Annotated in this window: 93 protein-coding genes; 30 read left to right on the plus strand and 63 right to left on the minus strand. The window is 63.6% G+C overall.

Annotation, left to right across the window (positions count from 1 at the left end):
* Nucleotides 1-2,874: 2,874 nt before the first annotated feature.
* The gene (locus CIT26_RS13685; protein WP_095493084.1) at nt 2,875-4,803 is read right to left on the minus strand and encodes an autotransporter assembly complex protein TamA; all 1,929 of its coding nucleotides are present in this window, start codon (nt 4,801-4,803) and stop codon (nt 2,875-2,877) included.
* Between the two features lie 278 nt (nt 4,804-5,081).
* Here CIT26_RS13685 and CIT26_RS13690 point away from each other — a divergent pair, with 278 nt between their 5' ends.
* The 6 genes from CIT26_RS13690 (at nt 5,082) to CIT26_RS13715 (ending at nt 17,195) form a co-directional block, all read left to right on the plus strand.
* On the plus strand, nt 5,082-10,562 hold the full coding sequence (locus CIT26_RS13690; protein WP_095493085.1) for an alpha-2-macroglobulin family protein: 5,481 nt from the start codon (nt 5,082-5,084) through the stop codon (nt 10,560-10,562).
* Nucleotides 10,563-10,856: 294 nt separating this feature from the next.
* Nucleotides 10,857-12,947: a penicillin-binding protein 1C gene (gene pbpC / locus CIT26_RS13695; protein ID WP_095493086.1), complete on the plus strand. Its 2,091-nt coding sequence runs from the start codon at nt 10,857-10,859 to the stop codon at nt 12,945-12,947.
* Nucleotides 12,948-13,350: 403 nt separating this feature from the next.
* Nucleotides 13,351-14,379, plus strand: a complete 1,029-nt coding sequence (locus CIT26_RS13700; RefSeq protein ID WP_095493087.1) for a sulfate ABC transporter substrate-binding protein — start codon at nt 13,351-13,353, stop codon at nt 14,377-14,379.
* Between the two features lie 31 nt (nt 14,380-14,410).
* A complete protein-coding gene (cysT, locus tag CIT26_RS13705; RefSeq protein WP_095493088.1) occupies nt 14,411-15,262 on the plus strand; it encodes a sulfate ABC transporter permease subunit CysT in 852 nt (283 codons plus the stop codon).
* Complete coding sequence (gene cysW / locus CIT26_RS13710) at nt 15,255-16,139, plus strand: sulfate ABC transporter permease subunit CysW (RefSeq protein ID WP_095493089.1); 885 nt, start codon at nt 15,255-15,257, stop codon at nt 16,137-16,139. Before cysT ends, cysW begins: the two co-directional genes overlap by 8 nt.
* A gap of 15 nt (nt 16,140-16,154) precedes the next feature.
* On the plus strand, nt 16,155-17,195 hold the full coding sequence (locus CIT26_RS13715; RefSeq protein WP_095493090.1) for a sulfate/molybdate ABC transporter ATP-binding protein: 1,041 nt from the start codon (nt 16,155-16,157) through the stop codon (nt 17,193-17,195).
* 69 nt (nt 17,196-17,264) lie between these two features.
* On the opposite strand, the gene CIT26_RS13720 is transcribed toward CIT26_RS13715, so the two are convergent.
* Both CIT26_RS13720 and CIT26_RS13725 read right to left on the minus strand, forming a co-directional pair.
* Entirely contained in the window at nt 17,265-17,741 is a 477-nt protein-coding gene (locus CIT26_RS13720) for a GNAT family N-acetyltransferase (protein WP_095493091.1), read from the minus strand.
* On the minus strand, nt 17,741-18,022 hold the full coding sequence (locus CIT26_RS13725; RefSeq protein ID WP_095493092.1) for a type II toxin-antitoxin system TacA family antitoxin: 282 nt from the start codon (nt 18,020-18,022) through the stop codon (nt 17,741-17,743). The genes CIT26_RS13720 and CIT26_RS13725 overlap by 1 nt, the downstream gene beginning before the upstream one ends.
* A 272-nt stretch (nt 18,023-18,294) precedes the next feature.
* On the opposite strand from CIT26_RS13725, the gene CIT26_RS13730 reads away from it, so the two are divergent.
* Nucleotides 18,295-19,281, plus strand: coding sequence for a sulfate ABC transporter substrate-binding protein (locus CIT26_RS13730; protein WP_095493161.1), 987 nt, complete (start codon nt 18,295-18,297; stop codon nt 19,279-19,281).
* A gap of 229 nt (nt 19,282-19,510) precedes the next feature.
* Nucleotides 19,511-19,960, plus strand: a complete 450-nt coding sequence (locus CIT26_RS13735) for an RrF2 family transcriptional regulator (RefSeq protein ID WP_095493093.1) — start codon at nt 19,511-19,513, stop codon at nt 19,958-19,960.
* 38 nt (nt 19,961-19,998) lie between these two features.
* Here CIT26_RS13735 and CIT26_RS13740 read toward each other — a convergent pair whose 3' ends face one another.
* From CIT26_RS13740 to CIT26_RS13785, 10 genes are all read right to left on the minus strand, one after another.
* On the minus strand, nt 19,999-20,526 hold the full coding sequence (locus CIT26_RS13740; RefSeq protein ID WP_095493094.1) for a gluconokinase: 528 nt from the start codon (nt 20,524-20,526) through the stop codon (nt 19,999-20,001).
* Nucleotides 20,527-20,555: 29 nt separating this feature from the next.
* Nucleotides 20,556-21,542 (minus strand): ABC transporter permease, encoded by a 987-nt coding sequence (locus CIT26_RS13745; protein WP_095493095.1) that lies wholly within the window; start codon nt 21,540-21,542, stop codon nt 20,556-20,558.
* On the minus strand, nt 21,539-22,519 hold the full coding sequence (locus tag CIT26_RS13750) for an ABC transporter permease (RefSeq protein ID WP_095493096.1): 981 nt from the start codon (nt 22,517-22,519) through the stop codon (nt 21,539-21,541). The genes CIT26_RS13745 and CIT26_RS13750 overlap by 4 nt, the downstream gene beginning before the upstream one ends.
* A complete protein-coding gene (locus tag CIT26_RS13755) occupies nt 22,516-24,063 on the minus strand; it encodes a sugar ABC transporter ATP-binding protein (protein WP_095493097.1) in 1,548 nt (515 codons plus the stop codon). Before CIT26_RS13755 ends, CIT26_RS13750 begins: the two co-directional genes overlap by 4 nt.
* Nucleotides 24,064-24,134: 71 nt before the next feature.
* A complete protein-coding gene (locus CIT26_RS13760) occupies nt 24,135-25,259 on the minus strand; it encodes a sugar ABC transporter substrate-binding protein (protein ID WP_095493098.1) in 1,125 nt (374 codons plus the stop codon).
* Between the two features lie 299 nt (nt 25,260-25,558).
* Entirely contained in the window at nt 25,559-26,587 is a 1,029-nt protein-coding gene (gntR, locus tag CIT26_RS13765; RefSeq protein ID WP_095493099.1) for an HTH-type transcriptional regulator GntR, read from the minus strand.
* A gap of 226 nt (nt 26,588-26,813) precedes the next feature.
* Nucleotides 26,814-27,035 carry a hypothetical protein gene (locus tag CIT26_RS13770; protein WP_095493162.1) on the minus strand — a complete coding sequence of 74 codons (222 nt, stop codon included), beginning with the start codon at nt 27,033-27,035 and terminating at the stop codon, nt 26,814-26,816.
* 123 nt (nt 27,036-27,158) lie between these two features.
* Nucleotides 27,159-27,569: an SRPBCC family protein gene (locus CIT26_RS13775; RefSeq protein WP_095493100.1), complete on the minus strand. Its 411-nt coding sequence runs from the start codon at nt 27,567-27,569 to the stop codon at nt 27,159-27,161.
* A complete protein-coding gene (locus CIT26_RS13780; RefSeq protein ID WP_095493101.1) occupies nt 27,569-27,889 on the minus strand; it encodes an ArsR/SmtB family transcription factor in 321 nt (106 codons plus the stop codon). The genes CIT26_RS13775 and CIT26_RS13780 overlap by 1 nt, the downstream gene beginning before the upstream one ends.
* Before the next feature lie 152 nt (nt 27,890-28,041).
* Complete coding sequence (locus tag CIT26_RS13785) at nt 28,042-29,214, minus strand: MFS transporter (protein WP_095493163.1); 1,173 nt, start codon at nt 29,212-29,214, stop codon at nt 28,042-28,044.
* Nucleotides 29,215-29,448: 234 nt separating this feature from the next.
* On the opposite strand from CIT26_RS13785, the gene CIT26_RS13790 reads away from it, so the two are divergent.
* Nucleotides 29,449-29,736 carry a DUF3175 domain-containing protein gene (locus tag CIT26_RS13790; protein ID WP_095493102.1) on the plus strand — a complete coding sequence of 96 codons (288 nt, stop codon included), beginning with the start codon at nt 29,449-29,451 and terminating at the stop codon, nt 29,734-29,736.
* Between the two features lie 9 nt (nt 29,737-29,745).
* Here CIT26_RS13790 and CIT26_RS13795 read toward each other — a convergent pair whose 3' ends face one another.
* Nucleotides 29,746-30,522, minus strand: coding sequence for a FadR/GntR family transcriptional regulator (locus tag CIT26_RS13795; RefSeq protein ID WP_095493103.1), 777 nt, complete (start codon nt 30,520-30,522; stop codon nt 29,746-29,748).
* Nucleotides 30,523-30,624: 102 nt separating this feature from the next.
* Complete coding sequence (locus CIT26_RS13800; RefSeq protein ID WP_095493104.1) at nt 30,625-31,521, minus strand: NAD-dependent epimerase/dehydratase family protein; 897 nt, start codon at nt 31,519-31,521, stop codon at nt 30,625-30,627.
* 154 nt (nt 31,522-31,675) lie between these two features.
* Between CIT26_RS13800 and CIT26_RS13805 the strand changes: the two genes are divergently transcribed.
* Nucleotides 31,676-32,608, plus strand: a complete 933-nt coding sequence (locus CIT26_RS13805) for an NAD(P)-dependent oxidoreductase (protein ID WP_095493164.1) — start codon at nt 31,676-31,678, stop codon at nt 32,606-32,608.
* A gap of 357 nt (nt 32,609-32,965) precedes the next feature.
* Here CIT26_RS13805 and CIT26_RS13810 read toward each other — a convergent pair whose 3' ends face one another.
* The 6 genes from CIT26_RS13810 to CIT26_RS13835 all read right to left on the minus strand — a co-directional run bounded on the left by CIT26_RS13810 (nt 32,966) and on the right by CIT26_RS13835 (nt 40,253).
* Entirely contained in the window at nt 32,966-35,434 is a 2,469-nt protein-coding gene (locus CIT26_RS13810; protein ID WP_095493165.1) for an adenylate/guanylate cyclase domain-containing protein, read from the minus strand.
* 72 nt (nt 35,435-35,506) lie between these two features.
* On the minus strand, nt 35,507-36,604 hold the full coding sequence (locus CIT26_RS13815; RefSeq protein ID WP_095493105.1) for a branched-chain amino acid ABC transporter substrate-binding protein: 1,098 nt from the start codon (nt 36,602-36,604) through the stop codon (nt 35,507-35,509).
* Between the two features lie 17 nt (nt 36,605-36,621).
* Nucleotides 36,622-36,792, minus strand: a complete 171-nt coding sequence (locus CIT26_RS36580; RefSeq protein ID WP_167391398.1) for a hypothetical protein — start codon at nt 36,790-36,792, stop codon at nt 36,622-36,624.
* A gap of 72 nt (nt 36,793-36,864) precedes the next feature.
* Nucleotides 36,865-37,962: a branched-chain amino acid ABC transporter substrate-binding protein gene (locus CIT26_RS13825; RefSeq protein ID WP_095493107.1), complete on the minus strand. Its 1,098-nt coding sequence runs from the start codon at nt 37,960-37,962 to the stop codon at nt 36,865-36,867.
* A 368-nt stretch (nt 37,963-38,330) separates the two neighbouring features.
* Nucleotides 38,331-39,128 carry a FadR/GntR family transcriptional regulator gene (locus CIT26_RS13830; protein ID WP_167391399.1) on the minus strand — a complete coding sequence of 266 codons (798 nt, stop codon included), beginning with the start codon at nt 39,126-39,128 and terminating at the stop codon, nt 38,331-38,333.
* Nucleotides 39,129-39,263: 135 nt separating this feature from the next.
* Complete coding sequence (locus CIT26_RS13835) at nt 39,264-40,253, minus strand: sugar-binding protein (RefSeq protein ID WP_095493108.1); 990 nt, start codon at nt 40,251-40,253, stop codon at nt 39,264-39,266.
* Between the two features lie 426 nt (nt 40,254-40,679).
* Here CIT26_RS13835 and CIT26_RS13840 point away from each other — a divergent pair, with 426 nt between their 5' ends.
* The 11 genes from CIT26_RS13840 to CIT26_RS13890 all read left to right on the plus strand — a co-directional run bounded on the left by CIT26_RS13840 (nt 40,680) and on the right by CIT26_RS13890 (nt 50,690).
* The gene (locus CIT26_RS13840; RefSeq protein ID WP_095493109.1) at nt 40,680-41,420 is read left to right on the plus strand and encodes an ATP-binding cassette domain-containing protein; all 741 of its coding nucleotides are present in this window, start codon (nt 40,680-40,682) and stop codon (nt 41,418-41,420) included.
* Between the two features lie 40 nt (nt 41,421-41,460).
* Nucleotides 41,461-42,459, plus strand: a complete 999-nt coding sequence (locus CIT26_RS13845) for an ABC transporter permease (protein WP_095493110.1) — start codon at nt 41,461-41,463, stop codon at nt 42,457-42,459.
* 168 nt (nt 42,460-42,627) lie between these two features.
* Nucleotides 42,628-43,452: an AraC family transcriptional regulator gene (locus CIT26_RS13850; RefSeq protein ID WP_095493111.1), complete on the plus strand. Its 825-nt coding sequence runs from the start codon at nt 42,628-42,630 to the stop codon at nt 43,450-43,452.
* A gap of 136 nt (nt 43,453-43,588) precedes the next feature.
* A complete protein-coding gene (locus tag CIT26_RS13855) occupies nt 43,589-44,032 on the plus strand; it encodes an SRPBCC family protein (protein WP_095493112.1) in 444 nt (147 codons plus the stop codon).
* Nucleotides 44,033-44,063: 31 nt separating this feature from the next.
* Entirely contained in the window at nt 44,064-44,858 is a 795-nt protein-coding gene (locus tag CIT26_RS13860; RefSeq protein WP_095493113.1) for an FAD binding domain-containing protein, read from the plus strand.
* Between the two features lie 49 nt (nt 44,859-44,907).
* Nucleotides 44,908-45,390 carry a (2Fe-2S)-binding protein gene (locus CIT26_RS13865; protein WP_095493114.1) on the plus strand — a complete coding sequence of 161 codons (483 nt, stop codon included), beginning with the start codon at nt 44,908-44,910 and terminating at the stop codon, nt 45,388-45,390.
* 12 nt (nt 45,391-45,402) lie between these two features.
* On the plus strand, nt 45,403-46,770 hold the full coding sequence (locus CIT26_RS38285; RefSeq protein WP_095493115.1) for a xanthine dehydrogenase family protein molybdopterin-binding subunit: 1,368 nt from the start codon (nt 45,403-45,405) through the stop codon (nt 46,768-46,770).
* Between the two features lies 1 nt (nt 46,771).
* Nucleotides 46,772-47,782 carry a xanthine dehydrogenase family protein molybdopterin-binding subunit gene (locus CIT26_RS38290; RefSeq protein ID WP_095493116.1) on the plus strand — a complete coding sequence of 337 codons (1,011 nt, stop codon included), beginning with the start codon at nt 46,772-46,774 and terminating at the stop codon, nt 47,780-47,782.
* Nucleotides 47,783-47,791: 9 nt separating this feature from the next.
* Nucleotides 47,792-48,673 (plus strand): AAA family ATPase, encoded by an 882-nt coding sequence (locus CIT26_RS13880; protein WP_095493167.1) that lies wholly within the window; start codon nt 47,792-47,794, stop codon nt 48,671-48,673.
* A gap of 53 nt (nt 48,674-48,726) precedes the next feature.
* Nucleotides 48,727-49,803 carry a VWA domain-containing protein gene (locus CIT26_RS13885; protein WP_206072763.1) on the plus strand — a complete coding sequence of 359 codons (1,077 nt, stop codon included), beginning with the start codon at nt 48,727-48,729 and terminating at the stop codon, nt 49,801-49,803.
* Nucleotides 49,803-50,690, plus strand: coding sequence for an amidohydrolase family protein (locus CIT26_RS13890; RefSeq protein ID WP_167391402.1), 888 nt, complete (start codon nt 49,803-49,805; stop codon nt 50,688-50,690). The genes CIT26_RS13885 and CIT26_RS13890 overlap by 1 nt, the downstream gene beginning before the upstream one ends.
* A gap of 243 nt (nt 50,691-50,933) precedes the next feature.
* On the opposite strand, the gene CIT26_RS13895 is transcribed toward CIT26_RS13890, so the two are convergent.
* Complete coding sequence (locus CIT26_RS13895; RefSeq protein WP_095493119.1) at nt 50,934-52,376, minus strand: DHA2 family efflux MFS transporter permease subunit; 1,443 nt, start codon at nt 52,374-52,376, stop codon at nt 50,934-50,936.
* A 242-nt stretch (nt 52,377-52,618) separates the two neighbouring features.
* Between CIT26_RS13895 and CIT26_RS13900 the strand changes: the two genes are divergently transcribed.
* Both CIT26_RS13900 and CIT26_RS13905 read left to right on the plus strand, forming a co-directional pair.
* A complete protein-coding gene (locus CIT26_RS13900; protein ID WP_095493168.1) occupies nt 52,619-53,620 on the plus strand; it encodes an ornithine cyclodeaminase family protein in 1,002 nt (333 codons plus the stop codon).
* The gene (locus tag CIT26_RS13905) at nt 53,617-55,098 is read left to right on the plus strand and encodes an HAL/PAL/TAL family ammonia-lyase (protein WP_095493120.1); all 1,482 of its coding nucleotides are present in this window, start codon (nt 53,617-53,619) and stop codon (nt 55,096-55,098) included. The genes CIT26_RS13900 and CIT26_RS13905 overlap by 4 nt, the downstream gene beginning before the upstream one ends.
* Nucleotides 55,099-55,187: 89 nt before the next feature.
* On the opposite strand, the gene purU is transcribed toward CIT26_RS13905, so the two are convergent.
* The 15 genes from purU to CIT26_RS13980 all read right to left on the minus strand — a co-directional run bounded on the left by purU (nt 55,188) and on the right by CIT26_RS13980 (nt 70,354).
* The gene (gene purU / locus CIT26_RS13910) at nt 55,188-56,069 is read right to left on the minus strand and encodes a formyltetrahydrofolate deformylase (RefSeq protein WP_095493121.1); all 882 of its coding nucleotides are present in this window, start codon (nt 56,067-56,069) and stop codon (nt 55,188-55,190) included.
* Entirely contained in the window at nt 56,066-56,866 is an 801-nt protein-coding gene (locus tag CIT26_RS13915; RefSeq protein WP_095493122.1) for a 3-methyl-2-oxobutanoate hydroxymethyltransferase, read from the minus strand. Before CIT26_RS13915 ends, purU begins: the two co-directional genes overlap by 4 nt.
* A gap of 117 nt (nt 56,867-56,983) precedes the next feature.
* Nucleotides 56,984-57,295, minus strand: coding sequence for a MocE family 2Fe-2S type ferredoxin (locus tag CIT26_RS13920; RefSeq protein WP_095493123.1), 312 nt, complete (start codon nt 57,293-57,295; stop codon nt 56,984-56,986).
* A 52-nt stretch (nt 57,296-57,347) separates the two neighbouring features.
* Nucleotides 57,348-58,436, minus strand: coding sequence for a fatty acid desaturase family protein (locus tag CIT26_RS13925; RefSeq protein ID WP_095493124.1), 1,089 nt, complete (start codon nt 58,434-58,436; stop codon nt 57,348-57,350).
* A 91-nt stretch (nt 58,437-58,527) separates the two neighbouring features.
* Nucleotides 58,528-59,709 carry an aldose 1-epimerase family protein gene (locus tag CIT26_RS13930; protein WP_095493125.1) on the minus strand — a complete coding sequence of 394 codons (1,182 nt, stop codon included), beginning with the start codon at nt 59,707-59,709 and terminating at the stop codon, nt 58,528-58,530.
* A gap of 16 nt (nt 59,710-59,725) precedes the next feature.
* A complete protein-coding gene (locus CIT26_RS13935; protein WP_167391404.1) occupies nt 59,726-60,508 on the minus strand; it encodes an ATP-binding cassette domain-containing protein in 783 nt (260 codons plus the stop codon).
* Nucleotides 60,505-61,524 (minus strand): ABC transporter permease, encoded by a 1,020-nt coding sequence (locus CIT26_RS13940; RefSeq protein ID WP_095493127.1) that lies wholly within the window; start codon nt 61,522-61,524, stop codon nt 60,505-60,507. The genes CIT26_RS13935 and CIT26_RS13940 overlap by 4 nt, the downstream gene beginning before the upstream one ends.
* A 46-nt stretch (nt 61,525-61,570) precedes the next feature.
* Nucleotides 61,571-62,506, minus strand: coding sequence for a sugar ABC transporter substrate-binding protein (locus CIT26_RS13945; protein WP_095493128.1), 936 nt, complete (start codon nt 62,504-62,506; stop codon nt 61,571-61,573).
* A 66-nt stretch (nt 62,507-62,572) separates the two neighbouring features.
* Entirely contained in the window at nt 62,573-63,487 is a 915-nt protein-coding gene (locus CIT26_RS13950) for a sugar phosphate isomerase/epimerase family protein (protein ID WP_095493129.1), read from the minus strand.
* Nucleotides 63,488-63,513: 26 nt separating this feature from the next.
* Complete coding sequence (locus CIT26_RS13955; RefSeq protein ID WP_245319411.1) at nt 63,514-64,626, minus strand: Gfo/Idh/MocA family protein; 1,113 nt, start codon at nt 64,624-64,626, stop codon at nt 63,514-63,516.
* Between the two features lie 35 nt (nt 64,627-64,661).
* Entirely contained in the window at nt 64,662-65,753 is a 1,092-nt protein-coding gene (locus CIT26_RS13960) for an ABC transporter ATP-binding protein (RefSeq protein WP_095493130.1), read from the minus strand.
* A 4-nt stretch (nt 65,754-65,757) separates the two neighbouring features.
* Nucleotides 65,758-66,849: an ABC transporter ATP-binding protein gene (locus tag CIT26_RS13965; RefSeq protein WP_095493131.1), complete on the minus strand. Its 1,092-nt coding sequence runs from the start codon at nt 66,847-66,849 to the stop codon at nt 65,758-65,760.
* Entirely contained in the window at nt 66,846-67,805 is a 960-nt protein-coding gene (locus tag CIT26_RS13970; protein ID WP_095493132.1) for a carbohydrate ABC transporter permease, read from the minus strand. The genes CIT26_RS13965 and CIT26_RS13970 overlap by 4 nt, the downstream gene beginning before the upstream one ends.
* Nucleotides 67,802-68,662: a carbohydrate ABC transporter permease gene (locus CIT26_RS13975; protein ID WP_095493133.1), complete on the minus strand. Its 861-nt coding sequence runs from the start codon at nt 68,660-68,662 to the stop codon at nt 67,802-67,804. Before CIT26_RS13975 ends, CIT26_RS13970 begins: the two co-directional genes overlap by 4 nt.
* Nucleotides 68,663-68,740: 78 nt before the next feature.
* Nucleotides 68,741-70,354: an extracellular solute-binding protein gene (locus tag CIT26_RS13980; RefSeq protein WP_095493134.1), complete on the minus strand. Its 1,614-nt coding sequence runs from the start codon at nt 70,352-70,354 to the stop codon at nt 68,741-68,743.
* A gap of 362 nt (nt 70,355-70,716) precedes the next feature.
* Here CIT26_RS13980 and CIT26_RS13985 point away from each other — a divergent pair, with 362 nt between their 5' ends.
* Together CIT26_RS13985 and CIT26_RS13990 are read left to right on the plus strand one after the other, a co-directional pair.
* Complete coding sequence (locus tag CIT26_RS13985; RefSeq protein WP_095493135.1) at nt 70,717-71,748, plus strand: LacI family DNA-binding transcriptional regulator; 1,032 nt, start codon at nt 70,717-70,719, stop codon at nt 71,746-71,748.
* A 133-nt stretch (nt 71,749-71,881) separates the two neighbouring features.
* A complete protein-coding gene (locus CIT26_RS13990; protein WP_245319412.1) occupies nt 71,882-72,037 on the plus strand; it encodes an SIP domain-containing protein in 156 nt (51 codons plus the stop codon).
* Here CIT26_RS13990 and CIT26_RS13995 read toward each other — a convergent pair.
* From CIT26_RS13995 to CIT26_RS14035, 9 genes are all read right to left on the minus strand, one after another.
* On the minus strand, nt 72,034-72,474 hold the full coding sequence (locus tag CIT26_RS13995; protein ID WP_095493136.1) for an aconitase X swivel domain-containing protein: 441 nt from the start codon (nt 72,472-72,474) through the stop codon (nt 72,034-72,036). The genes CIT26_RS13990 and CIT26_RS13995 overlap by 4 nt on opposite strands.
* A complete protein-coding gene (locus CIT26_RS14000) occupies nt 72,471-73,718 on the minus strand; it encodes an aconitase X (protein WP_095493137.1) in 1,248 nt (415 codons plus the stop codon). Before CIT26_RS14000 ends, CIT26_RS13995 begins: the two co-directional genes overlap by 4 nt.
* Before the next feature lie 77 nt (nt 73,719-73,795).
* Nucleotides 73,796-74,860, minus strand: a complete 1,065-nt coding sequence (locus tag CIT26_RS14005) for an ABC transporter ATP-binding protein (protein ID WP_095493138.1) — start codon at nt 74,858-74,860, stop codon at nt 73,796-73,798.
* Nucleotides 74,860-75,648 carry an ABC transporter permease gene (locus tag CIT26_RS14010; RefSeq protein ID WP_095493139.1) on the minus strand — a complete coding sequence of 263 codons (789 nt, stop codon included), beginning with the start codon at nt 75,646-75,648 and terminating at the stop codon, nt 74,860-74,862. The genes CIT26_RS14005 and CIT26_RS14010 overlap by 1 nt, the downstream gene beginning before the upstream one ends.
* Nucleotides 75,648-76,517 carry an ABC transporter permease gene (locus CIT26_RS14015; RefSeq protein WP_095493140.1) on the minus strand — a complete coding sequence of 290 codons (870 nt, stop codon included), beginning with the start codon at nt 76,515-76,517 and terminating at the stop codon, nt 75,648-75,650. Before CIT26_RS14015 ends, CIT26_RS14010 begins: the two co-directional genes overlap by 1 nt.
* Before the next feature lie 41 nt (nt 76,518-76,558).
* Nucleotides 76,559-77,620: an ABC transporter substrate-binding protein gene (locus tag CIT26_RS14020; protein ID WP_095493141.1), complete on the minus strand. Its 1,062-nt coding sequence runs from the start codon at nt 77,618-77,620 to the stop codon at nt 76,559-76,561.
* 55 nt (nt 77,621-77,675) lie between these two features.
* Nucleotides 77,676-78,644 (minus strand): PfkB family carbohydrate kinase, encoded by a 969-nt coding sequence (locus CIT26_RS14025; RefSeq protein WP_095493142.1) that lies wholly within the window; start codon nt 78,642-78,644, stop codon nt 77,676-77,678.
* Entirely contained in the window at nt 78,641-79,690 is a 1,050-nt protein-coding gene (locus CIT26_RS14030; protein WP_245319415.1) for an ADP-ribosylglycohydrolase family protein, read from the minus strand. Before CIT26_RS14030 ends, CIT26_RS14025 begins: the two co-directional genes overlap by 4 nt.
* 2 nt (nt 79,691-79,692) lie before the next feature.
* Nucleotides 79,693-80,418 (minus strand): GntR family transcriptional regulator, encoded by a 726-nt coding sequence (locus CIT26_RS14035; RefSeq protein WP_095493143.1) that lies wholly within the window; start codon nt 80,416-80,418, stop codon nt 79,693-79,695.
* Nucleotides 80,419-80,663: 245 nt separating this feature from the next.
* Between CIT26_RS14035 and CIT26_RS14040 the strand changes: the two genes are divergently transcribed.
* The gene (locus CIT26_RS14040; protein WP_342587016.1) at nt 80,664-80,987 is read left to right on the plus strand and encodes a hypothetical protein; all 324 of its coding nucleotides are present in this window, start codon (nt 80,664-80,666) and stop codon (nt 80,985-80,987) included.
* Between the two features lie 67 nt (nt 80,988-81,054).
* Here the strand turns inward: CIT26_RS14040 and CIT26_RS14045 are convergent, their stop codons facing one another.
* The 10 genes from CIT26_RS14045 to CIT26_RS14095 form a co-directional block, all read right to left on the minus strand.
* Nucleotides 81,055-81,306: a DUF2934 domain-containing protein gene (locus tag CIT26_RS14045; protein WP_095493172.1), complete on the minus strand. Its 252-nt coding sequence runs from the start codon at nt 81,304-81,306 to the stop codon at nt 81,055-81,057.
* 104 nt (nt 81,307-81,410) lie between these two features.
* The gene (locus CIT26_RS14050; RefSeq protein ID WP_095493144.1) at nt 81,411-81,611 is read right to left on the minus strand and encodes a hypothetical protein; all 201 of its coding nucleotides are present in this window, start codon (nt 81,609-81,611) and stop codon (nt 81,411-81,413) included.
* Nucleotides 81,612-81,710: 99 nt separating this feature from the next.
* Nucleotides 81,711-82,016, minus strand: a complete 306-nt coding sequence (locus CIT26_RS14055; protein WP_095493145.1) for a DUF1236 domain-containing protein — start codon at nt 82,014-82,016, stop codon at nt 81,711-81,713.
* A 359-nt stretch (nt 82,017-82,375) separates the two neighbouring features.
* Complete coding sequence (locus CIT26_RS14060; RefSeq protein WP_095493146.1) at nt 82,376-82,696, minus strand: hypothetical protein; 321 nt, start codon at nt 82,694-82,696, stop codon at nt 82,376-82,378.
* 1,086 nt (nt 82,697-83,782) lie between these two features.
* On the minus strand, nt 83,783-84,076 hold the full coding sequence (locus tag CIT26_RS14070; protein ID WP_095493148.1) for a hypothetical protein: 294 nt from the start codon (nt 84,074-84,076) through the stop codon (nt 83,783-83,785).
* Between the two features lie 114 nt (nt 84,077-84,190).
* Nucleotides 84,191-84,532 carry a hypothetical protein gene (locus tag CIT26_RS14075; RefSeq protein WP_165848535.1) on the minus strand — a complete coding sequence of 114 codons (342 nt, stop codon included), beginning with the start codon at nt 84,530-84,532 and terminating at the stop codon, nt 84,191-84,193.
* Entirely contained in the window at nt 84,511-84,723 is a 213-nt protein-coding gene (locus CIT26_RS14080) for a hypothetical protein (protein WP_095493150.1), read from the minus strand. Before CIT26_RS14080 ends, CIT26_RS14075 begins: the two co-directional genes overlap by 22 nt.
* Entirely contained in the window at nt 84,708-84,974 is a 267-nt protein-coding gene (locus CIT26_RS14085) for a hypothetical protein (protein ID WP_095493151.1), read from the minus strand. The genes CIT26_RS14080 and CIT26_RS14085 overlap by 16 nt, the downstream gene beginning before the upstream one ends.
* 1 nt (nt 84,975) lies before the next feature.
* A complete protein-coding gene (locus CIT26_RS14090; protein WP_095493152.1) occupies nt 84,976-85,194 on the minus strand; it encodes a hypothetical protein in 219 nt (72 codons plus the stop codon).
* Complete coding sequence (locus CIT26_RS14095) at nt 85,191-86,000, minus strand: N-acetylmuramidase family protein (RefSeq protein WP_095493153.1); 810 nt, start codon at nt 85,998-86,000, stop codon at nt 85,191-85,193. Before CIT26_RS14095 ends, CIT26_RS14090 begins: the two co-directional genes overlap by 4 nt.
* 85 nt (nt 86,001-86,085) lie before the next feature.
* On the opposite strand from CIT26_RS14095, the gene CIT26_RS14100 reads away from it, so the two are divergent.
* From CIT26_RS14100 to CIT26_RS14120, 4 genes are all read left to right on the plus strand, one after another.
* A complete protein-coding gene (locus CIT26_RS14100) occupies nt 86,086-86,265 on the plus strand; it encodes a hypothetical protein (RefSeq protein ID WP_029351723.1) in 180 nt (59 codons plus the stop codon).
* A 418-nt stretch (nt 86,266-86,683) separates the two neighbouring features.
* Complete coding sequence (locus CIT26_RS14105; protein WP_095493173.1) at nt 86,684-86,884, plus strand: hypothetical protein; 201 nt, start codon at nt 86,684-86,686, stop codon at nt 86,882-86,884.
* Nucleotides 86,885-87,027: 143 nt separating this feature from the next.
* A complete protein-coding gene (locus CIT26_RS36585; protein WP_167391400.1) occupies nt 87,028-87,198 on the plus strand; it encodes a hypothetical protein in 171 nt (56 codons plus the stop codon).
* A gap of 501 nt (nt 87,199-87,699) precedes the next feature.
* A complete protein-coding gene (locus CIT26_RS14120) occupies nt 87,700-88,248 on the plus strand; it encodes an acyltransferase (protein WP_095493156.1) in 549 nt (182 codons plus the stop codon).
* On the opposite strand, the gene CIT26_RS14125 is transcribed toward CIT26_RS14120, so the two are convergent.
* The 7 genes from CIT26_RS14125 to CIT26_RS14150 all read right to left on the minus strand — a co-directional run bounded on the left by CIT26_RS14125 (nt 88,241) and on the right by CIT26_RS14150 (nt 95,092).
* A complete protein-coding gene (locus CIT26_RS14125; protein ID WP_095493157.1) occupies nt 88,241-88,954 on the minus strand; it encodes a class I SAM-dependent methyltransferase in 714 nt (237 codons plus the stop codon). The genes CIT26_RS14120 and CIT26_RS14125 overlap by 8 nt on opposite strands.
* Nucleotides 88,955-89,026: 72 nt before the next feature.
* A complete protein-coding gene (locus CIT26_RS38295; protein WP_280951113.1) occupies nt 89,027-89,149 on the minus strand; it encodes a hypothetical protein in 123 nt (40 codons plus the stop codon).
* A gap of 63 nt (nt 89,150-89,212) precedes the next feature.
* Nucleotides 89,213-92,395: an SGNH/GDSL hydrolase family protein gene (locus CIT26_RS14130; protein ID WP_095493158.1), complete on the minus strand. Its 3,183-nt coding sequence runs from the start codon at nt 92,393-92,395 to the stop codon at nt 89,213-89,215.
* A gap of 169 nt (nt 92,396-92,564) precedes the next feature.
* On the minus strand, nt 92,565-92,942 hold the full coding sequence (locus CIT26_RS14135; RefSeq protein ID WP_245319417.1) for a VanZ family protein: 378 nt from the start codon (nt 92,940-92,942) through the stop codon (nt 92,565-92,567).
* A gap of 328 nt (nt 92,943-93,270) precedes the next feature.
* On the minus strand, nt 93,271-94,152 hold the full coding sequence (locus CIT26_RS14140) for a hypothetical protein (protein WP_206072762.1): 882 nt from the start codon (nt 94,150-94,152) through the stop codon (nt 93,271-93,273).
* Nucleotides 94,152-94,643, minus strand: a complete 492-nt coding sequence (locus CIT26_RS14145) for a hypothetical protein (protein WP_095493159.1) — start codon at nt 94,641-94,643, stop codon at nt 94,152-94,154. The genes CIT26_RS14140 and CIT26_RS14145 overlap by 1 nt, the downstream gene beginning before the upstream one ends.
* Before the next feature lie 2 nt (nt 94,644-94,645).
* Nucleotides 94,646-95,092 (minus strand): hypothetical protein, encoded by a 447-nt coding sequence (locus tag CIT26_RS14150; RefSeq protein WP_095493160.1) that lies wholly within the window; start codon nt 95,090-95,092, stop codon nt 94,646-94,648.
* Nucleotides 95,093-95,361: the final 269 nt, after the last annotated feature.

A 95,361-nucleotide genomic window follows, 5' to 3' on the forward strand; every position in this document is an offset into this window, starting at 1 on the left:
TTTTGTCACCGGCAAGCGTCGCGTGGTCGATGGCGACGCCGCCGGCGGAGGAGAAGCTGCCTGCCGCATCGAGGTTGAGCGGGCCGAGCCCCGCCTGGCGGGTCTGGCTGGTCTCGGCGCCGCTGAGCTGCGCCTCGAAACGAATGTCGGGGGCTGCCGACGGTCCCGTCACTTGCGCTGTTCCGCCGAGCGTGCCCGCGGCGTCGAGGCCGGGGGAAAAATCATTGGCAAGGGCGGCCGGCAGTGCGGAAAACTCTGCCGCGAGGTCGAGTGTCTGGCCGGCGGTGCCGGACACGGTCACCGATCCGCCGCCGACATCGAGCAGCAGCTTTTCGATGCTGGCCGTGCCATTGGCGATGCTCAGGGTCGACGGCTGCGCGACCGCCGCCTTGATGCCGCGAATGGTCGCTTCGCCCGAGGCGATCTCGACGCTTGTCGTGCCGTCCGCGATCTTCACCCTGCCTTNGCTTGTCGTGCCGTCCGCGATCTTCACCCTGCCTTCGGCCGTGGCCGGAATGCCGGCGACGGTGGCGCCGCCGGAAAAGCCTGTCCAGTCGCCGTCACGCTTCAAATCGACACCGATGCCGCTGATCACGGTGGCCCCCGAAGTGACCGTTTCAGCCTTGATCGTGCCGGAGATCGCCGGTGCCTTGAGATAGTTGGCAACCAGCGCCTTGACGGCGATGGTCTTTGCCGCCAGATCGCCGCGCGAAATAGACCCGCTCGTCAGATCGATCGCGACCGTCGGCGCGCCACCATCACTCGAGAGGCGGATGCTGCCCTGCACGTCGCCCGTCGCCGCCTGCCCGGCAAGCGCCGCCAGCGGGCCGATGTCAAGCGCTTCGAGTGCCAGCGTGCCAAGCGGCAGCAGGCTGTCTTCGAGAGCGAGATCACCCGAGACCTTGTTGTCGGCCAGCGACAAGCTAAGCCCGCTGAGGGAACGCTTTCCGTCACGCGTGATCAACGATGCCCTGAGATCGAGCGGCTGATCATCGACGGACCCGGTCAGTGAGACATCGGCAGCGGGATTGGCGATGTCGGCCTTGCCCGTCGCAGCCAGCTTGATCGTCTTGACCGTACGGCCCGACGCCGTCAGGCTGTCGCTGTCGGCCGAGACCGAGAAATCCGGCGCCGTGCGCGCGCCGCTCGCCGTCAGCGCGAAATCGACGGCCCCGCCGACCGGTACGCCAACCATCGGCGACAGCACCGAAACGTCGCCGAGCGTACCCTTGATGTCGGCCTGGATATCGGTGCCCGTCGCGCTGGCGGTGCCGCTGGCGCTGAGCGAGCCTGAAGTGAGTTGCAGCGCATTGGCGGCAAAGGAACCTTGCGGGTCACGGGTCGCGGTCGCCGAGAATGTCACGCGCTTGCCGAGAACCGGGCGGATCTGCGGCGGCAGCGCAGTCGAGACGGCATCGGCATTCATCTTGAGCGTCATCGCCAAATCGGCCAGCGTCACCCTGGACGTCACCGAGGCATTGAGCGCATCGCTGCGCAGCGTGCCTTGATCGACGACGATCTCGTCCTTGCTGACCGAGCCGGCGAGGTCCGCGGTCACCCTGCCGGTCACCAGCGGCGCCAGCGTCGCCACGTCGGTGTTCAGGCCGCCGGCTATAAGCTTGATGGTGACCGGTCCGCTGCGGTCCTGGATATCGAAGCCGTCGGAATGGATTTCAGCCGACAGATCGTCCACCCGCGTGCCGCCCGCCACCACCGAGACCAGCGACGCGCCGATGTCGACTATCGGCGCCTTGCCGCCGCCGAACGCGCGGGCCGTGGCGCCGGTGATCGCGACGGTCACCGGCTGCGCCGCGGTGCCGAGGCTCAGCACGATCGGTGGGCCCTTGGCGGCGAGCTCCACCGAAAGGTCGCTGGCGCCATTGGGGTCGATGATGCCGGCGGCCGTGCCATGCACGGCATCGCTGTCGATGCTGGCGCGCTCGACCTCGACGCCGCCGGTCACGATCGCGGTTCCGGCGAGGTCGAAGCTGGTCTTGCCGGCAAATAAGGACTTCAGATTGTCGGGCATGAAGCGCTGGAAGTCGCCGTCGCCCTTGGCCTCGACATAGTTGCCCTTATCGGTGAACTGATGGCGGCCGGTGAGCTGGGTGACGATCTGGCCGTCGACGACGAAGGTACCGATGCCGTTCCAGTTGGCGACCGGTCCAGTGCCGGTGACGACGATGTTGACCGGCGGCGCATCCGGCAAATTGAGCAGATTGGCGATGATGCCGCCGGCCGGCTCCGATGCCTTCAGATCGAGGTCGAGCTTGTTGTCGGCGGGCGCGAAATGGATGTTGGCGTCGACCTTGCCTTGCTTGCCGTCGTGGCGGGTGATGTTGAGGCTGGTTTCGAGCGCCAACGGCGCCGCATCGGCCTTGAACGCCCCCTTGGCCGCGAGCTCTGCGATACCGCTGCCGGCCAGCGCCTGCCCGACCGCGATTTCCGGCAGGTCGATCTGCTTGATGTCGAGCGACACCGGCAGGGTGGTTGCGCCACCTTGGCTCGGCTGGGTGCCGGCCACCGGCAGCCGCGCCAGCTCGATGCGATCGGCGGCGATGCGGCCGGCGCTGAAGTTTTTCGACAAAAGCGCTAGCGGCGACCAGTCGACGGCCACCTTGCGCGCCACCAGCCAGGCGCCCTGGCGATCCTCCAGCACCACATGATCGACAGTCAGCGCACCGGACCAGATGCCGTCGATGCCGCTGACTGTGACCTTCCGGTCATCGGTCGACGCCATGGTCGAGATGATGCCGGCGAGATTGTCGCGGCCGCGCTCGGTCTTGGTCAGCACGACGAGCGCACCGACCACCGCCGCCACCACGATGAGCAGCGTGAAAAGGACAATGCGGAGGATGCGCTTGACCATTGTCATCAGAACGCCTGCCCGATGCCGGCATAGATGCCGAAATGCGGGTCATCGGGACCCCGGTTGAGCGGCACCGCCGCATCGATGCGCAGCGGTCCGAACGGTGTAATATAGCGCAGGCCGACGCCGGCGCCGACCTGAATGTCGGAAAAATCCGGGAACTGCTTGGTCGAGACCGTGCCGGCATCGACGAACGGCACGACGCCGATCGTGTCGGTGATGGCGATGCGCATCTCGACCGAGGTCTCGAAGAAGGACAGCCCGCCGATCGGCTCTCCGTCGGCGTCCTTCGGACCGATGCCCTGATAGGCATAACCGCGCACCGAGCCGCCGCCGCCGGAATAGAAGCGCCGGTCGGCCGGAACATCCTGAAGGCCGGCACCGATGATCGAGCCGATGGCGACGCGTTCGGCCAAGACGAACTTCGAGGCCGCATCGAGCGACTGATATGCCGATCCTTCCCCTCTCAGCTTGACGAAGGCCGCGCCGTTCAAAATGTCGTAGCTCGGCTCGGCATAGGCCAGCGCCCTGAATCCGGTCGTCGGGTTCAGCCGGCTGTCGCGATTGTCGAAGACATATCGCAGCGGAACGCTGGCGATCAGATAGGTGTGCTTGCCGAAAGAGTCGGTGATCTTCGAATAGTCGAGCGCGACTTCCGCGGAAACCGTCTGCTGCCTGTCGAGTTCATAAGACAGGCCGGTGTTGCCCTTGACCGAGAAATGGTCGTAGGCGTCGGGATGCTCTAATACGGTGTTGACGCCGGCGAAGAATTTCGACGCCGGCCCGACGACGCCCGGCTTTTCGAACATGATGCCGGCATTGTAGTTAAGCTCGGTCAGCTCATTGCTGCCGATACCGCTGATTGCGCCCTCGATGCGCAGCTTTTCGGCACGGCCGAACAGGTTGCGGTGGCCCCAATAGCCTTCGAGGCCGAGCCCCTCGGTGTTGGAGAAGGTGCCGCCAAGGCCGAAATAGCGCGGCTTGCGCTCGCTCACTTCGACGCCGATCGGGATGTTGCCGTGGGCGTCGAGACCGTCGGCCTCCTTCAGCGTCACGCTGTTGAAGACTTCCAGCCCGAGCAGACGGTCGCGCGCTTCGTCGATCTCTTCAGGCGAATATTGGCGGCCGCGCTTCAGGCCGGTCATATATTCGGTGAAATCGCGGTCGACCTTTTCGGTGCCCTCGACCGTGGTGTCGCCGTAGCCGGCAACCGGCCCGGCCGCCACGGTCAGCGTTACGTCGAGCGTCGAGGTGGCGTGGTCGGCGACGATCTCGCGCTCCGTCACCTTGGCCAGCGGCCTGCCTTCCTCTTTGAGCGCCCGCACGATCGACGCCTCGGCCTTGAGCACGGCACCGGAACCGGCATCGCCGCCGGCGATCAGGCCGAAATCGGCGCCCGCCAGCCCCGCCGCATCGCCCTCCAGCCTGATGTCGCCAAGCGTGAATTTCGGCCCGGTCGCAATGTTGATCACCACCGGGATCGGCTGCGGACCCGAAAATTCGGCGTCGGGCGGCAAATCGTCGAGCGGCTTGCCTTCGATGGTGATGGTGACGACGCCCTCGTAGCGGGCGTCCGCGTAAAGTGCGGCGACAAGCTGGTCGCGGTCGCCACGCGCCTTGGCCAGCAGGCCGAGCGAACCAGAGACTGGACGTTCTTCGTCGTCCTTCAGCGCCGAGGCGTTTTCGAGCTTCTCGGCGAGGTCCTCGTCGGCGTCGGGGGCCTCGATGGTCACCGCATAGCGCAGCGGATCGACGATGTCGGCGTCTTCATCCTCTGACGATCCCCACAGCTTGATGCCGAAGATCTCGAAAGCGGCCGCATTTCCGCTCGCGGCAACCGATGCAGTCGAGCACAGCAAGGCGAAAAGCAGGGCGTGCGAAAGCACACGCCGTGGCGCGGTTCCTCCCGACATCTGCCTTTCATACGCCGACATTACAACTCTACACTAGCTGCCAAAGCTAAAATTGGAATGAAGTTCTGAATTGCTCGTAAAGGAGCCACAATCCAATTGTCTGAAATGGACAGGGCTTGGAATTCACACCTTCTGCGTCGCCGCAAGAATGCGTGATCCCTGTCCTATGGAGGTACTACCGGTCATCGGCCGGAAAGGAAACCGTTGGCAGGCGGAACCTGCCGCGTCCTCGTGTTGACAAGGCTGACTGAAGCTTGAACATGTCCGGACGTAACGTAAAGCAGTGTCTGGAGGGGTTTATGGCAATGCGCGCGGCTCGTGGTCTGTCGATTCTTTTCCTTCTCTTTTTCACCTGGAGCGGTGTCGCGCAAGCGGCCGAAGCGCGCCGGGTGGTGACGTCAGACAATTCCGATTATTTCGGCTTCGATCTCAGATCCGACCAGAATGTCAGCCTCGACCAGTGCAAGGCGACATGTCTCGGCGATCCCGCCTGCCGCGCCTTTACCTATAACCCCAAGGCCAAATGGTGTTTTCTCAAATCCGACTATAACACGCTGAAACCGTTCAAGGGCGCTGTCGCCGGCAAGGTCATCAATGTCGAAGGCGACCCCGATATCGGCGCGCCGCCGGAGCTCGCCTTCTTCCCCGCCTGGATGACCGACCAGGCCCAGCAATACCGCAACAGGCTCACCGGCCCGGCCTACACCAAGCCAACCGAAGGGCTGACGGCGCTGAGGGAGGCGGCCGAACAGGCGTCGCTGACCGGCGACCACCGCACGGCCATGCAGAGATACGAGGCTTTGGTTTCGGTATTGCCCGACGACGGCCAGCTCTGGTTCGAACTGGCGCAGGAAACACTCGCCGTGCAGCCGAGCGCCAACAGCGCGGAGGCATCGACCCTGCCGGCAAACGCCACCTCCGCCGGTTTCAACGCCTACAAATTGCTGCGCACCACCAAAACGCGCGCCGACGTGCTGGCGCTGCTTGGCGCCGCGCTTGATCGACGCGACCTCTCCCGCCCCGCCCTGCAGGCTTACGAAGCGAGCCTCGCGCTGGTCAATTCTCCGGCGGTCAAGGCCGACTATGAAGATTTGAAAGCCCGCAAGGGCTTCCGCGTCGTCGATCACACGGTCGAGGCCGACACCAGCGCGCCGCGCATCTGTGCGCAGTTTTCCGAGGACCTGGTCAAGACCGGTGTCGACTACTCGCAATTCGTCACCGTCGACAACGCCGCCCCCAAGGGCGTCGAGGCCAAGGACAAGCAGATCTGCGTCGAGGGGCTCGTGCACGGCCAGCATTACGACGTGACCTTCCGTCCCGGCCTGCCGGCCGCCATCGGCGAGGTGATCACCACCCCCGTGGTGCTGTCGATCTACGTGCAGGACCGCGCCCCGTCCGCCCGTTTCACCGGCGACAGCTTCGTGCTGCCTGCCGGCGCGCGCCGCGGCATTCCGGTCGTCACCGTCAACATGAGCGCCGCCGAAATGAAGCTCTACCGCATCGGCGACCGCTCGCTGACCCAGCTTCTGTCCGGCTACCAATTCCTGCGCCAGCTTGACGGCTACGACATCTCCAACATTTCCGATCAGATGGGCGAGCCGGTGTGGCAGGGCCGGCTCGGCATCGCCAACGACCTGAACAAGGAAGTCACCACCTCCTTCCCGGTCGACGAAGCGCTGCCGCAGCGCAAGCCCGGCGTCTATGTGCTGACCGCGCAGCCGGTCGATGAGAATGACAACGACTATGATTCGCGCGCCACACAATGGTTCGTCGTCTCCGATATCGGCCTGTCGACCTATACCGGGCAGGATGGGCTGAACGTCTTTGCCCGTTCGCTCGGAACCGCCAAGCCGATATCAGGTGCTGAACTGACGCTGCTGGCCAGGAACAATGAAATCCTTGGCACCGCAACCACGGACGCGGAAGGCCGCGCCGTCTTCAACCCTGGACTGACGCGCGGCGACGGCGGCATGGTCCCAGCCGTGCTGACAGCCAAGCAGGGTGACAGCGACTTCGTCTTCCTCGACATGGGCCGCGCCGGCTTCGATCTTTCCGATCGTGGCGTCACCGGGCGTCCGGCGCCGGGCGCGCTCGACGTCTATGCCTGGACCGAACGCGGCATCTACCGCGCCGGCGAGGACGTCCATGTCGCAGCACTTGCCCGCGATGGCGCCGCCAAGGCGGTCGAGAACCTGCCGCTGACCTTCATATTCACCCGTCCCGACGGCGTCGAGAACCGCCGCATCGTCAGCGATGGCGTGTCGGCTGGCGGCCATGCCGTCGACCTGCCGCTCGAACCCAACGCCATGCGCGGCACCTGGACGGTAGCGATCCACACCGACCCGAAGCAGGCGGCGGTCGCCAGCCAGATGTTCCTGGTCGAGGATTTCGTGCCGGATCGCATCGAGTTCGACCTGTCCTCCGACAAGCAGGAGATCGCGCAGGGCGAAACTGCCAACGTCACCGTCGACGGCCGCTTCCTTTATGGCGCGCCAGCCGCGGGGCTGGCGCTCGAAGGCGAACTGACGCTGTCGACCATCCGCGACTGGGACCGCTTCAAGGGCTATTCCTTCGGCCTCGCCGACGAGCAGTCAGCGGAACCGTCAGTCACGCCGTTCACCGGCCTGCCGGTGGTCGGTGAGGACGGCAAGGCGACCTTCCCGGTTTCCGTCGACCAGTTGCCCTCGACCACCAAGCTGGTCGATGCGAAGGTTACGGTCAGGATGCGCGAGACCGGCGGCCGCGCCGTCGAGCGCTCGCTCAACATCGGCATCCGGCCGCAGGGCCACATGATCGGCATCCGCCCCGATTTTGACGGCGACGAGGTGCCGCAAGGCGGCACGGCGAAGTTCGGCGTGATTGCCGTTGACCCCGACGGCAAGCGCGAGGCGCTGCAGGGCGCGCAATGGTCGCTGGTCAAGGTTGAACGCAATTACCAATGGTACCGCTCCAACAATTCCTGGAACTATGAGCCGGTCACCTTCACCAAGTCGGTGGCCAACGGCCAAGTCGACCTGACCGCCGACGGCGAGGCCACTGTGTCGCTGCCGGTCGACTGGGGCCGCTATCGGCTTGAGATCGAGACCTCGGACCCGGAAGGCCCGGCGACCAGCTACGAATTCGACGCCGGCTGGTATGTCAGCTCCACCACCACCGAAACGCCTGATGGCCTCGAGATCGCCCTCGACAAGGACAACTACGCCGCGGGCGAAGTGGCCAAGCTCAAAGTGTCGCCGCATTTTGCCGGCGAGCTGCTCGTCACTATCGGCGCCGACAAGCTCTTGAAGACCGTCACCGCCAGCGTGCCGGCCGGCGGCAGCACCATCGACATCCCGATCGGCGACGACTGGGGCGCCGGCGCTTATGTCACGGCAACGCTGTTCAGGCCGGGCGATGCGCAGGAAACGCGCATGCCGGCGCGCGCCATCGGCGTCAAATGGCTGAAGGTCGATCCGGGCTCCAAGAAGCTCGCCGTCACCTTGACGCCGCCGGACAAGACCATGCCGCGCCAGCAGCTGTCGATCCCGGTCTCGGTGGCCGGCGTGCAGCCGGGCGCCAACGCCTATGTCATGGTCGCGGCCGTCGACGTCGGCATCCTCAACCTGACCAATTACAAGATGCCGGATCCGGAAACCTGGTTCTTCGGGCAGCGCATGCTCGGCCTTGAAGTACGCGACCTCTACGGCCGTCTGATCGACGGCTCGCTGGGCACGTCAGGCAAGCTGCGCACCGGCGGCGACGGCGCCAACATACAATCGCAAGGCAGCCCGCCGACCGAAAAGCTGGTCGCCTTCTTCTCCGGTCCGGTCCAACTCGACGCCGACGGCAAGGCGCGGATCGACTTCGACATCCCGCAGTTCAACGGCACCGTGCGCGTCATGGCCGTCGCCTGGACCAAAGACGGGGTCGGCCATGCCCAGTCCGACGTGATCGTGCGCGATCCGGTGGTGATCACCGCCGGCTTGCCGCGCTTCCTGGCGCCCGACGATTCGGCCGTCATGCGGCTCGATGTCACCGACGCCGACGGTCCGGAGGGCGACTATGCACTGTCGATAAACACCACCGGCAATCTTTCGACCGGCAGTGCCACCCTGCCCGAAAAGCTGACGCTCGCCAAGGGCAAGCGGCAGACGCTGACCGTGCCGCTGATCGCCGAGACGCCGGGCAACGCCTCGATCACCATCAAACTCGCCCATGTCGACGGCACCGCTGTCGAGCAGACGCTCTATGTTCCGGTGCGGCCGGCGCAATTGCCGGTGACCACCCGCATGGTGGTCGACCTCAAGGGCAACGGCGGGTCGCTGCGCGTCGACAAGGAGCTGCTGGCGGCAAGCCTGCTCGACGGCGCTTCGGTCAGCGTCGGCGTTTCGCAGGCCGCGGCCTTCGACGTGCCGTCGCTCCTGATGACGCTCGACCGCTACCCCTATGGCTGCGCCGAGCAGACCACCAGCCGCGCCATGCCGCTTCTCTATGTCAACGAGATGGCGTCGGGCGTCGGCATGGCCAGCGACGCCGACCTGCACGGCCGCATCCAGGACGCCATCTACAAGGTGCTGAGCTACCAGGCCTCGGCCGGCAGCTTCGGCCTGTGGGGCCCGGGCTCCGGCGACCTGTGGCTCGACGCCTATGTCACCGATTTCCTGACCCGGACGCGCGAGCAGAAATACGACGTGCCGGCCCTGGCGATGAACCAGGCGCTGAGCAATCTGCAAAACGCGATCGGCTACGACCAGGACGTCAAGGATCGCGGCAGCGAGATCGCCTATGCGCTCTATGTGCTGGCCCGCAACAAGAAGGCCTCGATCGGCGATCTGCGCTACTATGCCGACACCCAGATCGAAGCCTTTACCAGCCCGATGGCTGTCGCCCAATTGGCGGCGGGCCTAGCGCTCTATGGCGATACGCAGCGCTCGGAAGCCACCTTCCAGGCCGCCCTGCAACTGGCCAGTTCAAGCTCGGCATACGACGACTACAGGTCCGATTATGGCTCGCCGCTGCGTGACGGCGCGGCGATGCTGGCGCTTGCCGCCGAATCGAAGCCGGTGCCGACGATCGTGCCGGCGCTGATCAAGCTGGTGACGCAGGAACGCGCCGCCGTCAGATGGACCAGCACGCAGGACGAGTCCTGGATGCTGCTCGCGGCCCGCGCACTGAAGGCCGGCAACGATTCGATCGCGCTGACTATCAATGGCGCGCCGCATGCCGGCGCCTATTCGGACCAGATCGCCGGCAGCGACATTGCCGACAGCCCGCTGACCGTCGCCAACACCGGCAGCAACCCGCTGCAGGCGGTCGTCACCACGGTGGCCTCGCCGATCCAGCCTCTGCCGGCCAGCGGCAACGGCTTCACCATCGGCCGCACCTACTACAAGCTCGACGGCACCGAAGCCAATGTCACGGAGGCGACCCAGAACGAACGTTATGTTGTCGTGCTCAAGGTCTACGAGCAGAACAAATGGCCGTCGCGGCTGGTGATCACCGATCTGCTGCCGGCCGGATTCGAAATCGACAATCCGGGCCTGGTTTCCAGCGCCCAGTTGTCGAACTTCTCCTGGCTGGCCCAGACCGACGCCGCCCATCTCGAATTCCGCGACGACCGTTTCGTCGCGGCTTTCAATCCGAACGATGGCGAAGGCGACCGCAACATCACGCTCGCCTATGTCGTGCGTGCGGTGACGCCGGGCACCTATGCCCACCCGGCGGCAACCGTCGAGGACATGTACCGGCCGCAATATTCGGCTCGCACCGCGACCGGCATGATGGAGGTCAAGGCGCCCTAAGGCGCCGACGGTGGCGAACAGGAACATGGCGATGGCACCTTCGCAAAGGATTTTGCCGATCTTCAGCGATGCAGAAAGGGAGCCGAGGTCGCGGCCGGCTCTCCCTTCTCCCCTTGTGGGAGAAGGTGGCCTCGCCCACGGGTCTTGCCTCCGGCAAGCCCGAGGACAGCGAGGTCGGATGAGGGGTGTTCCAGCTTGGCACCAATAGCGCTCTGGCCAGCACCCCTCAACCGTCTTGGCGCTGCGCGCCAATCCACCTTCTCCCACAAGGGGAGAAGGAAGAAGGGCGGCGCCATGCTTTCCAGAAAATTCCTGCGCCGGGCAGCCGTCACAGGTGCCTCCCTCGCCGGCCTTGCGGCAATCGCCGCCGCCACCCTCTGGCAGCTCGACCGCGCCTTTCCGCCGCCGCTGCCGGTCGCGCTAACGGTATCGACCGAAGTGCAGGACCGCGACGGCCAGCTGTTGCGGGCCTTCGCCACCCCGGACGGCTATTGGCGGCTCGCCACCCGCCTCGACCAGGTCGACAGACAGTTTGTCGACATGCTGGTCACTTACGAGGACAAGCGTTTCTGGAACCATGACGGCGTCGACGTGCTGGCGCTGGCCCGCGCCGCCGGCCAGTTCGCGACCAATGGCCGTATCGTCTCCGGCGGCTCGACGCTGTCGATGCAGCTCGCCCGGCTGACCGAGCCGCGCGACAGCCGCAGCCTCGGCTCGAAGGTCAAGCAGCTGCTTCGCGCCCTACAGATCGAGCGGCGGCTCACCAAGCGCGAGATCCTCGAACGCTATTTGACGCTGGCCCCCTATGGCGGCAATCTCGAAGGTGTGCGCGCCGCCTCGCTGGCCTATTTCGGCAAGGAGCCGAAGCGGCTGACCGTCTCGGAGGCGGCCCTGCTCGTCGCGCTGCCGCAACTGCCGGAAAAGCGCCGGCCCGACCGCAATCTCGCAATCGCTCACGCCGCCCGCGACCGGGTGCTGACGCGCATGGTCTCATCAGGCCTGCTTAGTGAACGCGAGGCCGCACGTGCCGCGCTCGACGACGTTTCCGCCATCCGCCGCACGCTGCCGGCGCTCGCTGCCCATGCCGCTTATGCGGTGCTGCCCAAGGCCGTCCCCGGCCAGTCGTTGCAACTGACGATCCGCAAAAGCGTCCAGGAAGGGCTGGAGCGGGTGGCCAGGGATGCTGCCGCCAGGCTCGGCCCCCGCCTGTCGGTCGCCATGGTGCTGGCCGACGCCCGCACCGGCGACATCCTTGGCGAGGTCGGCTCCGCCAATTTCTTCGACGCCAGCCGCTCCGGCTGGATCGACATGACCAGGATCGTCCGCTCGCCCGGTTCGACATTGAAACCGTTCATCTACGGGCTCGCCTTCGAGCAGGGACTGATCGCGCAGGAAACGCTGATCGACGACAGTCCGACGGATTTTTCCGGCTACCGGCCGAAGAATTTTGACATGGGTTACCAGGGCGACGTCAGCATCCGGCAGGCGCTGCAACTGTCTCTCAACGTGCCGGCGATCAGTGTGCTCGACGCGGTCGGGCCGGCGCGGCTGCTCGCGCGCTTCCGGCAGGCCGGCGTCACGCCGATCCTGCCCGTCAACAAGGCGCCGGGTCTCGCCATCGGCCTTGGTGGCGTCGGCGTGACGCTGCGCGACCTCGTCCAGCTCTATGCCGGGCTTGCCAATGGCGGCAAGGCACACACGCTGCATGACGGCACCGAGCCGGCGAATGCCAAACGCTCCACCGCTACCATCCTCGACGATCAGGCGAACTGGCAGATCACCGACATATTGTCGGGCGTCAAGCCGCCCGAGGGGGCCGCCAAGCGTGGTATCGCCTACAAGACCGGCACATCCTACGGCTACCGCGATGCCTGGTCGGTCGGTTTCGACGGGCGTTACGTGCTGGGCGTCTGGGTCGGCCGTCCAGATGCCGGCGCGGTGCCCGGCCTGTCCGGCTATGTCTCGGCCGCACCGATCCTGTTCGAGGGCTTTGTCCGCTCCGGCCTGGCTGCCGTGCCGCTGCCAAGCCAGCCGGCCGGCGTCGTCAGACCCAGGCGCGACGATCTGCCGGTGACATTGGCGCGCTTCGGCTCTGGCGCCGACGGGTTGGTCCAGGCAACGCCGACCGAGTCCGCGCCGACGATCATCTTTCCGCCCGACGGCGCCCGCGTCGATCTCGGCACCACCGCCGCCGACGCCACGCCGCTGGTGTTGAAGCTGCAAGGCGGCCGCGCGCCGTTCCGCTGGCTGGCCAACGGCAAGCCACTGGTCGGCATCGACCGGCGGCGCACCGCGACCTGGCAGCCGGACGGCGCCGGCTATTCGACCCTGACCGTGATCGACGCGGTCGGGCGCGCAGCCAGCGTGAAAGTGTTCGTTGAATAGAACGCGCCAAAGGGGATAGCAGGATATTCACCCCATGCCTGTTCCGAGGCACCCCCTCTGGCCTGCCGGCCAGAGGGGGGTGTGCCGAAGCGCGTCTTCCGCAAGGTCGCCATCGTCCTGCCAATTATGCGCGCGGGCCATTTCCAAAGCAGCGCTTCAATTTTCTCGTCGCCGCCGACTGAACACACGCTCGCACCACATTCAGCCATTGCCGAGGCGCGACCGGTCTCTAGATAGGTCGCTTCATGAGCCCGGATTCCGCACGGCAGCGTTGCGAGGAAAGAATTTCCTCATGAGGCCAAAGGTCGGCGAAAAATTGCTTCACAAGGCCAAAAAAAGCAACATTGATTGCATCTAATTTCTACCAATTCAGTAGATTGAGGTGATCTCAACGGAGGCGGAAATGACCAATCCTCATTTCAGGAAACTGCTCGGCGCACTGGTTGCCACATCTGTCCAGTTCGGCACGCTCGGTTTCGCGTTTGCCGATACCACCATCCTCAACGTGTCCTATGACCCGACGCGTGAGCTGTACAAGCAATTCGACGAGGCCTTCGCCGCCCACTGGCAGGCCGAGACCGGCGAGACTGTAACCGTCCAGCAGTCGCATGGCGGGTCGGGCGCGCAGGCCCGCGCCGTGATCGACGGCCTCGACGCCGACGTGGTGACGCTGGCGCTCGAAGGCGACATCAACGCCATCGTCGAGAAATCGAAGAAGATCAATCCCGACTGGCGGACCAAGTTCGAGAACAATTCGGCGCCCTACACGTCGACCATCATCTTCCTCGTCCGCAAGGGCAACCCGAAAGGCATCCAGGACTGGGGCGATCTGGTCAAGGACGACGTCCAGGTGATCACGCCGAACCCCAAGACCTCGGGCGGCGCACGCTGGAACTATCTCGCCGCCTGGGCCTATGCCAACGCCAAGGATGGCGGTGACGAGGCCAAGACCAAGGAATTCGTCGGCAATCTGTACTCTCATGTTCCGGTGCTCGACACCGGCGCGCGCGGCGCGACCGTGACCTTCGCGCAAAAGGGGCTGGGCGACGTGCTGCTGGCCTGGGAAAACGAGGCTTATCTGGCGCTCGACGAATTCGGCGCCGACAATTTCGATATCGTCTACCCGCCGACCTCGATCCTGGCGGAGCCGCCGGTCGCCGTGGTCGACGCCAATGTCGATGCCAAGGACACGCGAAAAGTCGCTGAAGCCTATCTAGGCTATCTCTACTCCAAGGAAGGCCAGACGCTGATCGCCAAGAACCACTATCGTCCGTCGAAGCCCGATTTGGTGCCAGCGGAGGACCTCGCCAAACTGCCTGAAATCAAGCTGATCACCATCGACGATCCGCTTTTTGGCGGTTGGAAGAAGGCGCAGCCTTACCATTTCGGCGACGGTGGTATATTCGACCAGATCTACAAGCCAGCCCAGTAAGACAGTAAGCCAGACTCTAGATCGGGACGACATGACCACAGCACCCGCCAAGGCGGGGTGGCGGTTCAGACAGCCGAGCGTCATTCCGGGTTTCGGATTGACGCTCGGCTTCTCGCTTGCCTACCTCACGCTCATCATCCTTATTCCCCTGTCGGGGCTGATCTGGCGATCGGCCGCGCTCGGCTGGGCCGATTTCTGGGCGATCGCTACCGACCGCCGCACCATCAACGCGCTTGAAATCAGCTTCGGCACCGCCTTCATTGCCGCCATGGTGAATGTCGTCTTTGGCACGATCGTCGCCTGGGTGCTGGTGCGCTACAGCTTTCCTGGCCGCCGCATCGTCGATGCCATGGTCGACCTGCCCTTCGCGCTGCCGACGGCGGTTGCCGGCATCGCGCTGACCACGCTCTACGCGCCGAATGGCTGGCTCGGCAGCCTGCTGGCGCCGCTCGGCATCAAGGTCGCCTACACGCCGCTCGGCATTGTCATCGCGCTGATCTTCATCGGCCTGCCTTTTGTCGTGCGCACCGTCCAGCCGATCATGGAAGAGATCGACAAGGAGGTCGAAGAAGTGGCCGCCACGCTCGGCGCCAATCGCTTCCAGACCATCGCCCGGGTTCTGCTTCCGGGCCTGGCGCCTGCCATCGTCACCGGTTTCGCGCTGGCTTTCGCGCGCGGCGTCGGCGAGTACGGCTCCGTCATCTTCATCGCCGGCAATCTGCCCTACAAATCCGAAATCGCGCCGCTTCTGATCGTCATCCGGCTGGAGGAATACAATTATGCGGCGGCGACCGCGATCGCGGCGATCATGCTCGCTTTGTCGTTCGTGATGCTGCTGGTCATCAACCTGGTGCAGACGTGGAGCCGCAAGCGCTATGGCTGATCCGGAGATCAAATCCTACGCACCGCACCACGAAAGCCTGTCGGCGGCGGTGACTGAAAGCCGCCCGGCGAAAGCCGTGCTGATGATCGTGAGCTTTGCCTTCCTCGGCATTTTCCTGCTGTTGCCGCTGATCGTCGTCTTCAACGAAGCCTTCGCAAAGGGCCTCAGTGCCTATACGGAGGCGCTGACCAACCTCGACACGCGCTCGGCGATTCACCTGACACTGCTGGTGGCGGCGATCTCGGTGCCGCTCAACATCGTCTTCGGCATCTCCGCCGCCTGGGCGATCGCCAAGTTCGAGTTCAAGGGCAAGGCCTTCCTGACCACGCTCATCGACCTGCCATTTTCGGTCTCGCCGGTCATTTCCGGGCTGGTCTATGTGCTGTTGTTCGGCGCGCAAGGCCTGCTCGGTGCCTGGCTGAAGGCGCATGGCATCGTCATCCTCTTTGCCGTGCCGGGCATCGTGCTCGCCACCATCTTCGTTACCTTCCCCTTCGTCGCCCGCGAACTGATCCCCTTGATGCAGGAACAGGGCAATGGCGACGAGGAGGCGGCGCTGTCGCTCGGCGCCAATGGCTGGCAGGCCTTCTGGTACGTGACGCTGCCCAACGTCAAATGGGGGCTGCTCTACGGCGTTCTGTTGTGCAATGCCCGCGCCATGGGCGAGTTCGGCGCGGTCTCCGTCGTGTCGGGCCACATACGCGGGCTGACCAACACCATGCCGCTGCATGTCGAAATCCTCTATAACGAGTACAATGCCGCCGCCGCCTTCGCCGTCGCCTCGCTGCTTGCGGGTCTGGCGCTCGTCACGCTGGTCTTGAAAACACTTCTCGAAATGCGCTACGGCGCCGAGATCGCCGCGACGCGCGGACACTGAAAAAAGGGACGGTTGATGGAAGTTCGCGTTGCCAACGTGCGCAAGGAGTTTGAACGGTTTCCGGCCCTCCACGACGTTTCGCTCGACATCAAGTCCGGCGAGTTGATCGCGCTGCTCGGGCCTTCCGGTTCCGGCAAGACGACGCTGCTCAGGCTGATAGCCGGGCTGGAGCGGCCGACGAAAGGAAAGATCTTCTTTGGCGAGGAGGATGCGTCGCAAAAGTCGATCCAGGAGCGCAATGTCGGCTTCGTTTTCCAGCATTATGCGCTTTTTCGCCATATGACGGTCGCCGACAATATCGGCTTCGGCTTAAAAGTTCGGCACGGGCCGTCACGGCCGTCGGCGCAGGAAATCCGCCGCCGTGCCTCCGAGCTTCTCGACCTCGTCCAGCTTTCAGGCTTGGAAAAGCGCTATCCGGCGCAGCTTTCGGGCGGCCAGCGCCAGCGTGTGGCGCTTGCCCGCGCGATGGCGATCGAACCGGCCGTGCTTTTGCTCGACGAGCCGTTCGGCGCGCTCGATGCCCAGGTCCGCCGCGAGTTGCGCCGTTGGCTGCGCGAAATCCACGACGCCACCGGCCACACTACGGTCTTCGTCACCCATGACCAGGAAGAGGCGCTGGAGCTTGCCGACCGCGTGGTGGTGATGAGCCAGGGCAGCATCGAGCAGATCGGTACCGCCGATGAAATCTACGACACGCCGAACTCGCCCTTCGTCTACGGCTTTATCGGTGAATCGAGCGCGCTTCCCGTCAAGGTCGAGGACGGTCAGGTCTGGATCGCCGACCGCCCGATCGGGCTTCCCGCGCCGCATGCACCGCGGGGCGAAGCGACGCTGTTCTTCCGCCCGCATGATGTCGACCTGGTGGACGAATGCAACGGCTGCATCGCCGGCACGGTCGCCGCCAGCCGCCGCGTCGCCGGCACCAGGCGGGTGGAGCTCGAAATCGGCGGCGAGCGCCAGCGGATCGAGATCGAGCTGCCCGTCGACCATCCGGCGGCGCAGAAAAGCCGGGTGGCGTTCCGGCCGCGACGGTGGAAGCTTTTCCCGGCTGCTTAGCCACAAGGCGATTGTGAGTCCGGGCTGATGACGGTCGCCTCTCTCATGCTGAGCGACATCGACTACCTTTCAACGCGCCTTTAGCGAGAGCACCAGGGTCATCGGATTTCTCGGGGAAGCCGCAAAGCCGTAGTGCTCATAGAAGGCTTTCGCTTCAGCCGATATGGCATGAACAAAAATACCGCGAATCCCGAGGATCGTCGCGGCATGGCCAGTGCGCAGAACGGCGTCTTGCAAGAGCGCTGCGCCTAGCCCCTTCCCTTGCCAGCTTGCGTCCACGGCGAGACGCCCAAGCACAGCCATAGGAACGGGATCCGGCATGTTGCGGCGAATGGCGCCTGGCGCTTCCGCAAGATCAAGCCCACCCGAGGACAGACAGTAGTAGCCTACAACGCGCACGCCTTCCGTTACCACATAAGTGCGCGAGGCGCCGCTGACCTGGTTGGCCCGCGCCCTGCGACGAAGCCATTGATCCAGGCTCTCGGTCCCGCTTTGGAAAAGTTCGAGATCGTGGTTGTCGGCAAGAGGCGTGGGCGCCGACAGCATCAGCCCTGCCAGGGCTTGGGCGCATTCATAAGGCGTGCAAAACCTTCACCGCTCGGTGGCTCATCAAGGATGTCGAGATAATGCTGGTAACTCTCGGGATCGACCTTGATAAGCGCTTGGTCGAGCAGCGTGTCCTCGGCCGCGCGGTAGGCGGCATCGATCATAAAGTCGGAGCGGGTTTTCCCGCGTATTTTCGCGGCGCGGTCAATCAGAATGCGCACATCCTCTCGGATGCGCAGATTGACAGGCTTGGCGTGGGTCTCAGGTGTGGTCTTTGTCATGAAGGGCTCCTCTTTCCACCGTAGCACTTCACATACACAATGTGTATCTATTTCATTGCCTCGCTAGGAAGGGTGATTTGGAAAAGCACCGGCAGCGTCGGCAAAACACGCCGAAATGCATCCGCTTGGAAGAAAATCCTAGCAGTGGGCTGTTTCGGCAACGCTTTTTCTCACAGCAACGCCATAGATCCGGCTTGCATGCCTCGTCGCGTCGGGCATCGCCCGATTATCCTGCGGCATTCGACAAACAGCCTTTCAGGGAGCCTGTTTTCATGAAGCGATTTTTGCTTGGCGTCGCCACATTGACCGGCCTGTTCCTGGCATCCTCCCAAGCCTGGTCGGCCGACAGACTGCTGAACGCGTCCTACGATGTCGGCCGCGAATTGTTTGCGCAGGTCAACAAGGCCTTCATATCAGAGCACCCCGGCGTGGCCATCGATCAGTCGCATGCCGGGACGTCGGCACAGGCGCGTGCCATCGCCGAAGGCCTCGGCGCCGATGTCGTCACCTTCAATCAGGTCCTCGACATCGACTTCCTGGTCTCGAAGGGTCTTATTTCCGCCGACTGGCAGAAGGACTTCCCCGACAACGCCTCGCCCTTCTATTCGCTGCCGTCCTTCCTGGTGCGCGCCGGCAACCCGAAGAACATCAAGGATTGGGACGATCTCGTGCGCGACGACGTGCAGGTGATCTTCCCCAATCCGAAAACGTCTGGCAATGCGCGCTACACCTATCTCGCGGCAACTGCCTACGCCAAGGAGGCCTTCAAGGGCGACGACGCCAAGGTGAAGGAATTCGTCACCAAGCTGTTCAACAACGTGCCGATCTTCGACTCTGGCGGGCGCGCCGCGACCACCACCTTCGTGCAGCGTGAGATCGGCGACGTGCTGATCACCTTCGAGTCGGAAACGCGGGGCGTCCGCAGGGAGTATGGCGATGACAAGTTCGAGCAGGTGACGCCCTCGGTCAGCCTGCTGGCGGAATTTCCGGTGGCGATCGTCGACACGGTCGCCGACGAGCATGGCACGCGTGACCTCGCCAAGACCTATCTCGACTTCCTCTACACGCCGCAGGGCCAGGACATCGCCGCCCGCAACGGCCTGCGGGCTCGCGACGCGGCGGTCGCCACCAAATACAAGGCCGACTTTCCCGATATCCGGCTGCTGACGGTGGAAGATGTCTTCGGCGGCTGGGCCAAGATCCAGGCCGAGCATTTCGCAGCGGGCGGACTGCTTGACCAGACTTATGGCAGCCGCTGAAGCAAGCAATCTTCGAACTTGATAAGAAAGCCGGCTTTGCCGGCTTTCTTCGTTTTCACGCATTTTGGGCGCACCATCCAAAACGTCACGAAGAATCAATGGGTTTGTGCCTACCGTGCCATCAGACGGCTTGTTTTCGCGAAACTGCATCGCGCGACCAAAACGTCATGATTTACACACAAACAACCGCCAGATGCGGGCGGTTGGGGTTTCATGAACTGAATCGGGCATGCTTACCAAAAAAGGCAAATACGGCCTCAAGGCCCTCGTGCATCTGTCAGGCTTGCCGGTCGGTCAGCTCGCATTCGTCAACGACATTGCGGTCGCCAACAACATTCCGAAGAAATTCCTGGATGCCATTCTGGGCGAATTGCGCAATGCCGGCTTCGTCCAGAGCCGCAAGGGCAAGGAAGGCGGCTATCGCCTCGCCCGGCCGGCCTCCGAGATCAGGATCGGCCATGTCGTGCGTGTCCTCGACGGGCCGCTGGCGCCGATCCCTTGCGCCAGCCGCACCCAATATCAACGCTGCGAGGATTGCGACGAAGCGACATGCCAGGTCCGGAACATGATGCTGGAGGTGCGCCAGGCGATCGCCGAGGTGCTGGACAATCGCAGCCTCGCCGCGATGCGCGATGCCGACAATGACGATTTTCCAGCCGAACTGACGTCGCAGATCTGATCAGGCGCCCCTGAAGCGGATCCGCGCCAGTGTACCTCTCATGAATTCGTCTCGAACAGGCTCACGACGTCGCCGACAATGTCGGCGATCGGGCGCGTCGCATCGAGCGTCAATGCGTGCTCGTCGGCTGCCGGCGCTTCAAGCGTGGCGAACTGGCTGTCGACCAGGCTTGCCGGCATGAAATGGCCCTGGCGGGAGCCGACACGCTGCTTTGCGGTCGCGGGATCGATTTCCAGATAGAGGAAAACGATGTCCTGGCAAAAGCCGCGCAGACGCTCGCGGTAGCTGCGCTTCAGCGCCGAACAGGCGGCGACCAGGCCCTGCCCATCGCCGACCGATCCCGCAATGCGCCGGCCGATCGCGTCGAGCCAACCTTCGCGCAATGCGTCGGTCAGCGGCTCGCCGCGTGCCATACGCGCGACGTTTTCCGGCGGATGCAGCCGGTCGCCCTCGACGAAGATGACACCTAACGCTGCGGCCAGCGCTTCGCCGACGGCCGACTTGCCACAGCCGGCGACGCCCATCACCACGACGGCCGGCGCGGACCGAACCGGATCCCTCTGCATTTGTGCTGCCTTTTCGTCCACGATGCGGGTCAGCGGCTGGCCGGCGCGCGGCCGTAGAGCAGGAGCATGGCGACGATGACGACGCCGTAGATAATCTGCCGCCCCGCCTCCGGCATCTGCATGACCGAAAGAATGGATTGCAAAAGCGTGATTAGGATCACGCCGGCGACCGTGCCGAGATAGGAGCCGCGGCCGCCAAGGATCGAGGTGCCGCCAAGCACGACCGCTGCTATCGACGGCAGGAGATAGGCGTCGCCCATCGACTGCGCCGCCTTGGAGGCATAGCCGGCCAGAAGCACGCCGCCGAAGGCGGAGAGCCCGCCGGACACGGCGAAGGCGATCAGCACCACGCGCCGCGTGTCGATACCGGAGAGGTAGGCGGCGCGCTCGCGGTTGCCGATGCCGTAGACCGTGCGGCCGAAGCCGGTGCGGGTCAGCACGAAAACCATCGCAGCACCGATCAGCGCCCAGATGACGACCGCGTTGGGCACGCCCGGAATGGCAAAGCCGGTCGCCAGATATCGCATCGCCGGGGTTGCCGAATCCTGCGGCGAGAAGCCGCCCGTATAGACTACCATCAGCCCTTGCGCGACGGCATTGGTGGCGAGCGTGATGATCATCGAGGGAATGCGCAGGTAAGCGACGCCGATGCCGTTGACGATGCCGATCGCGACACCGCAGAAGATGCCGAACGGGATCGCCAGCGCCACGCCGACCGGGCCGTAGGCGGCGGCCGCACAGGCCATCATTGCGCCCGCCGCCACCGACCACGGCACCGACAGGTCGATCTGGCCTAACAGGATGACCAGCATCATGCCGGTGGCGATGACGCCGAGAAACGAGGCCACCTTGAGCTGCTGCAGCAGATATTCCGGCGACAGGAAGCTGCGCGAATAAAGACTGCCGACAAACAGCAGCAGCACGATACAAGCAAAGGCGGTCAGCACCGCGGGGTCGGCGCGGCGGATGAATTTCGGCATGCGGCCAGCGATGCCGCCGACGGTCGTTTCGCTCACAGGAACCACTCCAGGCGGTTGCGGACCCTGAACAGGGCGAAGGCGCCGAGGCTGACCGCGATCAGCAGGATGACGCCCTGGAACAGCGGCTGCCAGAGCGGATCGAAATCGAAGACGAAGAGCAGGTCGCCGATGGTGCGGAAGGCGAGCGCCCCAAAAATCGCGCCGATGGCGCTGCCCTTGCCGCCGAACAATGAGACGCCGCCAAGCACCACGGCTGCGATCGAGAACAGCGTATAGGCATTGCCGCTGGCATAGGCCGCCTCGCCCGTATAGGTGAAGAAGGTCAGGAACAGCCCGCCGATCGCGGCCAGCAGGCCGGCCAGCGCATAGGCGGCAAACTTGCCGCGGCGGATCGGCACGCCGGACATGTAGGCCGCCATTTCCGACGATCCCGCAGCATAGGCCGCGCGGCCGAGCACCGACCGGCTGAACGGCACCCAAACCACGAGCACGACGGTAAGCAGCGCCACAAGGCTCGCCGGCACCACGCCGAACAGCCGCCCGGTCAGCGCGTCGGCCAGATCCTCGTTGACCGAACCGCCTGGAAACGGTCGCAGCAGCAGCGCGATGCCGAAATAGACCGCGCCGGTGGCGATGGTGGTGACGATCGGCTGCAGCCGTCCGTAGATGACGATGGCGCCGTTGATCGCCCCGCACAGCAGCCCGGTGCCGAGCACCGCGACGACGCCCAACGCGGTCTCGATGCCGGTGCCGATGACCAGCCATGAGGCCAGGCAGTTGGTCAGCAGAAAGATCATGCCGACGGAAAGGTCGATGCCGGCAGTGATCACCACCAGTGTCTGCGCCATGGCGACGAAGGCAAGCAGAACGCCCTTGTTGGAAGCCGTCTGCACGACATTGGCGGTAAAGCCGGCCGGATGGTTCGAGGTGTAGATCGTAAACATCACGATGAAAATGCCGAACGCCAGCAGCGTTCCGCGTTGTTCGGCAAGCCAGTAGCGCCAATCCTTCACGCGTCCGCTCCTTGGCCAACAGGCATCTCTTCGCCATGGATGTTGAGCGCGCTGGCGATCAGCGCCCGCTCGGTGATCTCGGCGCCGACCAGCTCGCGCTTGACCGCCCCGTCATAGAGCACCAGCACCCGGTCGCAGCAGCCGATCAGCTCGTCATAGTCGGTGGAGTAAAACAGGATCGCCGCGCCTTGGTCGGCAAGCTTGCGCATCAGCTGATACAGTTCCTGCTTGGTGCCGACATCGATGCCCCGCGTCGGGTCGTTGAGCAGGATGATGCGCGGCTGCCGCATCAGCCATTTGGCTATGACGACCTTCTGCTGGTTGCCGCCGGACAGCGCGCCGACCGGAATGTCGAGCCCTGCCGTCTTTATCGCCAGCAGACCCACCATGTCGTCGATCAGCCGCTGCTCGGCGGCACGGTCGATGATGCCGGCCCTGGACAGCCGGTCGAGCGCGGCGAAGGAGAGGTTTTCGCGCACCGTCATCGGCAGCATCAGGCCTTCCGTCTTGCGATCTTCTGGGATCAGCGCCATGCCGATCCGGTCACCGCGAGCCTTGGCCGGGCTGGCGATGACCGCCGGCCTGCCATCGATCAATATCTGGCCGCTGAGGCCGCGCAGCACGCCGAAGAAGGCGAGCAGCAATTCACGCTGGCCCTGGCCATCGAGGCCGCCGAGGCCGACGACTTCGCCCGCCCCGACCGTGAGCGAGATATTGTCCAGCCGGTCGGTCCAGGACAGTTTTCGCGCCTCCAGTACCGGAGCGGTGATAGCCGGCGCGCGCACCGGCTTCGGTGGGAAAATATGGCTGTACTCGCGGCCGATCATCAGCTCGACGACTTCATTGTCGCTCTTCGCGCCTGCAGCATAACTGGCGACATTGCGGCCGTTTCGGAACACCGTGCACTGGTCGGCAAGCTCGGCGATCTCGTTCATGCGATGTGAGATGTAGAGCAGCGCCAGCCCTTCCGAGCGCAGCCGCTTCAAGACGCCGAAAATTTTGGCGACGTCGGCCGCGGTCAACGCCGAGGTGGCCTCGTCGAGGATCAGGATGCGAGGCTTGCGTGCCAGCGCCTTGGCGATCTCGACCATCTGCCTTCTTGAAAGAGGAAGATCCTTGACCAGCGCCAGCGGGTGGATGTCGGCAGCGCCCGCACGAGCAAGAGCTTCTTCGGCGACGCGTCGCTGCGCCTTGCGGTCGATCATGCCGAAGCGCTTGGGCGGATCGGAAATGACAATGTTGTCGGCGACGCTAAGTTCGGGGACGAGCGACAGCTCCTGGAAGATGCAGACGATGCCGGCCTGGTTGGCCGCGGCCGGCGAAGCGAAGGTCACTTCGCTTCCGTCCAGCATCATGCGGCCCTCGTCAGGCGCGACGACGCCGGCCATGACCTTGATCAGCGTCGATTTGCCGGCGCCGTTTTCGCCGAGAATGGCGTGAATGCTGCCTGGTGTAACCGAAAGCTCGGCCTTTTCCAGCGCCCGCACACCGCCATAGCGCTTGGATATGCCCTCCATGCGGAAGAGCGGAACCGCACCGTCCATCGGCCCCTCCCAAGGCGCTTGTTCTTCGGGACCGGCGTCGCGGGATAACCCCGCGACGCCGAGCGATCAGCCTACTGGTTTTCCTTGCTCTGGCCCATGATTTCCTGCGCGGTGAAGTTGATGCCGCAGGTCGGGAAAGAGTTGCCGACGAAGAAATTGTCGGACTGGTCGGGGAAATAGTCCTCGCCTTCCTTGAAGTTCGGATCCTCGACGATTGCCAGCGGCAGCTTCACCGCTTGCGGGACGACCTGCCCTTCGAGCGCGGCAATCGCCGTCTTGATGGCGACCGCCACCTGGGCGGGGCCGGTTCCGGCCGACGAGCATTTCAGCCCGTCTGCGGCAAACTTGGCGCAGAATTTGCGAAAGCCATTCTCCGTTTCGCCGCCGAACGGCACGAACGGATGCTTGGCATCGATCATCGCCTGGACGATGCCGGTGTCGCCGCCCTGCCCGGTGACGCCGTCGAAGGGACCGTTGGTGGCGATCGCGTCGGCCGTAGCCTTTTGCGCCACGCCATCGTCCCATTTGCCGACGACTTCGGTGACCTCCCACTTCTTGCCGGAACCGTTGAGGACCTCATGGATGCCGTTGTGGCGGTCGGTATCGACCGACGTGCCGGCAACGCCGCGCACCTCGAGGATCTTGCCACCATTGGGAATATGCTTGACCAGCCAGTTGGCCCACAACTCGCCAAGGCCTTTCTGGTCGACATTGACGTTGATGGCGTCCTTGGTGTCGAGAATGTTGTCGAAGGCGACCAGCACGACGCCGGCTTCCTTGGCGCGCTTGATGACCGGTCCAAACGCCGTCGGATTCTGCGCGTTGACGACGATCGCGTCATAACCAGAGTCGATGAAGTTGTTGATCGCCGAAATCTGCGCCGGCACGTCTTCGCCGGTCGAGACGACCTTGAATTCCTTCAGTTTCGCCGCGACCTCCGGCTGCGCCGCATAGGCCTTCGCCGTCTGCACCATCTGGATGCGCCAAGTGTTGGCGATATAGCCATTGGCGAGCGCGATGCGGTACGGGCCTTCCTTCTTGGGGAACTTGAAGAACTGCGTGTCGGCCGCCCACGGCGCGAAGCAGTCCGGCTCGGCGGACGGGCCTTTGACGATTTCGGCTTCGGCGAGCGCCGACGAGCTCAGCATGACAAATGCAGTGGCGGCAACGATGCCACCAACAAGTGACTTGAACATCGATATTCCTCCCAGTTGCAGTTTTTGATTGTTCTTACGCGTCTCGCGCGTCCGGCCCGGCACCTCCCGCCTTGCCCTTCGCGCCTTTCAGGCGGCCGAATGCCGACCCGACCTCCTCCCTTGTCGCTCGGCTAACCGAAGTAAAAACTATCATATTATACATAATAAACAAGCATGAGCTGTCGCTTATATATAATAAACAGACTTTGGTCTTTGCCGCGAGCTTCCTCCCAAAGGCAGATGGTAGCGCTACCCATGACGCCGTGTAAAGGGTCATTTCGCGATACCTGGAAGTGCTTTCAGCGGGCAGTGCTCTCGCGGCACCTGAGCTCGAAGCCGAGGTCGACGACCGGCTCTTGCGGCCGCTTGCCTGCAATCGCCGCGAGCGCCATCGCGACCGACAGCCGGCCGATCTCGTAGCGAGGCGTCCGGATGCTGGTGATGGATGGAAAAGCCACTTCCATCATGTCGAGATCGTTGAAGCCTGTGATACCGATGGTCTTCGGCACGGCGATCGAGGCGCGGTGGCACTCGAACAGTACGCCGAGCGCAATGTCGTCATTGTTGCAGAAAACTCCGTCCAGTGTCGGCACCTTGGCCAGCGCGTCACGAAACAGTTCGCGCCCGAGCGTCACGCTGGACGGCACCGGCGTGGTGGTAATCAGCCGCGCGTCGAACAGACCGGCCGCCTCCATCGCCGCGCGATAGCCGGCCAGCCGACGCTGCGAGCGTGGGTCCATGCGCGCGCCGATGAAGCCGATGCGGCGATAGCCCGTTTCGATCATGTGCTCCGTCGCCGCCTTGCCGCCGTCGAAATGCGAGAAGCCGACCATCATGTCGACCGGATCGGGCCCGGTCTCCATGACCTGCACCACCGGGCAGCCGGCCGTTTCGAGCAGTCTTCGCGACATTGGCGTCTGGTCGATGCCCGCCACGATCAGCGCCGCCGGGCGCTGCGGGCCGAACACCTGCAGCAGCCGTTCCTCCTCGAGGCCGGAATAATGGGTATTGCCGAGCTGGATGCGGTAGGAACTGTCGGACAGGCTGTCATAGATGCCGCGCAGCACTTCGGCAAAGACGCTGTTAGTGAGCGACGGCACCAGCACGCCAAAGACCTCGGCGCGCGCCGAAGCCAATGCTCGCGCATTCGGGTCGGGCAGATAGCCGAGCTCATCGACGGCCGCGTGGATCTGGCGGCGCAGATCCTCCGAAACACGCCCCGGCTCGCGCAAGGCGCGGGAAACGGTGATGGCGCCGACGCCTGCCTTACGCGCGACATCGGCGATCGTCGGACGGCCGCCGCCGCGGCGCGAGCGCGGTTTGGTCATAGCCTTGTCCCGAACGCGGCGCCTTCGCCGAAGCGCGGCCACGAAATGCTGTTCAGCGTCTTTGCCACTGTCGCCATGCCAACCCGACTTGCCGCACCCGTCTGGCGTCGCGCAGCCTTACCCCATTGTCAAGCGAACCGGGCAGGACAGCTACCGGAACTCGGGTAGCGCGACAGTCGGCTGTGGGTGGTGAGCGGGCGTCTTGTCGTCCACCGTGCTCAAAATTCTACGCCGTGCGTTGTCCGCTGCGCCACCTCGTGGCATAGGGCAACGCGAACAAGTAGAGACCGCTGAGCATGAGCAAGCCGAGCGGGATCAGCGGCATGAGGTACACCCAGTAGGCGGGCTCGACACCTACGCCCAAGGTGATGAAGATGGCAGCGACGACCGCCGTAAAAATGATCGACAGCCAGCGGTGGAATTGCCGAATCCACGTGTTCCAGTTCATGAGCACCTCCTCTGAAGACGAGCTGAAGCGGATCGGGCGACCGCGCTTGGCGGCAGCCTTCTTTGCAAGCTTGTTTGATTTTGATGACGTCTTGTTGGCCATGCCCGTTGGCGGCCGGCACGGCTATTCTATCCGCGCCAGGACCTGCTCCAGGTTCGCTAGGAACCGCTGCCATCCGTATTGGGCACCCTGGTAGTACTGCTGCTGATCCGGCCGGAAGCCCAACTGCTCCATGCGCAGATGGGTCCCCGTGCTCGTAGGGGTGAGCGTCCACGTGACGACACTTTTGAGATCCTTGGTATCCCACGTGTAAGACAGCGTTTTGTTGGGCTCGACTGCCTGGACCTGACAGTCGACCGCCCCCCAGTCCGCGCTAAGATTGAAACGGTGCCCCTCGTCTGGCTTGAAATCGTTCTTCATCAGCCACTCCTCGATCAGGTGTGATTGCGTGAGCGCGCGCCAGATCTTTTCCGGCGGAAAAGCGACCTCCCGTTCGACAACGACGGCGCGCGTTTCGGTCTCAGTATTGGTCATTAGTCCATCCTTTTGAGCAAATCTTCGAGGTTGTCGAACCGGCTTTGCCAGAACCCAGCCATTTGGTTCGTCCAGTCGATCAGCGGCGCCAAGGCGCCGAGCTCCGCGCTATAATGCGTGTTGCGGCCTTCATGACGGTCGCGTACCAACCCGGCCTGCTTCAGCACCCCAAGATGCTTTGACACGGCCGGTTGCGAGACCCCGGCCCGAGCGGTCAGGGCCGCGACGGTCTGGTCTCCGTCGCGACACAGCCGCTCGAAGATGGCCCGTCGCGTCGGATCGGCAAGCGTTTTAAAAAGGATCTCGTGGGGCTGTGGCATTGCAATCGATAACTCGTTGGCTATTGATAAACCAATAACCACCGAGATATGTGTAAGTCAAGCAGGAATGTCGAGCGGTGATAGCGGACTGTCAGCCATTAGTCAGCGAACTTCCGCTGGGGGTCGTGAGCCGAAGTTCAAAGGGTCAGTGCTCAGGCCATAGCCGCGGCGCTGCGCCGCGCTTTCCACAGCAGCAGCACCATGGCCGCTATGTTCAGCAGGTTCCAGGCGATGCCGTTGAGGAATGCGGCGGCGTAGGAGCCGGTCAGATCGTAGATCCAGCCCGACATCCAGCCGCCGATCGCCATGCCGAAGATGGTTGCCATCATGACGATGCCGACGCGCTGGCCGGCCTCCTTGGCGGGCATGTATTCGCGCACGATGATGGCATAGCAAGGCACGATGCCACCCTGCGACAGGCCGAAGACCAGCGAGACGACGTAAAGCGACGCGAGCCCGTCGAAGGGGATGTAGAACAACAGCGACAGGGCTTGCAGCACCGAGCCGATCAGCAGGGTTTTCACGCCGCCGATGCGATCGGCAAGGAAGCCGGACGCCAGCCGGCTGACGACGCCCGCCGCCAGCATGATCGACAGCATGTCGGCGCCACGCGCCACGCCGTAGCCGAGGTCCATGCAATAGGCGACGATATGGACCTGCGGCATCGACATCGCCACGCAGCAACCCAGGCCGGCGACGACGAGCAGCACCTGCAGGGCTGCCGGCGACAATGAAATCGGCTGGACGGGCCGGCTGCCGGGCGAACCGGGAGCGGCGGCCCGTGGTGCGCGACGCCTGAGCAGCAGGATCAGCGGCACCATGGTCGCGAGGCAGACGACGCCGATCGCGGCATAGGTGAAACGCCAGCCTTCGGCCTGCATGACAAAGGGCATCGCCAACGGCCAGATCGCCCCGGCGAGATAGTTGCCGGCGGCAGCAGCCGTCACCGCGACGCCGCGGCGGCGGTTGAACCAGTGCGAGATGTCGGCGATCAGCGGCCCGAAAATCGCCGACGTGCCGATGCCGATCAAAAGTCCCTGGACAAGAGTGAATTGCAGGATCGAAGTGGTCAGCGACGCCAGCAGGAAACCGGTACCGAGCGCCACCGAGGCAATGAGCGCCGGGATCCAGTAGCCCATGCGGTCGATGGCGCGGCCGACCAGCACATTGCCGGCGGCGAAACCGACCATGGTCGCGGTATAGGGCATCGACGCGGCGGCACGATCGACGCCGAATTCCTCCTGCACGGCGGGCAGCACCACGACCACCGCCCACATGCCGACGCCGCCGATCGTCGCCAGCAGCACGGAAATGCCGAGCCGCATCCAGGCATAGGCGCTGTCGATGCCGCGGCTGCTTGCCTGGCTGGAGACGGTTGTGGTCAAGGCCCTGTCCGCGATTCTGCAAAATCGACCGGTTCGACACCACTATCGGTGCATTGGCGGCGCCGTGCAGCGCCACGACAGGCAAATCCGTGGCTCCAGGGATTCGAGCTGCGGTGGAACAGTGGCTACCGTCCCGGAGTTTTCCATCAAACTTACCAATGGAAGGAGTTTGTCATGACCGCGAAAAGGAAATGGTCGGCCGAGGTGACCGAGCACAGCGATGCGCTGGACCTCGAGGAACATATCTTCGAATCCCACGATCCCAAGAAGATCGCGGCCTCGTTGAAGCGATCGGCCGAGCACAGCGAGCGTCGCAAGGCCGAGCCGTTCCAGTCCGCCATGTCGATGCTGAATTTCTACATCAACCGTGCCGGCAAAAACCTGCCGGCCAAGCAGAAGAAAGTGCTGGAGGACGCCAAGGACGAACTGCGCGCCGCGTTTGGGCGCCCGAGAGAAGACTAGAGGGTCGGCCTACCTCGACTTGATGACGCTATCCGTATTGGCCAGGAGCTTGCGGACCGCGTTGCGCGCCGCATCCGGCCGTTGCAGGCGGATGTTCTTTTCGATCGCCTCGTGCAGCTTCTGCGCATGCTGCAAATCGTCCAGTTCCCGCGTCGTATAGGCGAACAGATGATCGAACGCCGATTCGATCAGCACGCCGAGCGGCACCAGAAGATCGTTGCCGGAGGCGCGCAGGATGGCCAGATGAAAACGCGTATCGGCGCGCGTGCGCTCCTGCAGCGTCGTCGCCTCCCCCATCTCCCGGCAGGCCTGGCTGATCTCGGCCATCTGCTCGTCTGTGCGCCGCATGGCGGCAAAGGCGGTCGCTTCCGGCTCAATGATGTGGCGGAACTCCTGCACCGTTTTCAGGAACACCTCGCGGTCGGGCGATGTCGCGTACCAGGCGAGCACGTCGCGATCGAGCAGGTTCCAGCGCTCTTTCGGCTCGACCCAGCTGCCGATCTTCGGGCGCGAGGCCAGCAGGCTCTTGGCCATCAGCATCTTGATCGCTTCGCGCACCGCCGAGCGGCTGACGTCGAAGGTCTCCGACCATTTGGCTTCATTGGGCAGGATGGTTCCCGGCGGATAGTCGCCGCGTACGATCCTGAGACCGATTTCATTGGCCAGCGACGCATGCACGCTCGACCCTGGCATACGCGCCGCGTCGGCGCGACGCACGACTGCCGCGCGCTCGGCGGACGCCGCCTTGACCGGTGTTTTTCTCTTATTCGGCTTCCCGTCCCGCATGTGCTCACAAAGTCCGGATTCCGAAAGCTGTCAAGCACGGGAAAAGCCTCGGGCTGCAATGCCTGCTTCTGTGCACAGATCAGCCCGGATGCATCGACCCCGTCATGTCGTTTTGACGTATTTCCGCCAGCTGTGTTCCGGGCGGAATCCGAGCATATCCCGCGCCTTGCGGTTGGAGAGCAGCGTTTCGTATTCACCAAGTTCGCCCTTGACCGGCACGCCGGGATAAAACCGCTTCAGCAATTCGGCCGTCGGCAGGTCGGACGAGGTGTCGTCATTGGCGGCGTTGAACACCTGATAGCCGAGCCCGTCCTTTTCGATGGCGCGCAACGTGATCTGGCCGAGGTCGCGCGCGTCGACATAACTCCAGGCGATCCGCTTGCGGAAACCCGGATCGGCGAACCATTTCGGGAATAGCGAATATTCATGCGGCTCGATGACGTTGCCGATGCGCAAGGCATAGATGTCGATGCCGCTGCGCAGTGCGAAGGCGCGCGCCGTCTTCTCGTTGACGATCTTCGACAGCGCGTAGCTATCCATCGGATCGACATCGTACTCCTCGTCGAGCGGGAAATGTGTCGGGTCGCGCGGCTCGTTGGCGAAGACCAGCCCATAGGTCGTCTCGCTGGAAGCGATCACTACCTTGCGGATGCCGAGCTTCACCGCCGCCTCGATGACATTGTAGGTGCCGAGCGCGTTGATGCGGAACACCTCGTTGTCGGGCGTGATCATGATGCGCGGGATCGCCGCGAAATGCACCACGGCATCGACCGGCTGCGCGCGCAGCGACGGGTCGAATTCATGCAGGCCCATATAGCTCGACAGCGCATTGAACACCTGCCCGCTGTCGGTGATATCGGTGATCAAGGTGCGCACCTTGGGATTGTCGAGCGGCTTGGTGTCGATGTTGAGCACCTGGCAGCCCTGCTCGACCAGATACTGCACGACATGACGCCCAGCCTTGCCGCTGCCGCCGGTGAACATGATCCGCTTCGTCATTTTGCTCTCCACATTCCCTGGAATACATGTGTATTGTCAGACAATATGGCATTCCGCAATCGCCTGCCAACCGCCTGCGGCGAAAACCCGCCTCAACAGTTCGCCTGCAAAGCGCAGCGCCGCCATCGATATCAACAACACAGGACGAAACGACATGAATACGACTGCCGCGAGCGAAAAGATCGGCTTCATCGGACTTGGCTTGATGGGCCACGGGATCGCGAAGAACATCGTCGATAAAGGGTACGCGCTGACGTTTCTCGGCCGCAAGAACCGCGCTCCGGCGCAAGACCTGCTTCGCCGGGGTGCGGAGGAAGCCGCGACCTCGCGCGACGTGGCAGTGGCATCTGATATCGTCTTCATCTGCGTCACCGGCTCGCGTGAAGTCGAAGCCATCATCCGCGGGACCGGCGGTCTCAAGGAAGGCCTGAAGAAGGGGTCGGTGGTCGTCGATTGCTCGACCTCGGATCCCACCTCGACCGTGGCGCTTGCCACCGAACTCAAGGCGCTCGGCGTCGACTATGTCGATGCCCCGCTGAGCCGCACGCCGAAGGAGGCGTGGGAAGGCACGCTCGACGCCATGGTCGGCGCGTCGGACGCGGTCTTTGCCCGGCTGAAGCCGGTTCTCGACACCTGGGCCGGACGTATCGTCCATATCGGCGACACCGGCGACGGCCACCGCATGAAGCTGCTCAATAATTTCATCTCGCTGGGCTATGCCGCGATCTATTCCGAGGCGCTGGCGCTGGCGCAGAAGGTCGGCATCTCGCCGCCGCGCTTCGACAGCGTCATCCGCAACGGCCGCATGGATTGCGGCTTCTACCAGACCTTTATGCGCTGGACGCTGGAAGGCGACCGCGATGCGCACAAATTCACCATCGCCAACGCCTTTAAGGATCTCACTTATCTCGAATCGATGGCGGGTGCCGCCGGCATCGCCAACCCGCTCGGTAATGCCACCAAGAACGCCTTCGCCGGCGCATTCGCCGCCGGGCCGGCCGATCAGTATGTGCCGATGCTGGCCACGCATATCGGCAAGATCAACGGCGTCGACCTGACGCCGCCTACAGCGCCACGCGTCCGATAGGACGCGCAATGAAGGCTGCAGAGCTGACATGGAATTTTCATGAGCCCAAAGCCTGATTCATTGCAATAGAACCAGGCGCTATGCTCCTGTTTGATCATCAGCTTCCGAACCGAACCTTTAGGACTATCATCTATGGGCAAACCCGATCAGCCAGCGCAAATGGCCAAGATGGGTAGAATGTTGCCATTCGTCTCGTCGACGAGAACGAGCAAGTGGCGCCAATTGCCGACCTTGCCAGCGACGCCGGGAAGGTAAAGCCTCGGCCCCAAAGGAGGCGCTGGCGAAGGAACCATCCCTGCGTTGGTCGACAAGGTGAGCGCTGTAGAAGGCGACCAACCGGGTGCGGGCGCGAGCCCACTACCCAAGCTTGTGACAAAGTCGATCGAGCACGTCTCGAAGCGCATTAGCGGCTTGGTCACGCTCGTCAGCAGACATCAGCTCGGGTTCAGCCTCCAGCCTGAGATGCGGCAGCACGGTTCGAACGGCGCTGCGGGCGGCGACCATATTGGCCTTCAGATCGAGGACGCGATAGGTGGCGACGGGATAGGCGATGCCCCTGACCTGGACGTGTCCCAGTTCCTCGCAATCGATCGTGTCCTTCACTTGCGCGAACGTCTCATAGGAAATAAGCACGGCGCCCGGCGGCGCCTCCTGCTCAAGGCGCGAGGCGAGATTCACGGCGCCGCCGATGATCGTGTAGTCCATCCGGTCTTCGCTGCCGAAGTTGCCGACAGTGCAATAGTCGGTGTGGATGCCGATGCGGCAACGCAGCGGTGTTTCAATTCCAATGTCGTGCCAGATGTCGGCAAGTTCGCTCATCCGCTTCTGCATAGTGAGTGCCATCTGCACACAAGCGAGCGCGTCCTCCTTGACGCCGCGCGTCTCCGGATCGCCGAAAAACATCAGGATCGCGTCGCCGACATACTTGTCGATCGTCGCGCCGTGATCCGAAGCAATTTTCGACATTTCCGTCAGATAGTGGTTGAGGAGCTGGGTGAGATCCTCGGACTCCATCTTGTCTGTCGTCTCGGTAAAGCCGGCGATATCAGAGAAGCATATGGTCAGCTTCTTGCGCTGGCTGGCGATCCTGACGTCCTGACGGCCGGAAAATATCGATTTGTACACCTGCGGCGCGAGATACTTGGCCAGCTTGTTGGAAAGCGCCTCGAGAGCCGCGGATTTCTCGGCGAGGTTCTCCTCCCGTTGCTTCAGCTCCGTGATGTCCGAGTAGACGGCGACCGTTCCGCCGCCGGTGATCCGCCGCTCGCCTATCATGATCCATCGTCCATCGCCGCGCCGCTGCACCCAGGGTTCGCCAGGGTTGCGGTGCCGGGAGAGCCGCTCGGCGACCCATTCCTCGAGCCGTCCCTCGGCATCCCGGATGTAGCCGCGCTCGGCGGATCGGCGAATGATGTGCTCGAATGTCGTGCCGGGCGTCAGCTCGATCGCAAGGTCGCTGTAGAGCAGCTCGCGGTACCGGCCATTGCTGAGGACGAGACGGTCCTCCCTGTCGTAGAGAGCGAAGCCCTCGGAGATGCTCTCGATAGCATCGATGAGCCGCTGGCGCGCTTCGGCGACCTCACGCAGGCTCTTTTCCTCGACCTCGACTGCGGTGTCCCGGAAGAGCCTGAGCGCCTCGGCCATGCGGCCGATTTCGTCACGGCCCGCGGCAGGCAGAGGCGTTCGAAGATTGCCGCCGGCGATGGCGAACATGCCTTGGCTCACCGCCCCCAGGCGGGCGAGAAGGCTGCGGTCGACATAGAGCCAGACAACCAGAACGGAACTCAAGAGGGTGAGAAAGGCGGAGCCAAGGACAACTCCGGTACCGTAGCGCTGGACAGTCGCGGCTTCGAGACCGGACGCGGCGATCTCGCGGTCTGCCGCGGCGACCAGGCGATCGACGGCAGCGGTGAGACTGCGCGACAGCCGATTGTTTTCGGCCAGAAGCTTTTCGCCCTCTGCGAGTACCGCGAGCTCATCCTTGCGCGCCTTAGGGATGCTGTTCCCGCCATCGATCAGTGCCTTGAACTCGTCGACCCGCTGTTGGAAACGGGTTCGCAGCCTCTCGTCGATCTCGGTGGAAACCGTGTCGAGAACGGCGAGCGACCGGCGCAGCGGAAACAGGATCAACGCCAGATCGTCTGGCGTTGGCGCGTCCGCCGTCTTGACCAGCACGTCATTGACCGCCGCGATCTCCTGCTGCGCCTTCTGCTGCGGAATATAGGCCGCAATTGCCTGGACCAGGTCGGCCGCCGCCGCCGCGCCGCGATCCGGCGCGAGCGACGTGTCGGCTGTAACCGCCTGCCATTGCTGGAGCTTGGAATTCATCACGAGGATACCGGGCGCCACAAGACGCTGGCTTGCATTTGTCGTACCCGACAAGCGGCGCAACAGTTCCTCCTTGCGCGCCACCACGGTGAGGCGGGCGGCAACAAGGTCGTCGAGGGCGTCGAGGTTGTGCCGCAGACCAAGAACCGCAGCCTCGATTTCAGCCACCACCGCCGTGCCAGGCGTGGCACCTTTGAGAGCGGCAAGCAGTTCCTCGAGGCGCGTCATCTCGACCCCGATCGCAGCCGAGACCTCGTCGTGCTGAGCTTTGCTGGTCGAAGTAAGTACGGCGGGCGAAGTGGCGGCGACCCGCTCGGCCTGGCGCGACAGCTGGAGGGACGCGAGCGCCAACGGCACCCGATCCCTGGTGATGCGGTCGACGACCTCTCCTACCTGGAGGAAGGCATAGAGAGCGGCCGCTGTCGCGAGCACGGCGAAGGTGCTGATACCGAAAAAAGCGAGCAACAGACGGCCGCGTATGCCGAAGCGCTCAAGCATCATGGCGACGCTCTGGTCTGAACGATCCCGCTAACTTGATGTGCATCAATTGTTTCAGCGTGCGTCGGACCTCTATTCGACCGGCACATACTCTCCTCCTCGCCAGACGTACCAGACCCAACTTTGGGTCGTGAGATCGCCCTTGTCGTCAAAGTCGATACGGCCCAACACAGTGTCGAATTGATTGCCGCGCAACGATGCAATCACGGCCTGGGGCTCCAGCGAGCCTGCCTTCCCGACCGCTTGCGCCCAGGTCTGGGCGGCGCCGTAGCTGTGCAGCGTCCAGGAATCGGGTTCGAAGTTCTCGGCCCGGAATCGTTCGACGACATGCGCCGCCTCGGGATTGCGACGCGGGTCGTGGACAAAGGTGAAGAGCGTTCCCTCGGCGGCAGGGCCGGCAATGAGCTCAAATGCCTCGGTCGCCGTGTCGTCACCCGAGATCAGCTGAAACGAGTAACCTCGGTCGCGCGCCGCACGGGCCATAAGCGCAACCTCGGTGTGGTACCCGCCCACATACAGCACGGCGATGTCCGCCGCCTGCAACGCGGCGATCTCGGCCGAATAGTCGTCTTTCCCGGGAGCGTAGTCCTGGTAGACCGACTCGGTCACGCCCCGTTTGCTCAACTGCTTTCTGGTCTCATCGGCGAGACCCTTTCCATAGGTCGTGTTGTCGTGAAGGATCGCGATCTTCCTGTCGCCCCAGTTATCGGCCAGGAAGTTGCCGGCCTCGAAGCCCTGCGCATCGTCGCGACTACAGACTCGGAAAACGGTGGCGCGGCCTTGCTCGGTCAGCATCGGGTTGGTCGAAGACGGTGAAATCTGCAGAACTCCCGCGGCCTCGTACACCTTCGATGCCGGGATCGAGGCGCCTGAGCAATAGTGCCCGACGACGAACACGACACCGTCGGCCACCAGCTTCCGGGCAGCCACCACCGCTTGCTCAGGATCGCAAAAATCGTCGACCGTTATGAGCCGCACCTGCTGGCCAAGCACGCCGCCCGCCGCATTGATGTCGGCGACGGCCACCTCAGCGCCGCGTTTCAATTGCGTGCCGGTCCACGCCAGCTTTCCCGTCATCGGGCCGGCGACACCAATCAGCACTTCCGCCCGCGCCGGGTAGATGAACAACGCCGCGAACACGGCGACAGCTAAGGTGACCACGCGGTGCATGAATGCAACCCCAACCCTCAGCTTACGCCAATCCAGTCGGCGCCGACAGTCCTTTCCGCGGGCGCGGATAGCTCGACGGCGACGGCAGCTGAAACCTCGCTGTGCCGAGCCTTGCTGATCGCTGCCAGCACCGACGGCGCGGCGGCGACCAGCTCGGCCTGGCGCGATAGCTGGAGGGACGCGAGCACCGATGGCACACGATCCCAAATGATGCGGTCGACGATATCGCCGCGAGCGGCACACCCGTGATTGACCGACTCTTATTCAACCGGCACGTACTCGCCACCTCGCCAGACGTACCATACCCAGTTTTGGGTCGTGAGGTCGCCCTTGTCGTCAAAGTCGATACGGCCCAACACAGTATCAAATTGATTGCCGCGCAGCGACGCAATCACGGCTTGGGGCTTTAGTGAGCCGGCCTTCTCCACCGCCTGCGACCAGGCCTGGACGGCGGCGTAACTGGTCAGCGTGTAGCCTGCGGGCTCGAAGTTTTCAGCCCGGAACCGCTCGACGACTGAGGCCGCTTCGGGATTTCGGCGGGCGTCCGCGGGGAACGTGAAGAGGGTCCCCTCGGCCGCGGGGCCAGCGATCAAAGCAAATTCCTCGGTCGCCATGCCATCGCCTGAGACTAGCTGAACCGAGTAGCCGCGGTCGCGCGCAGCGCGAACCATGAGTGCGACCTCGGCATGATATCCGCCGACATATGCCACGGCGATATTCGCAGCCTTCAGCGCAGCGATCTCGGCCGAATAGTCGTTCTTCGCAGGGGTGTACTCCTCGTAGATCGCTTCGACTACGCCGCGCTTGTTCAGCTGTTTTCGAGTCTCGTCGGCAAGACCCTTTCCATAAGTGGTGCCGTCGTGAAGGATCGCAATCTTGTTGTCGCTCCAATGCTCGGCCAGGTAGTTGCCGGCCACGACTCCCTGCGTGTCGTCGCGACCAATGACGCGAAAAACGTTGGCGCGGCCTTGTTCAGTCAACAGCGGATTGGTCGATCCTGGTGAAATCTGCAAAACGCCCGCCGTCTCGTACACCTTCGATGCTGGGATCGAGGCCCCAGAGCACATGTGCCCGACGACGAACACCACACCGTCAACCACCAGCTTCTGGGCTGCCGCGACCGCTTGCTCGGGATCACAGAAGTCGTCGGCCGTGATGAGCCGCATCTGCTGGCCGAGTACGCCACCCGTCGCATTGATGTCGGCCACGGCCATCTCTGCGCCACGCTGCGCCTGCTCGCCGAACCAGGCGAGCCGTCCCGTCATCGCGGATGAAACCCCGACCAATACCTCCGCCCGCGCGGGGCAGCTGAACAACGCCGCGAGCGCCACAAAAGCCACTGTGATGATACGGTGCATGGATGACACCCCAAGCGTGTAGTTTACGCCAATCCCGTCAATGCCGACAGTCCTTTCCGCGAACGTGGATATCTTGGCTGTTCCTACAGCGCACTCGTCTCGTCGTTGATTAGGCTTCTACCTGGATTTGCCATATCCCTGCGCGGGTTAGTTGACGCCTGAAGCGCTCGCGCTTGCCGAGGTTCTCAACAAAATCGGGCCTAAGCGGTTGTTGCCATCGCGTGCTACGAAGTGGATTTGCCCCCTTTGCAGACGTTCCGGCCCGACCTACGAAGGTCGCTTTCGGGTCATGGGCGGGAGTTCGGCCGAGCGCGAACGAGTTTCCGCTTAGAGCCGAACTTGGCCGTTCAGAGCGATTGCGTTTGACCTTACCGCCGCGACCGCCCAATAACCTCGTCGGTGTTGGCGAGCAGCCTGTGGACGGCATTCCTTGCAGCCGCCGGACGCCTGAGACGGATGTTCTTTTCGATCGCCTCGTGCAGTGACTGCGCCCGCCGCTGGTCGCTGGTCTCGCGGGTGACAAAGACGAACAGATGGTCGAGCGCGGATTCGATCAACACGCCGAGCGGCACCAGCAGGTCGTTGCCCGACGCTCGCAGGATGGCGAGATGAAATCGCGTATCGGCGCGGGTGCGCTCCGGCAGCGTCGCCGCCTCGCCCATCTCCCGGCAGGCCTGGCTGATCTCAGCCATCTGCTCGTCGCTGTGCCGGATCGCCGCAAAGGCGCTGGCTTCCGGCTCGATGATGTGGCGGAATTCCTGGACGGTGCGCAGGAACATTTCGCGATCGGGCGCCGTGGCGTACCAGGCCAGCACGTCGCGATCGAGCAGGTTCCAGCGTTCCTTCGGCTCGACCCAGCTGCCGATCTTGGGGCGTGAGGCCAGCAGGCTCTTGGCCATCAGCATCTTGATCGCTTCGCGAACCGCCGAGCGGCTGACGTTGAAAGTCTCGGACCATTTGGCCTCGTTTGGCAGGATGGTTCCCGGCGGATAGTCGCCGCGCACGATCCTGAGGCCGATCTCGTTGGCCAGCGACGCATGCACGCTCGATCCGGGGATCAGCGCCGCGTCGGTCCGGCGGGCGCCGGCCGGGCGGCCGACCGGCGCGTTGACCTTGGCCCGTGCCTTGACCGTGGTAAGTCGCTTTTTCGATCTGGCGTCCGACATCCATGTTCCCCGGCACAGGCTGAACTCAAGGCGCGGCAAAGCAGGAGCGGTTCGCCCCAGCAATCTCACCTCGCAGGTTTTCGTGAACCGGTGTGACGGGGCGCCCGTCGATCGGACGCCCCGAAAACTGCGATCCTACTTCTGGATGCAGGTGTCGGCCGTATCCTTGGTGCACTCGTCGAGACCGGTGAAGACCGGATCGGCGACCGGCTTGCCTTCGATCAGGTCGATCATCACCGAGGGCGCCTTGTAGCCCATCTCGAACGGCCGCTGGCCGACCAGCGCGGTCACCAGACCCTCCTTGGCGATCGCCACTTCCTCGCCGATCGTATCGGCAGCGCCGATGACGAACTCATTCTTGGCGATCTTGTCGGCCATCGGCTTGAACAGGTCGCGGTAGGGCTGCGGCGCGCCGAACAGCGGCCAGCCGCCCATGATGCCGAAAGCGTCGAGATCGGGATTGGCGGCGAGGATATCGGTCATCGCCTGCACGCCCTTGGCGCCGTCGTCATTGGTGAACACCGGACAGCCGGCGACCTCGGTCCAGCCGCCCTCGCCGGCGAGCGCCGGGAGGTCCTTCTGGCCTGTAAGTGCGTCACGCATGCCCTGGGCGCGGCGCAGAATGTTGTCGGCCGCGGGATTGCCCTGGATGGTGCAGATCTTACCACCCTCTGGCTTGGCCTTCTTGATGTACTCGCCGATCTTGTAGCCCATCAGGTAGTTGTCGGTGCCGAGATAGGTCTTGCGCAGCGCAGCATCTTCCTTGCTGAGGTCGGCGTCGAGCGTCATGATCGGGATCGACGGATTGGCGCTTTTGATCGTCTGCGCGATCAGCGGTGCGTTGGACGGCGAAATCGCCATCGCCACCGTGTCCGGCTTGCTCAGCATGTCCTGAACGATCTGGGCTTCGCCGGCCTCGTCAGAGGTCGATGCCGGGCCGGTGTAGAAACATTCATATTCCGAGCTGGCGTTTTCCTTGTTCCATTTCTCGCAACCCTGGTGGATGGCCTCGAAGAATGGATTGTCGAGCCCCTTCACCACGATGACGAGCTGTTTCTTGGCCAAAGCCGGCCCGGCGCCCAACGCCATGACGGCGACGGCAGCGAGCAATAGTGACTTCCTCATATCAGTCCTCCCTTGAAACAGACGGACACGGCATGCCCGCCACACAGACCAGCCCGGATGCGCGATGACAGAGGTTCGTTTCGCGAGCGCTCGTGTCGTCAAGCCGGGCCGATAAGCATTTCCAGATGCGGTCGCGGACCAGCGCGTTAAGGACGCTGGCCGATCCTCGACCGATAAACCTCCGCCTACTCCGCCCGGAAAACCGGACAGCAGATCAGCAAAATCTCCTCGAGACCTAGCTAATATCGGCTTGCGACCAACGTCAATTGCTATTTGTCCGACAAAACGGATTTTTCGAATCGAACCGCTGTTGACGGCAAGGGGGCATGTGCGTAAATGGGCGAAAGCGCGGTTCCCGGGAGGAGCTGGGAAGAGCAAGGCCGCGGCAGGACCGCGGGCCGTAAAGCACGGGGAGGAAGCAGTCTGGTGTCGGTTCTCGAACTCGCCAACATCTCAAAACATTTCGGCGCCATCCAGGCTGTCAACGACGTTTCACTGTCGATCGAGGCCGGACAGGTGGTCGGGCTGATGGGCGACAACGGCGCCGGCAAGTCGACACTGGTCAAGATGATCGCCGGCAATTTCCGCCCGAGCCATGGCACGATGCAGATGGACGGCAAGGAGCTGATCCTGCACAAGCCGGTGGAGGCGCGCCAGCACGGCATCGAGATCGTCCACCAGGATCTGGCGCTGTGCAACAATCTGACGGCCGCCGCCAACGTCTATCTCGGCCGCGAGCTGCGCCGCGGCGTCGGGCCGTTTCGTATCCTCGACTATGCCTCGATGTACAAGCGTGCCGGCCAGATCTTTGCCGTGCTGAAATCCGAAACCCGCCCGCGCGATCTGGTCAAGCAGATGTCGGGCGGCCAGCGGCAAGCGGTGGCGATCGCCCGCACCATGCTTTCGCAAGCCAAGATCGTGCTGATGGACGAGCCGACGGCGGCGATCTCGGTCCGGCAGGTCGCCGAGGTGCTGAACCTGATCCGCCATCTGCGCGACCAGGGCATAGCGGTCGTGCTGATCAGTCACCGCATGCCCGACGTTTTTGACGTTGCCGATCGCGTCATCGTCATGCGACGCGGCCGCAAGGTCGCCGACAAGACGATCGCGTCGAGTTCGCCCGAGGAAGTAACCGGGCTCATCACCGGCGCCATCGAACAGGTTTGATGCCAGCCGGTTTCACCACGCAAGCAGATAAAGGTCGACGATGGCAGTAACTCTTGACCAGACGATCGCGCAAAAACAGCACACTTTGCTGACCAGGGTGTTTGCCAGCCAGACCTTCTGGGTGGTGATCGCCGTCATTCTCGCCTGCCTGTTCTTGTCCGTGGCAACCGATTCCTTCGCCACGTCGAAGAACCTCTACAATATCACCCGCAACGTCACCTTCGTCGCCATCGTCGCGCTCGGCATGACCTTCGTCATCATTACCGGCGGCATCGACCTTTCGGTCGGCTCGGTGCTTTGCCTGTGTTCGATGGTGCTGGCCGTGACCATGCATGCCGGCTACGGCATCGAGGTCGGCATTGCCGCTGCGATCGCGACAGCGCTGATCATCGGCGCCTTCAACGGCATCCTGATCGCCTATCTCGGCTTTCCGCCGTTCGTGGTGACGCTCGGCATGCTATCGATCGCGCGCAGCCTGGCCATGGTCGCCTCCAACAACACCGTCGTCTTCCAGTTCGGGCCCGACCACGACAAGCTTCTGGCGCTGGGCGGCGGCGCCTGGGTGTTCGGTATCGCCAATCCGGTGCTCTACACCATCCTGCTGGCGCTGATCACCGGCTTCGTCCTGCGCTGGACGAAATTCGGCCGGCACATCTTCGCCATCGGCGGCAACGAGCATGCGGCGACGCTGACCGGCGTTCCGGTGCGCCAGATCAAGGTCGCGGTCTACATGATCTCGGCGCTGGCGGCGGGCCTTGCCGGCATCATCCAGACCGGCTGGCTTGGCGCCGTCACCACCAATCTCGGCAACGGCATGGAGCTCCAGGTCATCGCCGCCACCGTCATCGGCGGCGCCAACCTGGCCGGCGGCATGGGCACGGCCTTTGGCGCCGTCGTCGGCGCGGCGCTGATCGAAGTGATCCGCAACAGCCTCGGCCTGCTCGGCATCAACGCCTTCTGGCAAGGGGTGTTCATCGGCGGCGCCATTCTGCTGGCCGTCCTGTTCGACCGGCTCCGCAATTTCAGGCGCAACGAATAGGCCGCAGGTCGCTATTCGCGCCGTGTGCTATCGCTCAGTCTGAAAATCGGCCGGCACGGTCCATGGCGGGCGCCAGGCGCGCGCATGTGCCTTGACGCAGGCCCGGACTGAGCCGCACTATCCCATTGCAGGCGAAGGGAGGCCAGTCGCCTGCGGGAGGATATACCCATGACGGAAGCGATCAGGCTCTACTGGGGCCGGTTCGGACATGTTTCTGTCCTCAACGTCGCCAGCGACTTCGTCACCCATGCCCATGTCGAGGCGCATATCATCATCTGGCTGGAAGGCACGGCCGGCGAGATGACCATCGGCCGCGAGACGGTGCGGCTTGGACCCGGCACCGCCGCCGGCATCAATTCCTTCCAGCCGCACAGCCACGCTTTGTCCCGCGACGGCCGGCCCGGCCTGTTCCTCGCCTTCTACATCGATCCGGACTGGGCGCGCCGGCGCCGCGACCTGCCGTCCGCCGCGCCGCTGTTTTCAGCACCGGCGATCACATTGGAGCCCTGGCTGCACAAGGCGGCAGCCAACCTTCTCGACCATCTCAGCGACAATGAGAGCATCGACGACATCGCCAATTACGAGATCGAGCGCTTCATCGACAGCATGCTCGACGCCGCCGACGCCTCGGCACCGCAAGTGGCACGCGCCCGCGTCCACACCATGCAGGATTTCCGCGTCCGCAAGGCGATCCAGCTGATGAAGGCCAATGTCTGCGAACGCATCTGCTTCGATGATGTGGCGCGCAGCGTCGGCCTGTCGCGGCCGCATTTCTTCGCACTGTTCAAGGAGCAGACCAATCTGACGCCCAACGTCTACTGGAACACGCTGCGCATGGAGGAAGCGGTGCGGCAGTTGCAATGGTCGCAGGAGCCACTGATCTCGGTCGCCTGCAATCTCGGCTTCACCACGCAAGGCAATTTCTCGCGGTTCTTCCGCGACCATGTCGGCGTTCCGCCGACACTCTATCGCGAGGCGGCGCGGATTTCTTGAGCCATATTCAGACTGTCCGTTTTTTAGACTGCCCGTTTTTTCAGACTTATTGATAGGCGTTCAAGACGCATTGATAAGCGCCGCCGGGCTCGCCGCCCTACCCTAGCGACACAGATATTTGCAAGGGAACGATCATATGGCGAAAGTCACCATCTCCAGCGTCATCGACGCACCGATCGAAAAGGTCTGGGCGCGCATACGCGACTTCAACGGTCTGCCGAGCTGGCATCCGCGCATGGTCAAGAGCCATATCGAGGACGGGAAGGATGCCGGCACGATCGGCTGCGTGCGCAATTTCGAGCTCGCCAGCGGCGCCCGCATCCGCGAAAAGCTGCTCGACTTCTCCGACGACAATTTCCTCGTCAGCTACTCCATCCTGGAGACGCCGCAGCCGCTCACCAACCACAAGGCGACGCTGCAGCTGCGCCGGGTGACCGATGGCGACCGCACCTATGCCGAATGGACCGCCAGCTTCGACGCTGCTCCCGAGGAAGCCGACAAACTGGCCGAAGGCATGGGCGCCAACGTCTTCCAGGGCGGCTTCAACGCCCTGAAGACCCATTTCGCCGGCCAAGGTTGAGCTGAATTGGGCTGACAAACAGGAGAATTCCATGGCGCTTGCACTGCAGACTTTCTCGACGGTGAAGGACGCCAATGCGGCGCTGAAATCCGCCGGCACCCGCTATCTCGGCGGCGGCACGCTGGTCCTGCGCGCCGCCAACGAAGGCGATGTCTCGGTCTCCAGCCTCATCAGGGCGACCGAGCCTTCGCTGTCGGCCATCACTGTTTCCGGCAGCGATGTCCGGATCGGCGCTTCGGTGACCATGGCAGCGATCGCCCGTCACCCGGATCTCGCTCCGCTTGCCCACGCGGCGCGCGCCGTCGGCGGCCCGGCGATCCGCAACATGGCGACGGTCGGCGGCAATCTCTTCGCCCCGGCGCCCTATGGCGATTTCACCGTGGCGCTGCTGGCGCTGGATGCAACCGTCAGCATCGATGGCGGCGAGATGCCGATCGAGACCTTCCTGGCAGAACGTGAAAGCAACCACGCCATCGTCACTGCGGTCGGCTTCACCCTTCAAGTGGACGGCGGCTTTCGCTTCCTGAAAGTGTCGCGGGTCAAGCCGAAAGGCGTCTCGGTGCTGAGCATCGCCGCCATGCTGGAACAGGCACCGGACGGCACCGTGTCTTCGGCGCGGATCGGGCTTGGCTGCATGGCCGACCGGCCGATGCGCGCCAAGGCGGCAGAAAAGGCGCTGCTCGGCAGGAAACTCACCAGCAGCGGCATCGCGCCGGCGCTGGCCGCTGCTGGCGATGGCTCCGCGCCGATTACCGATCCGATCGCCAGTGCCTGGTATCGCAACGAAGTCCTGCCGGTCCATCTCGGCCGGCTTTTGCTCGCCTGAAAGCCAATGGCGCGCATGTCCGCCTGGCTGCGGCGCAAGGAGTAAAAAGATGGCCAAGGTCCCGGTTCAATTCACGCTCAACGGCGCGGAAAAGGCCGAATTCATCGACAGCGGCACGACGCTGCTTCATGCGCTGCGCGATAAGATCGGCGACACCTCGCCGAAGGGCGGCTGCCATCAAGGCACATGCGGCGCCTGCTCGGTCATCATCGACGGCGAGCTTCGGCTCTCCTGCCTGACGCTGGCCGAGACTTGCAACGGCGCCGCCATCACCACGACATCGGGGCTATCGAAAGGCGGCGTTCTGCATCCATTGCAGCGCGCCTTTCTCGACGCTTTCGCCACCCAATGCGGCTTCTGCACGCCGGGCATGATCATGGCCGCCAAGGTGCTGCTCGACCAGACGCCGAACCCCAGCCGCGACGAGGTCGTCGAGGCGCTGTCGGGCAACATCTGCCGCTGCACCGGCTACGAGCCGATCATCCAGGCGGTGCTGACCGCGGCACGATCCAATTCGCAGAACGCGGCTTGAGGGAGTCAAAAGATGGAACTCCGCAAGGACTATTTCGCCGACCAGCGCAAGGACGATCTGCACGAGATCGGCCAGCCCCGGCCGCGCTCCGATTCGCCCGGTCACGTCACCGGCAAGACCGCCTATTTCGCCGACCGCAATTTTCCAGGCATGCTGCATCTGAAGATGGTGCGCAGCCCGCATCATCACGCCCGCATCAGCAGCATCGACATATCAGAGGCGGAAAAATATCCGGGCGTCGTCAAGGTGCTGACCGCCAAGGACGTACCGCACAATGTCTACACCATCCTGATCCTGATCCAGATCGGCCCGGAGGACGAGACGGTGCTGGCCGACGGCAAGGTGCGCTGGAAGGGCGAGGCGGTGGTGGCGGTGCTGGCCGAGACCGAGCGTGCCGCGCAGGAGGCGGCGGCCAAGGTCAAAGTCGATTACGAGGTGCTGCCGGCGGTCTTCGACATGGAGGAAGCGCTGAAGCCCGGCGCGCCGATAGTCAACGAATATCACGGCCAGAACTACTATCTCTATGACAGCGGTGAATGCCGCAAGGTGCGCTTCGGCGATGTCGAGGCCGGTTTCGCCGGCGCCGATCACATCCTCGAACAGACCTACCAGTCGTCGCCGATCGAACACGCACCGACCGAGACGACCGGCTGCATCGTCGCGCCAGAGGGCAATGACCGCTTCACCTGCTACACCAACACGCAGGCGATGTTCTTCACCCTCGACAACGCCTCGATCATCCTGCAGATGCCCGGCAACAAGCTGCATTTCGTCGGCGGCACTGTCGGCGGCGGTTTTGGCGGCAAGGTCGACGTCATTGTCGAGCCGATCGCCATCCTCGGCGCCAAACTGACCGGTCGTCCGGTCTCCTTCATCTACAGCCGCGCGGAGGAGATGCAGATTTCCTCGCCGCGCGCCGCCGAAAAAGTCGTCATCAAGGACGGCGTCATGAAGGATGGCCGCATCGTCGCCAGAAAAGTCACCGGCTACACCGATGCCGGCGCCTATTCGCGCCATTCGCCCTATGGCGCGCAGAAGGGCGCCGGCCACTATCCCGGCCCCTACACGATCCCGAATGTCTGGATCGACACCTACTGCGTCTACACCAACCGCACCCCTTCCTCCGCCATGCGCGGCTTCGGCGTCACCATCGGCGATTTCGCGCTTGAAGTGCAGATGGACAAGCTCGCCCGGCTGATCGGCATGGACCCGCTCGAATTCCGCTTCATCAACGCCTACCGCGACGGCGACATGAAGGCACACCGCCAGCCGACCGAAGGCGCGGCTCTGATCGAGTGCATGCAGGAAGCTTCGCGCGCCGCCAACTGGCCGGTTGCGGAGAAGTTCATGGCCATGTCCTCCTACGCGAAGGGAGCTTGAGATGGCGATCAGGCGCGGACGCGGCGTGGCCGCAATCAACTATCCGACCGGCATGAATCTCGGCGGCGACCCGACCCAGGCCCTGGTCCACTCGACGCCGACCGGCAATTTCATGGTGACGCTGTCATCAGTCGATCTCGGCCAGGGCATGAAGCAGATCATGGCGCAGATCTGCGCCGAGACGATCGGCGTGCCGACCGACCGCGTCGTCGTCGACACCGCCGACACCGACACCGGCCCGCACTGCATGGGCACCTTCGCCTCGCGCGGCACGCACCGCGCCGGCAACGCCGTCATCCAGGCGGCCAGGGAAGCCCGCCAGGTGATGCTGGAAGTGGCGGCCGAGGAGTTGGAAGTGAATGCATCGGACCTCGAGACCGACGGCCAGGGCAACATCCTGGTCAAGGGCGCGCCGCAAAGATCGATCTCGATCTTCGATGTCGCGCTGTCGGCGCATTTCAAGCGCGGCCGCTCGATTTCCGGCCGCGGCATGTTCCTCATCCCGCGCTCCTATCCGGAGAAGGAGACCGGCGCGATGAAGCCGTCGACCTGCTATGCCCACGCCTGCACGGTGGCCGAAGTCGAGGTCGACGACGAAACCGGCGAGGTGACGGTGCTGACGGTCAAGAACGTCTTCGAGATCGGCCGCGCGCTGAACCCGAAAATGGTTGAGCAGCAGCTGGTCGGCGGCTCATGGATGGGCATCAGCCATGCGCTCTATGAGACGACCGAACCCTATTACCCCAACCGCGACCATGGCGGCACCGATTTCAACCAGTACCTGATGCCGGGCCCGGGCGATCTTGCGCAAACCGAGATCATCGTGCTGGAACGGCCATCGGCCGACGGCCCGTACGGCGCCAAGGGACCGGGCGAAATGTGCGCCAACCCGCAGATCCCCGCGGTCGCCAATGCCGTCTTCGATGCAGTCGGCGTGCGCATCGACACGCTGCCGATCACGCCGGAGCGCATCCTGCGGGCACTGAAGGCGCAAGCCGGCGCGCCGAACTGAGTGCTGGAAATGCCCAAGAGAAGCGCCGAGACTGTCGCGACCTCGCCTGAGGCGGTGGCATCCCGCCTCGCCGCCTCGCATTATTTGGCCGATGAAAGCCTGGCCACCGCCATCTTCCTGGCGATCAGGCTAGGCAAGCCGCTGCTGCTCGAAGGCGCGCCGGGCGTCGGCAAGACGGAGGCCGCAAAAGCAATCGCCGAAGTGCTCGGGCGCGACCTGGTGCGGCTGCAATGCTATGAAGGCATCGACGCAGCACACGCGCTCTACGAATGGAACTACCAGCGCCAGTTGCTCGCCATCCGCCATGCCGGCGAGCATGAGGTCGACATCTATGACGACCGTTTCCTGATTGCGCGGCCGCTGCTGCAGGTGCTGAAGGCGCCGGAAAAGCGCGTGCTGCTGGTCGACGAGATCGACCGTTCGGATCATGAGTTCGAAGCGCTGCTCCTAGAATTCCTGTCCGATTTCCAGATCAGCATTCCCGAGCGCGGCACTATTCGCACCAAATCGCAGCCGATCGTCATCCTGACCTCGAACCGCACCCGCGAACTGGCCGAGGCATTGCGGCGGCGCTGCGTCTACCACTGGATCACCTATCCCGACGCCGAACGTGAGGCCGCGATCATCATGCTGCGCGCCGGTGATGTCGCTAAGGCCACAGCGCGAGCGGTGGCTGCTGCCGTGCACGATATCCGCTCCCGCCCGCTGGCCAAGCCCCCGGGCATTGCCGAAGCGGTCGAATGGGCGAACGCCGCGACGATCCTTGAAAAAGGCGGCAGCCCGTGGCCGGAAGCGTTCCGCCGCGCCATTGGCGTGCTGATCAAGGACGAGGAGGACCTGTCCTACATCGCCCCCGAGCTTGGCCGGATCGTCGAGGAGGCACTGGCGTGAGCGCCGCCGCCTTACCTCGCGCGGCTGCGCCCTTGCTCGGCTTTGGCCGGCTGCTGCGCCGCTATGGCTTTCCGGTGGCGCCCGAGCAGGTGTCAGGCTTTATGCAGGCGGTGACGCTGCTCGGGCCCCGCTCGATGGCCGATATCCACGAAGCGGCCCTTGCCACGCTGGCGCCGCCGCCCGACCGCCGCGACGAATTCGAGGCGCATTTCCAAAGCCATTTCTACGGCAACACGGCTGCCCTCGTCGAGGGCGAGGCCGACGAGGAAACCCGCATCAAGGACGATGGCGGCACCAGCCAAGAAGAGATCGATGTGGCGAGTCAGGAGGAAGGCGGCGAGCTATCGTCCGGCGCCGAACAGTTGGGCGTCCGCGACTTCCGGCGCGACGGCGACGGGCTTGCCGCCTTCCGCCGCAAGCTCGCTGCCGCCTTGCCCGCCCGCCGCTCCTTCCGCACCGTGCGAACGCACACGCGCGGCAAGCTCGATCTGCGCCGTTCGCTCAGGGAAATCGTCAGCGCCGATGGCGATGTGCCGTCGCCGCTGCTGCGCCGCAGGCAGACCGTGCCGCGCAAGCTTTTGCTGCTGATCGACGTGTCAGGCTCGATGAAGCTGCACACGTCGGACTACCTCAAACTGGCGCATGCGGCGGTGCAAGGCGCGGACCGGGCCGAAATTTTCACCTTCGGCACGCGGCTGACCCGCATCACCGCGGCGCTGCGTATTCGCGACCGCGATCAGGCGCTGGCCCGCGTGGCAGCACTGGTCGACGACTGGGATGGCGGCACCCGAATGGGGCCGACGCTGCTCGCCTTCCTGTCGGTGCCGCGCTTTTCCGCCTTCGCGCGCGGGGCGGCGGTCGTCATCCTGTCGGACGCGCTGGAGCGCTGCGATCATGCCGAGCTGGAAATGGCGATACGCCGGCTGAGTGCCCGTGCCTTTCGGCTTTCGCTGGCGACGCCGCTGGCCGGCGATCCGCGTTTCCAGCCGGCGACGGCAGCACTTCGCGCCATCCTGCCGGTGCTCGACGACCTCGTCGATGGCTCGTCGATCTCGGGCCTTACCGATTTCATCCTGTCGCTCGCCCGCACTGCCCCGGCGGCTGCAGCCATCTGGAGGAGGGTTTCATGATGCAAAAGGCGATCGACGCGCATTTCCACATCTGGCGCCAGCAGGATCAGCCCTGGTTGCGCGGGCCGATGGTGCCGCGCATCTTTGGGCCCTACGAGCCGATCCGCCGCGACTATCCGATCGAGGAATTCCTTGCCGACCAGCAAGGCTCTGGCGTCGAGAAGGCGGTCTATGTCCAGACCAACTGGGCCAAGGAGGATTTCGAGACCGAGGTCGCCTTCCTGCAGACGACATCAGGCGAGACCGGCTGGCCGCACGCCATCGTCGGTTATGCCGACATGACGGTGGACGATATCAGGCCCCAGATCGACCGGCTGATCAAGTACCCCCTGCTGCGCGGCGTGCGCATGCAGCTGCACTGGCACGAAATGCCGGCCTTCCGCTTTGCCGCGTCCGCCGATCAGGTCATCGACCCGAAGGTGCGGGCCAATGTCGCGCGGCTGAAGAACTATCGCCTGTCCTTCGACCTGCAGCTTTTCCCGGCCCAGATGAAGGACGGGCTGACGCTTGTCGGCGAGAATCCTGAGACCAATTTCATCCTCACCCATACCGGCATGCTGACCGACATGTCGGAGGAAACCACGGAGGCCTGGAAGGCGGGACTGCGCACCCTATCAGAGGCGCCCAACCTCTATGCCAAGCTGTCCGGCCTCGGCACCTTCGTCCACCGCAACGACCCGGCGCTGATCGCCTACATCGTCGACAACGCCATCGACATCCTCGGCAGCGACCGGCTGATGTTCGGCTCGAACTTCCCGATCGAGAAACTGTGGACCAGCCATGCCGAGTTGATCAAAGCGCACCGGGAGGCGGCGGCCAAGCATGGTGCGGCGGCAGAGGCGGATATCTTTTGGAACACTGCGGAGAAGGTATATCGGCCGGTGTAGCGAGCAGTGCCCTTTCCTTCTCCCCTTGTGGGAGAAGGTGGCCGAGCGAAGCTCGGTCGGATGAGGGGTGCTGGAAGGATCGCTACCTCGAAGACGTAAGCACTTTAAATTCCTCGATATTTGCGCGCCGCATTTCTTCCAACACCCCTCATCCGTCTCGGCGCTACGCGCCGATCCACCTTCTCCCACAAGCGGAGAAGGAAAAGCTCCCCACCCCCGGACAACTGCCGCAGATTTTCGGTATCAGTTCCGCGGCAGATGGCCCGAAACCTCGGCGCCCGCGGCCGGCGGCAGCGCCAGGAAGCGGAACGAGGCCGCGAGCCCGATTGCGCCGATCGCCAGGAAGGCAAGGCGGAAGTCGACGAGGTCGAGCGCCGTGCCGCCCCTCGCGATCTGCGACAGGTTGAGCAGCGCCGCCGCGACCGCGACGCCGAACAGCATCGCCACTTGCTGCAGCATGCTGGACACCGTCGCCGCCGAGCTGCGCTGCGCCGAAACGATATCGGCGAAGGCCAGCGTGTTGAGCGCGGTGAACTGCATCGAACGCGTCAGTCCGGCAATCAGCATCAGCGCCACCACCAGCGCTTGCGGGGTCTGCGGCGATATCGCCGCGCAGGCCATGATCGACAGCGATGCGATCACGCCGTTGACGATCAGCACCGACCGGAAACCGAAGCGCCTCAGCATCGGTGTCGTCACCGTCTTCATGCCGAGATTGCCGAGGAAATAGGCGAGGATCAGCATGCCGGCATCGACGGGTCTCAGGCCGAAGCCGACCTGAAACAGCAGCGGCAGCAGGAACGGCGTGGCGTTTATGGCGACCCGGAAAATGGTGCCGGCCGACAGCGTGGAGATGGCGAAAGTCTGTACCTTGAATGCCGTGAGGTCGAGCAGCGGATTTTTGGCGCGCGCCAGATGCCGCACGGCCAGCCAGCCGACCAAGATGCCGGCGGTAAGCAGTGCCACGGTCGGCAAGGCGCCGTCTTCTGGATGCGCGATGCGCTCGAGGCCGTAGAGCAGGCAAGCAAGCCCGACCGAGGTCAGAAGGAAGCCCGGCCAGTCGAGCGGCCTGGTTTCGGAATCGCGGGAGCCGGGAATGAAGCGGGCGACCAGTGCCAGGCCGGCCACGCCGAGCGGAATATTGATGAAGAAATTCCAGTCCCAGGAGAGATAGGTGGTGATGAAGCCGCCTAGCACCGGCCCGATCACCGGCGCGAACAGCGCCGGCCAGGTGATCAGCGCGGTGGCGTTGAGAAGCTCAGACTTTGAGGCGTTGCGCAGCACCAGGATGCGGCCGACCGGCGTCATCAGCGCGCTACCCAGGCCCTGCACGGCACGCGCCGCGACGAACTGGGTCAGGTTCTGCGAGATGCCGCAGGCGATCGAGGCCAGCGTGAACAGGGCGATCGCCACGAGGAAGATGTTACGCGCGCCGAAGCGGTCGGCGAGCCAGCCCGACAGCGGCACGAACACCGCCATGGTCAGCATGTAGACGGTGATGCCGATGCTCATCGCCACCGCCGGCACGCCGAAGGATTCTCCCATCTGCGGCAGCGATGTCGAGATGATCGTCGAATCCAGAAGCTGCATGAAGAAGGCGACGGCGACGATCAGCGCCACGCGCCGCGCCTGCCGCGCCGTCGTCGCGGTCTCGACCAAGGCTTTGTTTTCGGGAATGGCGGTCATGCGCAAAACTGTATGAAAGTTTTCCCGCGCCACTGGGAACCAGGCAATTGTCCGGCAAATCGATGACGCACCGGTTTGAACAGCAATTGAGCGGCGCCGTCCAGATATGGACCAACAAACTTTCGTGTCGTATCGCGACCTGTTATGCGATGACTGAACCTCGCCATCGAACTTTGATGCTTCGCGATTTCGTTTCGGCTCTTCTGACTAGGAACGCCCTCTTCATCAGGACCAATCTGCGCATGAAGCCCATCTACATCGATTATCTCAACGCCCTCGACATCGAAGCGCTTGATGTGACCGATGCCGAAATCATCGAAGCGGTCGAGGCCGGTCTGATTGCGCAGGGCAAAGGCCAGACGGTGATCGAGCCGCGCGTCCATCTCGAGCCGGACCCGTCCTTCAACGGCCATTTCAATGTCCTGCGCGGCTACGTTGCGCCGCTCGATACGGCCGGCGTCAAGATTGTCGGTGACTATGTCGACAATTACCTGCACGGCCTGCCATCGGAATTCGGCATCCTCAACCTGTTCGATCCGCGCACCGGCACGCCGCGCGCCATACTCGACGCCACCGTGATCACCGACATGCGCACCGGCGCCGTCACCGCCATCGGCGCGAAACATCTGGCGAAAAAGACGTCGAAGGTTCTCGGCCATATCGGTGCGCGCGGCACCGCCTACTGGAACGTGCGCCTGCTCGACTACCTTTTCGACTTTGACGAGATCCGCGTGCATTCGCGCCGGCCGGAAAGCCGCGACGGCTTTGCCGCCAAGCTGTCCGCCGATCTCGGCAAGAAGGTCACGGCGGTCACCGACTGGCGCGCTTGCGTCGAGGGCGCCGACATCATCGTCGAGGCCTCGCGGCTGCCGGAACCGCAGCCGCTGCTGAAGACCGAATGGATCAGGCCCGGCGCGCTGGTGATGCCGTACGGGACGATGAGCGCGGTGGAGTTGTCGTTGACCGACATCATGCAAAAGATCGTCGTCGACGACTGGGGGCAGTGCAAGGGCGGGAAATTCGGCTCGCTGCGCGCCCATGTCGAGACGGGACGCCTGAGCGAACAGACGCTGCACGCCGAACTTGGCCAGATCGCCGCCGGTCTAAGGCCAGGGCGCCAGAGCGACGACGAGACGATCCTGTTCTGGCATCGCGGCCTGTCGCTGTCCGATATCGCGCTGGGCAAGGCGATGCTGGCCAAGGCGCGGGCCCAAGGCATCGGCCAGCGGCTGCGCTTCGCATGAGTGCGCTCGTCCTCACCGGGGCCGGCATTCGCGTCGAGGATGTCGCGGCGGTTGCCCGCGACGGACGCAAGGTGGAAGTAGCCCCCGCGGTCATGGAGAGGCTGGACAGGGCGCGAAAAGTGCTCGACCGCGCCGCCGCTTCAGGTCAGCCAATCTATGGGGTCAACACCGGACTTGGCGCCAATCTCGGCACGTCGGTCAGCGGCGACGCCAGCGCCTTCCAGCGCCAGTTGCTGGACGGCCGCAGCGGCGCCGTGGGTGACGTGCTGCCGCAAGACATCGTGCGCGCGACGATGCTTGCCCGCGTGGCGATGTTTTCGGCCGGCGGTTCGGGCATTTCATCAGAGGTTTTCGTCGCGCTCACCGACGCGCTCAATGCCGGCGTGCATCCGGTGATGCCGTCGCTGGGCTCGATCGGCGACAGCGACCTGGTGCTGATGGCAACGCTCGGCCGCATGCTGACCGGCGACGGCGAATCCGACTTTCAGGGCCGGCGCATGCCGGCCGCCAAAGCGCTGGCAATGGCGCGCCTCGCCCCCGTCAGCCTCGCTCCCAAGGACGGGCTGTCGCTGATAAGCGCCTCGGCTGTGTCCGCCGGCAGCGGCGCGCTGACGGTGGCCGACGCACAGTCCGCCTTCGCACAACAACAGCAGGCCGGCGCGCTGACCATGGAAGGCATCGGCGCCAACCAGACGATCCTCGATCCGCGCTTGCAGGCGGCGCGACCGGCCGCTGGCCAGCAGCAGGCGGCAAAAGGCTTGCGCGACCTTCTGGCACGCGACGAGACGCCGGCGCCGGCCATCTTGCAGGACCCGCTGTCGATCCGCTGCATGCCGTCGATCCATGGCGCACTGCTGCAGGCAATCGATCAGGCCAGGCAAGCCGTCGAGATCGAGCTCAACGCCGCCGCCGACAACCCGCTGGTGCTGGGCAACGACGCCATGGTGCTGTCGACCGGCAATTTCCACACCCCGTCGCTGTCGCTTGCCTTCGAGACGCTTGGCCTCGCCATAGCTCAATGCGCGGCCGCGTCTGCCGCTCGTTTCATCCAGCTCACCGGCTCAGGCCGCAACGGCCTGCCTAAATATCTGTCGCCGGTCGGCGGTGCTTCGGCCGGTTTCGTGCCGCTGCAAAAGACAGTAAGCGCGATCCTCGCCGCCATCCGCCACAAGGCCAACCCGGTGATGCTCGACTTCCTGCCGGTCTCGGAAGGCGTCGAGGACCATGCGACGCAAGCTCCGCTGGCCGTTTCAAAATGCGCCGACATGATCGTGCTGTGGCAGCGGCTGATCGCCTTCGAGCTGATGGCCGCCGCACAGGCCGTAGACCTGCGCAACGGGCTGACGCTGGCGCCGGCGACCGCCGCGATTCATGGAGCGGTGCGCGCGCTCGTCCTGCCACTCAAGGAGGACAGGCCCCAGGGCATCGACGCCGAGGCGATTTGCGCAGCGCTCGCCAGTGGATCGTGGCAGGCGTAGCGCCTCAGACGATCTTTCGGATGTCGCCGAAAAAACCGCTGGTCATTCGCAAAACTCCCTGGAAACTGGGCGAACCGAACGACCGGTCGTCAAAAGACGATTGTCTTGTGGCCGTTGAGCATGACGCGAGCTTCAAGATGCAGCTTGACGGCCCGCGCCAGCACGCGGCTTTCAATATCGCGACCGACGGCCACGAAATCCTCCGCGCTCATCGCATGCGTGACGCGTTCGGTCTCCTGTTCGATGATCGGGCCTTCGTCGAGGGCTGATGTCACGTAATGCGCTGTCGCGCCGATCAGCTTGACGCCGCGGTCAAAGGCCTGGTGATACGGCTTTGCGCCCTTGAAGCTCGGCAGGAAGGAATGGTGGATGTTGATCGCCCGCCCATAAAGCCGATCCGACAGTCCCTTCGAAAAGACCTGCATGTAGCGCGCCAGAACGACGAGCTCGGACCCCGTCTCCTGCACGAGATCCAGCAGCTTCTGCTCCTGTTCAGCCTTGTTTTCCCTGGTCGTCGGCCAATGGTGGAAGGGAATGCCCTCCAGCTCGGCGAAACGTCGGGCATCTTCATGATTGGAGACGACGGCGGCGACCTGTGCATTCAGCCAGCCGACTCTGATCTGATAAAGCAGATGCAGGAGCGCATGGTCGAATTTCGAGACCATGACGATGATCTTCGGGCAGCGCGACTGATCGACCAATGCGGTTTTCATCCCGAACCGGTCGACGGACGATTTCAGGGCTCGCTCCAGATCGTCCTTCGTCGAGCCCGCCGGGCTGGTGAAGGCGATCCGCATGAAAAAGCGATTGCTCTGCCGGTCCCAGAACTGGCTGCTTTCGGCGATGTTGGCGCCGCTCGCGGCAAGCTCCGTGGTGACCGCGGCAACGACCCCCGGCCGGTCTTCACACGAAAGAGTGAGAATATGAACTGGCTTCACATCGCCAGTTGCAGCATTGCTGTCAGGTTTCACGCGCCGTCGACCCTTTTCATGAACAGACCGAGTTGGTCCGGGTCCATGTGCACCACATGCTTGTCTTCGGGATAGGCCAGGCTGTTCACGTCGGCGACATATTCGGAAAAAGCGGCGATGCGCTCCGCCTGCAGGCGGTCATATTCGGCGGCGAAATTGCGGTAGACCTTGGAATGGCGAGGCATGTGGCCACGGTTCTGGCCAAGGATGTCGTCGGCGAACAGATATTGCGCGTCGCAGCCGGTGCCCGCCCCCATCGACAGCATGATCAGCGAGGTCCGTTCCGAGATCGCCTTGGCCACCTCGACCGGCACCACTTCGATCTCGGCGCCGACCGCGCCGGCGGCCTCGTACTGCCTGACCGCCTCGAAAATCTGCATGGCGCTGTCGGCGGTCTTGCCGACGGCCTTGAAGCCACCGGTCCAGGTGGCGCGCGACGGGATCAGGCCGACATGGCCGATCACCGGGATATTGTCATCGGCCAGGCGCTTGACGGTTGCAAAGCCCGCGCTGCAATAGACCGCGTCGGCGCTCGCCTTGTAAAGCCGGAACGCCCAGCGCACGAAATCGTCGGCTGTGCCGATCTCGTAGAAATTGTCGCCCGGCATGGTGAACAGGCTAGGTGCGGCATCGCGGTATTGCGGATTGAGCACCAGTTCCGGCGGCACCGAGACGATGTCGACCCCAGCCCGTTCGGCCGCCTCGGCCTCGTCCATCGTCAAAACGCGCAGCATGGTCAGCTGCCGCTTACCCTTCATGGCGCGCAGGTCTGCGATCGTGGGTCTTTTCCGGCTCATCGATTTTGGTCCCCTTGTTGCGTGTATGGAAGGCGGGTCAGGATTCAATTTGCATGATCTTTTCCGAGCCGAAGGTCAGCGCAGCAAAAACCGGTTCCCACTTTTCGGGATCATGCTCTAGATCTGGATTATCACCTTGCCCGCTTCCACCTTGACCGGATAGGTCTGCAAATTGACGCAGACGGGAGCCCCCTTGGCCTGGCCTGTCTTGTAGTTGAAGCGGCCATTGTGCTTGGGGCATTCGATGATGTCGTCCATGACAAGCCCGTCGGCCAGATGGGCCTTCTCATGCGTGCAAAACCCGTCTGTAGCGAAGAATTCGTCGTCCGGGGAACGATAGATCGCGAAGGTGCGGCCGCCATGGTCGAAGCGGATGACATCCTCTTCTTCGACATCGCCCACGGCGCACGCCTCAACCCAATCGGCCATCTCTGTCTCCTGAAATCTCTGGTCCGCGCAACCGGCACCCTGTGGCGAAAACCTATTCCGCCGCCGCCGACATATTCACTTCGTGGAACTCGCCACGATAGGGCCGCGCCGTCGGCGGCAGGTCGCGCTTGAGGAAGTAATCCTCGTATTTGAGCTGCCTGAGCAGGACCGGCCAGACCTCGCGATAAGCATGCCACATTGACGGGTTCGGCTCCGGCAAATCGTGCTTGATCAATTCGTGCAGCTTTGGCAGCGCATGATAGGGCACCATCGGGAACATGTGATGCTCCACGTGGTAGTTCATGTTCCAGTAGATGAACCGGCTGATCGGGTTCATGTAGACGGTCCGGCTGTTGAGCCGATGGTCGACCACATTGTCGGCTAGGCCGATGTGCTGCAGCAGACCGGTCAGCACCATGTGCCAGGTGCCGTAGAGGCGCGGCACGCCGATCAGCACCAACGGCACCCACGACCGCATAGTGAGGGCGAGCGCAATCGTGGCGATGTAGATGGCGACATGCCAGCGCGCGGCGATGACGGCCTTGTGCAGTTCCATCTCGGGAACGTAGCTTTTCTCGTCGGGCGCCAGCTTGCCTAACGCTTGGCGTACCAGCGCCGGAAGCGAATAGCGAAAATCAAGAATACCGGTGAAAGCGAGCGCCGCGCGCAGCAGGTCCGGCGGGCGCATCACGGCAATCTCGGCATCGCGGCCGACGATGATGGTGTCGGTGTGGTGGCGGGCATGGCTCCAGCGCCAGGTCACCGGATTGCGCATCAGCATGAAGCTTGCGATCTGGTAGACCACATCATTCATCCAGCGCGTCCGGAAGGCGGTGCCGTGGCCGCATTCGTGCCAGCGCGAGTCGCTGGAGGAGCCGTAGAGCACGCCATAGACGAAGAAGAACGGCACGCACCACCAGGTGCCCCAGAAATAAATGCCGCCGGCAGCGGAACCCAGGATGGCGGCGATCCAGATGATCGTGTCGCGGATCGCAGGTCCATCCGAGCGTTGCATCAACTCCTTCATCGCCTTTCGCGGGACATCGGTATGATACCATTCGGCCGAGGCCAGTCCCGTCTCGATCGCCCTGCGCGTGCTTTCGCCAACCAGGCTGTAGTCGCGCTTTATTGTGCCAGCCATTGTGACCTCCAAAAACTGATGGGCCGCGAGCCCTCCCCGCTCCAACCGCAGCCAGCCTCCCAACTGATGCTTCGCATCGTCCTCGCCATCATCACGACCTGCCTCCGAGCGCCGGAAAATTGCCTGACGGCTGCGGATAATCCTGTTGCGGCTGCCTGGCGATGTCAGTGATCCGGCTTTCAGCGGCGGCGATGTCGCCGGCGCCATCGAGAACCCGGAACACCGCATTGTAGGAGCGGCTTTCGCCATGCTCCAGCCAGATCATCTCGCCGCGCTCGCGCGCCGCCAGGTTGCCGAGCACGTGATGCGTCGACGGCTCGATGCCCAGCGCATACTGCCCTGCCTGGAAATTCTGCCATTGGTAGGCGCAGGGCAACTGATCCTTGCGCGTGACGACTTCAAGGCCGAGGCCAAGACGGTCGTTGACCACCGCAACCGGCACGTCTCCACCGGCGTCGGCGCCGAGCTCGTGCTGCCAGACCTGCTCCTTGAAACCCAATTGCGGGGCCGGCACGGTGCGATAGCCGACCTTCTGCGCCTCGTAGCGCTCACCGGCATGCCCCGCCCACACCACGTCCCGGATCGGCGCCAGATAGCGAGACCCCTCGTCGAGCACCGGATGGCTGACATTGATGTGATAAAAGTACATATGCGGCGTCCGGTTGAAGCCGTGATTGACGACCCGATCCGAAAGCCGGATCTCGTTGCCGCCGACATCGGCCTCGATCCGCCGCAGCAGATGCAGATCCTCGCCGAACACCGTCGACTGCTGGACGATGGCCTCGGCCCACAGCACGCAGCGGTCGCCGTCCCACGCTTCGCCGTAGCCGGCCAACCGCGCCGGGATGGTGCTGACGCGGCCGTGCAGCGAATGGCGCACCGTTTTCTTCGGCGGATAATTGTAGCTGTCGGCAGGTACTTCGTTCATGAACAATATATGGTCGAGGCCGCAGGTCAGCAGAAGGCCGGAAAACGACCGCGCCCAGGCCAGCCCCTCCTCGCCTTCATACTCGTGCAGGCCGGGATGACGAAAGCCGCTCGGCGAATGCCAGCCGATGGCCTGGCCCTTGAAGTCGCAGTCGGCAATATCGAGCGCCCGGTCGACCAGCGCGGTGAAACGCAATCCCGAGCCGGTGCGGAATTCGAGCATGCGGATGCCGCGCTCCACGCCGTCGCCAAGCGTCATCAGCCGCACGCCGGCAAATTGCGATAGCATGCCGGACCGCTCCGAGATCTGCCGGCGCGAAAGCGTCTTGCCGTAAAGCTCTACCATGTGACGGCCAGCTCCTTCACTTTGCTCTCGTCTCCTTGAGCAGAGCCGACATGTCGGCGCCGGTGATGATGCTTTCCACCGTCAGCAGGTCGGTATCGGCGACCGTCTGCTCGGCGACGATCTCGCCGCGGCGCATGACGATGATGCGGTCGGCGACCTGGAAGACGTGATGGATGTTGTGGGTGATCAAAAGCACCGAATGACCGGCCGCGCGCACCTCCTTGACGAAGCGCAGCACGCCGTGTGTTTCCTCGACGCCGAGATTGTTGGTCGGCTCGTCGAGGATGATGACCTTGGCGGCGAACTGCATGGCCCGCGAAATGGCGATCGACTGGCGCTCACCGCCCGACAGCGTGCTGACCAGCGCATCGGCGTCGAGCTTTTTCGAGATGCCGACGCGCTTCAAAAGCGCCGATGCGGCGTCGCGCAGCTTGGCGAGATCGAGCGGCGCGAACACGCCCAGCCATTTGAGATTGACCGGCTCGCGGCCGAGAAAGAGATTGCGCGCGATGCTGAGATCCGGCGCCAGCGACGTGTCCTGATGGATGGTCTCGATGCCGAGATCCATCGCGTCGCGCGTCGAGCGGATCGAGACCTTCTGGCCACGCACATAGATGTCGCCGCGGTCGACGGGAAACACGCCGGAGATCGCCTTGATCAGCGTGGATTTGCCGGCGCCATTGTCGCCGAGCAGAGCCACCACCTCGCCTTCATTGAGTGTGAAGGAGGCGCTCTTCAGGGCGCGGACGCTGCCGAAGGATTTTTGCAGGTTCTGCAGCCGAAGCACTTCCATGGTCAGCTCCTGGCGGCGTTCTTCTGCAGCAAAGCGTGCAGGATGAGCATGGCGAGGATGATGACGCCGACGAAGATGTTGTAGGCGAGCCCGGGCACGCCGATCAGCACGATGCCGTTGCGGATGCTGCGCAGCATCAGCGCGCCGACGATCGTGCCCAGGATCGTGCCGCGCCCGCCGGTCAGCGCCGTGCCGCCGACCACCACCATGGCGATCACTTCGAGCTCGTAGCCGGTACCGGCCACCGGCGACGCGGCCGAGATGCGGAAGGCGCTGATCATCCCGGCCAGACCCGCCAGCACGGAGGTCAGGATGAACAGCCAGATCTTGACCGCATCGGCCGGCACGCCGCGCGCCACCGCCGCGTTTCGGTTGGAACCGATGGCGCTGATCCAGTTGCCGAGCTTGGCGTAGTGCAGCACGTAGATCGCCAGCAACGACAGGGCGATGAACCACCACAAGGACGTATAGAAACGGAACGTTCCGATATTGAAGCTGCCGGCCAGCAGCGTCACGAAAAAGCCTGGCTGGTCCCAGGATTTTAGCGGAAAGCCTTGCGTGATGTAGAGCGCAGCACCCCGCACGACGAGCAGCATCGACAGCGTCACCAGGAAGGAGGAGATACCGATCTTGGTGACGATCAGCCCGTTGATGGCGCCGATCGCCACGCACAGCAGCAGCCCGGCAAGCAGCGCCACACCGATATCAACCTGGCCGCTCTGCACCAGCAGCATGACGATGACCGGCGCCAGCCCGAAAACGGCGCCGACCGAAAGGTCGAACTCGCCTGCTGTCAAAAGCAGCGTCATGCCGAGCGCGATGATGCCGAGCTCGGGCAGGAAGGCCATCATGTTGGAGATGTTGAGCGGCGACAGGAAGTTGGCGTCGGCGATGGCGAACACCGCCAGCAGCACCATGAGGATGACGAGCGAGGAGAATTGCGGTGAGCGGATCAGGCTCGACCTGCGTTTCACGTCAGGCATTTCCTCTTCTGCGGCAATTGTCATGACGGATCGGACCATACTTCAAGGCGGCGCCCGCCGCGTGCGCGGCAGGCGTCAGTTTCCATCATTTGTTGTAGAGTTTCAGGATCGGCTCGACGCTTGTCGCGTCGTAGAGGCTGAAAGTGTGTATGTCATAGCCGATCGGTTCACCCGAGGCGGCAAGCCCGAGCAGCGCCACCGGCATGAAGCCCTGCGCCGACGGGAACTGCCAGGCAGCCGCGTTGACGAAGCCGGCCTTGACGGCTTCGGCGGTTTCTCTGGAATTCCCCCAGCCGACGACGGGGATCTTGCCGGCCGGCACGCCTGCGCCGTCGAACACCCGCTTGATGCTGGCCGCGACGGAATCGCCGAGCGCGATGATCGCCGGCGGATTGTTGGCGACCATATAGTCGGTCATCTTGGCGATGATGCCGGCCGGATCGGTGCCGCAATCGACCACATCATATTTGATGCCGAGCGGATCGAAGACGCTGGCGATGCCTTCGGTCTCGAGCTGCTGGTAGCTGGCTCCAGGCACTTCCACCGGCAGGAACACCTTGTCGCCCTGCTTCACCATCTTGTGGTCGACCAGGTACTTTGCCCAGATGGCACCGGCCTCCTTGAGATCGGCGCCGACATAGGCCTGCCGCCCGGTTGCCGGATCGTCGGTGTTGAAGAACACGATCGGGATGCCGGCAGCCTTGGCTGCCTTCACCTCTTCCGTCCACAGCCCGGGCTGCGCCGAGGTGGTGGCGATACCGTCCGGCTTGGCGGCGAGTGCCGAGCTGAAAGCTTCCTTCTGCGCCGCCATGTCGCCGCCGCTGAAGGAGATCTTGCAGGTCACCTTGAGCTGGTCGCAGGCCTTGGTGGCACCGGCATTCCAGTCGAGCCAGAATGCATCCGACGGGCCGCCATGCGACAGCAGATAGAACGTCTTCTCCTGCGCCAATGCCTGCGAGCTGAATGCGAGCCCGGCGAGCACCGTCGCAGCCGCTGCCAGTTTCAATCCGAATTTCAACATTTCGCTTCCTCCATTGTTGTTTCCTCCCGGCCGAAGCGCCACCTACAAGCGGCGGCGCACGGCTTGTCAGAGGCCGTTGGCGCGGAACTTGCCGTCGAGGAATTTCTTGGCCCGCGGCACGTCATCCTCCGAGAGATGCTCGATGATGACCGGGATGTTCGGGTGCTTTTCGGCAAGCCGTTTGAGATAGAGGTCGTAGTTCAGCGAACCGAGGCCGGGCGCCGGCAGCTCGATCTCGCCGACACCACGGAAAGTGTGGCTCTCCAGCGCGTCCTCGTCGCCGATATCGGCGTGCTTCTCCGACTTATCGCCGCCCGAGCGCTTGACGTCCTTGGCATGTGCAATCTTGATCTTGTCGGTCAGCGTGTCGAACACCTGGTTCAGGATCTGGTCCATCTTGTCGATGTTGTGCGTCTCGAAATAATTGGTCGGATCCATCAACAGGCCGAGGCCGGGATGGTCGACCTGCGCGAACATCTTCACCGTTTCCTCGACCGAGCCGACGACATTGTTGACATAGGTTTCGAGCAGGAAGACCGCGCCGTGATCGTAGGCCGTCTGGGCAAGGTCGGCGATCACCTTGCGGCATTCCTCGAACCCTTCCTCGGTTTTGTTCTTGGGATGGTGGACCCAGTCGGACTCGGTGTTGTAGGTGCCGGTTTCCGAGATCACGTAAGGCGAGCCGAAATCGCGGGCACTGCGGATGATCTCCTTGAGATAGCCGACGCGCTTCTCGCGCTCCGCTCTGTCCGGATGGATGATGTTGGTGTAGCCCGACACGCAGCACACCGGCAGATTGTGGTCGCGGAACGTGTCGCGAACCGTCTTGGCCTTTTCCTTGGTGATCTGCCCGGCCGACAGGTCAACATCCTTGAAATGGAGGTCGAGCTGCACGGTGTTGAAATCGAGCGCGCGGATCTTTTGCGCGGTTTCCTTGAGGCCGTACGGGAAATAGCCCGTGAAGATACCTGCCTGCATCATGATGTGAAGTCCTCCCTGTAAGCGATTCAGTTGATTGAGTTTGTCGAGATTTCGGAAAGCTTGACCGTGCGGCCCTCATCGATCGAGCGATAGCCCGCTTCGATCAGCGCCATGGTCTTGACGTTGTCGGCGACGGAAAGTGCGGGCGGCTCACCCGTCTTCACCGCGTGCTGGAGCTGCTCCATCACGCCGATGAAGGCGTGCGGGAACCACATCGTGTCCCAGCTTGGCGTCACCCACTCGCCGCCGGTGGTCGCGGTCGAGGCATAGGTCAGCGTCGAGGCAGAACCCGTCGGCCAGCCGATCGTGCCCTTGGCGACGCCCTTGGTGCCGTCGACGCGCCAGTTGATGTGCTGGTCGTCCTTGTAACCCTCCTGGCGCGGGCCGGACCAGACATCCTCCAGCGACACCGCGAGCACCCCGGACGGAAACCGCAGCGTCGACACGGTGATGCCGTCGGAATGGTCGAACTTCGTGCGCGGATCCTTACGCGTCAGCGTCGTGATCTCCTGGGGATCACCGAACAGGAAGCGCAGCACGTCGAGATGGTGGACGCTCATATTGGCGAGCGTCAGCCGGTCGTAGTCCTCGAGGAATGTCTGCCAGTGCGGGATCGCATGCATGTCGATTTGCGCGAAGACGATGTCACCGAGCGCGCCGCTATCCATGATCTGCTTCAGCACGCGCATCGATTGATCGTAGCGCATGTTCTGGTTGACCGAGAGGATCTTGCCGGCCCTGCCCGCCTCGTCGCGCAACTCGATCGCATCCTTGAGCGACAGCGCCAGCGGCTTCTGCGCCAGGATCGCCTTGATGTGCTTCTGCTTCAGCGCATGGCGGATCAGCGCCGGCTGCTGGTCGGGCGGAAACGCAAGGTCGATGATCTCGACATTTTCGTCCTCGATAAGCTGTTCCGGCGTATCGTGGACGGTCGGGATCTCCCAGCGCCTGGCGACCTTCTCGGCGCTGGCCTTGGTCCGCGAGGCGACCGCCACCGCCGGAAAACCGGCCTCCTTGTAGGCAGCAAGATGGCATTCGGCCATGATCATGCCGGCGCCGACGCAGCCGATCCTGAATTCCCTGGTGCGGATTTTAACGTCCGGCTCGAAGCCCTTGCCCGCTATTTCTTCGCTTGCCATATGTTCCTCCCGAAGCTCGTTCCTTGCAGCCGCCGTCATCTTGCCAGCGCTCCCCCGCTTTGCCCGAAATAATGCACCCTGCCCGGCTCGCAGGATATCGCCACCATGGCATCCGGCCTGATGTCCGGCTGGCCGCGCAGCAGCGCCCTCAGGCGCGCCTGCCCGGCAGCGAGTGTCACGACGGTATAGCCGCCGAGCGGCTCGACCTCGAACACTCGTGCCGGGCGGCCCGCGCGCCCAACCGACATTCCATCATCCGATATTTCCCCATCCTGCCAGGGCCCGACCTTGATATCTTCCGGCCTGAGCCCGATCTCGACGGCATCGGCCGGAGTGGCCTTGTCCGCAATACGGATCGTGCCTTCGGCCGCTTCGACACCGCCCTCGCCGCGCACCGACTTCAAGATATTCATCATCGGCGAGCCGAGCAGCCGCGCCACATAGGTGCTCGCCGGGCGATCATAAATCTCGGCCGGCGCGCCGATCTGCCTGATCTTGCCATTCTCCAGGATGGCGATGCGGTCGGCGACCGACATCGCCTCTTCCTGGTCGTGCGTGACGTAGATCAGCGTCTTGCCGAGCTCGCGCTGGATGCGCTTCAGCTCGACGCGCGTCTCCTCGCGCAGCCGGGCGTCGAGCGCCGAGATTGGATCGTCCATCAGATAGGCATTGGGATCGCGCACCAGCGCGCGGGCGATCGCCACGCGCTGCCGCTCGCCGCCCGAAAGCTGCGCCGGCGGCTTGTGCAGGATGTGGCCGATATGCAGCTTGGCCGCGACGTCGGCGACGCGCTTTTCGATGTCGGCCTCGGCGACCCGGCGTTCGACCAGGGGAAAGCGGACATTGTCGCGCGCGCTCATATGGGGAAACAGCGCCAGGTTCTGGAACACCATGGCGACGTTGCGCTCGGCCGGCGATACTGTGTTGACCGGTCTGCCGCCGATCAGGATTTCACCCCCGTCAGGCGTTTCCAGCCCGAGCACCAGGCGCAGCACCGTCGATTTGCCCGACAGCGGCGGGCCGAAGAAGCAGAAGAACTCATTGTCGTTGACGGTGAACGAGGCGTCGTCGACGGCGAGCGTGTTGCCGTAGCGTTTCGTCACGTTGCGGAAGACGATATCGGCCATGGGCTCAGCCCGCCTTCATGGCAATGCCGGTGGTGGCTTCGAAGACCCGCACCGACTGCGCGGCCGGCGCGACGACTGCCGTTTGTCCGATCGCCAGCCCAACGTCATTGTCGAACACCGCCTTCACCGCGCTCTCGCCCTGGCCGAGATGCACGATGGTGCGCGCACCGATGCGCTCGACGAAAGTCACTGGCAAGGAAAGCCCCTGGCCGTGTTTGACCAGCGCCGCCTGTTCCGGGCGGAAACCGTAAAGCACGTCGCCCTGCGCGCGCCGCACGGCGGCGGCGATTTCGGCCGGCAGCGGCGGCGTCACGCCGAGTGGCCCCAGGTCGATGACCAGGCCACGGTCGCTTTCCGCCGGCCTGCCCCTCAGCAGGTTCATGCCCGGCGCACCGATGAAGCGGGCAACGAAAACATTGGCCGGATTGTTGTAGACCTCGAGCGGCGTGCCGACCTGCTGCAGCACGCCATGGTCCATCACCGCGATGCGATCCGCCATGGTCATCGCTTCGAGCTGGTCGTGGGTGACATAGACCATGGTCTGCCGGAACTGCCGCTGCAATTGCTTCAGTTCGGTCCGCATCACCGCCCGGAAGGCGGCGTCGACATTGGACAGCGGCTCGTCGAGCAGGAAAATCGCCGGCTCCATGATCGCCGAACGGCCGATCGCCGCGCGCTGCAATATGTTGACCGACAGCCTGTCGGCCTTGCGGTCGAGCAGCGGCGTCAGCTGCAGCATCTCGGCAATCGCGCTGACGCGGCGGTCGATCTCGGCCTTTGGCGCGCCGCGCATTTTTGGGCCGTAGGCAAGGTTCTGTCGCACGCTCATATGGGTGAAGATGGCGTAGTTCTGGAAGACGAAGCCGACGCCGCGCCGTCCCATCGGCACGCCGGCCATGTCGCGCTCGCCGAACAGGATCTTGCCGCTGGTCGGCTCTTCCATGCCGGCGATCATGTTCATCGTCGTCGACTTGCCGCAGCCCGACGGCCCAAGCAGCGCCATGAACTCGCCGTCGGCGATGGCAAGATCCATCGTCTTCAAGGCGGTAAAGTCGCCGAACTTCTTGACCAGGTTCTGCAGATGGATGGCGCTCATGCCGGCACCTCCCGCGCCCGGGCCATGTGCTTCATGGCAAACACCGCGGCGATGGACAGCACGATCAAGATGGCCAGCGCGATCGCCGCGACATAGCCCCAGATCAGGTCCTGGGTGGTGAGCTTGTAAATGTAGACGGAGATGGTCTCGGTGGCGACGCCGGGACCGCCGCCGGTCATGATGTAGAGCGTGTCGAAGATCTTGAAGTTCTCGATGACACGGATCGCCAGTGCGATGATGATGATCGTCTTCATCTTCGGCAGCACGATGGTGACGAAGCGCTGCCAGGGATTGGCGCCGAGCAGAGTCGCCGCCTTGATCTGGTCCTCGGGCACGCCGACCAGGCCGGCAAGCAGGATGAGGAACATCAGCGGCGTCCACTGCCAGATGTCGGCGACCATCACGGCAATGAGCGCCAGCGTCGGGTCAGAAAGCCAGGCGATGGTGACGGGGAAGCCTGATATCGCCGAGAGGATGTCGTTCACCGGGCCGCCCGACTGGAACAGCATGAAGAACATGTAGCCGGCCACCGCCGGCACCACCATCATCGGCATCAGCAGGATCGAATAGAAGATCCGCTTGCCCGGGAACTCGTCGGCAAACAGCGTGGCGAGTGCCAAGCCGAGCAGGAATTCCGCTGGCACGCAGACGATCATGACGATGGCCGTTCGCTTGAGGGCGCTCCAGAAGCGCGCGTCGGCGGCAAGGTCGGTGTAGTTGGCGAAATTGTTCCACAGCGACCAGGCGCTCCACCAGCCGAGGCCGGACAGCGGCGACCAGTCGGTCAGGCTGATATAGAGCTGCATCAACAGCGGAAACATCGCGATGAACAGCACCAGGATCTGCGCCGGCAGTGTCAGCCGGAAACCGAGCTTTACCCCTTCGTCCCGAAGGGTCGGCTTTGCCTGGACGGTTTTCATCACGTCCTCCGGAATCGTGGCAGTGACCGCGCTCATTGCTTGAGCGCCCCGAAGGTCAGTCCGCGCACCAGATGGCGCTGGATCGCGATGCCCATGATGACAGGCGGCACCGCCGCGATCAGGCCGAGTGCCGCCTTGGCACCGTAGAGCTGGCCGGTCATCGAAGACGACAGCGAGGCCATATAGACCGGCACCGTCACCCATTCGCGTGTCGTCAGAAGCAGCGCGATCAGATAGTCCGACCAGTTGAGGATGAAGACGAACAGCGCGGCGCTGGCCAGCGGCGCTCGCATCATCGGCAGCGTGATGCGGGTGAAGACGCGCAATCGCGAGCAGCCCTCGACTAGCGCCGCTTCCTCGATCTCGCGCGGCATGTCGTCGAAGAAGGTCTTCATCAGCCAGAAGGCGAAAGGCAGAGTGACGATGCCGTAGATTAGCGACAGCCCCCACCAGCTGTCGGTGAAGTTGAAGAAGGCCCACATGATCATCACCGGGGTCATGACCGCCATCGGCGGAAACAGGCGAAGCTGGATCAGCGCCAGCGGCAGGTTCTGGCCCGAGCCGAAGCGCGACAGCCCATAGGCCGCCGCAGTGCCTGCCGACATCGCGATCGCCGTTCCGAACACCGCCGACAGCAGCGACGACAGGATCGGCTTCATCGCAGTGCGGTCGAGCGCGACGATCAGATTGTTGGTCGATTCACCGAAGACGAAGCGGAAATTGCTGAGCGTCGGGTTCTTCGGCCACCAGGTCAGATCGGCGCCGGTCGCCGACCATTCGGCGATCGGCTTGAAGGCCATCGACACCATCCACAGGATCGGCACCAGCGTCACCGCCATGGCCGCAAGGATCGCTGCATAGCGGAATATCTCGAAAGGAACGGAACGCTTCATCTTGCAGCTTTGCTGGAGTCATCGTTTGCGGAGGGGAGAGTAATCACTCCTCCCCTCCATTCGATCCTGGGAGGAGGATCAGCTGATCGGATCGAGAACCGTGGGCCAGGCCTCCTTGTTGGTCTTGATGGCTTCGAGAAGCTTCTCCCCGCCGGTGCGCCGCGCGATCTTCTTCCATTCAGCCTCGGTGTCGGCCATCGCCTGCTCGGCGGTCTTGGCCTTGGTCAGCGCGGCGACGAGGTTCTCGTCCAGCGCATTGTGGAACGCGGTGGCGCCGGGATAGTTGATGGTCGGCACGGTGCGGGCGACCGTCTCGCGCACCACATCCATGTGGTAGGCGTGATAGGTCTGGCGGACCAGCGGGTCGGAGAAATCCGACAGCCGGAACGGATCGAAATAGCCGCCGGGATTGGCGGTCATCCAGGCATAGATGCGGCTCGATCCGAGCCACTGCAGGAACAGGTAGCAGGCCTCCGGATTCTTGGCCTGCGAAGAGACCGAGGCCGACAAATTGAGCCACAGCACCGAGCGGCTGATCAATTTGCCATCGATCTCGCGGCCCGGCGGCAGCATCGAGCCGATCTTGCCGGTGACAGCTGAATCCTTGTTGCCGGCATTGTCGAGGAATTTCGGCAGGTTGGAGAAGGCGCAAGTCATGGCGGCGCCGCCCTTGGCGAAATTGCCGTACTGCTCCGGCCAGCCCCACGAGATCGCATCCGGCGAATGATGGGCCAGCGATGCGATATACTCGTTGGTAGCAGCTATGCCTTGCTCCGAATTGATCAGCGGCTTGCCGGTGTCGTCGAACAGGAACTGATTGGGCGAAGCCATTGAGACATAACGCTGATACCAGTTGGTGTAGCCCCAGCCCTGGTTGCGCAGATCGGTTGAGCCGAACAGGCCCTTGTCGGGGCGCTGGAAGAAGGCCGCGATCTCGTCATGCTGTTTCCAGGTCCTCGGCGGCGCCAGTTCGTAGCCATGCTTGTCGGAGAAGGCTTTCTTCTCGGCCGCGTCGCCGAACAGATCGATGCGGTAGACCCAGGTTTGGAAATCGCCGTCCAGCGACACGCCATAGGTCGAGCCGCGATACTGGTTGAGCAGCGAGACGCCCTTGGCGCCGTTTACATAGCCGCGCTCGGGGTCGTCCCATTCCGGCTTGTACTGGGCGACGAAGTCGTCGAGCTTCAGGATGCCGCCGGTTTCGGCGAGGTCGCCGAGACGGTTCCATTCGACCGCGTAGATGTCATAGGCTCCACCCTTGGTGGAGATGTCCTGCATCGTCTTGGTGAATTCCTGGCCGTTCGGCACACCGACGATCTCGAGCGGAATGCCGGTTTCCTTCTCCCACAGATCCTTGATCGAAGGCGCGCCGGCGGGAAACGGCTGCGTCAGCTGGCCGATCGAACCGTCGGACAGCCCGAGCACGATCTTGGCCGGCGCCTTGCCGGCGCCCTTCATCGCCTTGGCCGCCTCGATGGCGCGGCCTTCCGGTGTATCGGGACCATACTGATAGCGCTCCGAGCCGTCGAAGCCCGTCGGGCCGCCGATCATGCCCGGCGCCAGCGCGTCGGCCGCATAGGCGCGACTGGGACGAATGAATTTCGGTGCGATACCTGCTGCGGCAACAAGCACGGCCGCCTTTCCACCGGACGCCAGCAAACGGCGCCGCGACATGCGGATTAAATTGGGCATTGGAACTCCTCCCTTAGGGCCTTGTTCCTCCCAGGCCCTCATGATGGATATTGACGGCACTATGGGAGGCTGTCAACATCATAAATACTCAAAACACGTCATAACATCGCAAATGAGGCAGAGGATGCAGTCCAGCGAGGTCAGCCCACGGCACCTAGTGCTTGAATTTGAGGGAACCGAGCGCCGCGCCGATCCTTTTCGGCCCGGCTCGACGATTTGGTGTAGCGCGCCGGCTTGCGCATCGGCTAAGGCCGGATACATCATTTCCCATCAGAATCGCGGATGGCAATGAAGTCGTCGTCCGATCCGTTAAATCTGCGATTTTGATGCGCCGTAGCGCACTAGCAGTGAGGTGATCGACTGTGCGGTCCACCCTGACAGACATAGCCCGGGAAGCCGGCGTTTCAGCCGCGACGGTCGACCGTGTGCTCAACAACCGCGCCGGGGTCAGGGCGCGCACCCGCGAGGTCGTGCTGGAAACGGCGCAGCGGCTCGGCTACATCGCTGAAAATTCGAACGGCCCGACCCCGCGCAATGCACTGCGCGGCGATGTCATACGGCTCGACTTCGCCCTGCCCGCCGGCACCAATTCCTTCATCAAGATGCTGCACCGGCACATCGAGGCGCAGGCGCAGTCAAGACCGGACCTCGATGTGCGCGTCGCCACGATCGAAGGCTTCAATCCCGACCGGCTTGCCCGCCTGCTGCAGGAATTGCGCGGCCAGACGCAAGGCGTCGGCGTCATCGCGCTTGACCATCCGACGGTGCGCGAGGCGATCCGCTCGCTATCGGCCAGCGGCGTCAAGGTCGTCACCATCGCATCCGATATCCTACACGTGCCGAGGGTCGCCTATATCGGCATCGACAACCGCGCCGCCGGCCGGCTGGCCGGCTACCTGCTCAATCGCTTCATGGCCGCCGATCGCCCGGGCAAGGTCGCGCTGTTCGCCGGCTCGCTCTCCTATCGCGGCCATGAGGAGCGCGAGATGGGCTTCCGCCACATCCTGACGGAAGACTCGCCCAACCTGCAGATCGTCGAGATGCGCGAGATGCTCGACGACCGGGAAAAGGCCTATTTGGAGGCCTCCGCTCTGCTGGACCGGCACCCGGACCTGGCCGCGATCTACAATGTCGGCGCCGGCAACACCGGCATCGCTCGCGCACTCAAGGAGCGAGGCCGGGCGCTGTCGACCGTGTTTCTCGGCCACGAAGTGACGGAAGGCACCAAGGACCTTTTGCTCGACGGCACGCTCGACGCGGTCATCGACCAGAACCCGCGCGTCGAGGCCCGCGAAGCGCTCAACACCTTGGCCCACGCGATCAGGGGCTTGCCCTACGAACTGCACCAGCCGAGGCTGCAGGTAATCTTCAGGGAAAGCATCCCGGAGATCTGAACGGAAGCTCCGGGGTAAGAGGGGCCGTGCCAGCTAGCGCGGGCTGTGGCGCTGCGGCGATCAGGGTAATCTTGAGCTCGATGCCGTGCGGGCTGTTGTTTTCGGGGACGAGGAGGACCGGGATCGCCGCCGCATGCCGACCGGTTCGGCATTCGGCTGGTTCGCCGCGGAAGCGGCTGCCGCGAGGATCGTTCGCGAACACTGGCGCGGCACGCTCCGGCTTGGCCGCGACGAGACGCTGGCTGCGGCCTATTGGCGGCGTGGCGCGGCAGGACTGATGGCCGGCTAGATCTTGCTCACCATCGCTTGCGCATCCTCGCCCAGGCTGATCGCGATCCGGTCGCCGGAGGCAATGCCTGACATGTCGCAGACGACCAGCGGCATGCTGATATCGTAGAGGAACTCGGCGACGATGGCGCCGACGGCAAGGATCGGGTCCGGCCGTTCCAGAATGATGCCGGCCGGCGCCGTGCCCCTGCGGATCGCCTCGGCCAGAACCGAAGACGAGGACGACGAGCCGCGCCCGGATGCCATCACCAGGATCCTGCCAGCGACATTTTGGCCAAGACCGGGATGCGAATGGTCGATGATGTCGCCCGTCTCGATATCCAGGCCGCCCCAGAAACTGAGCGCTTGCGGCAGCACCAGCGCCAATCCTTGCGCCTCGCCGGCAAGCTGGAAGATGCCGGTGCGTTCGATCCGGTCTGTTTCGGCCGACCGCGTCATGGCGCGTCCCGCACGACATGACCCACCGCTGCCGAACGGATGCAATCCTTTATGTCGCCGAACGCGACGGACACGCCGATATTGCCCGGTGCGTAATGCGCCCATTTACCGGAATTGGTCATCACCACGCCGTCGAGGCGCTCGATAATCGAGGTGACATAGGTGCAGGTATCCGCAACCGGAATTAGGCCGAACGCCTCCATGCCGGCCAGTGCGCCCTCATCCCGCAATCTCTTCAAAGTGGCGCGTCCGGTGTTGACATAGATCGGGACGCCACTGCCCGGCGCGACCTCGCGCAGCAGCGGCAGCAGGCGCATCCATTCCTCGTGCGAAAAATGCGGCGTGCCAAGCGACACGGCTGCAAGCGGCGCGCCGTCGGGGACGCTCGACAGCCTGGCCAGCGCATGGTCGATGTCGGCGCGAGAGATCCGGATCGTCGCCTCCGGCGCCATGCCGCGAAATGCCTCGTCGAGCGTCTTTGCTTCCGGTGTGATGCCGACCGCATGAAACAGCGCCACGGCGCCCGCCGTTGCCGCCGCCGCACCCAGCGCTTTCAGCTGGTCCTCGTCGCGCGGCTGCGGCAGGCCCGATATGACAGGAATGCGGTCGCCGCTCCTTTGCCCGACAATGAGCCCGACGCCGACGAACAGGGCGTCGGTAGGCTCGAAAGAACCGGTCAGCTCGAACAGGATCTGGCCGCGTCGATTATCGCTCAAATGCAGTCCCCAGGCTGGCGCGCGCCCGGTCATCGCGCAGCACAGGTCGATGAAATCGCCGTAACGGTTGGTCCGCGCGCCGATCACCGAATTGGCGAAGACGATGGCGTTGGACTCGCCCCAGGCGATCTGCTCGCCGAAAGCCGGGCGGAACCGCGTCTGATAGGGCGCGCAGGTGAAGGTCGCCTGGCAGCCGAGCTCCAGATGCGCCTTCATCAGACGGCGTGCCGGCACTTCTTCGGCGGCCGGCATCTTCACCAGCCCGGGATGGATGAGGTCGAACGAGCCGACATTGAGTGTTGTCGGCACAAGCACGCGACCGCCGCCCTCGACCAGCCTTTCGACGAAATCGAGACCGGCCTGGCCGTGATAGAGGCAGCCATCGATATGGGCTCCTGCAATGTCCAACAGCTTGAGCGCGCCGACTGCGTTGGAAAAGGCGACCAGTATCTTCATCGCGGCGGCCACGGCCGGGCCCTGCTCGCCCTGCAGCATCGACTGGTCATCCACACCGAGTTCAAGCGTCATCGGGTGCTCCGCTTTCCCGCACTGCCCGATCATGCTCTCCTCGATTGCGGTCCGCCTGGCAAGTCCGGTGGCCTGATCTAGCTCGTGGCGATCAGCACCGTGCTTTCCGGCGACCAACGCAGCACAACATCCTGACCTTCCGCCAGCCTGTCAGCGCCGGTGTTCTGCACGATGACCTTGAGCGTCTGGCGGTCGCGTTCGACGAAATAGGTGCTGTTGTTGCCGGCGAAGATACGCTTGGAAACCTGGCCCCGGAGTATATTGGCGTTCGGATCAGACATCCCAGAATCGGCGGCGATGCGGATGCGTTCGGGCCGCACCGCGCAGCTCGCCTTGGCGCCGGCGGCAAGCGTCGCTCCTGCCCCGGCGGCGATCGCCGTGCCGTCGGGCAAGCGGATGCCGGTGCCGGTGGTCTCGCCGCGAAAGATGTTGGCGTCGCCGAGGAAGGTGGCGGCGAACTCGCTCTTCGGGCTGTCGTAGATCTCCTCGGGCGACCCTTCCTGCACCAGCCTGCCATCACGCAGGATGCCGATGCGGTCGCTCATCGTCAGCGCCTCTTCCTGGTCGTGGGTGACAAAGATGGTGGTGATGCCGATCTCGCGCTGGATGCGTTTCAGCTCGATCTGCATGTCGACGCGCAGCGCCTTGTCGAGCGCGCCCAGCGGCTCGTCAAGCAAAAGCACGCGCGGCTTGGTGACGATGGCGCGCGCCAGCGCGACGCGCTGGCGCTGGCCGCCGGACAGCTGATGCGGCCGGCGGCTACCGAGCTTGCCGAGTTGCACCAGGTCAAGCGCGCGTTGCACCTCGCTGGCTATCGTTGCCTTGGCCTCGCCACGCACCGACAGGCCGAAGGCGACATTGTCGGCCACGCTCATATTGGGAAACAGCGCATAGTTCTGGAACACCATGCCGATGCGCCGCTTCTCGACCGGCACCCGCTCGACGCTCTCGCCGCCGATCGCGATGCGGCCGGAGTCGGGAAAATCGAAGCCCGCGATCTGACGCAGCAGCGTGGTCTTGCCGCTGCCAGACGGCCCGAGCAGTGCATAGAAACCGCCGTCGGCGAAATCGATGGACACGTCGTCCAGTGCCTTGTGCGCGCCGAAACTGCGCGACAAACTCGATACCTGCACGCCGGCCATTATTTCTCTCCGCCGAATTTGAAGAACCGTGCCGTAAGCAACATCAGCGCCATTGAGACGACGATGATGATCGTCGAGACGGCATTGATCTCCGGCGTAAAACCCTTGCGGATCGCGGCGTAGATTTCGACCGGCAACGTTGTCTGGCCCGGCGTCGACAGGAAGTAGGACACCACGAACTGGTCGAACGACACGGCAAAGGCGAACAGCCCGCCGGCGATGACGCCCGGCATGATCCAGGGCAGCGTCACGCGCGAAGTCACCTGCCACTGGTTGGCGCCGAGCGAACGCGCCGCCTCTTCCAGCTCCGGCGCAAATGTCTGCAGCCGGGCCGAGACGACGACGATGACATAGGGCAGCGCCAGCGCCACATGGCCGAGCAGGATCGCGAACAGCCCACGCCCGATGCCGACGCCGAAGAAGAAGATCAGCATCGCCGTGCCGGTGATCAGCCACGGAATGGCGATCGGTGGAAACAGCAGCGCTTGCAGGACTTTCTTGCCGCGAAATTCATAGCGGTAGAGCGCCAGCGATGCCGCCGAGCCGAGCACCGTACAGATGATGGTGGTGATGATGGCGATCTCTATGCTGTTCCAGGTGGCCGATATCAGCTGGTCGTTCTGCCACAACGAAACGTACCACTCAGTCGTCCATTCGAACGGCAATTGGTAGAAGGGCGAGACGTTGAACGACATCAGCGCCATGATGATAACAGGGAGGTAGAGGAAGGCGAGCAGCAGCCAGATGTAGAGGAGCCCACACCATTCCAGGATACGGGTCGTCGCCATCAAGCAGCCCTCTTCAGCACCGGCGACGCCAATGCCAGGATGACCAGGACGACGGCCAGCAGGATGAAGGAGAGCGCTGCACCCAGCGGCCAGTTGAAGACGGCGACGAACTGATCCTCGATGACCGTTCCGTAGAAGGTGCCGGTGCGGCCGCCGAGGATGCGCGGTTCCATGAACGAGCCGACGACGGGAACAAAGATCAGCGCCGCACCGGCGACCAGCCCCGGCATGGACAGCGGGATGATTACTCGTTTCAGCATTTGCAGCCGCGAGGCGCCGAGCGAGCGCCCTGCCTCGATCAGCGAGTCATCGATGGCCTGCAGCGTGAGATAACAGGTCAGCACCATGTAGGGCACATAGGAGTGCACCAGCCCGATGATGACGGCCGGATAGGAATACATCAGGTCGATGTTGATCTTGAACGGCAGCACGGCGTTGAGCGCGGTGTCGAGAATGCCGCCTTCGCGCAGCACCATAGCCCAGGAGAAGATGCGCACCAGCCCGTTCGACCAGAACGGCAGGATGACGAGCAGGAAGATCGCCTCGCGGCTGCGCCCCTTCAGCACCTTGGCCAGCACATAGGCTGCGGGATAGCCGATGACGACGCACCACAGCGTCACCTCGAGCCCGAGCCTGAGCGACGCCAGCAGCAGTCTCCAGTAAAGCCCTTGCGAGAAAAAGGTCGTGTAGTTGTCGAGCGTGAACGCCCACACCTTCCCTGCCAGGGGCAATTCGGTCATGAAGGAGAAGAAGACCATGGCCGACAGCGGCAAAAAGATCGCCACCGTCAGCCAGAGATAGGCAGGCAGGAGCAACGGCAACGCCGATCGCAATCCGCTCCTCGAACCGGTCGCGACCTGTCCAGCCATATGCTCCTCCCGAAAAGCTTGCCGTTACTTCACCCCGCCCGTTACTTCACATTGACCTTGATCTCCTGCCACAGCGCCAGATAGGCCTCGCGCTGCGCGTCGGTGATCGGCGCCTGGAATTGGATGCGCTTGGCGACATCAGGGTCGCCCATCACCTTGCGGTTGAACGCATCTTCGGGAAGGGCGGCAACCGCCTTGGTGTTGGCCGAGACCGGCGCGCCGACCTTGGTGACCCACTCGACGTAGAAGCCGGGATCGATCATGTAGTTGATGAAGGCCTCGGCGCCGGCGACGTTCTTGGAGCCGACCGGAATGGAAAAGGCGTCGAGCCAGGCGACGGCGCCTTCCCTTGGGATGACCAGCGAGACCGGCAGCTTGAAATGCGTCTTGGCCCGGTCGGCCGAGCCGCTCCAATAGGTGCCGATGTCGATCTGGTTGGAGGCAACCATCTGGTTCCAGTCGTTCTCCGAGCTCCAGAATGTCTTGATCTGCGGCATCAGCGAGGTCAGCTTCGCCTTGACCGCTTCCATATCCTTGATGTCGTTGATGTTCTGGCCGGTGGCGATGGCGCCGAACTGAACCGCTTCGACCGCATCGTCGCGAATGACCACGCGGCCCTTATGCGCCTCGTTCCACATCTCGGTGATGCTGGTCGGCGGCGTCTCGAAGGATTTCTCGTTGATGGCGAGCGCGGTCAAGCCCCATACCCATGGCACGCCATAGACCTTGCCATCGCGGGCGAGCATCGGCGAGCCTGCCTTGTCCGGGCTGATGTCGGCATAGTTGGGAATCTTCGAGACGTCGATCGGCTGGATCAGCTTTTCCGCCATCGCCTGGTCGTTAAAGGCGGCGTTGATCATGACGACGTCGTAGAGGCCGGGATTGGTCCTGAGCTTGGTCAGCATTTCCTGTTCGGAATTGAAGAAGTCGTTGACGACCTTGTTGCCGGTCGCCTTCTCGAAAGCGGCGATGGCCCAGGGCTCGTCGGCGCCGTAGCCCTTCCAGTTGAGTACATGCACCTCGTCGGCCCTGGCGGCCAGCGTGAGTGCCGAAGCGAAGACGGCGGTTGCCGTCAGAAAAGCAGTCAATTTTGGCATGCGCATGTTCGTTCCTCTCATTGTTTGCCCGGTTGGCGGGCTTGTTGCGTCATTTAGGCTGTCATAAATGGGCCTTTTGCTTCCGGCCGTGCACGGATCGATCGTCATGGCTGAGGAATGTCTGGATCTCCTGGTCGGTCGGCGCCGACGATCCGCCATGGCGGGTGACCGAGAGCGCCGCCGCCGCATTGGCGTAACTTGCCGCTTCGAAAGGCGGCACGCCGCGCGACAGCGCGCTGACGAAGGCGCCGATATGCGTGTCGCCGGCGCCGTTGGTATCGACGGCGGCGACCTTGAAACCGGGCACGGCCTGCGCGGTGCCGTCAGCCAGCCGCACGAAGCAGCCTTTCGCCCCGGCGCGGATGATGACCCCCTCGGCGGTCGGGCAGTGATTGGAAAGAAGCCGGGCAGCAATGGCCTCGACAGCGCCGGGGCCGGCAATCTCGGCCGCTTCCGTTGTGTTGCAGCTCAGCCAGCTCGTGTGCGCCAGCACCCGGTCGAGAATGACGCGCGGAATGTCTGATATAACAGGCGTCGGATCGAAGACGAAGGGAATTTCCGCCGGCAGCGTCTCGATCCAGTCGGCCAGCGCGTCGCGGCTCCCGACATAGCTCAGCGTATAGCCGGAGGCGAACACCCAATCCCCCCGCGCAACCCGGACGGGCGCCATCATGCCGAGGCTGAGCACGCTCTCGGCGCCAGGCCATGATACGAAGGTGCGCTCGGCGTCGCCGCTGATCATGGCGACGCAATTGCCGCTATCCATCAAAGGCGATGGGCGCGTCAGCGTTTCGATGCCCTCGGCGGCAAAAGCGGCGCGCAGGAAATCGCCATTCGGTCCGCTGCCGAGCTGGCCGCCGAAGACGACCTTCATGCCGGTGCGGCTGGCCGCGACCATCATGTTGAAGCCGCCGCCGGCGACCTGGGCAAAGCTCGATGCGGTCTTTTCGGTGCCGGGCGCCGGCAAGGCGTCGATGCGGTAGACATAGTCGACCACCGCGCTGCCGATATGGACGAGACGCCCGCTCATGCCGCCGCATCCTTGCCTGAACCGCGTTTCGCCATCCGCACCGCGACCAGATCGGCGGCGAGCGCGCGCACCTGCGCCATGTCGAGCCCTTTGAGCCGGGCGATGTGTTCCCGTGGCAATCGGGAAAAGCCGGCGCAAGCGCCTGCCATGCCGGCGGCAATGGCGCCGATCGTGTCGGTGTCGCCGCCGAGATTGGCGCTGATGACGGCCGCCTGCCAGGGATCGCCACCGGCTATTTCCAGCACCGCGAAGGCCGCCGGAACCGATTCCTGGCTGGCGACGCCGGTGCCGACCAGGTCGACGATCAGCCGGATGCCGTCAGTGACAGCCTTGCCGCGGACGAGGCTCCTCGCCCAGTCGATCCGCGCGGCGATATCGCCACCGGTGACCCAGTGTCCGAGTGCCGCCCCTTGCCTTGCCGCCACAACCGCACGGTCCGAGGCTGCCCGCCAGTCGCCGCCGGCAACACCACAGCTGACGGCGGCAGCGACGGCTGCGGCCGAGGCAATGGCGATCGAGGTGTTGTGCGTGGCGCGGCAGGTTTCCGCCACCTTGGCGACCAGTGCGTCGAGCGGCTCCAGCGGCATCATGATGCCGACCGGGGCGATGCGCATCGCCGCGCCATTGGTGTCGCCGCTGCGTCCCGCTTCCGCGGCCGGCACGCCGCGATTGATGGCATCGATGGCGCGCTTGGTCGACGGGCCGAGCAGGTCATAGCTGCCGCGCGCCTTGACCTCGCGCTCCCAGTCGAGCAGCGCGTTGACCCAGTGCGTGTGATCGAAGCTGTCGCCTGAAACGACCAGGACACGACCGAGCAGCAGCGCCTGTTCGGTGTCGTCGGTAACAGTGCCGGCGACCAGGCCCTTCGACACCGGATGGTCGGCGACAGGCGCGACGAAATCCTCGACAAGGCCGTAGAGCTCGGCGATGCGGGCCGGCGACAAAAGCTGCGTCGGCATGCCGAGCGCATCGCCCAGCGCACCGCCGATAAGCGCACCCATCGCCCGGTCGATCGCCTCGCCCGTCTCCATTCTCAGCGTGTCCATGCTCAGAACTCCAGGTGCAGCGCGAAATGCGCCGGATTGAGCAGGCTGGTGACAAATTCGATGGCGCGGCCGTCGGCGGCGCGCGTCAGGCGCCGCGTGCGCAGGAACGGCGCGCCGGGCGCGCAATCGAGAATGGCCGCGTCCTCGGCGCTCAGCATCTCGATATCGGCCCACTCCTCGCCGTGATCGGGGACGAGCCCCGCCGCGCGCAGCGTCTGGTGCAGCGAGCCCTCGCGCAGGCCGCGCAGCGGCACGTCCTCCAGCTCCGGCGACAGCGGCAAGCGGCTGCGCTCGATCGAGATCGCATGGCCGTCATCGGCGTTGGAGCGCACCCGGTCGACGGCGATGAAGAACGGGCTTTCGACGCCCAGCCTGGCGGCGAGCTCGGCATCCTGCATGACTTCGAGCCTGAGCGTGCGCGTGTCGGCGTTGGCGCCGGCATTGGCCAGCGCCCGCGACCAGCCGACGGCGTCGTCGACCGGCATGCCGTCGAAGGTGACGAACGAGCCGATGCCGACCTTGGTGGTGATCAGTCCGCGGCTCGACAATTCCTCGAGACCCTTGCGGATGGTGTTGCGGCTGACGGAGAAGCGCTGGACGAGCTCGTTCTCGCTCTGCAGGCGGTCGCCGAAGCCGAGCACGCCGGAGCGTATCTCGTGTTCGAGGACGGTGGCGATCCGTTCGGGCTTGCCCGTTCCGGGAGACGACGGAGTCGTGCGACGCGCCATGGAATACCTGTTCAGTAAACCTGTATAGTCCTGTTCAATATCGTGACATGGCAGGTATGTCAACGGCTCGCTGCCAGCACGTTTTTGGGTTCCCGGCATTTGCTGGGCAAGATTGCCCTGCTCATCACGACGGTTCGTCGCAGGCTGGAATTTATGGGAACCTTCACCACCCCCGAGCGGTTTTTTCTGTAGTCGCGATGCGGCGACAACCGAAAAAATGGAGACAAATGGAGGCAACCATGCTTATGAAAATTCTCGCGGCGTCCGTGCTCGCCGCTGGCCTGGCCACTTCTGCGATGGCCCAGAATGCCAGCGACCCAGACGCTGACATGGGTACCGGCAGCGACAGAAGCGTCGTAACGGACCCGGCCCCGATCGATCCGAACCTGGCCGAGCCGGACGCTGTCGATCGCGGGATTACCGGTAGCATTATTGCGGGCCCTGACGGCATGAATTCCAATGCCGATCGGAACTGCGCTATAGGCCCGCAGGGCGCGATGCCTGATGCCACGCACAAGGCTCCCGGCACGGTTTCACCGACCGTCAACGACAACCATTGCGGCAAGTAGCCGAGATCGATTTCGGGAACTCACGCTTTCGGCCGCGGTACGGAGCTTCGTCCCGCGGCCGAAGCGTTTAGCTCGCTGAATCTTTGCGCGGCCGAGCAGTCTTTGGCTTGGTGTCTTTTGGCTTGGTGTCCTTTGGCTTGGCCTTGGCGGCCGCCGGCTCCTTCGGTCGAGCGGCCTTGGCCTTCGGCCTGCTCACCTCACCGTCGATCTCGGCAGTGGCCTGGTCCCAGTGCTGTTGATGCGCGCCGTCGGGCCGGCCGGCCTGTTCCCAGATCGCGTGAGCCCGCCGGCGAATGCGTTCCTGCCTGTCGTCCGTCACTGTTGCCTCCATCGGTTCGGTTCAAGGCCTTGGGCAACAGCTGTCTTAGCCCAAGTTCGGATCGACGTCATGAGTTCGGATCAACGTCTTGGGCGGCCTCAGCCCTAGTCCGACAGAACCGCAACACCGAGGAGTGCCGCCTTCTTTGTGATCAGCCCCGCCAGATCGGCGTCCGAGCGCTCCGTTCCAGTTCGCTCACGCACCTCTGCAATCAACTCCTTCATCGACAACAGGGCAGTGCCCCGTTCAGCAAGCAGCTTGTCGACAGATGCGGCCACATTGCGTGACTCGACATGCGGCAACATGGAAATGGCTCCTTCCCGCGACAAGACGATCAACAGCCGGCTGCCTGCCGGCGAGCCGCCGCTCGTCTCGCGTCTTTCCGAGAGAGCGGCGGGTGAAGGTCAGTCAATGACCTGCACGATCCTGCGCGTGCCGGGATCGACCAGCACGGTGCGATCGTCGACGACCACGTATCTGTATTGCACGTCGGGAACGTCGATCGGGTGAAGTTCAACCGTTTCGGGCACGGTGGAACCGATGTTGAGCTCCACTCCCAGAAGGCTGATCGACGCCAGCGGGTGCCTGTCCACATACTCGCGGATGACTGTCTGCTGCTCGGGCGTGACAATCACCTGGTCTGCGGTGGCCACGCCGACACCAGTGAGCAGAACCAGCCCGGCGGCGGCAGGAACAAGGTGGATCTTCATCGTCTTCTCCTGTTCTTGTTGGCGGACTTCGCCTTCCACGGGTGGCAACATTGGATCACAATCGGGACGGCGGGCCCTCTTTGGAAACGCTCACGCCACCTTCTTGTTCCGTGAGCGGCGGCTAATTGGCGCCGCAGTGGCGCCGCCCGGATGCGTTGCTGCGACCGACCGCAGTGGCCCGCGTTCCTGTTGCAGGCACGCGGGCCGATCGGTTTGCCCGATCAGCAGCGATACCGGAGGGGGGTGATATCGACTGCTTCGAGATGAACATTTAGCGAGAGCTAATGTTCCGCCCAGCGGCAAAAAAGCCTGCCGGCGTCGGGGCACGCGTCAGGTGCCTGGACGGCAAATGCCCCAACCTATTGTTTCGGCGGCTGCGCCGGCACCTCGCCGGGCTTGAGCACCGGTGTCCTGCCTTCGTCCGGCGGCGGTGCGGCCATGCCCTGATCGCCGGTCGGCGGCGGCTGCAGCACGCCGTTGCAGGGATCAAGCGTGTCGGTCAGGCTGTCGCCGGCACCGTTGTTGACGGGCGGCTCCTGCTGCTGGCCGTTCTGCGGCTGGGCATGGCAGGGGCCGGCAGGCGCCTGGTCTTGTGTCTCCGTCTGGGCGGCAGCCGGCGCCGCCAGTGCGCCCAGCACGCCCATGATCAACGCGCTCGGCAGGAATGCGAAAGGTTTCATGTCGAACTCCTTTCCCGCGAAGGATCACCTCCTTGCCAAAGCAGATGGGCGGCGATTGGTTCCCGTATGCTGCGACGCGCCCGGCTCCATGCTGGTTCAATCGACCGGCACGACAGTTTTGAGCGGCAATGGCGACGACTTCCGTTGAAGACGCGAAAAAACCGCCCCGTTTCCGGGGCGGGCGCAGCATGTTGGGGAATCGTTAATCAGCGATTGCTACTATATTGGACCATGACCAAAAATCTCGGAAACGCCGAAAGGAGCGCCGCAAAGGAGCCGGCAAGGCGTTCCGTCCTCAGCCGGCTGGCGCCGGCCTTGTTTCCCCTGGTGGTCGTCGCACTTGGATTTCTGGTCGGCTGGCAATTCTTCGGCTTTTAGAGCATCGGCCCCCGTCGGTGTCGCGCGAAGAGACGTCGCGCGAAGAGACCTTGGATCAGGCGTCGGGTTGCCTCTAGCTCCTCTGCACAGAGGATTTGGTCCTTGACTGAGCCTGAAAGCGACTGCGGACGGTCGCTGTCGGCCGGCCTTCAGCCGCGTTCTCTGACGCTGGCGATTAGCCGTAAGCCCCCTGCGCCTTCGTCGTCCTAGGGCGGAGCAAGGAGCGAAGCGACGCGGCGCAGACCCTTGGATCCATGCCGTTGCCTTGGAGCGCTGCTGCGGTGCAGAACCTTTGATCGCTGAGGGACAGCGCCCCCTCTGTCCTGCCGGACATCTCCCCCACAAGGAGGGAGATTGGCCTTCATCACTGATTTCGCCAACCACCAGCCTTGCAAAAAGGACGCTGTCCGCGAAGCTGCCGATCTCCCCCCAAGTGGGGGAGATGCCAAGTTTTGGCCAAGAGGGCAGGACAGAGGGGGGCGCGAAGGATCGCTACAGAGCGCTTTTATTCTGAGCCGCAGCATTCTTCGGCAGATGTCACGGAATGGATCCCAGGGTCTGCGCCGCGTCGCTTCGCTCCTTGCTCCGCCCTGGGATGACGAAGTGGAGAGGTGTTTCGGCTAACCTCCAAAGTTTGCGATTTGCCACTGACGGGGTCCACGTTCGCTGCCGACCGGCTCGACCTGTCAAACCCTCTGCACAGAGGAACTAGTCCGGGAAATCGAAAACCGGTTCCTCGCATCGATGGACCCGACATTGACCGTCAAGCGTCCTGATATAGGAGGTGACGGGCACTTCGGGCCAGTCGCACTCATTGCCGTATTGGCGGACATATCGATCATAGGTATTGCGGCCGGTGGTCAGGACGATCGCGCGCCGGCTCTGGATCAGCTGCTGCGTCTGTTCGCATGTCATGGTGCGCGCATCCGGCCGGCCGTAAGCCATGCTTGTGGCGGCGAGCAGGATCGCTGCGGCTGTCGGGACGATTGGGCGAGCTGGCATGGTAGATCCTCTCAAGGGTCGTGCCCAACGCGCACCTTTGCCCGTGGTTCCGCAACCTTCACCCGGGTCTCCCGCAAGAGGCTGTTGCTGCGGCGCAATAAGACAGGCGCGATCTCACTCCTCCTTCTCCGGTTTGAACCGCCTCACCACCACCTCGAAGACGATGTCCGAGATCCACATCGCCGAGACGCCGATGAGGAACGCCGCGGCCAGCGTCGTGGTGTCGTCGTCGGGCGACGGTAAAGGCAGGCCCGCGCGGATGTAATGCACCACTGGCAATGTCAGGTAGGCCGCCGCCAGCGCGCCGCAGATCGGCGACGCCACCATCTCGCGGACCTTGTAGCGGTGGCGCGACAAGGCGCGCAGAATGCCGCCGGAAAGGCCGGCGACCACCACCGGCGCCTTGATGCCGAGAGCATCGAGAAACTCCTGTATCATGGCTTCCACCCGCACCATCTGGCGCCCTTCGCGTTGTAGGCGTTCACCTCGTCGAGCTCGGGCCGCGTCATGGCGGCGACGACGACGGCGGAGGGACGGCGCGGCTGGTTGTGGTCGCACCAGACCAGGCGCGCCGGCGAAACAGGCGTTGTGCATCCGGCGAGCAACAGGCCGCCGAGCAGCAGACCGATCATCAGTGCCTTGCCCATCGCATCGCCTCCCGCCGTGCGGCTTCGTCCGGCAGGTCGCGCGCCGCGCGTTCGGCATCGGTCGCCTCGCGGTCCATCTCGAGGCGCTCCTGCGCGGCGGCGAGTTTTTCCGCCGCTCGCCTGGCCGTATCCTTCTTGGCCCGGCTGATGCCGCCGGCGACAAACAGGCCGATGCCGCCGACGAGTGCTGCGAAGATCGCCATGATCGTCTTGTTGCCGGCGAGCGCGCTCAGCATGGAAAGCACCCACATCTCAATCGCCCTCCACGGCAGGCTGTTTTCTGACGAGGCCGGCAACGCCGTCGCGCACGACATTCATCAGGATCTTGAGCAGGGTCAGCACCCCGGTGATCTTGAGTGCCAGGGCAGCGTCGATGCCGAACAGCGTCCAGTCGAAGCCGACCAGGCCGGTGAGCAGCAGGATCAGCACATTGATCAGATTGTGCGCGGCATTGGTATTGAACCACGTCATGGCTTTACCTTTCGAAACAAGGAGAGGATTGCGGCGACCAACGGAGCCAGGACTGCGGCCCAGAATCCGGGCAAGGGTCCGGGCAACGGTCCGGGCCGGACTCCAGCCTCGCCCGGCCCGTGCTTTGGCCCTGAAGGCGCAAGAATGTCCGGTTGCGGAGCCTGCGGGATCGGAACAGGCGCTGGAGGCCGCGCTGGGGCAGCGGACGGCGTGTCCTTGATCCCAGACCATTTGCGGAACGCGGCGGCAAGCCTGATATCGTAGGCGTTCTTCCTATAGGATGCGCCGTTGTAACCCTTGGCAAAGCCGGCCCAATCATGCTTGCGCAATTTGCCGTCGAGCCGGTTGGCGGCGATGAAATTGACCGCCGCCGCCAGCTGCAGCGCCTCGTCCTCCATCATGGCTTCGACCATGGCCTGCACGGTGAGGAAGCCGGCCGCCTTGAAATTCTCGCCGAGAACCTGGCCGAGGCCCCACGACGCCGATCTGAGCGCCGCCGTCTCGTCGATGGCGCAGGCGGCTTTCAGGCGCGGATAGCTGTCCCGGGGATAAGGCTTTTCGCCCCACCTTGCATAGGCAAGGCCGGCCGCGACAGCTTGCGCCCGCTTCGCCCCCGACAGGTTGCGGAAAAAGACATGCGGCTCGAACAGGATGACCGGCCGGCCATGGGCGTCGAAGCCATGCCCGCTGGTTTCGACATCGAGAAAGGCGTGGATCTCGTCCTCGCCGACGCCGATCCTGGCGCCAAGTTTTGGCAGATCGAGGTCGTCCAGGCGCCTGGCGGCGCCCTTGAACATGATGTCCATGGTCGTGTCCTTTCCGCCCTCGCGGGCCGGTTGATGTTTGCAAGCGATTGTGTGAAATGAACCCCAAAGGGGAGGACAGCGGCCGATGTCGCAAGATGAAGGAACGGCGCGCTGGACGGTGAAGGCCGAACTGTGCGCGGTCGGCCGCGACAAGCCGCTGCTTGTGGCGCTGGCAGCGATCCTGTGCCTCTATTGCGGGCTGGTCGCCGGGCCGATCCTCTATGCGTTCCTGGCCATCCAGGGCATGGCGGATTTCTTCAAGTGACGGTGTTGACCGCTTGAGAAGCTCGATCCGTCCTGCCACCTGAACCGAAATCGCTTAGCCGGGATGAAACTGCTGCCATGAACCGTTCATACCCCGTGGGACACAGGTGCGGGAGGGCGCGTGACATTAAGGATCAGGCTTCCGGGCGGGACCTTGAAGATCAAGACGAGGGACAAGCTGCGAGGCCGCGAACAGAAGCGCGAGGTTCCGGTCTGGAAGGTCGGAAATTACTTCATCATCTGGTGGCCGAGCAGCATGTCAGGGCGCCCGCCAAAACGATGATCCCGAGCCTGCGCCCGGACCCTTCTGGAAACAGTCCCGGAAGATAGCCCCAGAAACAAATAGTCAACGATCAGTCCTTGACTCTTCCGCAACGGAAGCTCTCTAGTTGCTGCGCTGCACAATGGGGATTGGGCTGATGGCGGTTCGTATCAAGTTGCCGGGCGGCACCTTGAAGATGAAGGTGTATCGCGAATTGCGCGGGCGCGAACGCAGCCCCCGCATCCCTGTCGTCAAGATCGGTTCGGTCTATTTCACCTGGTGGTCGAACCGGCCGCGTCCTTTAATCGGCCAGCCGGGTGCACCGGACGATCCGGACCAACTCCAGGCAACGCGTTGACGCCCTGAATCTCATCGGGCGCCTGCGCGAACCCTTCCTGGGAAGAGTCAAAAAAACCCATCGGCTGTTGACTCTTCCCTGGGGGAAGTCCTCTAATTGCTGCATTGCACATCATCATTGCCTTGCCGGCGGGAGTTGAACCGATGGCACTGCGTATCAAATTGCCGGGCGGCACCCTGAAGATGAAAGTCTATCGCGAATTGCGGGTGCGCGAACGCGAGCGTCGCGTGCCGGTGATGAAGATAGGTTCGCTGTATTTTATCTGGTGGTCGAACAGCCAGCCTCACGACAAGCCGCAAGACAGCCGTCATTAGTCTTTGCAGTCTTTTGCGCCATTCGCCTGCGCGGCGGCGCGGGCTACGGCGTGTCTTTTGGACGCGCAAGCCAGCCAGCCGGCAGCCAGACGCTGCCGAAATTATCGACCCACAAGATCACTCGGGATCTGCCGTTGGCGAAATGCTACCTGCACTGGCTCGCTGCCAGGGGCCGTGTCGAGCCAAACGAACTAGAGCGTGAACTACCTCACGATCACGCTTGCAAAGCGGAGGTGCTTGCCGCAAATGATGACCGCCCAACGGATCTGCCCCTGACAATGCGAATTAACCTGCCGGTGGCACAAACCCTCAAGCGCTTTTCGGTCCAAGCAATCGATGGCCGACACATCCCTGCGCCAATGATAGCCGACGACGAGCACGATGCGCGGCCAGCATTGAAGGAGCTTAGTACGCGAATGCCACAACGGCACCTCATGCTCTGCGACGGTTTGCAGGTTATCGCCGAGAGGCAGCAACAAACACGATACGGAAGACACTGACATGCCTTTTGTGCCGCCCCTCCTGCAACGCCTAGCGGGCGTCAATGTCGGCGCCGGCACGAAGATGGCCATTCAGAGCGTCCGTACTGCCCGCCGTGGCCATCACTCGATCGGCGAGGACGGGATCATCAACTGCTACTTCTCGTTTGATCGACCAGAAGCGCGGATCACGATCGGACGGCGCTGCTACATCGGCAAGAGCCACCTAGTCGCTGCAGAACACATCACTATTGGCGATGATGTCGTTATCTCATGGGGTACGACGATCGTTGACCATAACTCGCACTCGCTGGATTGGAAGCAGCGCACAAGCGATGTCGCCGAGTGGCATCAAGGCAAAAAGAACTGGTCGGGTGTCGGCATCGCGCCGGTCACAATCGATGAGAATGTCTGGATCGGCTTTAGCGTGACAATCCTGAAAGGTGTCACGATCGGCAAGGGCGCGGTCGTCGGCGCAGCGTCTGTCGTCACGAAGGACGTAGAGCCCTTCACGGTCGTTGCCGGAGTTCCGGCTAAAAAGGTCCGTGACCTTTCAGAATCAATTACTTAGTGCTGCAGAGCGCTCCGGCCATGTACGCCATGTTCCGCACCGCAGCCTTGGGCGCGACCTTGAGAAATTCGGTCCGCAACTTGTATTTCACCCATCCTTTGGACCGCCCGGCCAGGTGCTGTTCATAAGCGAGATCGTGAGCAAACGTCATCAGCCTGTCGACCTTGAGCCCGGAGGTATTGAGCAGATTTTCGAACGTCAGCGGCGTGTAGAAATTGATATGCCCATACGGTCCGGACATCCGAATGGCGCGATTGAGGTTTCTCGTATGCTCCAGCGGCACCTCGATGTAGAGCTGCTTGCAGACCCTCGCCGCCTCCATCAAAAACATCCGTTCGTGCTCGACGTGTTCGACGACGTGGATGGCCAACCCCAGGTCGAACGACTTGTCGGAGTGCGGAATGTGGTAGCCATCGAAAACATCGAGGCTCTTCAGACTAGGGATTTTCCGTGCCTTGATGGCCTCAATACCCGAGGTCGAAATCTCGACGGCCCCGAGTGTCTTTGCCAGTTTTCGCTTGTTGAGCTTGTCCAGCACAGCCCCTTCACCAGCCCCGATATCAAGGACCTTTTCGAAGGTCTCCCCCGGGAGGATCGCTTCTATATGGCCGACTGATTGCTTCGAAGCAATTTCGCGTTTCGCGGCTACTTTGCCATCTGCGTAGTAGTCATCATAGATCGACATAATACTGCCGGCGTCCGCCATAGAGAAATCCTCCTAAGGATCGCCCCCGCCAAGCCAACCGTGCCATAGCGCGCGAACCGCGTCCAGTACGGACTAGGCGTCTCCCAGCCACACTTCGACGAGCCCTTCGGCATCGTCCTTAAACACTGTGATTTCTCGACTATAAGTCGGGTCATTGGGCTTCGTAATCAGGATCTTCTTGCCGACGATCACCATTCCTCACCCTCTTCAAGCGTCGCGATCACTTCACCCTTGCGATGAATTGTGAATGGCATGGCCTTATCCCCTTTCCGCGACGTATTCGATGAAGCGCAGCGCATTGCTGTCGTGGCCGGCATCGTTGTAGTGCAGGCCCTCTTGATAGGCCCCCGAGCTGACATAATCGAACCCGTCAATCGGGACCGTCAGCACATTGCGCGACCGATAGGTTTGACGTATCGCACCAAGCGCTGCGTCATAGGTGCGACCGCCTGTATAGTTGCTATCCCAAGCGGATGATGGCCGTGTTGGCGGCATGGCCATCATGCGAGGAGCGCCGGCCGCCTCCAGCGTGTTGATGATCGACGTGATATTGGCTGAAATCGTCGCCGGCGGCGTGCTAAAGCTGTCATTGATGCCCAGGGCGAGGACCGGCACAATTTTGCCGCCAGCATAGCCGCATTGTGCGACCGCAGAAGCAAGGCGCGGCGCGTTGAAGGATGCGAACGTATAGCTTCCGTGCGCAGCGCGCAGCGTCCGCAGGCGCGGACGCGAGCCGGCCGCCTTGATGCCGAGACGGATAAGCCCAGTGATCTCCACCGGTCCGCCTACGGCCGTAAGGGTATAGTTTCCGCTCGCCGCCTGCCCTGTCAGGGACGGGCCGGAATATTGATCGAGCGCCAGAGCGCCGGCAGTGTTCACAGTCTTGTAGGCCGCGCCACCGTTGAAGGCGAACGCGAGCGAGCCTTGACCGGCGTCCTGGGTGTAATGGACGTCGACCTGCTCATAGGCGCCCGTGAACGTCAGCGACGCGTCATCCGCAAGGATAATGCTTTCGCCGAGCGGCCCGCGCGTTCCCGTCGACACGGTTCCGCTGGTCGTGACGCCATAGAAGGCGGGCTTATAGGTGGAGCTAGGCCGCAACGCCGTCATGCCAGGCTCATCATCCGCAATGCCGAGATTGGCGAACTGCGTAACTCGATTGAACCAGTGGGCAGAGCCATTGCTGGCCAGAGCCCAATGACCGATGCTGTCGGCGATCAGGCAAAGCACATCGTTGTTGGCGATGTGCTCCGCCATCTTGGCCCGGAAGCCATCAGAAAGATTGAACAGCGACGGGCGAGCCGGAACGAAAAATCTCCTGCCATCGACAAACGGCTTTCCAGGCCCCCAAAAGCCGTCGCCAGACTTAGGCATAGCCGTCAGCGCGAAGCTGCCGGGCGGGACGTAGGGATTTGGGTGAGCGGCCCCGGCCGAAGCAAAGATCGCGGTCGCGTCAACGACGCCATTCGGGTCGGCGTCTGCCAGCAGGTTCATGCCGGTGTTCTGCGTGCCGCCGTTCAAGGCCCTTGCTGCATCCGCTATAAGACCGGTCTTGATCGTGAAGCGGACCTCATAGCGGTGCTGGGTCGAATTCGCCACACTGGCGCCGTTCGACAGCGCCCCGTTCCTGAGCCAAACGGGAATGCCTTCCGGATTGACGCTGTTCTGAAACTTGAAGCCGCCGCCGCTGATCGCCGGATATTGTCCGGCCGCAATCGGGATCGAGAGAGGGATAGGGGGAACGCCATTTGCAAGAGTGATTGGCGTGGTGCTGATCACGTTGACGGTTGGTCCTGCCGAGACCTCGACAACATGGACCAGTGCAGCACCCGCGCCGCTAATCCCGACATCGACCTGAGTGATGAAGCCAGCGGCGGGAGCCGGCGTTTGCATGACGATGCTGTAGTTCGCGGGCGTGTTCGCTCCGGTGTTGACCAGCGACGGCCACCCGGTAACCAATTCCGAACCGACAACATCGACAAGACCGTTTGCGGTATCGTAGGCGGCGCGCGCCTTTGTGCCGACTTCACCTGTGAAAGTTGCTTTCCATTGCGGGCCGTTTGTAAAGCCGATGGTCTTGGCGGTGTGCGAGGACGGCACCGCCGCCGTAAACCACTCGCTTTCGCCGTTCGGAATTGCCCCGGCCGTATAGTACCAGGTGCCCGCGCCTGTGCGCTGTAAGCCCATGACGCTGCCGGCCGGCTTCAGGATCGAGAGCCCCGAGTTGACGGAGGACGGGCCGGCAACGACAGGGATAGTTTGTTCAGAGACCAGAGTTAACGTGCCATCGCCCTCGACGTGGGCAAAGACGATATGAATTGTTCCCGGCCCAGCGCCGAAGCCGAGTTCTACACTCGACAGAAATTCATCGACCGTCGATAGTGACCCCGGCCAGTAATAGACGCTGCTGTTGGAGACCACCGTGCCGCCGACCGAACCAGTGATCGGAACCGGCCCGACCGTCCTCGATCCGATCAAGGCAATGACTTCCGCCGCCGAAGCACGAACGCCCGTGTCAACGGCAACCGGCCCGGCCGCCACAGTGTACATTCCAAGGATGCCGGTCGAGACTTCGGTCCAGAAGTATTCACCAACCTCAACATTCCGGGCGAGGACCGCCGCCGCACTCGCGCCAGCCAATCCCACCGATGCCGCAAAGCTGAAAGCTGGCGCCACCGTGTAGGAGCCGGGCGCCGTGATCAGGATCTGCGTCAGCGCGCCGCCGGCGACGACGAAGCGGCCGGCCGCGCCCGAGCCAGCACCGCCGGTAAACGCCAAATCGAAGGTGCCGTTGGCGCCACCGGCGCCCGCCGTGATCGCACCGCTACCGACGATGCCAAAGCCGACCGCCGCCGCCGTCGTCGGGAAAATGCCCTTGCCATACAGCGACGCGTCGCGTGCCGCCTGCGCGCTGGCCAGGTTGGCCGCGGTGGTGACGACATCGGCGGCGGTCTGTCCGGCATTCGCGGCGGAGCTGGCAGCGCTGGCGGCTGCCTGGCCGGCACTGGCCTCAGTGGCATCCTTCAGCACCTGCGCTTCGTCGCGCAGCGATTCGACATCCTCGACCACCTCCGCAATGTCGGGCGGCACGAACGCGGCAATGGTGATGGCATCGCTGCCCACCACCGGCTCGTCAGCGCTAAATTCAAACACCCGCCCGGCATTGATTGTCCCAACCTGGATGTGGACCGTTGTTCCCTTCTGCAAGGTGCGGGCGGTGCGGGCGTCGGCGGCGCGAAACCATTCGCCCTCGCTCACCGTGTAGATGCCGTTCTGTCTCTGGTCGGCCTGGTGCTTGACCAGCACGCGGTCGCCAACCTCGCACGGCATGCCGTCGATGGTCTGCAGGCCACGGAGGAGAATGTTGACCGTGGTCGCCAGGCGCACGGGTTCGCGTTCGCCGGTCAGAAGTCGAACGGCGGCAGTTGCAGGTCGGGCCATCAGGCTTGCTCCATGAAAAAAGCCCCGCGAAGCGAGGCTCAAAAGTGGTCTATGATTTCAGCGTGCGCTTACGGGACGCGCGGTCCACGGCACATCTGGCGGGCGCGGAAGAGGCGCGGCTGGTCTAGCCGATCTCGAGAGAAAAAAGGCGCCCAAAACCCGCTGCGGCCTATGGCAATCCGCCAACGCGCCTCTTTGTCCAGCCGGCGATTGTCAGCCCGCACGCCATGCCGGCGCAGTCGGCAACCCAGTCGAACCCATCCAGATCGCGCCCTATCAGTTGCGAGCCCTGAAGAACCTCGATCGCCGCGCCGGTAAAGGCGAGGACAACAATCAGCCTTGTCTTGTGTTCCGGCCAGCCGAGACTTCCCAGGGCCGCCAGCACTGCGAAGGCGATGGCGTGATGCAACTTGTCATCGTGAAGCGTGACGGCCCCGCCAAGATCGGGCAAGAACCGCGCCGGCAGAAGCGTGAGCAGGAGAACGCCGGCCAAAGTGACCGGAAAAACGATCCTTGCCAGCATCGGATAAGAGTCTAAGCGCAACAAGATGGGTCAGTCCTTCATCTGAAAGTCTGGATGGGCCAGGGGATTTGAAGTTGCCGCTCCAATGATCGCATCAGCGCTTGGGAATTTCAAATCCAGAACCACAAGCCTGTGTCGTAAGAAAGGCCGCCGTGGCTCTCATCGCCCTGGAAACGACCACATACCTGCGTGCATTGCCAGCGGCGATTTCAGGAACCTTGGGTTTTTCCCATGAAAAAGCCTACGAAGACGAGACGTGAAAGAGTAGGAACGCTAAGATGTCGGTGAGCTGACGGCCAATGCAACAGGGGCAGGTAACGAGAAAATCTAGCCCGGCCGCCTGGTGCGGACATCAGTTTTGCGCCACCGAGGCGCCGGCCAGCCGGGCGAGCGCAGCCCTATCGTCGGGCCTGAGATCGGCAAGGCGGTCGTCGCCCGAAGCGGGCGAATTCGGGTTTTTCGCCGACAGATCGGTGCCGCCTTCAGCGCCGGTGGTTTCACCGTTGATCGCGCCGATGGTGGCCTTCGCGGCAGGCTCGGCGCCAAGCAGTTCAACAGCGCGGCCCGGATCCTTGCCGATCATCGCCTGTGCGAGCGCTTTTGCCGTGTTGCTGCGCCATGCAGCTTCGGCCAATTCCCTGCCGACCGGGTTGCCCATCTTGGCGATGAAGTCGAACCCGCTCTGCCTGATCGCCTCGAACGCTGCGGTGTCGTCCGGATCGCTCTGCGCGATGGCGCTTGTGTAGGCGTCTTGCGCCTTGGACCATTCGGCCTGCTCATAGTCCTGGCGGCGCGCATATTGCTGTGCGGCCATGCGTGCCGAGCCGGCCAGCCTTAAAGCCTCTTTTTTCCTGATGAAGTTGGCGCGTTCGCTCTCCGGCACTTTCGGCACAGTGCTGTCGAATATCTTGTCGAAGAGGCCGGACTTGATGACGCCGTTGGTGCGGGGATCGACCTGGCCGTATATCGCATCATGCAGGCCGCGACCGTCGGCCGGCGCATTCCGGATCGCCTCGTTTTCGGCCTGGGCGATCTGGCCGTTCAGCTCGCGGCCGATGACCTCGGCGTCGAAGGCGTCCTGCTGCTGCTTCTGCTGCTGGAAGCGCTCGGCGACAGCCGAGAGCTCGGCGCCAAAGCCTTGCATGGCGGCGCCAACCGGCGAGCCACCGGGATAGGAAACCACATTGCCGGTGTCGAGCCGGCGCTGGGCAAGCTGGAGGGGGATGGTCGCCATCAGTAAAGCCCTCCGCCCGGCGCCGGCGGAAAGGCGCTCTTGCCGAACGTCACCGCCTTACTGGGGTCGTAGATGCCGGAAAGGCCGGACACGAGGTTGCCGCCGGCCTTGAAGATCGAGGCCGCCGCCGCCTGCTTGCCGGAAAAACGCGAGATCGCAGCCTGCGTGGTCAGATTGTTCTGGCGCAGCTGCGAGCCGTACTGGATCGCCTTGATGTCGAGCTGGCCCTGCCTTGCATTGGCCGCCAGCACCTCGGTCGGCGAGCCTGCCACGCCGACGCCCGAGGCGCCGGCCTGGGCACGCGCCTGCGCCTGCAGAAGATCCTGCTTGTGGCGCTCCTGGCCCTGTTCGAAGGCCGCGGCTTGCGCGTCGGCCCGCGCCTGCTGTTCATAGGCCTTGGCCTGATAGCCGGCCATCTGCCTCGACTGCTGGCCCTCGACCAGCGCGCCGCCGACCGAGAGAGCCGTGCCGATAAGGGCAAGTGTGCACATGGTCAGCCGCGGCCTCGGCCACGAAGCGAAAATCTACCCGCGATGCCTCCGACCGGCGCGCCGAGCGCCGGGCGCGGGTCGAGCGCGCCGCCGGGGCTGAGGAGGGACAGAAGCATCTTGTCGGCCTGGATCGCTGCCGCGCTGAGACGAGCGGGTGCTGCCGCTCGCCGCCCGGCTATGGCGGCGCGCCGGATGGCAGTCAGGTTGATTTTCAGGTTGGCAACGCCGGCAGCGTCGAACTGGCTGTTGGCGGTGGCGACGGCACGGCGCAAGGCATCGGCGTCGAACAATTGCTGGCGCAGCTGTTCTATCAGCCACTGGGCCATGCGCCAGCGCTCGTCGAGGGAAGCGGCGTTTGCCCTGATCTCGTCGGCGAGTGCTGCGATGTCGACGCAGGCTTCACTTTGCGCGGCCGCTGCGCGGCGCCTGTCATGGGGGATTGGGGTCACGGGGGGTCCTTTTAGGAGGGTGATGAAAGGGCGGCGACGCCGCTGATCTCCCCCCTTGAGGGGGAGATGGCCGGCAGGCCAGAGGGGGTCGTCTCGCGTGAAGCGCCGGCATCCTCTGACCGCGATAGGAGGCTGCGTCAGGACGTACCGACCCCCTCTGTCGCCTTCGGCGACATCTCCCCCCTCGAGGGCAGGGCTATCGCATTTGAGTCATGAGCTGGAAGAGATAAGCATCGTTCCAGCCTGCACGCATCATTTTGCCACGCATG

The sequence above is a fragment of the Mesorhizobium temperatum genome, from assembly GCF_002284575.1.
GTDB lineage: Bacteria > Pseudomonadota > Alphaproteobacteria > Rhizobiales > Rhizobiaceae > Mesorhizobium > Mesorhizobium temperatum.

Excerpts from the sequence above, each read along its gene's own strand:
- CIT26_RS13810 (WP_095493165.1), bottom strand. The coding sequence starts at position 35,434 with ATGCTTGAGCGCTTCGGCATACGCGGCCGTCTGTTGCTCGCTTTTTTC.
- CIT26_RS14100 (WP_029351723.1), top strand. The coding sequence starts at position 86,086 with ATGTCGCAAGATGAAGGAACGGCGCGCTGGACGGTGAAGGCCGAACTG.
- CIT26_RS14030 (WP_245319415.1), bottom strand. The coding sequence starts at position 79,690 with ATGGACACGCTGAGAATGGAGACGGGCGAGGCGATCGACCGGGCGATG.
- CIT26_RS14095 (WP_095493153.1), bottom strand. The coding sequence starts at position 86,000 with ATGGACATCATGTTCAAGGGCGCCGCCAGGCGCCTGGACGACCTCGAT.
- CIT26_RS13950 (WP_095493129.1), bottom strand. The coding sequence starts at position 63,487 with ATGATGCAGGCAGGTATCTTCACGGGCTATTTCCCGTACGGCCTCAAG.
- CIT26_RS13970 (WP_095493132.1), bottom strand. The coding sequence starts at position 67,805 with ATGAGCGCGGTCACTGCCACGATTCCGGAGGACGTGATGAAAACCGTC.
- CIT26_RS14140 (WP_206072762.1), bottom strand. The coding sequence starts at position 94,152 with ATGGCGACCATCCCCCTCCAGCTTGCCCAGCGCCGGCTCGACACCGGC.
- CIT26_RS13780 (WP_095493101.1), bottom strand. The coding sequence starts at position 27,889 with ATGCCACAGCCCCACGAGATCCTTTTTAAAACGCTTGCCGATCCGACG.
- CIT26_RS13850 (WP_095493111.1), top strand. The coding sequence starts at position 42,628 with ATGACGGAAGCGATCAGGCTCTACTGGGGCCGGTTCGGACATGTTTCT.
- CIT26_RS13845 (WP_095493110.1), top strand. The coding sequence starts at position 41,461 with ATGGCAGTAACTCTTGACCAGACGATCGCGCAAAAACAGCACACTTTG.
- CIT26_RS13955 (WP_245319411.1), bottom strand. The coding sequence starts at position 64,626 with ATGGCAAGCGAAGAAATAGCGGGCAAGGGCTTCGAGCCGGACGTTAAA.
- cysW (WP_095493089.1), top strand. The coding sequence starts at position 15,255 with ATGGCTGATCCGGAGATCAAATCCTACGCACCGCACCACGAAAGCCTG.
- CIT26_RS13965 (WP_095493131.1), bottom strand. The coding sequence starts at position 66,849 with ATGAGCGCCATCCATCTGCAGAACCTGGTCAAGAAGTTCGGCGACTTT.
- CIT26_RS13930 (WP_095493125.1), bottom strand. The coding sequence starts at position 59,709 with ATGGTAGAGCTTTACGGCAAGACGCTTTCGCGCCGGCAGATCTCGGAG.
- CIT26_RS13825 (WP_095493107.1), bottom strand. The coding sequence starts at position 37,962 with ATGCACCGTATCATCACAGTGGCTTTTGTGGCGCTCGCGGCGTTGTTC.
- CIT26_RS13830 (WP_167391399.1), bottom strand. The coding sequence starts at position 39,128 with ATGTCGGACGCCAGATCGAAAAAGCGACTTACCACGGTCAAGGCACGG.
- CIT26_RS13925 (WP_095493124.1), bottom strand. The coding sequence starts at position 58,436 with ATGGCTGGCACAATAAAGCGCGACTACAGCCTGGTTGGCGAAAGCACG.
- gntR (WP_095493099.1), bottom strand. The coding sequence starts at position 26,587 with ATGACCAAACCGCGCTCGCGCCGCGGCGGCGGCCGTCCGACGATCGCC.
- CIT26_RS13880 (WP_095493167.1), top strand. The coding sequence starts at position 47,792 with ATGCCCAAGAGAAGCGCCGAGACTGTCGCGACCTCGCCTGAGGCGGTG.
- CIT26_RS13785 (WP_095493163.1), bottom strand. The coding sequence starts at position 29,214 with ATGCGGCTCGGCATTTCCGTGCTGCTGGCGACGATCGGCGGCGTCGGC.
- CIT26_RS14105 (WP_095493173.1), top strand. The coding sequence starts at position 86,684 with ATGGCGGTTCGTATCAAGTTGCCGGGCGGCACCTTGAAGATGAAGGTG.
- CIT26_RS13760 (WP_095493098.1), bottom strand. The coding sequence starts at position 25,259 with ATGTTCAAGTCACTTGTTGGTGGCATCGTTGCCGCCACTGCATTTGTC.
- CIT26_RS13860 (WP_095493113.1), top strand. The coding sequence starts at position 44,064 with ATGGCGCTTGCACTGCAGACTTTCTCGACGGTGAAGGACGCCAATGCG.
- CIT26_RS13980 (WP_095493134.1), bottom strand. The coding sequence starts at position 70,354 with ATGCCCAATTTAATCCGCATGTCGCGGCGCCGTTTGCTGGCGTCCGGT.
- CIT26_RS13795 (WP_095493103.1), bottom strand. The coding sequence starts at position 30,522 with ATGCGGGACGGGAAGCCGAATAAGAGAAAAACACCGGTCAAGGCGGCG.
- CIT26_RS13815 (WP_095493105.1), bottom strand. The coding sequence starts at position 36,604 with ATGCACCGCGTGGTCACCTTAGCTGTCGCCGTGTTCGCGGCGTTGTTC.
- CIT26_RS13915 (WP_095493122.1), bottom strand. The coding sequence starts at position 56,866 with ATGAGCCGGAAAAGACCCACGATCGCAGACCTGCGCGCCATGAAGGGT.
- CIT26_RS13720 (WP_095493091.1), bottom strand. The coding sequence starts at position 17,741 with ATGCTGTCGGCGCCCACGCCTCTTGCCGACAACCACGATCTCGAACTT.
- CIT26_RS13700 (WP_095493087.1), top strand. The coding sequence starts at position 13,351 with ATGACCAATCCTCATTTCAGGAAACTGCTCGGCGCACTGGTTGCCACA.
- CIT26_RS13990 (WP_245319412.1), top strand. The coding sequence starts at position 71,882 with ATGCCGACCGGTTCGGCATTCGGCTGGTTCGCCGCGGAAGCGGCTGCC.
- CIT26_RS13865 (WP_095493114.1), top strand. The coding sequence starts at position 44,908 with ATGGCCAAGGTCCCGGTTCAATTCACGCTCAACGGCGCGGAAAAGGCC.
- CIT26_RS36585 (WP_167391400.1), top strand. The coding sequence starts at position 87,028 with ATGGCACTGCGTATCAAATTGCCGGGCGGCACCCTGAAGATGAAAGTC.
- CIT26_RS13685 (WP_095493084.1), bottom strand. The coding sequence starts at position 4,803 with ATGTCGGCGTATGAAAGGCAGATGTCGGGAGGAACCGCGCCACGGCGT.
- CIT26_RS14090 (WP_095493152.1), bottom strand. The coding sequence starts at position 85,194 with ATGACGTGGTTCAATACCAATGCCGCGCACAATCTGATCAATGTGCTG.
- CIT26_RS13920 (WP_095493123.1), bottom strand. The coding sequence starts at position 57,295 with ATGGCCGATTGGGTTGAGGCGTGCGCCGTGGGCGATGTCGAAGAAGAG.
- CIT26_RS14060 (WP_095493146.1), bottom strand. The coding sequence starts at position 82,696 with ATGAAACCTTTCGCATTCCTGCCGAGCGCGTTGATCATGGGCGTGCTG.
- CIT26_RS14080 (WP_095493150.1), bottom strand. The coding sequence starts at position 84,723 with ATGGGCAAGGCACTGATGATCGGTCTGCTGCTCGGCGGCCTGTTGCTC.
- CIT26_RS14035 (WP_095493143.1), bottom strand. The coding sequence starts at position 80,418 with ATGGCGCGTCGCACGACTCCGTCGTCTCCCGGAACGGGCAAGCCCGAA.
- CIT26_RS14010 (WP_095493139.1), bottom strand. The coding sequence starts at position 75,648 with ATGGCGACGACCCGTATCCTGGAATGGTGTGGGCTCCTCTACATCTGG.
- CIT26_RS14130 (WP_095493158.1), bottom strand. The coding sequence starts at position 92,395 with ATGGCCCGACCTGCAACTGCCGCCGTTCGACTTCTGACCGGCGAACGC.
- CIT26_RS13690 (WP_095493085.1), top strand. The coding sequence starts at position 5,082 with ATGGCAATGCGCGCGGCTCGTGGTCTGTCGATTCTTTTCCTTCTCTTT.
- CIT26_RS13725 (WP_095493092.1), bottom strand. The coding sequence starts at position 18,022 with ATGACAAAGACCACACCTGAGACCCACGCCAAGCCTGTCAATCTGCGC.
- CIT26_RS13805 (WP_095493164.1), top strand. The coding sequence starts at position 31,676 with ATGAATACGACTGCCGCGAGCGAAAAGATCGGCTTCATCGGACTTGGC.
- CIT26_RS13775 (WP_095493100.1), bottom strand. The coding sequence starts at position 27,569 with ATGACCAATACTGAGACCGAAACGCGCGCCGTCGTTGTCGAACGGGAG.
- CIT26_RS13855 (WP_095493112.1), top strand. The coding sequence starts at position 43,589 with ATGGCGAAAGTCACCATCTCCAGCGTCATCGACGCACCGATCGAAAAG.
- CIT26_RS13895 (WP_095493119.1), bottom strand. The coding sequence starts at position 52,376 with ATGACCGCCATTCCCGAAAACAAAGCCTTGGTCGAGACCGCGACGACG.
- CIT26_RS13945 (WP_095493128.1), bottom strand. The coding sequence starts at position 62,506 with ATGTTGAAATTCGGATTGAAACTGGCAGCGGCTGCGACGGTGCTCGCC.
- CIT26_RS14145 (WP_095493159.1), bottom strand. The coding sequence starts at position 94,643 with ATGTGCACACTTGCCCTTATCGGCACGGCTCTCTCGGTCGGCGGCGCG.
- CIT26_RS38285 (WP_095493115.1), top strand. The coding sequence starts at position 45,403 with ATGGAACTCCGCAAGGACTATTTCGCCGACCAGCGCAAGGACGATCTG.
- CIT26_RS13730 (WP_095493161.1), top strand. The coding sequence starts at position 18,295 with ATGAAGCGATTTTTGCTTGGCGTCGCCACATTGACCGGCCTGTTCCTG.
- CIT26_RS13905 (WP_095493120.1), top strand. The coding sequence starts at position 53,617 with ATGAGTGCGCTCGTCCTCACCGGGGCCGGCATTCGCGTCGAGGATGTC.
- CIT26_RS14020 (WP_095493141.1), bottom strand. The coding sequence starts at position 77,620 with ATGCGCATGCCAAAATTGACTGCTTTTCTGACGGCAACCGCCGTCTTC.
- CIT26_RS13790 (WP_095493102.1), top strand. The coding sequence starts at position 29,449 with ATGACCGCGAAAAGGAAATGGTCGGCCGAGGTGACCGAGCACAGCGAT.
- CIT26_RS14000 (WP_095493137.1), bottom strand. The coding sequence starts at position 73,718 with ATGACGCTTGAACTCGGTGTGGATGACCAGTCGATGCTGCAGGGCGAG.
- CIT26_RS14025 (WP_095493142.1), bottom strand. The coding sequence starts at position 78,644 with ATGAGCGGGCGTCTCGTCCATATCGGCAGCGCGGTGGTCGACTATGTC.
- CIT26_RS13900 (WP_095493168.1), top strand. The coding sequence starts at position 52,619 with ATGAAGCCCATCTACATCGATTATCTCAACGCCCTCGACATCGAAGCG.
- CIT26_RS38295 (WP_280951113.1), bottom strand. The coding sequence starts at position 89,149 with ATGGTGATCGTCGGCAAGAAGATCCTGATTACGAAGCCCAATGACCCG.
- CIT26_RS14055 (WP_095493145.1), bottom strand. The coding sequence starts at position 82,016 with ATGAAGATCCACCTTGTTCCTGCCGCCGCCGGGCTGGTTCTGCTCACT.
- CIT26_RS13770 (WP_095493162.1), bottom strand. The coding sequence starts at position 27,035 with ATGAACTGGAACACGTGGATTCGGCAATTCCACCGCTGGCTGTCGATC.
- CIT26_RS13995 (WP_095493136.1), bottom strand. The coding sequence starts at position 72,474 with ATGACGCGGTCGGCCGAAACAGACCGGATCGAACGCACCGGCATCTTC.
- CIT26_RS14040 (WP_342587016.1), top strand. The coding sequence starts at position 80,664 with ATGAAAATTCTCGCGGCGTCCGTGCTCGCCGCTGGCCTGGCCACTTCT.
- CIT26_RS13890 (WP_167391402.1), top strand. The coding sequence starts at position 49,803 with ATGCAAAAGGCGATCGACGCGCATTTCCACATCTGGCGCCAGCAGGAT.
- CIT26_RS14050 (WP_095493144.1), bottom strand. The coding sequence starts at position 81,611 with ATGTTGCCGCATGTCGAGTCACGCAATGTGGCCGCATCTGTCGACAAG.
- CIT26_RS13740 (WP_095493094.1), bottom strand. The coding sequence starts at position 20,526 with ATGCAGAGGGATCCGGTTCGGTCCGCGCCGGCCGTCGTGGTGATGGGC.
- CIT26_RS13960 (WP_095493130.1), bottom strand. The coding sequence starts at position 65,753 with ATGGCCGATATCGTCTTCCGCAACGTGACGAAACGCTACGGCAACACG.
- CIT26_RS13715 (WP_095493090.1), top strand. The coding sequence starts at position 16,155 with ATGGAAGTTCGCGTTGCCAACGTGCGCAAGGAGTTTGAACGGTTTCCG.
- CIT26_RS13735 (WP_095493093.1), top strand. The coding sequence starts at position 19,511 with ATGCTTACCAAAAAAGGCAAATACGGCCTCAAGGCCCTCGTGCATCTG.
- CIT26_RS38290 (WP_095493116.1), top strand. The coding sequence starts at position 46,772 with ATGGCGATCAGGCGCGGACGCGGCGTGGCCGCAATCAACTATCCGACC.
- CIT26_RS13800 (WP_095493104.1), bottom strand. The coding sequence starts at position 31,521 with ATGACGAAGCGGATCATGTTCACCGGCGGCAGCGGCAAGGCTGGGCGT.
- CIT26_RS14125 (WP_095493157.1), bottom strand. The coding sequence starts at position 88,954 with ATGGCGGACGCCGGCAGTATTATGTCGATCTATGATGACTACTACGCA.
- CIT26_RS13940 (WP_095493127.1), bottom strand. The coding sequence starts at position 61,524 with ATGGTCCGATCCGTCATGACAATTGCCGCAGAAGAGGAAATGCCTGAC.
- CIT26_RS13835 (WP_095493108.1), bottom strand. The coding sequence starts at position 40,253 with ATGAGGAAGTCACTATTGCTCGCTGCCGTCGCCGTCATGGCGTTGGGC.
- pbpC (WP_095493086.1), top strand. The coding sequence starts at position 10,857 with ATGCTTTCCAGAAAATTCCTGCGCCGGGCAGCCGTCACAGGTGCCTCC.
- cysT (WP_095493088.1), top strand. The coding sequence starts at position 14,411 with ATGACCACAGCACCCGCCAAGGCGGGGTGGCGGTTCAGACAGCCGAGC.
- CIT26_RS14075 (WP_165848535.1), bottom strand. The coding sequence starts at position 84,532 with ATGGTGCGGGTGGAAGCCATGATACAGGAGTTTCTCGATGCTCTCGGC.
- CIT26_RS14015 (WP_095493140.1), bottom strand. The coding sequence starts at position 76,517 with ATGGCTGGACAGGTCGCGACCGGTTCGAGGAGCGGATTGCGATCGGCG.
- CIT26_RS14085 (WP_095493151.1), bottom strand. The coding sequence starts at position 84,974 with ATGTGGGTGCTTTCCATGCTGAGCGCGCTCGCCGGCAACAAGACGATC.
- CIT26_RS13975 (WP_095493133.1), bottom strand. The coding sequence starts at position 68,662 with ATGAAGCGTTCCGTTCCTTTCGAGATATTCCGCTATGCAGCGATCCTT.
- CIT26_RS14070 (WP_095493148.1), bottom strand. The coding sequence starts at position 84,076 with ATGCCAGCTCGCCCAATCGTCCCGACAGCCGCAGCGATCCTGCTCGCC.
- CIT26_RS14120 (WP_095493156.1), top strand. The coding sequence starts at position 87,700 with ATGCCTTTTGTGCCGCCCCTCCTGCAACGCCTAGCGGGCGTCAATGTC.
- CIT26_RS14005 (WP_095493138.1), bottom strand. The coding sequence starts at position 74,860 with ATGGCCGGCGTGCAGGTATCGAGTTTGTCGCGCAGTTTCGGCGCGCAC.
- CIT26_RS13755 (WP_095493097.1), bottom strand. The coding sequence starts at position 24,063 with ATGGACGGTGCGGTTCCGCTCTTCCGCATGGAGGGCATATCCAAGCGC.